Origin of the sequence: Sunxiuqinia elliptica (assembly GCF_900113005.1) — a bacterium.
GTDB classification, from domain to species: Bacteria; Bacteroidota; Bacteroidia; order Bacteroidales; family Prolixibacteraceae; genus Sunxiuqinia; species Sunxiuqinia elliptica.
In genome coordinates this window covers 1-115,343 of record NZ_FONW01000006.1, presented here as the reverse complement: position 1 = coordinate 115,343, position 115,343 = coordinate 1, and the positions used below count along the sequence as shown (strand labels likewise).

Genomic DNA, 115,343 nt, shown 5'->3' with positions numbered 1-115,343 from the left:
GAAAGAAGAAACACTTTCCAACGGAAGAGGATCTGAATCCGAATACCCGTTTTATCCGGAATCAGCTAATCAGTCAGCTAAAAGAAAACGAGAGTCTAAACAAATACCTTGACAAGTCAAAACTGAGCTGGATTAATGAGCCGGAGTTTGTCAAGAAGATGTACAATGCATTGATTGCAACAGACTTTTACAAGAGCTATATGCTTGCTCCAGAAAGCTCTTATCAAGCAGACAAGAAACTGGTTGAACAGCTATTTGCTGAAGTTATCCTTCAATCTGATGATCTTTTCGGAATTCTGGAAGAACAAAGTATTTACTGGAATGATGATGTTGACTTTGTCATTAGCATGATCATCAAAACATTCAAGAAATTCAAGGAATACACCCGCGAAAATCAAGCACTTCTTCCAATGTTTAAAGATGAGGAGGATCGTCAGTTCGCCAAAGATTTATTCCGGAAAACCATTTTGAATCATGACGAGCTAAAACAGGTTGTCACCACTCACACCGTTAACTGGGATGTTGAACGCATTGCATTTATCGATGAGTTGATTTTGGAGATGGCTATTGCCGAGTTCTTGTATTTCCCTTCAATTCCTACGAAAGTAAGTTTGAACGAATACATCGAACTGTCAAAATATTACAGCACGAAAAAGAGCCGAAACTTCATCAACGGCATCCTGGACAAGGCTTTGAAAGCCTTGAAAAATGAAAATAAAATTCTCAAAGCTGGTCGCGGATTAATTGGAGAAGATACGCCTAAATCATGAATAAGCTGCTAACGATAGCACTGATTCTTATCTTGTCTGCTTGTCAAAACAACACCAAACCAAATAACAAACAAGACCAAGCAGATACTGCTGTTGGAGAATTTGCGTTTCAGGAAGAATTCCATAATTTTGGGAATCTCCAATCAGGAGAAGTTGTTGCTTACAGCTTTCAGTTTGAAAATTCCGGGGAAGGAAAATTAATCATCAAACGCATCGAAACAGATTGTGGATGCATTGAAACTCATTTCCCAAAGGAAGTTGTTAAAGCTGGACAAACAGGGTTAATTGAAGTTGTTTTTAATACAGCTGGCGAAACAGGAAAAGTGTATAAAGAGTTGTTGATTTACTCGAATGCCAAAGAAAAACCCCAAAAGTTAGCGATTGCGGCCAATGTAGAGAATGAATTTATAAAATTATACAGTAAAAATTAAAGCTAAGAAACGATGAACTATTTATTAATGGCTCCTCAGCCTGGAGCAGAACAAAATCCAATAACAACATTCCTTCCACTCGTTCTGATTATTGTTGTTTTCTACTTCTTTATGATCCGTCCTCAGGTTAAACGTCAGAAAGAATTGAAGAAATTCCGTGAAAGCTTGGCCAAAGGCGACAAAGTAGTAACAACTGGTGGAATTTATGGAAAAGTTGCAGAAATCAAGGAAAACTACGTTTTGTTGCAAGTCGATGACAATGTAAAACTACGAGTTGACAAAAGCGCTGTCGTAAAAGACATGTCTGATGTAACTCCACAAAAATAATTTATGGTTTTTTAGTAAAAGCCAGGAAAGGGTCGACAGTGAGTCAACCCTTTTTTTTATCTTTGGTTGCGTGGAAAACAAATGGCTACATAAGATACAAACCTTTCTTCGAAGGTTAAATATAAAGAATGACCGCAAGTTGGTTATTTATCTCGTTTGTGTGGGAATTGCCTCGGTATTTTGGCTTCTGAATGCACTTGAAAAAGAATACGAAGTGGAACTTTCTTTTCCGGTTCGCTACACCAATCACCCCAAAAATAAATTATTGGTGAACGATCCCCCCAGTCATTTTACGCTTGATGTTAAATCCTATGGTTTTACGCTTTTGCGCTATAAACTGAGCATGGCCTTTTCGCCACTCGTGTTTAATATCAATGAGTTTGGAGGCGAAAGCATGGAAGACAGCAGTCGCTCAAACTATGCTTTGTCAAGCCGTCTTTTCCGAAATGAAATTGCCGACCAGCTGAGTAACGAGTTAACCATCACGGGTGTTCACCCTGACACGATCTACTTCCAGTTTGACCGGATCGTCAGCCAAAAGAAAAAAGTAGAACCAGCCATCAGCTTTCAACTAAAAAAGCAACACTATCAATACGAATCCGTTCAAGTGAAGCCTGATTCAGTTATCGTCCATGGCCCCGAATCAATTTTGGATACACTTAAAATAATAAAAACAGTAGCTCAACACTACAAAGAGCTTGCACAGACAGTACAACGGAACGTTCCATTGCAAGATATTAAGCACCTTGAATTTTCGCCTAAGCGCGTGGTTGTTCAAATACCAATTGAAGAGTTTACAGAAAAAGAACTTGCGGTTCCGGTGCAGATTCAAGGAATTCCAGATAGTATACACATTAGTCTTTTCCCGGCCGAGGTAAAATTAAATTTCTTAGTTGGTCTTAGTCGATTTTCGTCGATTACATCGAATGACTTTGAGGCAATTGTTTCGTATGAAGATATCCTGTCACAGAAAGACTACCTTCCTGTAAAACTAGAGAAAGTACCTCCACACCTGAAGGCAGTAAACCTTGCCCCCAGAAGAATTGAGTATCTCATTGAAAAATAAAACCATGTTAAAAATCGGAATTACCGGAGGAATTGGAAGTGGAAAGTCAACGATATGCAACTTTTTCAAACTAATCGGAATCCCTGTTTTTCAAGCTGATGTTGATGCAAAAAAACTACTTAATGAATCAGCCATTATCCGTGGTAAGATGACCTTGTATTTTGGAAGTGACATTTACCTCCCAAATCAGACAATTGACCGAAAAAAGTTGGCACAACTCATTTTCAATTCACCATCTTTACTTGAGAAAGTCAATTCAATTGTTCATCCCGAAGTTCGTAAGCGCTTTTTCGAATGGTCTGATCAGCAAAAAACGCCTTATATCATCCACGAGGCAGCCATCCTTTTTGAAACTGGTTTTGCTCAAATGATGGATTATAACATTTTGGTGACAGCCCCTAAACAACAGCGTACCGCTTGGGTTATGAATAGAGATAACAGTTCGGCTAAGCAAGTCGAAGAACGTATGTCTAAACAATGGCCAGATGAAAAAAAAGAACAACTGGCTGACTTTATAATTAAAAACAACAACCAGGAATTAATCATTCCTGTCTTATTAGAATTAGATCAAAAATTTAGAGCACATGGGTAAATTTGCAAAATGGATTGCCGGAGGTTTAGGATGGGCATTTTTAGGCCCCCTTGGAGGAATTGTAGGTTTTGTTGTCGGATCGATGATGGACACCAATAACGGACAAACAGGACCAGCAGGCTCGACTACAACGCGTCAACCACATACAACAACCACCGGAGGCTATGTCATGAGCTTACTGGTTTTGGTAGCAGCTGTCATGAAAGCCGACGGAAAAGTTCTCCGTTCCGAATTGGAATATGTGAAACAATTCTTTGTTCGCTCCTTCGGATCAAGTTCAGCTCAAGAAGCCATAAAAATGCTTCGCGACCTACTTAAACAAAACATTCCAGTAGCTGATGTTTGCTATCAGATCCAAAAGAATATGGATTATTCATCCAGGCTTCAACTTCTCCATTTTTTATTCGGGATTGCCCAAGCTGATGGACAAGTGGCCCCGTCCGAACTAAAAATGATTGAACACATGGCTCAAAACATGGGGATCAGCTCAAAAGACTTTGAATCAATTAAGGCCATGTTTATCGCCAACACGGATGCTGCTTATAAAATTCTGGAAGTTGATGCAAATGCAACGGACGAAGAAATTAAAAAAGCCTACCGTAAGATGGCTATGAAATACCATCCGGATAAAGTAAGCTATTTGGGTGAAGACTTTCAAAATGCTGCAAAGGAGAAATTTCAGAAGGTTAATGAAGCCTATGAGAGTATCAAGAAAGAACGAAAATTCGCATAAAAAAAGAAGGCTGCTCAATTGGTTGAGCAGCCTTCTTTTTAATAAAATCTACATCAAGTGTTTAAGTCGTCAAACTCAACATTGGTATAATCTTTTGCTTCGATCACTTCATCTTCATTATCAGAAAGTGTCATTTCAATACCGATCTCTGCATCTTCCATTGACTGACTAGCTTTTATAAAGTCAATAACCTCACTCAAACCATCAGAAAACTTCTCAAAATCTTCTTTATATAAGAAAATTTTGTGTTTCTCGAAGTGGAACTTACCATCCTGATCGTAACGTTTCTTACTCTCAGTAATTGTTAAATAGTACTCGTTCTTCCTTGTCGACTTTACATCAAAGAAATAGGTTCTTTTCCCTGCTCTTACAGCTTTTGAGAAAATTTCTTGTCTGAAATTGCTGTCGACTTCTTTCGTTTCATCTTTTCTATCAAAGCCTTCCATCTTGCTCGTTTTAAATTATTTCCATAGTTGAACTATCAAAAATAAAAAATTATTTTGAAAATAGACGAAACCTGTTAACAAACAGCTATTTATTTTATCGCTAACAAATGTTCATTTTACTTAGAACTGTTGTAGTATTTCATGGCTTCTGGCATAATCTCCTGCAATGCCTCAATACGCTTAGCATCGACCGGGTGCGTGCTTAGAAACTCCGGAGGTTTTTGTCCACTATTCTGAGCCATTCGTTGCCAAAAACCAACAGCTTCTTGAGGATTGTAACCTGCAATTGCCATAAAAATTAATCCCATTTGGTCAGCTTCATACTCATGTTGACGTGAAAAAGGCAGCATAACTCCTACCTGTGAGCCCACTCCGTATGCAGCCGAAAAAATGGCCTGCGTTTGCTCTGGCTTCTCTTTGATCGCCTCTCCCAAGGCAATTCCGCCCATTTGAACCAGCATAGAATGGCTCATTCGCTCATTTCCATGTCTGGCTACCGCGTGTGCAATTTCGTGCCCCATAACCACTGCTAAACCAGCTTCTGATTGCGTCAACGGCAATATACCCGTATAAACAACAACTTTCCCTCCCGGCATACACCAAGCGTTAGGAACTTCGTTTTCGATTAAATTAAACTCCCACTTAAAATATTGCAGATAGCTTTCATAGCCATTGCTTTTGAGGTATTGCTCGACAGCAGAGGCAATTTTTTGCCCGGCTCGCTTAACCATTTCCACCTGTTGGCGGTTGCTTGCAACTTTATTGGTATCTAAAAACTGGTCATAGCTGGTTAAGCTCATTTCAACCATATTCGATTCAGGTAACAAATTAACCTGACTACGACCTGTCAGTGGAACAGTACTACATGATGTACTGATAAAAGCCAAAACCACAGCCGCTAAAACAATAAAAGGAGATGTTTTTGTATTCATAGATGAAATTTGTTTTTGTAAAGTTAAACAAACAAAGCCAAAAAAAGGTGACTGAATCAGTCACCTTTTTAACGAAAAACCATTCGGTTTTATTTATAAATTTCTTTTTTTGCGGCTAACAAGGTGTTTTTCAGCAAAGCAACGCGGGTCATTGGACCTACTCCCCCTGGCACCGGAGTAATGTACGAACATTTATGGGCCACTTCATCAAAAGCGACATCGCCTTTCAACTTAAATCCTGATTTGGTTTGATCAGACTTTACCCGAGTTGTTCCAACATCAATTACCACTGCTCCTTCTTTAACCATATCTCCTTTAATAAACTCAGGAGCTCCTAAAGCAGCGATCAAGATATCAGCACTTGCACACAGTTCTTTCAAGTCCTTTGTTCGGCTATGAGCAACAGTTACGGTAGCATTAATTGCTTTTTGCGACATCAAAACGCTCATTGGACGCCCAACAATATTACTTCGGCCGACAACGACACAGTCTTTCCCTGAAGTCTCAATCTTGTAACGCTTCAAAAGCTCAACGATACCATCCGGCGTAGCCGAAACAAAACAAGGTAACCCGATCACCATACGTCCAACGTTAATCGGATGGAAGCCGTCAACATCTTTACGAGGATCAATTGCCTCAATTATTTTTTGCTCAGAAATATGCTTAGGCAATGGCAACTGCACAATAAAACCATCTACATCGGTATCATTATTCAGTTCATGAACCTTCGCCAGCAATTCTTCTTCAGTAACATCATCCTCAAAGCGAACCAAGCTAGATTTGAAACCAACCTCCTCACAATCTTTAATTTTGAATGCTACATATGTTTCGCTTCCTCCATCGTGTCCTACCAAAATGGCAGCTAAGTGAGGTTGTTTCGCACCTGCTTCAACCATTTCACGAACTTCCTGTGCGATCTCTTTTTTAATGTCCGTTGCGATTTGTTTTCCGTCGATTAACTTCATTATCTTGATTTTTTCTGGAGTTATCTTGCACGTAGATTACCCATCATTCGTCCCATATTCTTTCCTTGCGAAACCATTTTCATCATTTTGCGTGTCTCGGCAAATTGTTTGATCAAACGGTTTACTTCCTGAATATCGGTACCTGAACCATTGGCAATTCTCTTTCTACGAGAACCATTCAATAATGATGGATCATTACGCTCATCCGGGGTCATAGAATGAATGATTGCCTCAATATGCTTAAAGGCGTCATCTTCAATATCAACATTCTTTAGTGCTTTACCCATACCTGGAATCATTGCAGCTAAATCTTTAATATTACCCATCTTCTTGATCTGCTGAATTTGCTTCAGGAAATCATTAAAGTTGAACTGGTTCTTAACTAATTTCTTTTGTAATTTTCGGGCTTCTTCAGCGTCAAATTGTTCCTGCGCCTTTTCAACCAGTGAAACAATATCCCCCATTCCAAGAATCCGGTCAGCCATCCTTGATGGGTGGAACACGTCTAATGCCTCCATTTTTTCGCCTGTACCAACATACTTAATTGGCTTGTTTACCACAGAACGAATTGACAAGGCTGCACCACCACGAGTATCACCATCTAGTTTGGTCAATACCACCCCGTCAAAGTCAAGACGATCATTAAACTCTTTTGCTGTATTTACAGCATCTTGACCAGTCATCGAGTCAACAACAAACAAAATTTCATGAGGAGAAACCGCTTTCTTCACAGCGCTAATCTCTTTCATCATCTCCTCATCAACTGCTAAACGACCCGCGGTATCGATAATTACCACATCGTTACCATTGGCCTTTGCTTGTTTTATTGCAGCTTGAGCAATCTTTACTGGCTCTTTATTTCCTTCTTCAGTATAAACCGGAACATTGATTTGTTCTCCTAAAACTTTAAGCTGATCAATCGCAGCAGGACGGTATACGTCACCAGCGACCAGTAAGGGGTGTTTACCGCGCTTATTTTTAATAAGATTAGATAGCTTTCCAGAGAAGGTCGTTTTACCGGATCCTTGCAGACCAGCAATCAATATTACCGTTGGATTCCCTGATAAATTAATATCTACAGATTGCCCTCCCATTAATTCTGCCAACTCATCGTGGACAATCTTAACCATCATCTCGCCAGGCTTAACAGCCGATAAAACGTCTTGCCCAAGTGCTTTTTCTTTCACTTTTTCAGTGAATGATTTGGCAATTTTGAAGTTAACGTCAGCATCTAAAAGTGCACGTCTTACTTCTTTTAATGTTTCCGCTATATTAATCTCGGTAATTCGTCCCTGCCCTTTTAGCAGCTGAAACGACCGCTCTAATTTCTCGTTAAGATTCTCAAACATATTCGTATGGTATTGATTTATTTTTCAAGCTGGTGCAAAAATACAAAAATAATAGAAAGAGAAATTTTTAATTCTCTTTAAAAAAAAGTTCAATTAACGGGTTACCTTTTCTTGTAAAGTAGAATAAACAGGTGTAAGTTCTTTATATTATGATGGAGAGATTCAGGGATGGGAGAAGAAATATCATATTGTTATGGACTAGTTTTTAGTTGTCCTATGAAGAATGAAACGGCAACTTGTGCATACAAGCATATTCGCCAGATGAATCTATCCGAAAGAATTGAATATATAAATTCGCTATCAAGTTATGACAGAGCGATTCTTATCCAAAAGCATAAAAACTGCATCTGTCAACGAGAAAATAAAGTCCCTTTTTCACGAATCGCAATTTTGTAGAATTTTGGGGGTCAGTTCTGACCCCCTTTTTTCATGCCTTTTTTTTACATCCGTTCGGGAACTTTAATTCCTAACAAGCTCATTCCTTTTTGTACTGTATTGGCTATCGCTTTTGATAACACCAACCTGAAGTTACGAACGGCATCGTCCTGTTCCCCCAAAATCGAATGATCATGATAGAACTGGTTGAATTCTTTAACCAGCGCATAGATATAATTAGCAATTACTGCAGGACTGTATGTATCTCCAGCTTCTTTTACAACCGAAGGGAAAAGAGACAATGATTTAATCAACTCTTTTTCTTTATCAGAAAGAGCTATTTGTTCGCTCAGCTTTTCACTCAGTTCAATACCATTATCATTGGCTTTACGAATTACCGAACGAATACGTGCGTAGGTGTACTGAATAAATGGTCCTGTATTCCCGTTAAAGTCGATCGACTCTTCTGGATTAAACAGCATATTTTTCTTCGGATCTACTTTCAGCATGAAATATTTAAGAGCACCCAAGGCAATCGTCTTGTAGGTTTCAGCCAACTCTGCCTCAGTGTAGCCTTCCAGCTTGCCTAGTTCCTCTGAAGTTTTCCGTGCCACTTCGATCATTTCTGCCATTAAATCATCAGCATCAACCACAGTTCCTTCCCTTGACTTCATCTTACCATGAGGAAGTTCCACCATGCCATAAGAAAAATGGTACAATCCTTTTCCCCAATCAAATCCCAACTTATCTAAAAGAACCGACAAAACTTGAAAATGGTAGTTTTGCTCGTTTCCAACAACATACACCATTTTGTCAATTTTGTAATCGTTGAATCGCAATTTAGCCGTGCCAATATCTTGGGTCATGTAGACGGAAGTACCATCACTTCTCAATAGAATTTTTTCGTCCAATCCTTCTGAAGTCAAGTCTGCCCATACTGACTCATCATCACGCCTATAGAAAACTCCTTCTTCAAGCCCTCTTAAAACCTCGTCTTTTCCAACCAAATATGTATCAGACTCGTAATAGATCTTGTCAAAATCTACGCCCAATTCCTTGTATGTCACATCGAATCCTTCATAAACCCATTGGTTCATCATTTCCCAAAGTTTAATTACTTCCGGATCCTTTGCTTCCCACTTTCTTAGCATTTCACGGGCAGCAACAATAGATGGAGCCTGCTGTTCAGCCTCCCCTTTTGACAAGCCTTGACCTACAAGCTCTTCGATTTCCGCTTTGTAATGCTTGTCGAACAAGACATAAAAATCTCCAACCAAATGGTCTCCTTTGATCCCTGTACTTTCGGGGGTTTTTCCCTCTCCCCATTGCTTCCAGGCATACATCGATTTGCAAATATGAATTCCGCGGTCATTTACAATATTGGTTTTTACCAACCGATTTCCATTGGCTTTGATAATCTCACCAATTGAAAAGCCCAACAAATTATTACGAATATGCCCTAAGTGCAATGGCTTATTCGTATTTGGAGATGAATATTCCACCATGACTAGTGGCGATTCTTCACTTGCTTTTTGAAAGCCAAACTCAGGATCTAAAAAAGCTGCTCCCAATACGCTCAACCAATACTCTTTTGAGATGGTCAGGTTCAGAAATCCTTTGATCACTGAAAAATCTTCAATCAAATCAACGTTCTCTTTTAAGTACTCTCCCAGCTGCGTTGCAGTTTGCTCCGGAGATTGTTTCGAAAAGCGTAAAAACGGAAAAACAACAATAGTCATGTCTCCTTCAACATCCTTACGCGTATTTTGAACTTGTACTGAATCAGTTTCAACTTGTTGGGCATACAATGCCTGAATCGCTTCTACTACTTTTTCTTTTATGATTTGGTCGATATGCATAGTCAAAAATTTTGAACCGCAAAGATAATAGTTTCTAAGCTAAAATAAGGTCATTGATAGAATCAAAAAAGCCCCGCAATTGCGAGGCTTTAATTTTATTTATAAATGATTAGAAATTCGTTCTCTAATTATTTAGCAGCTTTAATTTCAACCCGACGGTTTTTAGCTCTTCCTTCTCTTGTATTTGGAGCAATAGGTTGAGATTTTCCAAGAGGAACAACCTTGATAATACGGTTTGCTGCAATACCTTTCTCCATCAAATAGCTTCTAGCTGCATTAGCTCTACGCTCAGAAAGATCCATATTGTACTCTTCTGTTCCAATTTCATCAGCATGTCCGTACAATTCAACAGAAAGACTTTTGTGTTCTTTCATCGCATCAATAACAACATCTAATCCAGCTTTAGCGTCAGCTTTCAAGCTACTCTTATCAAAATCGAAAAGAATGGCACTAAAATCAGGAGCAACGATAGGACATCCATTATTTTCAGCAGGACCTGCTTCTGTTGGGCAGTCATCTTCTTCATCTACGATGCCATCGCCATCACGGTCGTATGGGCAGCCGTTCTTATCAACTTTGTAACCTTTTGGCGTGTCAGGACAATCATCATCCTTATCGGCAACACCATCACCATCACTATCAGGACAGCCGGCCAGCTCTTTTAATCCTGGAGTATCAGGACAGTCATCATCTTTATCAGCAACACCGTCACCATCACGGTCAGGACAACCATTCAAGGCAATCTCTCCTGCTTCAGTAGGACAGTCATCCTTATAATCAGGAACGCCATCACCATCGGTATCAATAGGACAACCGTTCTCATCTACAGCTACGCCTTGTGGTGTATTTGGACAGTCATCCTTGCGATCAGGAACGCCATCACCATCTGAGTCTTTAGCTTTTCCAAAGTTAATTTCGATACCTCCAACTCCTTTCCAGAAGCTTTCTGTATTTGGGTGTGTCTGAGTGTCGTCGTCAGCCCAACCTTCTACAAATCCGGCTTCAGCAAACAACGAAATACTTGGGCTCAGCGGGAACTTAAATCCTAATCCAGCATCCCAGTTCAAGCCTTCCTCTTGATTGTCCCACATATAACCAGGACCTCCATATAGATAAGGCTGAACACTACTATTTTCTTTAAAGATATAACCGTTATTCAATTTATACCTCAAATTCAAAAATGTGGTGGCATAATCCATGGTGCTTGATACTTTATTATTCCCCATTCCCAGGTTATTCAAAAGCATCAAATCGAAAGAAGGGCTTAAGTAGCGGCTTAAATAAAGCTCCGTTGCAATACCTGTTCCTTCGTTCGTGTTACCGTAATATGCACCAGCTCCAAGGCCTAAGCCCCATTTTTTATCGGCGGTTTGCGCCTGAAGCATCATTCCGATGCACAGAAAAAAAGATAGAAAAATAATTCGTCTCATAGTGTAGTAAATTAAGTGATCATTTTAACATTATGTATTTTATAAAACTCACTACTCAAATCTTAAAAACATAAACAATCAACAAGTAGATAAGTTTTATTGCCTACTAAACTCTTTACATTTCCACCCCAATTTCACGATATTTAAGTCTATTTTGAAATAAAGCTAATTCATTTTTCCTATTTTCACCAAATAAAACGACAACTTTGTTTAGCATTATTGATATAGAGACAACCGGACAACGTGCTGAAGCAGGCAAAATTACAGAAATTGCCATCTTTGTGCATAATGGAATTGAAATTATTAAGTCGTTCCAAACCCTCATTAATCCAGAGACTTCCATCCCCTATTTTATCACCAAGCTAACCGGCATTGACGACAGTATGGTTACCAATGCGCCTAAGTTTTACGAGGTTGCCCGGCAAATTGTCGAGCTTACTGAAGGCACAACCTTTGTTGCACACAACGTAAGCTTTGACTATCGTTTTATCCAACAAGAATTTCTTCGTTTAGGCTATGAGTATGAACGCAAAACGATGTGTACCGTGAAATTGAGTCGAAAATATTTACCCGGCCATTCTTCCTATTCCTTGGGAAACCTGTGTCAAGACCTCAACATTCATATTGACGGTCGACACCGGGCAGGAGGCGATGCTTTAGCTACAGTCAAGTTATTTGAAATGATATTGCAAAAGCACGCTACCCCAAAGATGAACGGGAAAACGATTCAACCCAAGCTTTTTTAACTGCTTCCCATCAAAGTCTAAAACCAAAAAAAACCCCGCCAAAGCGAGGTTTCTATTATTTATTACACCTGTAATTCTTATTTACTTTACTTTTGCAACTACAGCTTTAAATGCCTCTGGCTGATTCAAAGCTAAGTCAGCTAATACTTTACGGTTAATTTCGATGTTGTTCTTTTTCAACAAACCAATTAACTGAGAATAGCTTAATCCTTCCTGGCGAGCTGCAGCGTTAATACGTTGAATCCACAAAGCGCGGAAGTTTCTCTTTTTAGTTTTCCGGTCACGGTAAGCATAAGTCAACGCTTTCTCGTGAGCATTCTTGGCAACTGTCCAAACATTTTTACGGGCACCCCAATAACCTTTAGTTTGCTTGAGGATTTTTTTTCTACGAGCCCGAGATGCTACGTGATTTACTGATCTTGGCATAATCTTCAATTTGTGAGTGGCTAGCGTCCGATACGAATCGAATCTTTACAGCTATACCCTCTGTTAAATACTTAAAATAATTTCGAAAAGGAATTTATTACTTCATGTTAAGCAATAGCTTCACATTTTTCTCGTCAGCTTTATCAACCGTTCCCCAGTAGGTTAGGTTTCTTTTCCGCTTTGTGCTCTTTTTAGTCAAGATGTGACTTTTATAAGCATGCTTCCTCTTCAGTTTTCCGGAGCCGGTTAATTTAAACCGTTTTTTAGCACCGGAGTTCGTCTTCATTTTTGGCATCTTGTTTCAATTTTTATATTCGAAGAAATACTATTTCTTCTTTTTGGGTGTAATAAACATTGTCATACGCTTACCTTCCAGACGTGGCATTTGTTCCACCTTACCTAGTTCTTCCAACTCAGTTGCAAAACGCAGAAGTAAGATCTCTCCTTGTTCCTTAAACAGAATTGAACGTCCTTTAAAGAACACGTAAGCCTTTACTTTTGCACCTTCTTGCAAAAACTTTTCAGCATGCCTAAGCTTAAACTGAAAATCATGATCATCCGTATTGGGTCCAAAACGAATTTCTTTAACCACAACCTTCACTGCTTTGGCTTTCATCTCCTTCTGTTTCTTTTTCTGTTGGTAAAGAAACTTTTGGTAGTCTATAACCTTACAAACCGGAGGATCTGCCTTAGGCGAAATCTCAACCAAGTCAAGCTCCATTGACTCTGCAAGCTTCAACGCTTCTGACAATGAATATACCCCCTGGTTCTCAATGTTTTCACCAACTAAACGTACTTGCTGCGCGCGAATACGTTGATTAATGTTATGTTGTGGACCTGTGTCCACTCTTCGTCCTCCTCGATATGGGCGTTTTTTTATTGCGATAAGAAAACCCTCCTATTCTTTTATTTAGTTATAAAATGATGCTAGTTGCTCTTTCACTTCTTTTTGGATGAATTTGGCAAACTCTTCTTTGGTCATCGTTCCTTGGTCTCCTTCACCTTGTTTTCGAACGGCAACCATCTCAGATTCAGCCTCCTTCTCTCCAACTATCAATAAATACGGGATACGTTTAAGTTCGTTATCCCGAATTTTGCGACCAATCTTTTCATTCCGGTCGTCAATTAAGGTGCGAATATCGGAATTATTTAGAAAATTTGAAAGACTTTCAGCATATTCATTGTACTTTTCACTGATTGGTAAGATAACAACCTGCTCCGGAGTTAACCATAATGGGAATTTTCCGGCAGTATGTTCAATCAAAACAGCCACAAAGCGTTCCATAGATCCAAATGGTGCCCGGTGAATCATGACCGGACGATGGCGATTATCATCAGCTCCAATGTACTCCAGTTTGAAACGCTCAGGCAAATTATAATCAACCTGAATGGTTCCCAATTGCCAGCTTCGTCCCAAGGCATCTTTAATCATGAAATCCAGTTTTGGACCATAGAAAGCTGCTTCGCCTAATTCAGTTACTGTATTCAGACCTTTTTCTTCGCAAGCCTCAATAATAGCACGTTCGGCCTTATCCCAGTTTTCGGGCGATCCGATGTACTTTTCAGGTTTTTCAGGATCGCGTAACGAAATCTGAGCGGTGTAGTTTTCAAAGTTTAATGCTTTGAAAATAATAAAAATGATATCAATTACTTTCTTAAACTCGTCTTTCAGCTGATCCGGACGACAGTAAATATGCGCATCATCTTGAGTAAAGCCACGCACCCTTGTCAAACCATGCAACTCACCACTCTGCTCGTAACGATAAACAGTTCCGAATTCAGCCATCCGGACTGGTAAATCTTTATATGAACGAGGTTTAAATTTATACAACTCACAGTGGTGAGGGCAGTTCATAGGCTTTAACATGTACTCTTCGCCTTCAGCCGGAGTTTTAATTGTTTGAAAAGAATCTGCTCCATATTTGGCGTAGTGCCCTGAAGTTTTGTACAAGTTGATATCGCCAATATGAGGAGTAATTACCTGCTCGTAGCCAAATTTCTTCTGAACCTTTTTCAAAAAGTTCTCCAGCTGCTCACGAAGCATCGCTCCTTTAGGCAACCACATTGGAAGGCCTTGTCCAACTTCCTGCGAGAAGGTAAACAGTTCCATCTCTTTACCAATCTTCCGATGATCGCGCTTTTTGGCTTCTTCCAACAAAACCAGGTATTCTTCCAAAAACTTCTGCTTTGGAAAAGTTACCCCATATACACGAGTTAACATTTTGTTATGCTCATCGCCACGCCAGTATGCACCAGCAATCGATGTTAACTTTACCGCTTTAATGTATCCTGTATTGGGCAAGTGAGGTCCACGACACAGATCCGTAAAACCACCTTGATTATATAGCGTAATGGTTCCATCCTCCAACTCACTAATCAACTCCTGCTTAAGTTCGTCATCTTTGGCTGTAAACATATCCAAAGCCTCCTTTTTTGAGATATCTTGACGAACAATTTCATTTTTTTGGCGAGCCAGTTCAATTATCTTTTTCTCGATTTTTTCTAAATCTTTTTCCGATAATTGTTTTCCTTCTGGCAGATCGACATCATAATAAAATCCGGTATCGACAGTGGGCCCAATCCCAAATTTGGTTCCGGGATAAAAACTCTCAATAGCTTCTGCCATTAAGTGGGCCGACGAATGCCAAAAAGTTTCTTTTCCTTCTCGGTCGTCCCAGGTGAAAAGTTTAATACTGGCATCTTCCGTAATTGGACGATTCAAATCCCAAACAGCTCCGTTTACACTGATAGCCAAAACATCTTTGGCTAAGCGGTTACTTATGGATTTTGCAATCTGAATGCCGGTAATTCCACTTTCATATTCTCTGACACTATTATCTGGTAATGTTATTTTAATCATCAGTATCGAATTATGGATTTTATTTTCAGGGTGCAAAGATAATTATTATTAGCTGACTGTGACAAGGGTTAAGCAATAAAATCGATTGCAAAGCCCAACAAAAAAAGGCGCCTACTAGCACCTTTCATTATTTTCAATTCATTTTCCTACTAACGCACACTCAATGCGATCCCCGCATTTAAGGAGGTGTATTCAGCTTTGCTAATCGAAGCAAAAACATTGAAAAACGACAGTTTCATGCGCACCCCAGCATCTAAACTCAGTTGGGAAGATTCAAAGTTCATGTGAATGGGATCAACTTCATCTTCCACCACAACTTTTCCAACGCCAACCTCTGTAATTACCGGATACCGTCCCAATAAATCGACCGTTGTTTTACTCTGGCTATGGCCAATACTTCCAAAGAAAGTTAGAAGCGCTACTTTTTTTGACACGATCAGCCCGAACTTCATCGTATTCGTTTTGATTTTTAATTCTTGATTTTCATCAGGAACATAGCCTGACGGAGGATTGACGCCATAGTCACTCAGCTGAAAATTAATTCCAGAGTTAGCATCAATCGCTGAATAAGATCCAAATACCGCTGCATCAAAAGGAAGCGCCTTCAAACCAGGAATCCAATCCTTAAAACTGTGTTTTGCTCCCAAGCCAATCAATCCAACCCGAACATCTTCAGCCTGATCGCCATCTTGGTTAAAGCGTAATTTAGGCACATAACGAATCAGAATATCGGTATGTGGCAAAAGACCAATTCCCAGCTGAGCAATAGGAATAGGAACAATATCCATTCCAACACCTTCCGGACTTAAAAATGAGGTCAGCGTATCCTGGGGAGAATTCGGGTCCAACACGGCAATTTCTGGCCCGGCTAAATCAGAACCAGCAATTGTTTGAGCAATGCTGTTTGAAGGATCAAAAGCGATATTTTGCAAGCCAAGCTGACTAAGGTCAAAAGTTTTCCCCGACTCCGGAATACGAACAGCACTCACACTCATCGAAAAATCGAAGCCAAAGCGTTCATGCGTTTCTGCCGTATAATACCAACCATTATTTAATCCATCACCTAATGCCAAAGCATAGGGATTAAGGTAAGCCTCCATTAACTTGCTGGCATTCTTTGGGCCAGTCTTTATAAACTCCACAACGTCAGACTGCGCAGAAGCAATCCGAATTACCAACACTAGAACTACAAATAACAAAGAACGTTTCTTCATTGAAATAATACTTACTTAATAGATTTATGATATCTCTTTACTTTCATTATTTATTCATCCAATAAATCATTTCTTAAATACGTTGTAATGAATTCAAGATGGATTTGACGTATTGGATAATTTTATTGATCGCAACTTTCTTTTTTCGAAAAAAAAACAAAGCTTTGACGGCAAAAATAAATAGAACTATGCACAGAATTGTTTTATCGTTATTCCTTTTTTTAACAATAGGAAACCCCTTATTCGCTCAAAAAAAACTTTCGCTAGCCGATTTTAATCAAAACTACACCTTTCAGGAAAAAACCGTTCAAGGGCTACATTCTTCAGCCAACGGACTCTATTATACAACCCTGGAAGACGAAAAGCGAATTGTAAAATACAGCTACAAAGATGGTAAAAAAGTAGAAACAGTTTTTGATCTGGATCAGTTAGAAAATGCTGCAATCAGCCATTTTTCGGCTTATTCATTCAGTGACGACGAAACTAAAATTTTGTTGACCACCGAACGAGAACAAATCTACCGCCATACATTCTCTGCCAATTACTATGTTTGGAACTCTGTAACTGAAGAACTTGCCCCCCTCTCAGAAAAAGGGAAACAGCAAGAAGCTACTTTTTCTCCCAACGGTGAACGGGTCGCTTTTGTTCGGGATAATAATATTTTCATCAAAACACTCCGTTTTGGCACCGAGAATCAAGTAACCAACGACGGACAGAAAAACGCCATCATCAATGGTGTTCCCGATTGGGTTTACGAAGAAGAATTTGCATTCAGCAAAGCTTTTGCCTGGTCTCCGGACAGCAAATTCCTGGCTTACATCCGCTTTGACGAAACTGACGTTAAAGAATACTCAATGAAAATGTTCCAAGGAAAATCTCCATCCTTGAAAGAAAATGCCAGTTATCCGGGCGAATACACCTACAAATACCCCAAAGCCGGAGAGCAAAACTCGCTCATTTCGGTATTCTCATACGATCTCAAATCAAAAACAAAAATAGAAGTTGACTTAGGTGAAGAGACAGACATTTATATCCCTCGCCTAAAATGGACCGCTGATGCCAATGACCTAGCTGTCTTCCGGCTAAATCGTCGTCAGAATAAGATTGATGTATTGTTTGCCAATCCACACACTGGAGACAGCCGTTTGTTTTTTACCGAAAAGAATGACCGCTACATTGGCGAAGATTTCCTCGATGATTTCATTTTCCTGCCAGACAACGACTACTTTGTTGTCAATAGCGAGCGAGATGGTTTTTCTCATCTTTACCTTTACGATCGTCAAGGATTTGAAGTACGCCAGCTAACGCAAGGAGAATATGATGTGACCGATTTTTACGGGTTCGATAGTAAAAAGAAAATCTTTTACTACCAAGCGGCTAAAAAATCGCCCATGCAACGCGAAGTATACTACGTAAGTCTGGACAAGAAAAAACAAGGAACTTTAAGTCCGAAAGAGGGAACCAACAAGGCGGTATTTAGCAGTGGCTTTCAGTATTTCATTAATGAATACACAAGCCTTGATACGCCAAAAACATTCAGTTTGTATGATAATAAAGGGAGCTTAGTTCGCGTATTGGAAGACAACAAAGCACTCAATGAAAAGCTATCTGAATACACCATCAGCAGCAAATCTTTCTTCAATTTTGAGACTTCCGAAGGAGTTAGCCTCAACGGTTGGATGATCAAACCGGTGAATTTCGACGAATCAAAACAATACCCGGTTGTGATGACTCAGTACAGTGGTCCAAACTCCCAACAAGTGCTGGATCGCTGGTCTGTTAGTTGGTACAACTACCTGGCTCAAGAAGGCTTTTTGGTGGTTTGTGTCGATCCTCGTGGCACCGGTGCCCGTGGGCAGGATTTCCGGAAAGTGACCTACATGCAACTCGGTAAATATGAGTCTGACGACCAAGTTGAAGCAGCTCGCTACCTAACAACACTTCCCTATGTTGACAAAAACAACATTTCAATTTGGGGATGGAGTTATGGTGGCTTCATGACCTTGCTTTCCATGGAAAAAGGAGGTGACTTATTTAAAGCCGGAGTTGCAATTGCCCCGGTTGCAAATTTCAAATTTTACGACACCGTTTACACCGAACGTTTCATGCGCACACCATTGGAAAACCCTGATGGCTATGAAGACAATGCTCCATTGAATCATCCTGAAGGAATAACCGGACGTCTGTTATTGATTCATGGTTCAGCTGATGACAATGTTCACCTGCAAAATACTATGGAAATGGCTGAAGCCCTTGTTCAAGCCAACGTACAATTCGACATGGCCATCTACACCAACCGCAACCATGGTATTTATGGTGGTAACACCAGGATGCACCTTTATCAGCGCGTAACTGATTTTCTTAAGAATCAACTGCAATAGTATCGGAGCAGGAAACTGCTGTTATATTTAGATGCTATAGTTTGAAAAACGATAAAACACAAAAGCGGGAACCTCGTCAAATTGAGGTTCCCGCTTTTTCATATCTAATTTCTTCCAACTGAATTTAACTTACCACTGAATCTGCTTCAGTTAAGCGAACCAACTTTTCCAATTTAGCTAGCATCAGGTGCTTTTGTGGGGTGAAAAAGTTTCGACGCGAACGGACAAACTCCAAGGACAAAGGCGATACTTCCTCTATTTCCAACTGAAGCTGGGGAGAATAATACTTGGTATCCGTAGCCACTGACTCGACAAAAAACAGCAAAATACTCTTTTGCAAAAGCCCTTTAAAATCCAAGTTAACAGAAGCCCACAAGTCCTTGGATGAATCCAGAACTGCATCTCCAAAATTGAATGTTTTATAAAGAACTTCATCCAACTCTTGCTCCTTCCCAGCCATCGAAAAACAGGTCATCAACCCATCATTCAGATCTTCTCCAACATCCTGAATGTCATCCAGCAATTGCAAATAGGCACCATAACCATACAAGAAATCAACTTCTTTAGGAGTTAAATCTCCGGCTATTAAATAGCCATCAGCCAATACCGAAGCGCCTCCTTTGGCCAGACAAACCCTCAATGCCTCCTCCGATGTTACCAAATCAGCATTAAGCAACACCATGCTTTCCGTTTGCGCCCGATGAATGTCCAATAAAGAATTAAACACCCCAGGATACTTTTCTCGGTCATACTGCCCTTCAATCAGCTCAACCATCCCAAAGATTTTCCGTTCATGGTCATTGACTGCGGCAATTCTCTCGCCCGACAAACGTTGCTCAAATCGCAGGCTAAATAATTGCTTTTCTTGCCTCGAAATCTCCGGATCATCAACAAAATTATCGGTATAGGGATACAACATACTATAGGCAAAAATAGACGGCGTTAACTCGACCTTTCGTCCTAAGATCAACTGCAGCCCATTCATAATCCACACATTCCTGCAAGCCTGAAAAATACTGGTCATTGAAAGTTCAGAATCCATTGCCCGCGCTTTCCGAACAAAAGCCTTGGTTGAATTCATCATTTCCTGCGAAAACATCAAATCAATCTCCTCATGCTGGTAAGCAAAAGCCTCTTGAAACAAATCCCGCAACTGAATTAAGATCAAAGCGTCAATCCACGGTTGATCAACAGAACTTGCCAAACCCGGTTCCAGCTTTTTCATCGACTTAAAAAAGCGATCTACGCAAGCTGCTCGTTGCTTTTTCTCTACTGCATCCACAACGGCTCCCCAGTTTGGTTTTTCGGAAGACGTGCGATTCCACTGTTCAACAAATTTATCGGTGAGAGCATCTAAATTCATAAGGTTAGTCTTTTGTTCAATTTCGTTTATGCAATCAAATTAAGCTAAAAGCCACAGAAAACACGCTCTTTTTCCGATCAACCACCCAAAATTATCGACCAACAAACGCCTTTCAGGATGAACAAGTCAGACAAGCTGGCGGTTGGAATAAATAACACACTCTCAGAGCGTTTTATTGGGATGATTTCCTATCTTGCTTAAAATTTTCAAACACAGAAAATGACCACCAAACAATCAGAATACGAACAACTTTTTTACAATGACGGCTATCAACTGGGGCTTCAGGCAGCGCAAAACGGATACCAAGAAAAAGACGTTTTTCTGGCCATCAAGCAAATGTATGAAGGCATTGACCAGTTAATTGATTCGCTACAGCTTATGGCGCAAAAGCAGAACTCCCCCATTCATTGCAAAAGAGGATGTAGTTTTTGCTGTCACCAAGCGGTTTTTGCCAATTCCTATGAGCTCCATTATTTGGGCAATTTCATCAAAAAACAATTTACTGCAGAACAACAAAAAGTCGTTTTAGAAAAGGCAAAAAAGAAAAATAAAACCACTGAAACACTGGACCAGCAAACGCTTTTAAATCATAAAGCCCCTTGTCCGCTCTTGAAAAATGGCAGCTGCTCGGCTTATGAAGCCCGACCAATGGCTTGCCGAATTTACCTTTCCACTCAAGTGAGCACCTGCATTGATTTTTTCAAAAATCCAGCCAACGAAGATAGCTTCCCTGCTCTTCTGGAATTCCCGCTTATGGCCGGGCGCATGATGAATGAAGGTTTTATGACAGCAATTCGAGAAAAAGGAATTGAAGTTGCCGAATTCAGAATGGAAGAAGGTCTTTTACATTTAATGACATCACAAGTTGACTGATCTCACAACTCTATTCTCCCAATTTCAAGCGGAGTGCAGCAAGCTGCTGCTGACGTTCCATGGAGTAGTTTCCACTATTCTCGTCTACATGGCCTAGCAAAACACAGGCCTTATTGTAATAGATTTGCTGACGCAGGAAGGTCTCATCATTCAATGCCAAATCACCCAATTGTTCCAAGATGCCCGCAAACTGCGTTAAATTTTCCTTTGCCAGCAGTTTTCCCTCTAAAACTTCCAGAAAAGCAGCGTCCTCCAGAAAAAGCAAATCATCCAAGTTCAATCCCAAATGCTTGTCCAACTCTTTATCAAAGCTCTGTTTTTGTTCTGAAGAAGGTTTATCTTCCTTTTTCAACTTTCCAGCCAGGCGAGCAAGAAAGGCCCCCATCTCTTGAATTTGATGTAAAATATAATCGCGTCGTTCCATTTGCCTCGGTTAAAATTCAACTAAAAATAAAAGTAAGCACAATTATTCAAAATTGAATGAGTTTAATTAAATCAGAGAATATTACTTTTGTTTTCATGAAACTGAAAAAAACGTACCTCCTAAGCTTACTCTGCTTGTTTATTGCATTTCAGTCGTTTGCACAAAACAATAACGCGACTGTTTACGGCACGATCACCAACACAAAAGGACAAGCCATTGAACTTGCCAATGTCTCCATCAAAAACTACCCGATTGGAACAACAACCGACCCAAAAGGAGCTTATCTTCTACGCATTCCGGCAAAGAAAAAAGTCAACCTGGTCTTTTCCTTTATCGGCCACCAAAGTGTTGAACGTAGTGTGCAAGCCCGATCCGAAGAAAGAATTGAACTGAATATTCAGCTTACTGAAAGTTCCGAAGAAATCGACGAGGTACAAGTTTCAAGAAGACGAAAAGGAGCAGGCAACATCAACCGCATCGATCCTAAATTTACCAATATCCTTCCAGATGCGTCATCCAGTGGTGTAGAAGCCTTGATTAAAACCTTGCCCGGAGTAAGCTCAAACAACGAGCTGAGTTCTCAGTATTCAGTTCGGGGAGGCAACTTCGATGAAAACCTGGTTTATGTGAATGACATTGAAATCTACCGACCTTTTTTGGTTCGTTCCGGCAAACAAGAAGGGCTGAGCTTTATCAATTCCGACATGGTTTCAACCATTGAGTTTTCAGCAGGAGCATTTGATGCCAAATATGGAGACAAAATGGCCTCGGTGCTGGATATCAAATACCGAACTCCAACTGAGTTTGCAGGAAGTGCCAGCGCTAGTTTGCTTGGAGGTTCAATTCATTTGGAAGACATCAGCAAAAATAAGAAGCTCAGCTACACCGGAGGCCTTCGCTACAAAACCAACAGCTACCTCGTTGGCAGCCTCGACGAAAAAGGAGAATACGATCCGAGCTTTATCGATTTTCAAACATACATCACCTATCGGTTTTCCGATGCTTTTGACCTGTCTTTTCTGGGAAATATTGCCCGAAACGATTACCATTTTGTTCCGGAAAGCAGGGAAACCTCTTTCGGCACATACCAAACCGTTTATAACACTAAAATTTATTTTGAAGGTCAGGAAAAAGACCGGTTTGCAACCTCTTTGGGAGCGTTATCGGCCAATTATCACCCCAACAACAACCTGAACCTGAAATTTATTGCTTCTGCATTTCAGACCAAAGAAGAAGTTAATTACGACATTCTGGGCTTCTATTATCTGAATCAGTTGGAGTCTGATTTAGCCGAGGAGGCAGCCGAAGACAGTGTCCTCAACCTTGGCGTTGGTTCTTTCTTAAATCACGCCCGCAATAAACTAGTGGCTAAAGTTTACAGTTTCTCGCACAAAGGAGCCTACAATACAACAAACCACCTCTTGAATTGGGGAGTAAAGCTTCAACTGGAAGATATTCATGACCAAATGAACGAATGGGAAATGCGTGACTCAACAGGCTACTCTCTTCCCTATTCCGATGAAACGGTCAACCTGTTCCGTGTGATTACCACCAACAATAAAATGAACACCGTGCGGTTTTCTGGGCACATTCAAGATACCTACGAGATTCCGATAAGTCAAGGGGAACTATACCTGACGGGAGGTGTCCGATTTCATTATTGGGACTACACCAATGAGTTTTTGATAAGTCCTCGGCTGGCCATCAACTATTATCCAGACTGGGAGTCTCGCTTTGTATTCCGATTAGCCGGTGGCAGCTACCAACAACCTGCGTTCTTTAAAGAGTTAAAAGATCGCGACGGGAACATCGCATCAAATATAAAAGCGCAAAAATCAACTCAGTTTGTACTGGGATCAGATTACCTTTTTACCGCTTGGGATCGTCCATTCAAATTAACTTCGGAGTTGTACTACAAGAATTTTTCGCACTTGACACCTTACCAAATTGAAAACGTGCAAATTCGCTACCTTGGCGATCAAGAAGCGAAAGGCTATGCTGCAGGCCTCGATTTTAAAGTGAATGGCGAATTTGTTAGCGGCGTACAGTCGTGGGCGAGTGTTTCCTTACTTCAAACCAAAGAAGACATTATTGGAGACGGGCATGGCTGGATTCCGCGACCAACCGACCAAACGCTTAACATCAGTATATTTTTCCAAGATTATTTCCCGGGAAATCCGACTTACAAAATGCACTTAGCCGCATTCTATGGCTCTCGACTTCCTACTGGGCCACCCAACTCGGAGCGCTACCAAGATACTTTCAGAATGCCGCCCTACCGACGTATTGACCTCGGATTTTCAAAAGTGCTAATTGGCCCTGAAACCCGAGTCAAAAGCAAACTCTTCAGCCACATTAAAGACATGTCGCTTGGTCTGGAAGTTCTCAATTTAATTGGTGTCAACAACACCGTTTCGTATTTCTGGGTTTCAAGCAATAAGGGCGATCTTTTTGCTGTTCCAAACTACCTAACAGATCGTAAATTGAATTTAAAGCTAACCGTAAAATTCTAGAGAATGAAACTGCCTATTTTTCAAATTGATGCATTTGCCAACGAAATTTTTCAAGGAAACCCTGCGGCTGTTGTCCCCTTACAAGAATGGCTTCCAGATGACACCATGCAAGCCATTGCTATGGAGAACAATTTGAGTGAAACGGCCTTTTTTGTTCCCACCCGCGCCGGATTTGAAATTCGCTGGTTTACTCCCATCATGGAAGTTGACCTATGCGGCCACGCCACACTTGCCACAGCACATGCCATTTTTGAAGAAGGAAACTATCCGAAAACTCAAATTACTTTCGGTAGCCGTAGTGGACAGCTTACTGTTCGAAAAAAAGATCAACTACTGGAATTGGATTTCCCAATTGATGAGCTTCACCCCATTGAGCATCCTGAAAGTTTGATTCAAGGCATCGGAGCAAAACCCAAAGCCTGCTTCTTAGGAAAAACCGACTACCTTTTTATCTACGACAAACAGGAACAAATCGAACAATTAGCGCCAGACTTTGGTCTATTGGCTCAAACCAAATCCCGAGGGATCATTGCGACAGCCCCCGGAAAAAACGTGGACTTTGTAAGTCGCTTCTTTGCTCCCGGAGCAGGAATTGATGAAGATCCGGTTACCGGATCGGCTCATACGACACTCGTGCCATTCTGGTCCCAGAAATTAGGGAAAGAACAGCTCTCAGCACAACAACTTTCGGCCCGGGGAGGACAGCTACAGTGTACCCTGCAAGGCGAACGGGTATTGATTGCCGGCAAAGCCAAAACGTTCCTCCGGGGCGAAATCTTTCTGGACGAGAAGTAACAGGAACAATCGTTTCAAGCAAACTTTCCTGACTTCACTCTGTTTTGAATGAAGAAAGTAGACATTCATTCAAATTAGAAAGATGGCAACAACGACATACACCAACGAGCTCATTCACGAAACATCACCGTATTTATTACAACACGCCCACAATCCTGTCAATTGGCTCCCCTGGGGAGAGCAAGCACTCCAGCTAGCCAAGCAAGAGAATAAGCTCATTCTGATTAGTGTTGGTTATGCCGCCTGCCATTGGTGCCATGTAATGGCGCACGAATCATTTGAAAATCCCGAGGTTGCTCAAATAATGAATGAGCATTTTGTTTGCATTAAAGTGGACCGCGAAGAACGCCCTGATGTTGACCAATTGTACATGACCGCTGTTCAGCTAATGACTCAGCGAGGAGGCTGGCCTCTCAATGCAATTGCACTACCTGATGGGCGCCCAATCTGGGGTGGAACCTATTTTCAGAAAGAAGTTTGGACCAATGCCTTGTTGCAAATTCATGCTTACCACCAACAAAACCCGAAAAAAACAGCGGAATATGCTGAGCGACTCAGCCAAGGAATCCAGGAAAGCAGCTTGGTCCCCATCTTAAAAGAAAGTGAGGCATTGTCAATAAGCCAACTGGAACAAGCAGTTGATCGATGGAAAAGCAGCTTTGACAAGCAAGAGGGTGGCCACCGAGGAGCTCCGAAGTTTATGCTCCCCAATAACCTGCAGTTTCTGCTTCGTTGGGCGCATCAAACCAACGATCATGACACTTTAAATTACGTAGAAACAAGCCTTAACAAAATGGCTTGGGGCGGCATTTTTGACCAGATAGGTGGAGGTTTTGCCCGTTATTCAACTGATTCATCTTGGAAGGTTCCTCATTTTGAGAAGATGCTTTACGACAATGGGCAGTTACTGCAAATCTATGCTCAAGCTTTTCATAAAACCGGCAATGAACTTTACCAGGAAGTCATTGAACAAACCGTTGGCTTTTTAAAACGAGAGCTGCTTTCGCCAGAAAATGGCTTTTACTCATCGTTGGATGCAGACAGCGAAGGAGAAGAGGGGAAATTCTATGTTTGGCAAAAAAAGGAGCTGCAAGACTTACTGGCTGGTGACTGGCCCTTATTTTCAAAGTATTACCAAGTGAATGAGAATGGACACTGGGAAGATGGTAACTACATTCTGCTAAGAAAAACCAGCGACGAAGATTTTGCACAGCAACACCAACTTGAAGTTCCCAAATTAAAAAAGAGAGTAACCAATTGGAGAAATCAACTCCTCAATGTACGGGCAAAGCGTATTCGCCCAGGATTGGATGATAAAATACTCACTTCGTGGAATGCCCTGACATTATCTGGTTTGCTGGCAGCCTATAGAGCTTTGGGCGCAAAAGAATATCTTGATTTGGCCGAACAAAACGCCCGTTTCCTCCAGCAAAACCTTCAAAATAGCGATGGTTCCATACACCATTCTTTCAAAAATGGAATTAGCAAGATTGATGGTTTTCTGGAAGACTATGCTTTTTTGACACAAGCCTGGCTCGATTTTTATGAAACAACCGGTGTCGAGGAATGGCTTATTAGCGCACAAAAATTAACAGATTACACCCTACTCCATTTCTTCGATCAAGAAAAAGGGTTCTTCTACTTTACGGGTGATGAGCAAACTGACCTGCTTCATCGTAACATTGAAATCCATGATAATGTGACTCCTGCCTCGAACTCTGTCATGGCTAACAACCTTTATCGACTGGGACATCACTTAGAGCAAAATCACTTGCTTAAAACGGCTGAACAGATGTTGGAGAAATTAGCCAACGATTTTAGCCACTATCCATCGGGCTTCTCGAATTGGATGAACCTAGCTCTCAATTTTGTACAACCTTATTTTGAGGTGGCGATTTCCGGACCGGAGGCTTTAGGAAAGCTACAAGAGATTCAAGCGAGCTACCTCCCCAACTGCCTATTCAGCGCCAGCTTTACAGAAAGCCAACTCCCGCTATTAATCAATCGCTGGTCGGATAAAACAACCCGTATCTTTGTTTGCCAAGACAAAACTTGTCAATCACCAACAGAGGAAGTAGCCATCGCTCTTCTGCAAATACAAGGAAGCTAAAAATTACGAAACTGATTGTACTTATCTCCAGGGCGGTATTCGATCACTTCTACATTCTGAACCGTGACTAAAGCCCCTCGTTTTGACTGTGCAATCAGTTCATTTACTTTTTTCGCAAATTCCCGAACGGCCTCTTCTTTATCGACAATTTCGACAACAATAGGCAAATGGCTTGACAAGGCAAAAATTTTCATCGTGTGAATTGAGTGACTTGCCCCAAAAGAAAGAATCCCTCGATGCACCGTCGCGCCACCAAGTCCCTGATTTCTAGCTTCAGCAACAATTGCTTCATAAAGAGGCGTTGATCCAATTTTGTCCGACTCAGAAATATACACTTTCAACAAACTGGCTTTTCCTTTCATCTGTATAAATTTTTATTTCCTGATAATCTAAAAATCCAAATTTGACAGATGGAACAGTTCCATCCATCGTTCCCACAGAACATTCAATTATTTTTCTGTTTCAATTCGTTGATTTATGGAATAATAACGACCTATTCCATTCTGCATCAATGGGCCCAATCGTTGAAAAAAGGGGCACATTCTTTCCACAAATCGCCTCATAAAGTTTATACTAACCAACCACCCAACAAGTTACTTATAAGGAAAGAAAAGCCGGCTATGCTACTCAAGAAAATCAGGCAGTCTACAAAATATCATTGCTAAAATAACGTATAGTAAAAAGTGCTTTGTGTTGAAAAAATCTGAATGTCGTGAGCAACAAGAAAAATATCACCAGCTATTCGCTAAAAACAGTTCGTGCTTTTGCACAAGACGATGAGCAAAGTCTACGATTGATTTTGCAGTCATTTGTGAGTTCATCGCAAGAAAATCTTCAACGGTTAAAACACGATCTTAAGGAAGGCGACAGTGATGAGCTTGCCGAACTTGCGCATAAAATGCTGGCTATGTTCAGACAGTTGGAGGCCGATGAAATTGTTCAACTGTTAAAACAACTGGAAGAAAAGAATACGCCCTTTGAACAACGTGAAGCACGAGCACAACAAGTTATTCCTCTCATTGAGCAATTACTCCAAGAAATAAAAACAAGCTACCAATTGCACTAAGATTTATGTCGACCGGGAACCTCAATCCCGTATGTTTTCAATTTGTTGTACAAGGTTTTCCGGTCAATCTGCAACAAGCGAGCTGCCTGGCTTTTATTGTAATTCGCTGCCTCCAGCGCTTTCCGAATCACTTCTCCTTCTTCTTTTTCGTTGTACAACGCGAAACAATTGTTTTCACGGCTAGCGTAAAGTTCTGAAGGAATTTCTTTCAAGGTAATTGTTCTGCCATGGGCAAGCAAAGTAGCACGTTTAACGATGTTTTTCATTTCGCGCAAATTGCCGGGCCAGGGATAAGCTTGAAACACCCGCTCCACCCCTTTCTCAAATCCCTCAACCGCTTTATTGAGGTAATGGTTAGCCTGCTCCAGAAAATAGCGCGCAAAAAACAGAATATCCTGCTGCCGTTCGCGCAAAGCAGGAACATCAATCTGAAATTCGTTTAGCCGGTGATACAAATCTTCCCGAAACTCCCCCTTTTCCTGAGCTGTCGTCAAGTTTTCATTGGTTGCAGCAATAATACGCACGTCTACAGGAATCGCCTCATTACTACCTACCGGACGCACAAGCCGCTCCTGCAACACCCTCAGCAATTGCACTTGGGTATTGTACGAAAGATTTCCGACTTCATCTAAAAAAAGGGTTCCACCGTTGGCTGCTTTAAAGTGTCCAATTTTATCGGCAATAGCTCCGGTAAACGAACCTTTCACATGGCCAAAAAACTCACTGGCAACCAATTCCTTCGGAATCGCACCGCAATCCACTGCGACAAAGGGCTTATCCGCCCGCTTACTTTTATCGTGAATGAGTTTAGCGACATACTCTTTCCCAGTTCCACTTTCTCCAATAATTAAAACGGACATTGGTATTGGCGCCACCAGCTCAATATGCTTTTCTAACTTTTTAGCAAGCTCACTAACTCCTTCCTGATAATCGGCGACATCCAATCGCTTCCCCAAGGTATTATCAGCCGTTTTTTGCTCCTGCCCCTCCATCGCTTCGGCAACAACACTCAACACCTCTTCCGGATTTAAAGGCTTCGGAATGTAGTGAAAAGCCCCTTGTTTAATCGACTCAATAGCTGTAGCAATATCAGCATAACCAGTCATCATAACAATCTGGGTTGATGGTGACTGCTGTTTCACAAAACGAATTAACTCCATTCCACTCATATCCGGCATGCGCAAGTCGGTCATCACCACTTGAAAAAAATGTTTCTGGATCATACGCTTCGCTTCCAGGGGAGAAAAAGCAGTTGTTACCTTGTAATGATTCTTCTCCAACAAGGTTTGTAACATAATCCCAAAAGTCACATCATCATCTATGATTAGAATGTTTGCCATGGTCAATTTCGATTACCGATGAGTTTCACCGTATTAACAAATACAACGATTAACTACATCTAATAGTATACGTCAATCGCTGTCATAATAGTTTAATGGAAAAAACCTCTATCACTCCGAATTTCTTCTTCATGATAGAGGTTAAGACACTTAATCTCAATTAGCATCCAAAGTAACTGCTGATTTCTATGTCTTATCTTCTAATTCTGCTATTGCTTATGCTTCGCCATCATCGGCTTTTTCTACTTTCAGAAATTCGCCTTGATCATTGAAAAACACAGCAATCTTTTCATTGTCCTTTTCCAGAATTACTTTATAGCTGCCATCCGAACCCTGAAAAGCTTCAGATACTGAATAATCGGCATAGCCTTCAGAAACAGATTTCACAACAGCTTCCGGAAGGGTTTCAAGCTCAATTTTTTCGTAGGTTACTTCCTGCTGAACAACGCTACTTGTTTCCATGGCATCTGCGGCCATCACTCCGGTTGGTACACTCATTCCCATTGCTACGACTACGGCGGTAATTATCATTCCTTTTTTCATGACTTCTAATTTTTAAATTCTACAATTGTTTGTTTAGTAATTAGATTAACTAAATACGAGAGTTAACCGTGGATTCCTGTGTTTTTATGCGAATCCTGCTGATTATTCTTCAGCATCATCGGCTTTTTCCACTTTCAAGAATTCACCTTGATCGTTGAAAAACACAGCAATCTTTTCATTGTCCTTTTCCAGAATTACTTTATAGCTGCCATCTGAGCCTTGGAAAGCTTCGGATACTGAATAATCGGCATAGCCTTCAGAAACAGATTTCACAACAGCTTCCGGAAGGGTTTCAAGCTCAATTTTTTCGTAGGTTACTTCCTGCTGAACAACGCTACTCGTTTTCATGGCTTCTGCGGCCAGCACTCCGGTTGGTACACTCATTCCCATTGCTACGACTACAGCGGTAATTATCATTCCTTTTTTCATGACTTCTAATTTTTAAATGTTTTACAATTTTAGTTATCGTCTCTACACCCATCCTTATAGAGATAAGCGTGCCAAAAAAAGGAAACAGGGGAAAACGACGAGAATTAGACACTGACATACAGACAAATACCAACAAAGCTTCCCCATTCAAAATTGACAAACACAGGAAAAGGAAAGCTGAGGAATACCCGTGTAATTGTAGAAATATTCCACAAAACAGAAGTTAACAAAGCAAAAAAAGTGTAAAAATCAGCATGAAAACCGACACTTAAAAGACATCAAAACTCACAATTCTTTGCAATCGAGACTGACATGAATGATAAAGTGTAGTAAAAAAAAGAAAGGAAGATCATTCCCCAAAGCACCACTAACTATATAACAACCGAATAGCAACAATCCCCAAATACACCGCACCAATACCAAAGAAGAGGCTTAAACCAATGTTTCCAAGTAACTGAATCAGGTTATTTTCGGAAAGCATTGTTAGATTGTTGTAAGCAAAAGATGAGAAGGTTGTAAAACCACCACAGAAGCCAACAGTCATAAAAATACGCCATTCGGGAGAAAGTAAGTTTCCTCGTTCAGATAAGGCATAAACCAAACCGATGAGAAAGCAGCCCGCAATATTGGCGACGAAAGTTCCCCAAGGAAAAGTACTGTGTAAATAACGTTCTACAAGAACTTGGGTTAGGTAGCGGGACACGCTACCCAGAAACCCACCGGTTCCAACAATCAAGATGGTTTTAAGCATCGATTTTTTTATTATTTCGGGTGAAATGAATACCTTCCATGCAAAATTACAATTATAATCGACTTTTATCAACGGAAGTCCAATTTTCAAACGCCCCCTATGATCAAGGAAATGATAAGCTTGCTTAGTTTGGTATTCTTTTGCTTTACGCTGAATGCACAATCTCAACCCACAAAAGACTGGTCGTTTAATGACGAAATTTCGCTCTGGAAAAAGCATGAAACCTTAAAGAATGCGGGCATTGGTATTTTTGTGCAAGACGCTACAACTGGAGAAGTTTTAGCCAAAACTGCCCCACAGCTAAGCCTTGCTCCTGCTTCAACCATGAAACTGGTTACCACTGCAACTGCTCTTGAGATTTTGGGATCGGACTTTCGTTTTGAAACCCAACTGGCTTATTCAGGAGAGATAAAGAACGACACGCTCTACGGAAACTTGGTCATTATTGGAGGAGGCGATCCTGCCCTGGGTTCTGAGTATTTTAAGGAGCATTACCTCGAAAATCACTTTCTGGATCAATGGACAAAGGCACTGCAAGCACTTCACATAAAGCACATCACCGGAGACATTATTACCGATGCGACCATTTTTGAAGAGCAGACCATTCCAAATACCTGGATTTGGGAAGACCTCGGAAACTATTATGGAGCCGGAGCCTGTGGCTTATCGGTCTACGACAACATGTACCGCATTCACATGGCCTCTCCTGCTGAAGCAGGCCAACCAACCCGTGTACTAACAACCAAGCCGTTTATTCCTGAGTTGGAACTGGACAACCAAGTGAAATCATCAACAGTAAAAAGAGATTTAGCCTATGTTTATGGTGCTCCCATGAGCAATCAGCGAACCATACGCGGCACCATTCCATTGGGGCAAGCCGACTTTGTCATCAAGGCTTCAGTACCCAATCCGCCTTTTTTACTAGGTTGGGAACTACTTGACCGAATCACCTCAGCTCAGATAACCGTTGATGGATTTATTAAAAGTCAGGGATATAATGACACACTTTCCCAGCTGACCTTAGTAAGCCGAACCCTTTCTCCGACACTTTTAGAAATCGCGACGGTTACCAACTACGAAAGTGTCAACCTTTTTGCAGAACACCTGCTAAAATACCTAGCCTTCCTGATGAATGGCAAAGGTTCTACTAAAAAAGGAACTCAGACCATCACTGACTTTTGGGAAAAACATGGCATCGACACGCACGGCTTTTTTATGGCTGATGGAAGTGGCCTGTCTCATTTCAATGCGCTAACAGCAGAACAAATGGTTGGCATCCTTCATTACATGAAAACCCAAAGTGTTGAAGGGAGTAATTGGTTCTGTTCAATTCCTTGTGTTCCCAATGGCACCCTCTACCATTTCAATCCCGTAAATTTTCCCAAGAACAGTCTGCGAGCCAAAAGTGGCAGCATGACCCGGGTACGTTGCTATGCAGGAGAGCTAACAACTCAAAGTGGGCAGCCGCTACTCTTTGCTGTTTTTCTGAATAATTTTGACAGCAGCCACCGGGAAGCCATTCGTCTTATCGAGGACTTGTTACTGCGCTTTTCAAAAAGTAAATAAACCAGTGTTACGTTTGACTTATTTTTCCGTACCTAAGGGTCTTCTTTTTCGAAGCACAACCAACATTTTTGCTATTTTTGCTGTTAAAGAAAAGGAGATTAAACAAGTCTATGTTTGAAAAACAAATATATCTGGAAGGTGTTGATCCACTAGAGTTTTACGGTGTAAACAACACCAAAATTGATCTAATCAAAACATTTTTTCCAAAACTAAATATTGTAAGTCGAGGCAATCAATTAATCATCCAAGGAGATGAAGCTGAAAGTGAAGCTTTTGAAAAAAAGTTCCAACTATTGCTCGACCATTACAACCAGTTCAATGTGCTCAGTTTAGATACCATTGAACAAGTCATGAACAACGATTTTTCGCAAATTGAAAGCGAAATGGCCAATACGCGGGAAGTTTTACTTCATGGAATAAACGGCAAGCCAATCCGGGCACGCACTCCAAATCAGCGTTTATTGGTTGAGTCCAGCAAAAATTCCGATTTAATTTTTGCCATTGGGCCAGCAGGAACTGGAAAAACCTACACCGCCATTGCTTTGGCAGTAAGAGCGCTGAAAAACAGAGAAATCAAACGAATTATTCTGAGTCGCCCCGCCGTTGAAGCCGGAGAACGGCTTGGTTTTCTTCCGGGGGACCTAAAAGAAAAAATCGATCCCTATCTTCAGCCTCTTTACGATGCGCTTCAGGATATGATTCCGGCGAAGAAGTTGGAGGAATTTTTAAAAGATGGGATCATTCAAATTGCGCCATTGGCTTTTATGCGCGGACGTACCTTGAGCGATGCCTTTGTTATTTTGGATGAAGCCCAGAACACCACCCTCAACCAACTCAAGATGTTCCTGACCCGGATGGGGATGAATGCCAAGTTCATCATCACCGGTGATGAAACTCAAATTGACCTACCAAGCATTCACCAATCAGGCTTGATTCAGGCAAAGAAAATTTTGAAGAATATCAAAGACATTTCATTTGTCCAATTTGATGCTAAAGACATCGTCAGACACCGATTGGTGCGCGATATTGTCAATGCATACGATAACTACTATCAAAAAGAACTCGCAAAAAAAGAAGCAATAAAGAAAGACAAAAACTCAAAAAAATGACGAAAGCACTTACAAAAACAGACTTTGATTTTCCCAAGCAAAAAAGTGTGTACCACGGAAAAGTAAGAGATGTTTATAACATCAACGATGAATTCCTGGTCATGGTTGTATCTGACCGTATCTCGGCTTTTGATGTGGTGTTACCTGAAGGTGTTCCGTACAAAGGACAAGTTTTGAACCAAATTGCTTCCAAGTTTCTGGATGCAACTGCCGACATTGTCCCAAACTGGAAAATTGACACGCCAGATCCGAATGTAACTGTTGGTCACCACTGCGAGCCATTCAAAGTTGAAATGGTAATTCGTGGCTACCTCACCGGACACGCCTGGCGCGAGTACCGCGACGGCAAGCGCAGTATTTGCGGTGTTCCTATGCCCGAAGGCATGGTCGAAAACCAAAAATTTGCGGAGCCAATCCTCACTCCTACTACCAAAGCAGATGAAGGACACGATGAAGATATTTCGCGTGAAGCAATCATTGAACAAGGCTTGGTGAGCAAAGAAGACTATGAAATGCTGGAAGACTACACTCGCAAGCTTTTCCAACGTGGAACAGAAATGGCCAAAGAAAAAGGCTTAATCCTGGTTGACACTAAATATGAGTTTGGTAAGAAAGATGGCAAAATCTACCTGATTGATGAAATTCACACGCCTGACTCATCACGCTATTTTTATGCTGAAGGCTATGAAGAACGTCTTCAAAAAGGAGAAAGCCAAAAACAGCTTTCTAAAGAATTTGTTCGTCAATGGCTGATTGAAAATGGTTTCCAAGGGAAAGAAGGACAACAAGTTCCTGAAATGACTGCAGATTTTGTTAATTCAGTTTCAGAACGCTACATTGAGCTTTTCGAAAATATTACTGGCGATCAATTCCAAAAATCGGAGACTGACGCAATTAATGACCGTATTGAGAAAAATGTTAATGCCTTTTTGGCAAAGCTATAACCGTAATTCAATTGGTTTATTAAGAAAGCTTCCGGATTGATTCCGGAAGCTTTTATTTCACCCTCCACCCAATTTTTCATTACATTCAACACTTCGTTTTTATGAAATCAACAACAATCCGTCTTTCGCTTTTAGCCGTGCTTATGGTCTTTTTTAGTTTTTCAGGGAAAGCCCAAACTGAGCAAAACATGAAACAAACAACTTTGGCAAAAACAGGTCTGCAAGCTCCTGATTTTGATTTTATAACCCTTAACGGGAAAAAACAAAGTTTATCGGATTTAAAAGGGAAAGTTGTTCTGATCAATTTCTTTGCAACCTGGTGCGGCCCCTGTCTAAAAGAACTACCTCATCTGCAAAAGGATGTCTTTGAAAAATATCAAAACAACGAAAAGTTTGAGCTATTAGTGATTGGACGCGAGCACAAGCCCGAAGAGCTGGCCAAATTTAAACAGCAAAAAGGCTTTAAACTAGACTTCACCGCAGATGCAGATCGCTCAATCTACTCCAAATACGCCACCCAATTTATTCCACGCAATTTTTTGATTGATGCCAATGGGAAAGTTATCTACAGCTCAATTGGGTTTAAAGACGAAGATTTTAAAGAGCTCAAGCAACTAATTACTGATCAGCTTGCCAAATAATGTAGTTCTAAAAAAAATTAGGCAGGAATATAAAAGTAGAAATCGGATCCTTTTCCGGGAATCGACTTTACACCGATATCGCCTCCCATCAGGTGAACGATCTTTTGAGCAATTGCCAGACCAAGTCCGGTACCTCCGTAGTGCTTACTGGCATGCTCATTCCCCTGCCGAAAACGTTGAAAGATATTCTTCAGATCTTCCTGCTGTATGCCAATTCCAGTGTCCTGCACCTGAAAATGAATCCATTCGCCTCGTTTATGCACTTTTAGGCCAACGGTGCCCGATGTGGTAAACTTCATCGCATTACTGATTAAATTATCAAGTACTTGTTTCAACCGCAACTTATCTGTATGGCATCGGTAATGCTCAGGCAAATGATTTTCCAAAGTAAAGCTAACCTCATTCTTTTCGTGGGTTGCAGCAACATCCCGATAGTGCCAGTTTACTTCATCCAACAAATCAGCCAATAAAAACGACTCTTTACTAATAGAAAGCTGGTCCGATTCAATCTTTGAAATATCGATAATATCATTAATCAACTTCAGCAGCAATTCACCATTCTTATGAATCAGCTTAGTAAACATTTTCTTGTCTTCCTCCGAAATTGATGATTCATTTAGCAAACTGGAAAAACCAAGAATGGCATTCATCGGAGTTCGAATTTCATGCGACATGTTCGCCAAAAAAGCTGTTTTCAGCCGATCGGCTTCCATCGCTTTTTCCTGCTCTAAAACAAGTTGTTTATACACCCGCTCCCGCTCCGTCATCATTTCATTAGCCACTTTTCCCATATCTTTAAACTCATCAAAATACAGGTTGTCGATATTTAACTTCTGGTACCGTTGTTTTCCCCGGTTAAAGAAACGGGTAAAATTATTAAAGTCTGCAATATAGCTTGAGTTAAACCGGTAGATGATAAGGATTTCGATGACGATTGCCAACAATAAGACCACCAGAATGATCAGCAGATTTCGGACCATATCATGCTTTAGTTGTTGCTTTTGAGCCTCAATTTCAGCCCAGGTTTCATCCAAATAAAAACCAGCTCCTACCAACCAGTTGCACTCCTTAAACTCTCTGACAAAAGAAATTTTTGGCGCTTTATCTGTCTCCCCCATCTTGTTCCAGCGGTAAGTGAAAAATCCCCCTTCATCACTAGCTTTTGCTGCCTCCAATTGTTCTTCAAAAATCGCTTGTCTTTCAGGATCACTGCCATCCAGCATATTAAACTTGCCATCATAAGCCTTACCATCCATTACGATTGGCTCGCCATCCATCTCGTTAATAAAGACATAACCACCATAGCGGAAATAATCAGAGCTTACCTTCTGTGCAATCTCTTTCTTAAACTCATCGTAATAGTCTTCGAGGTAAGTCTTTGAGCCAAAATACCAACCAAACGGCTCAAACTTTTTGACAAAAACAACTTTATTCCGGGGTAAGGTATCTTCAACAACAAATGCTTCTTCGCCATAGGCAACATAGCCTTCATCCTGATTTTCTAAAAGGGCTAATTCCGTTTTTACAACATAGTTTCCATCCACATCAACAAAGTCCATCAAATTACGTCCTTTGTATTCCGGACGTCCTGCATAAAAAACACCATGTCCTTCCAGATCGTTAATAAAAACATGCATGAACGAACTACTGCTTTTCATCGACGAAACAGCCTCAACGATCAATCCTCGGATCGTTTCATCCGGCAATTTCCCGTTGTACGCCTCATAAATGCCTGTTGCAATATGATGGGCATTACATACATTCTCTTTCAGGGCATCGACCATTCGATCGTCAAACATCCTTTTCTGACTAGCAATGTAAGCGAGTTCGATATCAATCAAATCCCGAACAAACTGCTTATGTTCATTCAGATGAGTTTCTTGCTGCTTCCGACTAATATCCCGAAAAAGCAAAATTTCATGAACGCTAACCACAGCTGCCACAAAAATAGTCATTAGCAAAGTCGCTGAAATAACAACCCTTCGAATATAGGTTGTCAGACTTCTGGAAGTGGCTTCATTCCTTTTATCCCGATTCTTCCCCATCAAGGCAATAGTTAGTCTTTATTTAATTTGCACAAGCGATACCAAAGTTAAACATATAAATGAAATAATGTCAGTCTCAATACGACAGAAATAAGTAATTTTTTCAACATGATGAAAAAACGTCAGCCAAATCAATCAACTGAACAACAAAAACCTTCTGCAAGAGAAATATCTTGTCTTTCTGTCCAATTTTGCTGTTAAAACTTGTTAAACAATACAAATGAATCAAAAACAAGTAAACACTGGCATTCTTTATGCGTTAAATTAGCACGTTGAAAAAAGATTATAAATCTTAAAACAGAACGAGATGAAAGCATACAGAAAATTAGGATTGACCTTTGTTGTAGCACTAGCAAGTGCTTTTGTTGCTGTATGGGCATACAGTACATTTTTTAACGAACCACAAATAGTAACTGTTCCTCAGGAGCAGAACATGAGATATGCAAGCCTGCCTTCGGCGCCGCAGGGAGAAGCGCCTGACTTAACTTACGCAGCCGAAAATTCGGTGCATGCTGTTGTACACGTTAAAGTGACCTCGCAACAGGAAGCACAGTATTACAGGAATCCATTTTACGAATGGTTTTATGGCGACCGCTACCAGCAACAAATGCCTCCAAAAGTTAGGCAAGGCTCTGGCTCTGGCGTAATTTTATCATCGGACGGTTATATTGTAACCAACAATCACGTGATTGATAATGCCGACGACATTCAGGTTGTACTAAACGACAACCGACAGTTTAATGCAAAACTGGTTGGAACCGATCCAACAACAGATATTGCCCTTTTAAAAATTGCAGGAGAAGATTTTCCATTTTTACGATTTGGAAACTCGGACGCCTTAAAACTTGGCGAGTGGGTATTGGCTGTTGGAAACCCATTTGAATTAACCTCCACCGTAACAGCAGGAATTGTTAGTGCCAAAAGTCGAAACATTGGCATTAATCGCGCCGATATGGGAATTGAATCATTCATTCAAACCGATGCTGCGGTAAACCCAGGCAATAGTGGTGGTGCACTCGTGAATATGAATGGTGAGCTCGTTGGAATTAACACAGCCATTGCTTCCAGAACCGGATCTTATACCGGTTACTCATTCGCGGTTCCCGTATCCATCGTAGAGAAAGTAATTGATGATTTGAAAGAATACGGACAAGTACAGCGTGCTTTACTTGGTGTCTTAATAAGAGATGTCGATGCAAAAATAGCTGAAGAGCACAATATTGATAAAATAGAGGGCGTTTTCATTTCTGAGGTTAACAAAAACAGTGCTGCCGAAGAGGCAGGAATTGAAAATGAAGATGTTATTTTAAATATTGATGGGGTTTCGGTTAACTCTACAGCCCAACTGCAAGAGCAAGTTAGCAAGCACCGACCAGGGGATGTGATAAAAGTTTTGATAAAAAGAGACAATAAACCGAAACAATTTGAAGTTACCCTCCGTAACATGCACGGAGATACAGAAATCATCAAAGCTAGCGACAATATTTTTCTTGGCGCAAAATTTGAGGGGTTAACAGAAAACGAGAAATACCGACTACGCTTAGGCCATGGGATAAAAATCACCGACTTGGGAAAAGGCAAACTTAAGGACGCAGGCCTTAAAGAGGGTTTTATCATAACCGACGTGAACAAGGAGGAGGTTGAAGCGGTTAATGATTTTAAACGCATCATCAACAAGGCTAAAGGTGGCGTATTGATCGAAGGCATTTATCCGAATGGAGAGCCAGCTTACTTTGTTTTTGGAGTTAACTAGACACGCATTGTTTACTTAGATTTAACAAATCAAGGTGTGTGAGCTAAAGCTGTCTGTTCGTTTGAATTATTGACCGTAAAAGTCTATATTTGCACGATTTTTTTTAGAAGGGTATATGAGACAATTAAAGATTACAAAATCGATTACCAACCGCGAGAGTGCTTCTCTTGACAAGTATTTGCAAGAAATTGGCAAGGAAGATTTGATTACTGTTGAGGAAGAAGTAGAATTGGCACAGCGGATTAAAAAAGGCGATCAACATGCATTGGAGAAACTAACCCGCGCAAACCTTCGTTTCGTGGTTTCAGTAGCCAAACAGTACCAAAACCAAGGCTTAAGCCTTCCCGACTTGATTAACGAGGGGAATCTGGGTCTGATTAAAGCTGCTGAAAAGTTTGACGAAACCCGTGGTTTCAAGTTCATCTCCTATGCTGTGTGGTGGATCCGCCAGTCCATCCTTCAGGCTTTGGCTGAACAGTCTCGTATTGTTCGATTACCGCTTAACCAGGTAGGTTCGTTGAATAAAATCAACAAAGCATTTTCGAAATTCGAACAAGAGAACGAGCGTAAACCATCTCCCGAAGAATTGGCAGACTCGCTGGAATTACCTCCTGAAAAGGTTGCTGATACCCTGCGCGTTTCCGGACGTCACATCTCTGTTGATGCACCTTTTGTTGAAGGTGAAGACAACAGCTTACTTGATGTGTTAGTCAACAACGATTCTCCAAATGCAGACCGCAGTCTGATGATGGAATCGCTTGCCAGAGAAATTGAACGTGCTCTCGCTACCCTTACAGAACGTGAAAGTGACATCGTTAGGATGTTCTTCGGAATTGGTTGCCAGGAGATGACCCTGGAAGAGATTGGAGAAAGATTTGGGCTAACCCGCGAAAGGGTACGCCAGATAAAAGAAAAAGCAATCAGACGATTGCGTCACACATCCAGAAGTAAATTATTAAAGACATATCTTGGATAAAAGATTCTTTTAACCGCCCCTCGAGGCGGTTTTTTTTTGCTCTAAATAATCAATTTGCCCACTGAAACGTTTATCCCCAATAAATAAGCCTTTCATTTTATGAGCAAAATAATGACCATTTCCATCATACTTCTCGCCTTACTCATTCTTGCCATTATATTTCTAGTTGTTCTTAATCCATCCTTTGGAGGCTCTCTCAAAGGAGAACGTCTAAAACGTATTGAACAGTCTCCCCATGCGACCAATGGGAAATTCCAAAATCCACTTCCGACACCTGTTCAAACCGATGATGTCCCCTACCTCAAACTCATAAAAGAGTTTGCTTCAATAAGCAACAACAGAGTGCCACAAACCCCCATAAAAACTCACCCTATTGATCTAAATCAATTTGGATTACCAACTGAAAAGATCCAAGTAAGCTGGCTCGGACACTCAACCGTATTACTCAATATAGATGGACTAACCATCTTAACCGACCCGGTTTTTAGTATACGGACTTCGCCATTTTCGTTTGTCGGCACAAAAGCATTTCCCTATACGCACAATTACAACTGGGATAAACTCCCCAAGATTGATCTCATTATTATCTCCCATGACCACTACGATCATCTGGATTACAAAGCGATAAAACAGCTAAAAGATAAGCAAACAGTTTTCTTAACAACACTTGGTGTCGGTGCTCATTTGGAACGGTGGGGAATCGCCCCTGATCGAATCACAGAGCTCGATTGGTGGGAAGGCTTTCAGTTTACAGCTAAAATCAAGATTACAGCAACTCCTGCCCGCCATTTCTCCGGACGAGGATTAACCAATCGGTTCTCTACACTCTGGGCATCCTGGGTGATTCAAGGTCCTTCTCAAAATGTATTTTTCGGAGCTGATTCCGGCTATTTCCCCGGATTTAAACAAATAGGTAAACGCTTTGGCCCATTCGACTTTGCCATGCTCGAATGTGGACAGTACAGCCCTTACTGGCCACTAATCCACATGGCTCCGGAAGAAACCTACCAAGCTGCAAAAGATCTCCAAGCGAAAGCTTTACTTCCCATTCACTGGGGAAAGTACAAACTAAGTATACATCCCTGGACCGAGCCTGTAGAACGACTATTACAAGCAGCAACAGACAATGTGTTAACTATTGCTACACCTGAGGTGGGACAAGTTTTTCCATTGGGCTCCCCCTATCCTAGCAAGCACTGGTGGATTAAATCAGAGGCATACTAAAGGCTATTTCCTCTTTGTCTGATCTCCTTTCACAAAAGAGACAGGACTGTAGAAAATCTTATCGCGGACCTTGGCCTGACGAGCCAAACGCCAGTTTTCGACATAGGTTAATACACGACGCAACACATCAAAATACAAGGCCACCATCAACAAAAAAGTGAATAACCAAACAACCCCCATATTGAACAGGATGGTGTCAATTCGCCACTTTCCAATCCGTTTAAACGAGGCGTAGAAATGTGCAGCACCGTTATTCTGGGCAGGGCTTCGAAAGATCGGCTCATCACCCTGGAAAATCCGGTTGTTATGAATATACGTTTTATGAAGATTATACTTATCCCTCAGAAAGACTTCCAGCTTTTTATTCGCATACTTATTTTTGAAATGCTGTAAACGATCCTCATCACCATCAAAACGATTCAGCAAGCCTTTATATTTCTGTTCTAACACGCTTGATGCCCGCTGATACTCCTCTTTATAATCCGACTGCGCATGCTGAAGGTAAGCTTGAAGCAGTCCTCTAAAAGCTTTACTGTAATTAGCTGACTCCAGTTGGTTAAATGCCAAACTCACAGAATCGCTTACATTCCCTTTCTCCCGAAATAAATCCTGGAAGGAGTTTTTAAGCAAAGGCAAAATAGTCTCTGCATCTGCTTTGCGATTGCTTGCCTGCAAAACATCATAAGAATGCAGGTACTTCTCAACTTCAGGAATCCAGTAAAAAGCTTTAAAACCTAAATCATTCCGCGCCTGCTCCTCGTCAAAAATCACCTTCCGGTATTCATTATTTTTAAACTGATTAACAGCCAGAGCCTCATAGGACCACCTTGAAGTCATGACATCACCAATCCAAGCAGTTTTATTGTAACTACTTAAAGAAGGAGGCATCTTGTTAAAGTCAATTATAACACCACTCAGCAATAACTGAGGCACCAATAAAAGTGGTATCAAAATATAAATGGCCACAGCAGAATTTAAGCCTGCTGAGAGGTTTAATCCCAGTAAGTTTGCAAAACAGGCCGTTGAAAATAAAATGGCCCATGTAGAAAAAGTTAATCCTCGAATTTCAAGCATGTAATGGCCAATCAACACAAATGACACAATCTGAATGGCACTAATTAAAAACAGCATTAAGATTTTCGAGGAAATATAAGCCCCTCGACTCAAATCCAAAAACTCCTCTCGCTTCAATATCTTTCGGTCTTTAAAAATCTCTTCAGCACTAATACTTAAGCCAATAAATAAAGCCACCACCACGCTCATAAATAAAAAAGCGGGGAGGTTATCATTAGTTCCTAAACTATAAACGCCGTTATCGTAATATTTCGAAAAGAAACCCAAAATAATAGCTAATAAAGGAGCTTCGAGTAAGGCAATAGCCAAATATTGTTTATTTGAGCTTTTGGTAGCAAAATCGCGCTTAACAAACAACTTGAGCTGTCTTAGCCAGTCAGGTATTTTGAAATGAACCTCCGGGAACGCTTCTTGCTTAACCGGATTCAAATGCATAAAGTCAACCACCTTGGGCTCCACCTGGGTCTTATAACGATCATACCAGTCTTCAGGCGTTATTTTACGCCGCCGAATACTCTTCCCAAACGGATTGACCATGCGAGCTTCGATGATCCGAAGCGGCTGCTCCGTTTTTACATTACCACAACTCAAACATTCACTTTCATCGGGATTGACATAGCCAGCCTGATCTTTAAAATAAGTAATGGCATCCATGGGGTTTCCAAAGAAAACAACCCGTCCTCCTTTATCCATCACAATCATCCGGTCAAACAGCTTATAAATGTCACTCGACGGCTGATGAATATTGGCAAAAACCAACTTCCCTTTCAAACATTGCTTCTTCAGCAAGTACATTACCTTCTCCGAGTCGGCCGACGAAAGTCCTGATGTAGGTTCATCAACAAATAAAATGGATGGCTCACGCATCAACTCAAGCGCAATATTGAGTCGCTTCCGCTGTCCTCCACTCAAAATCTTCTTTAGCGGATTCCCAACAACCAAGTCACGGGCTTCAACCAAGTCAAAATCATTCAGGGCTTGATCAATCTTAGCTTCGATCTCTTCATCGGTCATCTCCCCAAAACAAAAACGCGCGTTGAATTCAAGGTTTTTATAAACCGTAAGCTCTTCCAACAACAAATCATCTTGAGGCACGTAACCAATCACCCCTTTCAGCAATTCTTCGTTTCGAGGATCATGTAAGTTGTAACCATTAATTGTGATTGTTCCATTGTTGGGTTTTAGCTTCCCATTCAACACATTCAACAAGGTGGTTTTTCCAACACCACTGCCACCCAAAATGCCGACTAAATCACCTGAATGCTCCTGAAAACTCAGTGGATGTAAACCGTAGTTTCTCCGACTGAACCGATATTCAACGTTGTCAACATTAAGCACAATACGCGGTTTTCCTTTTTCCTGGATAAACCGAGTCATAATGCTACTGTAATAGATTGGGATAATTCTCGATGTTTTCAGAATTGCGCCTGGAGGAAAAACATACAAACGGCGCTGCGTAAGCCGATGCCCGTTCATATACATATTTCGTGGTCCCCAATAACGAAAAAACAAGGTATTGATGCTTCCAATGCGAATGAGTTCCAACTCTACCTGTTGATTCTCGCGATACAAGTGCTTGATCTCTGGATCAGGGTAACTCTCATTCCCATTTACAACAAACAGGTTTGCTTTATCCTTTACCTTATCAATCGAGAACAATTGGAAACGATAAAGATTATCATACTCTTTGGGATCAATCTTCAAACCCCGGGCAACAAGATTAACGGTTTTTAAATCGTCAAGCTTAAAATCGCCTTCCTTTTTGATGAAGTTCAGCAATTGAGCTACAATCATGAAACGCGTTCCCAAATCAAACTGGGCTACAATATCATTACAGATCTCGTTTAGGTACTTTTTGTTGATAAACTTATCGCCATTTCCATCCTGCTGATACAAAATATCCCGATTGGTGATGTGATAGTGTTCAACAAACTCCAGATAATGCTGATGATAAGCCTCCACCAACTCCCTGTTAAAGTTTTCGTGTAAAAATGACCGAACCAAGTTTGAGGAAAGCTCCTTCGACTCATCGTCATGATAATCTGTAATAATTGCAAAAAGCCTGATCAGTGTTTCAATGATCCCTTCATACATAAGCCTGAGGTTTAAAAAAAACGGACTTTTGCATTCCCTACCGAACAGCGGAACAACAAAAACCCGTTTTGTATCTTAACTTGTAAAGATTCGTTTCGTCTCTACCGCGTGAATTTATTACGCATTTTGGTCAACAGATCCGTTAGTTTTTCAACCTGATCTTTTGTCATTGAAGTTGTTCCTTCTTCCATCGCATAAATTTCATTGATTTCTACGATGTCAACATAAACATCTTTCAACAGTTCAGAATCCTTATATTCTGCCATCATTGATTCCAATTTCATCAGTGGCTCTTTCTGGAACAGAATTGCCTCAATCAACTTTGGATTTTGAAATGTGTTTTCTGAAATATGAGTTGTCAGATACAAACCTTCAATTACAGTTCCCGATAAAACCAAGTAAGACACTTCTGTTCTTCCTTGTTGATTCAAATAAGAATACGCATTCTGGAACATTTCGGTGATAATTTCGACCAAAGCGTCCTTATCATCCAAGTTTGCTTCAATTTTTTCAGGAAGCTCTTCATCAAAAGCGCCTGTTAAATCTAACTCGCGAACCAAGGTTTCAGTAGCGGCAAAATAGCTCTGAACATCAACCTTTTGATTATAAGTAGTTGCATAAGCTAAATCTGCGGTATAAATCCCCAAGTTTACGGCCCGATCCTTTTCAGAGAAATAGCTGCCAGCCTTTTCTGCATCATTGGTAATGCCGACAATGTAGCTTGCTTCAATCTCATTCAACATACTGGTCACTTCAAACGCCGAAACTATAGGATAGGAATACTCCTCAATTTCTTCTTTAATCGCCTCTTCAACAACCTTAGGATCAGACTTCTTTTCCTTTTTATTGCCGGTACACGAGCTAATTGTTCCTGCAAACAAAGCCAAGAGCACAGCCAAAGAAACTAATTTGTATGTACTTGTTTTTCTCATGTTTATGGTTTTAAAATTATAAGTTACGTTTCTCTCTCAACAATTTAAGCTTCTCTCAATCCCGCTATTCTTTTGGCGGTCTTGCAAAATTTTAAGCTAAAATAATATAAAAATGTTGGCCGCGGCACTAATTGAAAATGATTTTTTCATGGATTAATGTGTTATTCCGCACATCGCCCCAAGCGAGTCATTCAGGTTCAACAAGATTCCTCAAAAAGGCTGCATCTCCCTAAAGTCGCCATTAAGACAAGTTTGAACTTATCAACTTAATAAATTCCTCGCGAGTAGCCACTCGCTCGAAAGCACCCGTAAAGTCAGATGTTGTTGTAATGGAATGTTGCTTCTGCACCCCGCGCATTTGCATGCACAAGTGTTGTGCTTCGATTACTACTGCAACACCTAAAGGATTTAAGGTATTCTGAATGCATTCCTTAATTTGCAGGGTCAGTCGCTCTTGAACCTGCAGGCGTCGGGAAAATGCATCAACCACTCGGGCAATCTTACTCAAGCCGGTGATATATCCGTCCGGAATATAACCAACATGGGCTTTCCCTATGAAAGGCAGCATGTGATGTTCACACATCGAATAAATCTCAATATCCTTTACAATTACCATTTGCCGGTAATCTTCCTTAAACATCGCAGAACGCAGCATCTCCTCCGGATTCTGTTCGTATCCTTGAAGTAAAAACTGCATGGCTTTAGCAACACGCAAAGGCGTCTTCTCAAGCCCCTCCCGATCTACATCTTCACCAAGCAAACCGATAATCTTCCGATAATAATCACTTATTCGTTCGGTGTTTTCGCGATCAAACTTTTCAATTCGTTGATAACCGCCAAGTTCACCATTCAATGATTCTTCCATAACTATTCTGTTTTATACAACAATCGGCTGTAATCGAAACCAAAAGACAAAAGTAAGAACTTCTGGGGAGAATCACCCTGAAGTCTTCAGGAAACCTCACGCATTCTTTTCTGGAAGAAATCCAAATCAAAAAAACCCATTGACTTATGATTTTCTGCAAAAAGGCCATTTTCGATCAACTATTCCTGCCTTGGAATTTCGACAGATGGAAGAAATAATTATTTTTGCAAGATCGAATTGAAAAACTTTAGGACTAATTCCACCTATTCAAAATTATTTTTGATACGTTTGACAATATTTTAACTTTTTTTAAGTTACAACTGTAGTCTTGTAGTTTTTCTTACAATAAGAGAGGTTAAATCTTTCATATGATAGTTGTTACAGGTGCCGCAGGATTTATCGGCAGTTACATGGCCGGAAAGCTCAACCAAGAAGGATTTCAAGATTTAATTCTGGTTGACAAGTTTAATGATCCTTTGAAAATTTCGAACTATATCTCGAAAAATTACTCAAAGCTGGTAGATCGTGATGACTTTTTTGTATGGTTAAATGACAATCACCATCTGGTACAGTGCATCATTCACCTGGGAGCACGCACCGATACCATTGGACAAGAACCCGAAATTTATAAGCAACTTAACTTTGATTACTCTAAACGAATTTGGGATGGCTGCATCCAGTTTGGATTACCACTAATTTATGCTTCATCCGCCTCTACCTATGGTGATGGCGAATATGGCTTTGATGATAATCACGAACTCGTTTCAAAGTTTAAGCCGCTCAATTGTTACGCACAATCCAAACACGATTTTGACTGTTGGGCTCTCGCACAAGAGAAGAAACCATACTTCTGGGCAGGACTTAAATTCTTTAATGTGTTCGGTCCAAACGAATACCACAAAGGAAGAATGGCCTCGGTTGTTTACCAAGCATTTAATCGGGTTTCGGACACGAAGAAGATGACACTCTTCCGCTCTCATCGGCCGGCCTTCAAAAATGGCGAACAAGCACGTGATTTCATTTATGTGGAGGACGTGGCGAATGTTATGGTTCATTTCATGAAAACCCGGAAAAAGTCGGGAATTTACAATGTTGGCACCGGCGTTGCCCGAACCTATTTGGATCTGGCAAAGGCTGTATTTAAAGCGATGGATGTCGAAGAATCGATCAGTTTCGTTGATACTCCGGAAGATATTCGAGACAACTACCAATATTATACCTGTGCAAAAATTGATAAACTTCGTCAAGCAGGCTATGATAAGCCATTCACAAGCCTGGAAGCGGCCATAAACGACTATGTCAAGACCTATTTAATGACCGAATTTTGCTATTAGCGCCCCACTGTAGCCTGAACAATAAGTTTTCAGATTCTCATACAAACCAAACAGGCTCAAACTTCTTCTCCAGCTTGATCAGCTTTTAATACTTTAGGTATTTTCTTAATGATCGCGGGTGAACACCCAGTTATTTCCCTTTGAAAGCTCGTTATTGAAATAATAACCATCCGAATCAAAAGCTTTTAAGTCTTCGGCTTTGGTCAGCTCATTCTTTGCAATAAACCGACACATCAATCCCCTTGCCTTTTTCGCATAAAAAGAAATCACTTTATATTTTCCGTTTTTCAAATCTTTGAAAGCTGGAGTAATGATGTCAGCCTCTATTTTTTTTGCATCGATGGCTTTATAATATTCATTGGAAGCCAAGTTGATCAAAGGACCGCCAGCGGCCTTTAATTCTTTGTTCAACTTTGGCGTCAGCTTTTCACGCCAGAACGCATACAAGTTTTCAGCACCATCAATTCCAAAACGAGTTCCCATTTCCAAACGGTAGGCCTGAATTAAATCAAGAGGGTTCAACAGCCCATAAAGCCCTGATAGAATACGTACCTTTTGCTGAACCTGCTCCAGTTCTTTTTCGGACAAGCTGGGCGCATCCAGCCCTTGATACACATCGCCCGTAAAAGCCAGTACGGCTTGCTTGGCATTCTTCTCATCAAAAGGTGGTTGCCACTGTTGGTTCCGGTGAAAGTTAAGCTCTCCCAACTTGGGGGAAATACTCATCAAATCAGAAAGGTCATCAGGACTCAACTTTTTTAAAGCCTGATTAATTGCTTTAGCTTCTTTCAGAAACGCAGGTTGCGTATGTATTTTCGTTACCGAAGGAGTATCAAAATCCAGCGATTTTGCAGGTGAAATAATTGCTAGCATAACTTTTGTTTTTTGTGTTTCTGAAACAAGCCAACCTTCAAAAAGGTTTATTCTATCGCTTCTCTAACAAAACGACATTCTCCACATGATGCGTATGAGGGAACATGTCAACCGGTTGAATCTTCGCCACCTTGTACTGTTCGTCCATCAAGGCTAAATCGCGTGCTTGAGAAGCAGGATTACAGCTTACATAAACCACCTTTTCAGGAGCTACCTGTAAGATTGTTTTCACCACATCTTCATGCATTCCAGCGCGTGGTGGATCCGTAATAATCACATCTGGCGTTCCGTTCTCAGCAATAAAATCATCGTTCAACACCGCTTTCATATCACCGGCATAAAAACTCGTATTCTCAATTCCATTAATGGACGAATTAATCCGGGCATCCTCAATAGCCTCTGGGATATACTCGATTCCAACCACTTTTTGAGCCTGACGAGCCACAAAGTTGGCAATGGTTCCAGTTCCCGTATATAGATCATAAACAACCTCATTCCCGGACAAGCTAGCAAAGTCACGAGCCACTTTATACAACTCATAGGCCTGCTCCGAGTTGGTTTGGTAAAAACTTTTAGGACCGATTTTAAATCGTAAGCCTTCCATCTCCTCAAAAATGTGGTCAGGCCCATTAAAGGCAATCACATCCTGATCGGTAATCGTATCATTCCCTTTGCTATTGATAACATACATCAAGGACGTTAGCTCTGGGAATTCTTCAACAATCGCATTCAGCAGTGCCTCCCGCTTTTCAACATCCTCTTTATAAAAAGCCAGAATCAGCATATTCTCTCCTGTCGAAGCTGTACGCACAATCATATTTCTCAGGAACCCTTCCTGACTACGAATATCAAAAAACTCCAGTTCATGCTCCAAAGCATAGCTGCGCACAAAATTCCGAATCGCGTTGGAAGGGTCAGGCTGCAGCCAACACTTTTCAACATCGATAATCTTGTCAAACATACGCGGAATATGAAATCCTAACGCATTCATTGTTGCAGGTTCATGTTCCTCATCCATTTCATCCAAGGTTAGCCATCGTTTGTTCGAAAAGCTAAACTCCAACTTGTTCCGGTAAAATGTATTTTTTGCTGAACCTAAAATTGGAGATAATTCGGGCAACTCCACTTTCCCCAATCGTTTCAACTGATCTTCAACTTGCTGCTGCTTATAAAACAACTGCTTATCGTAAGGTAAAAATTGCCACTTACAGCCACCGCAAATACCAAAATACTCGCAAAAAGCTTCTACCCGATCAGCCGATTTTTCGTGAATTTTCACGATTCGGGCTTCCTGGTACTTCTTCCTCTTTTTGGTAACCTGCAAATCAACCACATCGCCAGGTATAGCATGCGTGGTAAAAACAACCATATCATTCACACGTGCCAAAGCTTTCCCTTCAGCACCAATATCAGTTATTGTAACTTGCTCGTATAATGGTTTCTTTTTGCGACTCCGTCCCATAATCTCAAATTTTCTGCAAAAATAGGAAAATAGCTGAACCAGTTGTCATCAAAGTCATGTTATCCATTATAATAGGAGTTGATCTTTATGAAATCCAGCTTTTAAGCACTAGCTGTTAGCCGACTATGCGGGACACCAACACTGGGAAGCAAAATCGTGTACTAAGCCTTTTTAACGTAAACACTAATTATAGCTGGATTCTCTTATCTTTGCACTTCAATTTTTATTCGTTATGATTTCAGTCGATCAATTAGTTGTTAGTTTTGGTGGTTTTGAGCTTTTAAAGAAGATTTCATTCTTAGTTACGCCCAAAGACCGTATTGGACTTGCCGGGAAAAACGGAGCAGGAAAATCAACACTTCTAAAAATTATTGCCGGACAGCAAGAGCCTAGTGAAGGTTCTGTGGTTGTCCCTAAAGATATTCGTGTGGGTTATTTACCTCAGCACATGGCTGTCGCCGATAGCCACACCGTTTTTGAAGAAACAAGAAAAGCTTTTGATGAGATCTTGCAAATTAAAAATCAAATAGATCACATCAACCACCAAATTGCGACTCGCGAAGATTACGAATCGGACGAATATATGAACCTGATCACTCAAGTAACGGAACTCAATGACCGTTACCAGTTGGTTGGCGGAGGAAACTTTGAAGCTGAGATTGAGCAAACGCTTATGGGACTTGGCTTTAAACGGAATGATTTTACCCGGGCGACCTCTGAGTTCAGTGGAGGCTGGCGAATGCGTATTGAATTGGCTAAAATCCTGCTTCAAAAACCCGATGTATTTTTGCTCGATGAGCCAACCAACCACCTGGATATTGAATCAATTCAATGGTTGGAAGAATTTCTAAGAAATTATTCAGGAGCAGTTGTTCTGGTGTCGCACGACCGTGCATTTTTGGACGCCGTTACAAATCGGACAATAGAAATATCCCTGGGGAAAATCTACGATTACAAGGCCAATTACACCAAATACCTGGAACTTCGTCAAGAACACCGGGAAACGCAATTGGCAGCTTATAAGAATCAGCAAAAGTTAATTGAGGATACCGAGAAGTTTATTGAACGCTTCCGCTACAAAGCAACGAAAGCCGTTCAGGTTCAATCGCGTTCAAAAATGCTTGAGAAGCTGGATCGCATTGAAATCGATGAAGAAGATAACTCCAAGTTAAATATTCGTTTTCAGCCGCCAGAACGATCAGGAACCATTGTTGTTGATTGTAAACACCTAACCAAAAAGTACGGTGATTTGCTGGTGCTTGACGACATTCACCTGATGATTGAGCGAGGCGAAAAAGTCGCCTTTGTTGGGAAAAACGGCGAAGGTAAAACAACGCTTGCCCGCATTATTTTAAATGAGCTCGAATATGAGGGAGGGCTAAAAATTGGGCATAACGTTAAAATCGGCTACTTTGCACAGGACCAAGCCCAACGACTGGATGAAAACCTAAGCGTACTGGAAACAATTGACCAAATTGCTGTTGGAGATGTACGCACTAAAATTCGCGATATACTGGGTGCTTTTATGTTTTCGGGAGAGGATGTTGAGAAGAAAGTCAAAGTGCTGTCAGGAGGCGAACGTTCGCGACTGGCTATGATTCGTTTAATGCTGGAGCCGGTAAACTTTTTGGTACTTGATGAGCCCACCAACCACTTGGATATGCGATCTAAAGAAATCCTGAAACAAGCTTTGGCTAGCTACGAAGGAACCGTCTTGGTTGTATCGCACGACCGGGAATTTCTAGATGGGATGGCCAACTGCATTTACGAATTTAAAGACCGGAAAATCAAGCAGCACCTTGGCGGTATTTATGATTTTTTGCAACGCAAGAAAATGGAGTCCATGAAAGAATTGGAACGCAAATCGCCATCCAATCGACCCGCCGAGAAAAAAGAAAAAGTGCTCGTCAATGATAACCAATTGAGTTACGGAGAACGTAAAGAAATCAATAAAAACATCTCCCGGCTCGAGAAACAAATAGAGAAGTTTGAAGAAAAGATCACCTCTTTAGAAAGTGAACTGGAAGCGTACGACAAGAAAATGGCTAATCCTTCAAATTTAGAGGATCACCGTATTTTTGAGGAGTATGACCAATTGAAGGCTCAACTTGAGAAAGTCATGAGCGAATGGGAAACCAATCAAGAAGAATACGAAGTATTAAAACAGCAAAAAACCTGGTAGGATGGAAAGAAGAAGACCACAAAAAAATACGGATGATTTTATTTTTGGCATTCGTGCCGTTATCGAAGCCATTGATTCTGGTAAAGAAATCGATAAAATCTTAATAAAAAAAGGGCTTGGAGGTGAACTGTTTAAAGAGCTGTTTGAAAAGATCAGAGCTCTCAATGTTCCCTTTCAATATGTTCCGATGGAGAAAATCAACCGGATTACCCGCAAAAATCATCAAGGGGTACTGGCCTTTATTTCTCCGGTCACCTTTTATGATGTCGAAAATTTCTTGCCATCCGTTTTTGAAGCGGGAAAAACCCCATTACTACTTGTTTTAGATCAGGTTACTGATGTCCGCAACTTTGGCGCAATTGTTCGCACCGCTGAATGTGCTGGAGTTGATGCAATTCTGATTCCCGAAAAAGGAGCAGCACGAATCAATGCCGATGCGGTGAAAACATCAGCCGGAGCTTTACACCTTCTTCCCATCTGTAGAACAAAGGATCTTAAAAAAAGTGTGATTTATTTGAAAGAATCAGGCTTGAAGATTGCAGCAGCTACCGAAAAAGCTTCCTATTCCTATACTCAAGCCGATCTTTCAGGCCCAACAGCAATTGTGATGGGCTCTGAAGAAAAAGGCATTGAACCCGCTATTCTTAGATTAGCAGATGAACAACTTCAAATTCCAATTTTAGGAAAAATTGAGTCGTTAAATGTTTCGGTGGCCGCTGGGCTATTGGTTTACGAAGCGGTCAGACAGCGAGTGCTTAATCCCTGATGGGCACTTGCCGTTTAAATGTTTCTTCTAATGAAATAAACGTCTCGGTACTTGATATTCCAGAGATCTTTTGCACTTTCTCACTTAAAACTTCTTTTAAGTGCTCATTGTCACGCGCATACACTTTTACAAAAATCGCATATTGCCCCGTGGTATAATGGCATTCGACAATCTCTGGAATCTCCTTTAATTCCTCTGCAACATCTTCGTAAAAGCCTCCCTTCTCAAGAAAAACGCCCACATAAGTGCATGTTTTGTAATCTACCTTTCGAGGATCAATGTGATACCCCGATCCGGTGATTACTTTCATTTCAATCATTCGGTTAACCCGCTGATGAACCGCAGCTCTTGAAACGCCAACTTCAGCAGCAACATCTTTGAAAGGAATTCGCGCATTTTGAGTGATAATCTCCAAAATGTGTAAGTCAATATTATCTAGATTGTTCCGTAGTGTCATATTCTGTCCTTTTATAAAAATATATGCGAGCAAAAGTAAGTAATTTTTAGCAGATAGCTAATGATCCAATGCTCATTCACTCATTATGCAACACTCCGCGCTTTGAGTTTTCAATATCCAAACTACTCGCAGACAATTAACTATAGCTTTTACATTTTATAAAACATAAGACATATGTTACAATTTTTTATGATTGATTAACATTTTTACTCAAAAATACAAAATTATAAAACAAAATGATACTTTTAAAATCACATACAGATCACAAAGACACATAATCCATCAAAATAAAAACAAAAGAGATAAAATAAAAGATAAAAACGAACGAAATGAAAAAATCAAACCTAAGTTGGATCATCATTTTATCCCTACTCATCTTGTTTTCCATTATTGGCGTATTTTACCCAAGTGGATTTGGAGGACTAGATGATCCTGCCATCCATTCTGGTGACGTAGCCTGGATGCTTACAGCCACCGCGCTCGTTCTGCTCATGACTCCGGGGCTAGCCTTCTTCTATGGCGGCATGATCCATTCTAAAAACATTTTATCAACCATGTTGCAAAGCTTTATAGCTATGGGGGCTGTCAGTGTCATATGGGTTATCTGTGGTTTTAGCCTGGCATTTGGAGAAAGTATTGGTCCCGATGGATTTGGGCTGGTTGGCAATCCATTTACCTATTTCATGTTTAATGGAGTAACTGGCGCTACTCACCCCGACCTGGCACCAACTTTTCCTTTCGCTCTCTTTGCCATGTTCCAGCTTAAATTTGCCATCATCACCCCGGCACTTATCACCGGATCTTTTGCCGGACGGGTACGCTTCCGCTCTTACCTGCTATTTATGGTTCTTTTCACCCTGTTTATTTATTCACCACTAGCGCACTGGACTTGGCATCCCAACGGATTCCTACGCAACTGGGGCGTTCTAGACTTTGCCGGAGGAACCGTCGTACACATGTCGGCAGGTTTTGCAGCACTTGCCGGAGCTATCTTTCTGGGCAAGCGCAAAGATTTTGGCACAGAAGTACGTCCAGCTAACATCCCGTTTGTATTGCTTGGAGCGGGCATGCTCTGGTTTGGCTGGTTTGGATTCAATGCTGGCTCAGCTTTAGGCGCCAATTCAACTGCGGCCTTAGCCTTGATGAACACAAACACGGCTTCGGCGGCAGCGATGCTTGCCTATTTGTTTTACGACATGGCCAAGGGGAAAAAGCCAAGCGGAATGGGAGCTTCCATCGGCCTAGTTGTGGGCTTGGTTGCCATTACCCCTGCTGCAGGCTTTGTTAACGTGGGAGCCAGTATTTTCATCGGTGTTGCCGCCTCAATCATCAGCAACTATGCCATTGAATTACGCTCAAAAACACGCTTGGATGATACATTGGATGTTTTCCCGGCACACGGTATGGGCGGTATTGTTGGCATGTTACTTACTGCTGTATTTGCCTAAGAGGTTGGACTCATTTACGGAGAGTTCACCACTTTCTTATACCATCTGTTAGCGCTATTAATTGTGGGAGTTTTTACGTTTGGTGGATCTTACCTACTCTATAAAATTACCGACCTGATTGTTCTGTTGCGCGTATCTGCTCAATCTGAAAAAATCGGACTGGATATTAGTCAGCACAATGAATCATACGATTTTCAATACAAGAGCGACAAACTGCTTTAACGTCGCTATTCGTTTATGCTCAAAAAACTCCCCGTTATGGGGAGTTTTTCTAGTTTAATTCTTTTATATGAAGGTGAATTTTTGCTATTCGACCGGAACCAGCCGTAGAATTTTTCCGGGGTTTTCAACCGCCACATAGACATAACCATCAGGGCTCATCTCCACATTGCGAACACGTCCGATACCTTCCAGCAGCTTTTCATGATTCACAACTTGATAACCATCCAATACCACCCGTTCGAGATACATAAAACGCAACGAGCCAATTAAAATATTATTCTTCCAGTTTTTATATCGGTCACCTTTTACAAAGGTTGTACCACATGGAGCAATTGAAGGATCCCAATAGGTAAGTGGCTGCTCCATGCCTTCCTTCTCTGTAAGATCTGTAAAGCTGGTTCCATCGTAGTTAATTCCATACGAGATCACTGGCCAACCGTAATTTACTCCAGGCTTAATCAGGTTCAATTCATCTCCACCTCGAGGCCCATGTTCCGTTTCCCAAATCTCTCCAGTTTCCGGATGCATGGCTGTTCCCTGCGGATTACGGTGTCCATAAGAGTAAATACTTTTAACCGCATCCGGGGTACTCACAAATGGATTGTCCTCCGGAATGGAGCCATCATCATGAATCCGATGGATTTTCCCGTTGGTATTTGTCAAACTTTGTGGATTAACATCACGACTTCCGCGATCGCCAATCCCAAAAAACAAGTATCCCTCGCGATCAAACTCCAGTTTACACCCCCAATGGTGTCCCTTGTTCGAATCAGGATAACCATCAAAAATCAGCTCCTGATCAACCAGGGAATTTCCTTGTAATCGCGCCCGCATAATGTTGGTGCAAGCCTCATCAGGACTCCCATCAGCATAACCTGAATAGGCCATGTAAATCCATCCGTTACTTTCATAGTCAGGATGAAGCTCCAGATCGAGCAAGCCTCCCTGCCCTTTCACCAATATGTTTGGCAAGCCTGAAATTTCCTGCAACTCATTATTGGTAAAACGGAAGAGCTTAGCTGAACGCTCTGCAATCAACAGGTCACCATTAGGTAAAAACTCCAAGCCCCAAGGTACCTCCAACCCTGATACAACGGTATCAATAATAAATTTCTGAACCTCAGACTCAACCAGCTGGTTTGCAGAAAGCGCCGGTTGAAGCGTTTCTTTATCTTCGGGCACCCCCTTACGAACGTACTCTGCCAAAGCTTCAACTTCCTCTTTCGAGAATGTCACTTCAAAGCCAGGCATGCCCATCTCCTCGCGCCCATGGGTAATACTTTGCACGATACTGGAGTTGTCATCACCGTACATCCAGTCTTTTTGCTCAAATTTTTCCAGATTATTTCCGTGACAGCCGGCACAATAATTTTGGTAGTTTTCAGCAGCTTTCTTCATTTGCTGCTCCGAATGTTGTCCGTTACTCATTGTGCAACTTCCAAAAAATAATGCAACGATGAGAACGCTTAGGTTTTTTAGGATTTGATTCATCATGTAATACGTTTATTTTTCAATACAACACAACAATAGCTTAACTAAAAAGTTAATGGACAACTGTTAATAAAATCAAACAATTGTGCTTTAAAATTCCACAACAAAGATAAAGCACCCAAAGGTATACCTCTGCCCCCTACCTACAATTCAATTGCTGTTATCAATCAGCGCTCCAAAAACTGCAAACAAACCGGAGCCATAAGCTCAAGCTGATTGCCTGTATAGGTCAACAAGCCTGTCTTCTGGTCAACCCAAAAAACAGTTATATTATTCGACTTCTGATTAGCGACCAACAAAAAGCGACCATCTGGCGAAAGAGTAAAGTTCCGGGGCCAATCTCCTCGAACCGATTCCGTTTGCAACAAGCGAATGCGCCCATCATCCAAACGTTCGAAAACAGCAATGGAATTATGCCCCCGGTTTGAGCAATAGACAAAGCGCCCATTCGGACTTAAATGCACATCGGCTCCATAGTTCACACCTGAAAAATCTGCCGGAACAGATGAAATGCTTTCCAACAGCTCATACTTGGCCCCTTCCTTTTTCAATACACTGATGGTTGCATCCAATTCATTGGCAACATAAATAAACTGCTCGTCAGGCGAAAATGCAAAATGGCGAGGACCAGCTCCGGGATTCATCTCCAAAGAAGCTTGCTCCGCCGGCTGAAACTCTTTGCCCCTTTCATCATAATGATAAAAATCCAGCTGGTCGGTTCCCAGGTCAGCTGAAATCAGTAAGCCCTTTGAAGTAAATAAAGCAGAATGCGCGTGAGGAGCTGACTGTCGAACGGAATCGGCACCAGTTCCAGCATGCTGAATAAGCTGCATCATTTCCTTAAGTCCACCATCAGCCTGACGTTCAAAACAACTCAAGCTCCCACTGGAATAGTTGGACGCCACCACAAATTGACCATCAGGCGAAACAGTAACATGACATGGATGCAAACCACCAGTTGCCTGTTGGTTAATTTTCTCCAACTCACCTGAATCCAAAATCTGGTAAGCAGAAACAGAACCACTGGCGAAATCAGGACTTTCTGTTACTTCAGAAACTGCATACAAATATTTTTGATCGGGACTAATTGTCAAAAACGATGGGTTTTCCTTGTGGGGCGTTATGAATTTGGGAGTCATCTCGCCAGACTCTTTGTTGAACTGGTAACAATAAATTCCTTCGCTTCCGGTGTCCGTATAAGTTCCAATATAAAGTAAGGTATCTTTGGGCGAAGGAGAGCATCCCCCTAATAAAATAGCAGTCAACACAATAGCTTGAGTTATAATTTTCATAAATCTCTGTTTAAGGTAAAAACCAAATGATAATTGTCTTGTTAAAGTGGATAGAACTAAATTTAAAAATAACGGAAATGAACCTAAAAAAAACAATTCTGGCCGTATTTATTTTATTTTTCTCTTTGTACGGCTATTCCCAAAAACTTGTAGAAGTTTGGCGAACAGGGCCAACGATGCAAACTCCTGAATCTGTTTATTATGATGCTGACCTGGATGTCATCTTTGTCGCCAACATTAATGAAAATCCTTCTGAAAAAGATGGCAATGGATACATTACGCAATTGAATCCGGATGGAACGGTAAAAGAAATGAAATGGGTAACCGGACTGAGCGCCCCCAAAGGGATGGCAATATTTGAAGGCAAACTCTACGTTTCGGATATTGATGAGCTGGTGGAAATCGACATTAGCAAGAAACAAATTGTTAAAAGATATCCAGCTCCCGAGTCCATCTTTTTAAATGATGTGGCTGCCTGTAAAAATGGGAACATTTTTGTAAGCGACACACGGACGGGTAAAATTCACATTTTAGAAGATGGTGTATTTTCCGTGTGGATGGATAATGATGAGCTCTCTGACGTCAATGGACTTTATACCGAAAATGGGCAATTGTACATCGGCTCACAAAAACTACAAGTCGCTGATCTAAAAACAAAGGAACTTAAAACGCTACGCAGCGATTGCAATGGCATTGATGGACTCGAAAAAGATAATAAAGACAATTTTGTTTTCTCCAATTGGGCAGGCCGAATTTACTACCTCGATGGTGATCAACTAACGAAGCTATGGGATTCAACGGCCGAGAAGATCAATACAGCAGACGTCTTTTTCGCTAAAAAGCTAGACTTACTTCTCGTCCCAACTTTTTTTGACAACCAAGTTGTTGCTTATCGTATCGAAAAATAAATTCAAAAGCTCTGAAGCTTGGAAAAGTGTCCTAAAATGACCAACTTAAGCATTGGTAATAACCGATAAAAAATCCAATTATGCCTAAAGGAAAAGTAGCTGAAAAAAGTCCACTGATGATGGAAATGCAGCCAGGCACTTACTACTGGTGCGCTTGTGGAAAAAGTCAGAATCAACCATTTTGCGATGGCTCACACAAAGGAAGTGAATTTAGCCCTAAGGAAGTGAAAATCCCTGAAGTACAAACAGTTTTCTGGTGCCGTTGCAAACAGACGGACAATCCTCCATTTTGCGACGGATCGCATAAAAAACTATAAAGAAATAGCCGGGCAAGTGCTCCTCATTTACCCGGCTATTTTTTATTCCTCCATTTTCTTTGCTTCATCCCAATAACGGTCCATTTCCTCAAGCGATAAATCTTTTAAATCGGTTCCTTTCTTCAAGGTCTGACTTTCAAGATAATTGAAACGCCTCATAAATTTCAAGTTTGTGCGCTCCAATGCTGCTTCGGGATCAACGCCATACAAACGTGCTGCATTGACCATCGCAAAAAACAGATCGCCAAATTCCGCTTCTATTTTGTCTTTGTGATCTTCATTTAACTCGTGCTGTAATTCCGAAACCTCTTCCTTCACCTTATCCCACACTTGCTCTGGATGTTCCCAATCAAAGCCAACGCCGCTTGCCTTTTCCTGAATACGGTTAGCTTTAACCAAAGCTGGCAAGGAAGAAGGAACGCCCTCTAAAACCGTCTTTTTCTTTCGTCCTTTTTCCTTCAGTTTCAAAGCTTCCCAATTTTGCTCAACAGCACGAGAGCCGTCAACTTTCACATCGCCGTAGATATGCGGATGACGGTAAATGAGCTTTTCATTCAAACTATTGATGACGTCAGCAATATCAAAAGCATTCTTTTCAGATCCTATTTTGGCGTAAAAAACAATGTGAAGCAATAAATCTCCCAATTCTTTTTTTATTTCCTGAAGATCAGCCTGTAAAATAGCATCGCCTAACTCATAAGTCTCTTCGATGGTTAACTTGCGTAACGATTCGAAAGTTTGTTCTCGATCCCAAGGACATTGCTCCCGCAATTCGTCCATAATCGTTAGCAAACGTTTGAAAGCTTCTAATTTCCGATTCATCTATACTTGGTTTTAATTCAATCTTCAAAATTACAATCTTTATTTAAAGCACCCACCAACTGCAGTAAGTTTACGTAAACTTTGAATTTGCCAACTGATTTCGAAAAGACGAGTTCTAACCGGCTACTTAACTTTTACGTAAACATCTAAAACATTTTTTATGAGTCCCCCTGTTCCTAAATAAAAATGTGTATCATTGCCGGCCAAAATCAATCGAAAATAACAGACAGTAAAGAATAATCAATCAGCTCGTTTCAAGCACAAAAGACAGCCCGTAAAACATGGAAACAACACTGAACTACATCAGCATTTTAGGATCGTTTGTACTAGCGATATCAGGCGCACTGACGGCCATGAGCAAACGCTTTGATCCATTTGGAGTTCTGATTGTTGCTTTTGCAACTGCTGTAGGCGGAGGAACTGTCCGCGACATGTTGCTTTCCGGCAAATCCGCTTTCTGGCTGGAACAAACTTCTTACATCCATTTCATTTTGGCGGGAACCATTTTCGCCATTGTATTCAAATCGAGACTCTTCCATATTAACCGTCCCTTATTGTTTTTTGATGCCATAGGACTTGCTCTCTACACAGTTACTGGCGTTCAAATTGGCTTACAATACGAACTAGCTTCGGTCAACTGTGTCATATTAGGGACCATAACTGGTGTGTTTGGAGGTATTTTACGCGACATTTTAGTTAACGAAGTTCCTGTTATCTTCAAAAAAGAAGTTTATGCTACCGTTTGTATCTTAGGGTCCATTCTTTACCTATTATTACACCGCATACAGCTTCCAACTGTTATTCTGCAAACTGTTCCGGTACTTTTCATTATCATTTTACGTTTGTTGGTTATCCAGTTCAACATTTCTCTTCCTTCGTTGTACGCCGACGAACGTGAAGCACGCCGCAATAATAAAAAATTGTAAAATTAGAGTCCACCAACAATAGACTTAGGTAATTGGAAGTAGATAATGGAGTAGTGACCAAACGAAACAGATTCCCTTTCGCCTTTGACTTGAATACTCATCAAACACCCCAACAGCTTCTCCTTGATGAACATTTGCTATTTAAGCCGTAAAGATTGGCCTATCAAAACAGCCAACAGCCAGCAGTAAGTTCCAAACTTTTCAACTAAGACAGCATCCTACGATCTTTATTTTTGGTATCTTTCATCCTTCTAATATTAAAATTCTCTTAAAAAGAGGAGAAAGGAAAATTAGATCTCACTAAACGACGCAATGAAAGATTCCGCCTACTGGAACATTTTTATTAGTGGACAAAAACAAATTCTGGAGGTCATATACACAAAATATTATGACCACCTGCTTAACTATGGGCTGAAACTATATCCAGATATGGATTTTGTAAAAGACTGCATCCAGGATTTATTTGTGAAGCTTTATTCAAGTAAAAATATAAAGCCAACGGAACATGTACGCTCCTATCTGTTAAAGTCAATCCGAAATATCATCATTGATAAACTCAACAAAGACAAGCTTCAAATCACTGATAAGGATGCCTTATTTCATCTAATAGTTGATGAAGATGAGTTAGAAAAAAAACTTGGAGCCAACGATGAGGAATTACTACTGCTTAAGAAGTTACTTCAAGCCTACAACCAATTATCAGAAAATCAAAAACAGATCATTTATTTCAGGTATATTCAGGAATTACCGCACAAGGAAATTGCCGAGATTCTTGATATCAATGAGCAATCTTCAATGAACTTAGCCTCCAGGGCACTGACAAAATTGCGAAGAGAGTTGCAAAATAAAAATAAGCAAGCCATAATTAGTAGTGAAGACTTAAGAAAAAGCCTAACACTACTATTTATGCTCACCAATAAAGCTATTTATTCGGTAAAGAATCAAGATCTACATCCGGCTTGGTCTGCAGAGAGCTCTTCCTTGTAAACACCGTTCCATAGACTGTGTCCTTGTCAAAAAATCCACAGTTTTTTAGTACAAATGCATGTCTTCCATTACTTAAGCCACCAAAATAATCCGCTCTACGTTTTGCTGCCGCAGTAGCATCATATGTGAACTTTGCATTGGTCAGCTCAAGCCACTCTCCTTTTTCGGTAATTGCCCACTGGTTGCCAAATTCAACCTGACGACTAAGATACCCCTGAGCAGGAATAAAATTCTCCAAAAATGAATGAGGGCGCTTATACCAAGTAACTGTCTTTGGGCGCGAGAACGATGCAATTAGCTGCCATGCCGCTTCATCGGGATCAAAAAACCAAGCGGTGTACACCGTTGCTCCTTCACGATCTACATCAGGATGTACCCGGGTCAAGAACTGGTAAGTTTCCCCTGCTTTCCATGAATATCGACGGAAACTTTGTCCTCCAGATCCTTCTCCTCCAAAATCATTCGTCACCACATCAGTTCCCTTTTCCAATAGAAGTACCCTTGAATCTTCCGGGATTTCTGAAGGGTCATCTGTTGTATAAGGACTCCAAACAGAAAATAAAATCCGTCGCTCGCTTGATGAATTCACCTGAATCCCGCAGTAGCCCTCTCCAAATCCGTTAACCATATAATAAGACCCAACGACATCCTCTCCTGTTGGAACAGTAACTTCATTGTAAAAATATTCGATATTTCCTGCTGACTTAGGAACCTCATAGGAAAGGTGAACAGATGGTCCCCGACGCCCAAAGTAAAAGTTCTCCGGCTCACGAACAAAGGTTAATGGCTCTTGAGCAGCTTCTCCCTCAACAAGAATAGCTGAAACACTTCCGAAAGTAGTTCCGGATTTTGAGTTCCCTTGAAAATCAACTTGTACATGTTGGTTTGCTTTCACCTGTACTGTTCCCACCTTTATGATTTCCCAGTCAGAATTGCTTAGTTCCACATGGAATGGCTTTTCATTAACCTCCACTTTTATCGTTGATTTCCCGTCAGCACTTTTAGCTTTGATTGAAAGGGTTAAGCGTCCTTCGTGTCCCACTTTAAACCAGCTCGACACCATTGCTCTTTCATCATCCCAATTGGCAATCCCCTCCTTGGTGAGCTTCATGTTGCCAGCCTCACGATTAAGGTAGGCATTTCCTCCCAATGGGATTTCCACGGAGTCATTACCTCCATAACCAGCTGTTGTTATCAGCGAAAACAGTACGATATAAAAAAATTGTCTCATGTTATTTTCTCAAAAAGATGAATAAAATTTACTAGCGGTAGTTGGATACATTATTATCTGTTATCTCAAAGATATTCGAATGCTCTGGCTTTGGATAATTCTTCGCTGCGATTTCGGCTTTCAAATCATCAATTTCATTTTGGGTAATTGTAAACTGCTTTGTTGCATAATCATTTACCGTAATATCAACGGGCTCCAGAAATCCCCAAGCTTCAAAAAACGGTGTTAAATCTAAATTTGCAATCCGACATGCAGCACGTACAAAATCCAATTGGTAAAAGCCATCATTTGTGGCTTGTGAATAATCCTGATTCCGCATATACTCATACAAATCTTTATAGAAATCGTCTTTTCCCAAGGCATCCATTAAATATAATTTAAGCTGCCAAAAAGGAACCAATTTTACGAAAACACCTTTATCTCCATCATACCCGTTATGAGGGATTCCTCTATTTAATAGATTATTAAAAGCTGTATTGTAAACTCCATCAACAATCAAACGAGATTGATTTCCCCATGATGTTTGAATGTGCATGGAATGAATGTTATTGGTAACCTCAGTCATTCCAATCCATTTCAATCCGGGACGGGTTTGGTTGCAATGCCCAACTTCATGAGCTGGCCCCCAACAGGAAGAAGTTGAAAACTTAGTTAGATCGCATAAATTCACCAAGGTACTTGATTCATAGGCGGTATAATAATTCGTAGCATACATGTAAGAACTATTAATTCCTAAAAAGTATAGTCTATTTCCAGGCATCCGGTTATACTTTTTGTATCCCATGAACTCCCATTCCTTATAAACCAGATCATCATACTTGTTGATTAATGCCAAACCATCCGGTGTATAATTTCTAAATTTCGATGTCTCGAATGTCAAGTGAGCATATTCGCCAAGCACATCAAAATAATCATACGTGGCCTTGGATAACAACCTTTCCCAATCCTCTTTAGTATACTTGCTTTTGTCGAAATAACCATTAACTGTTCCTGTGGCAATATGAATTTTAACTGGAGACTCAGTTGTTGACCGGGTATGATACATCACATAGATTAATCCCGTCGTCTCTGCTTTTATTTTATTTACTCCTGGTAATAAAGAATAGCTTGTTCCCGAAAAAGCTGATTCATTCCCTTGAATAAACAAGGAGATATTCGTATTAAAGTCATTGGCAAAAACCACAAGCTCCTCCCCTTCGGTGGCATAGATACCAGTCGCGTTATCCCGCAAACTGTAGGGGGATGTTCTGGCTTCAGATGCAAAAAAATCAGGATTTGTATAAGCCTTATAGTCCTGTACCCTAAATTCGGTATCATATTCGTTCCGATAGATTTTCAATGCTAAACTACGAAAGAAAGGATTCTCCATTTCATCGATTTCGGCTTCTCCAATCCCTGCTTTCAGCTCTGAGCATGATTTATCGGTAAAAATATTCAAATACTGCTGATTAGCTTCGCTATAACGGTAAAACTCCATTTCAGCGCAGCTAACAAAACCTTGTCCAGAGTTTCCAACTCCCGACTTTACAACAAATTGAATCTGAATCGGATTTTGAACAGGAACATTGAAAGCTATTCGACTGGCAGATAATTGCCCTTGAAAATCATACTCTCCATATTTTGTCAATGTGTTATTCTCCTCAGTAGCAATCCAAAGTTCAAACTCTTTCATACTTCCATTAGCTCCTCCATCCTGTCTCGGATAATAAACGATATAATCCATTTCGGATACATCTTCAAAAAAATAATTCAACCTGATTGGAAAATAATTAGATGATGTATTGTTCCAGGCAGAATGATAAATAGTGCTTTTATCATTATCAAAAGACGCATCAATTCCGGTCCCCTGTTGCTCGCTACTGGCAGTTGCACTCTTTATTGCAATTTTTATATCCTCCGGAATATCATCAGTAGAAGGGACAAAAGGAGCTTGCGTAACAATACAGCTATCTGCCACCGAACTATCTTCATTGTATATAAACTTAAACATTGCAGAACGCTTTTCAAGCCCAGCATTCTCTTCAGCAATGTAATGAAAGTCTTTTGAAACAAGCGAACTGCTTTTGGTTCCAACAGGATTACCAGCAACCCAATCAACCAACGGTTCGCCAATTGAGTACTCAACATTAGAAGTGACTGTAATTATAAACTGGCTCTCTTGCTTATCCAAAGCGATAGCATGCTCTTTTACAAGAATCGCCGGACCATATCCTAATTGTCTCACCGTAATTGTATAATCATCAAGGATTGAGTTGACATTTAATGTTGTTTCTCTTGACTCAACACCCTCATTGGGCGAAACCGAAATTGTAATCGAACGATTATTCGAATCGTATGACTTTGCAGCAATACACCAATCCACAGATGAGGAAACACTCCAGTCATCTGCATTCAACTTCGTTAAGACCGGAATTATGATTGTACCTCCGTCCTCTGTTAAGTCTTGTGTTAAGGACGACTTTTCAATTTGAAATTGACTTTCTTCTTCAAACTTTTCGTCTTTACAACCAAGTTGGAAGAATAGTGTAAACGTTAAAAAAAGACCAAGTAAGTTCAGTGATGATTTAGCCATGATCGTTTAAGTTAAAAATGAACTGAGAAAAGGATTCAGTATCTGGAAATATGAAAAGAGACATATTTTCTGCTTCGTGAAGAAGAGGGTATAAAGCCCGGGAGTAACAGAACTCCCGGACCTAATTTATAAGGATTATAAACCTTTCATACTAAATTCACTAAATACGAAGTAGCTTCCTCCAGTCATGTTCTGAGGAACAACAAAACGAATGTATTTAGATTCTGGCATCACAATAACGGGAGATGCATAAGCTCCTGCAGCTCCGGTAGGTAGATTTTCCTGCATAATCGTTGAAACTTTCTCAAATGTTGTTCCATCCGTACTTGCATAAATATCAATTACCTTAGGATTACCTGCGCCTCCAGTTGCTCGTCCTGTAAAGTCAAAACTAAATGCAGACAACGAGTTAGTTAAATCAACTTGCAAATAATGAGCATCAGGCACATACACACTCCATGCAGAGTGGAAATAAGTATTCACATCGCCATCCAGCAAGTTCGCCAATGATCCCTCCGATGGTTCAACTGCATTTGAAGAGAGCATCTCTGCTGTCAAATCAATCGCAACTAAATCAGAAGCATCAGGGGTATAGGATATACCGAACAGGCACGTGTTTTTATCCTGGTCAATGACAAATGATTCTTTCGAACATTCCGTTAAGCGAAGTGGAAGAATGTAGTTTCCATAGCTTAGTTTTGTCCGGTCAACGTTAACGTCAAGGTTCACCGTTTGATCCTCCGCTGTAAACACCACAGTTCCATCTCCAGCTAAAGTGTATGACTCAGCTGGCAACAAGGTATAGCTGACATTATTTTCTTGGTTATACGTGTCAATCAATGCTTCATCAATTTCAACAGTACAGTTAAATTCCCATTTGTTGGTTGCTGACATCGTTAAAGGTAACGATAAAGCCACCTGCTCTTCACCTTTATCGCTCAGTAAGTTTGCAACATAGCCTGTTTTCGTAAAATAAACTGACGGGATTTCTATTTCAGGATTGATGATTACAATTTGCTTTTCAGCATTAACTGAATCTGTTGAGCTTAAACTCAAAGGAAGCACGTAATTTAAATCATTGCCTAAACCATCAATCATGTCAGTCTTAAATTGCACCTCAAAAACTTTATATTGTTCTCCGCTTCCAAAATTCATTGAAGTCTGAGATAAAAACTCAAAAGCCGTTTCGGGCAAGGCAGTGTAGTCCGTTCCATTTTCCTGATTATATAAAGCCATCTGACTGTCATCTAAAACAGCAACAGAAACCGTTCCTGCCGAACCTAGATCACTTCCTGCCTTATTAATTGTGACAGCATAATCAGTGTTTTCTCCAGTTTTATAAAGTGTAAGATTTTGTTCTCCACTATTGAGAAAATAAAAGATCGTATCAAAATCACTTAAAAACTCATCTTTATTGTCATCACATGAAGTTATCAAAACCAATAACCCCAAAAGCATTGACAGATATATATTATTGCCTCTCATAAAATATCTCGTTTTATTTCGATTAAACTTCATTGTTTACCAACCATAGTTCTGGGTCAATAATTTATTTCGATCCAACTCACGTTGTGAGAAAGGATAGAGGTAGTGATTACTCCGAAATACCCTTGTTTCAAAAACAGTCCGCTCCCAGTACTCCTCTGGAGTTGAAGAACCACTTCCCTGAACAGTGATATTCATTCCATACATTGGGCCTCCATCAACTTCCTCTGCAATCATCCAAGTACGTGTATCAAAATAGCGATGGTTTTCGAAAGCTAACTCAATACGTCTTTCTTGCCGATATAACTCAATTAGTTTATCAATATCTGCATCTGGATAAATTTCAGTAATTGGATCTAATCCAGCACGATCTCTCAAATCAGCCCATACTTCCATGGCTTTGCTTTCATAGCCTGCCGGCAATGATGCCCCTCTTTTCTTCCCCTCTAACACGGCTTCAATAAAGTTCAGGTAAATTTCACCCAACCGAAAAGTAGGATAAGTCATATTTCCCCATTTGCCATTTGCAGAGTTTGAAGTGTGATCGTAATACTTATTAATAAGGTAGCCAGATTTAGGATGGTCATGCGATTTATTGCCATTAGCACCTGACGCAAAAGAGGTTAAGGTTTTACTATTGCCATGATGCCAGTAGCCACCACCATAAAATACAGATACATAAAATCTTGGCTCCCTGTCTTTATACATATTCGGAGTTGTAACTGAATAAGAATCAAATCCAGCCCATGAAGGGTAATCCCATGAAACCATTTCAAACTCATCATCGCTATATCCTGATTCTTCGTCAACAACAGGAGCTCCATCCCCTTCATAACCAGTTACCGGATACCGCCCGTTGCCCATGGCATAAGCATCTACTTGTTGCTGTGTTGGCCCAACACCACCATAGGCAGTTCCAGCAACACTGGTAGGTACAGTTGTTACAGCATAAGAATATCGGCCTATATAACCAGTTGTCCAGATAAGTTCAGAATTCCAAAGCTCTTGGGTAACTCCATAATAGTCCTCGTATGGATTACCATTTCCTGCCCGGTATAATTCATATGAACCTTCATTTATCAGCTTATAGGCTGCCTCTGCAGCTTCAACCCACTTATTTACATCGTATGTTTGAGGAAATAAATCAACTCCTGAAAGTTCAGGGAAATCAGGGGCTACAGGGTTTTTAACACTGCTGTATAGCGTATTGCCATTAAACAAATCTCTTGCCGAATACAACTTTAGACGAGAGATTACCGCTTGACAAACGTCCTTTGTACCCAAGCCTTTTTCATTATCATTACGCCAAACTTGAGGCATTGCATTATCGGCCATACAAGCCTCGAGCTCGCTAACCACATAATCAACACACTCATCCCAAGTATTTCGAGGACGATAAAGTTCTTCCGTTGTTGCTGTAAAATCCAACAACTCATCGCCGACCAAAAACACAGGGCCATAAATACGCATCATGGCAAAATAATAATAGGCGCGAGCAAAACGTGCCTGAACTTTCCAGCTTGCCAATTCTTCCTTCGTTACAATAGGATCAGAACAACGATCAACATTCTGCATAAAGATGTTACACTCCCGTATTCCTTTGTAAAAATCGGCCATCTTATAATATGGTACATCAGATGCATTCCACGAACCAAAATTGATTTTCCGGAAGGCCCGGTTGTAAGTAACTGTCGCTTCATCAGAAGCTCCTAACCAAGGATCTGCATCGCCCATTGCCTTTTTTGCTTCATAAGGAATAAACGACATTGCATTTAACCAATAGGCTTCAGTATTCCCCCGTGTTTCCCATATTTCATCAAAGGTAAGTGCCTCGTCCTCTTGCTTATCCAAAAAGTCTTCACAAGAAGTCATCAACAGCACGACAACTAATGATAAAACAAATTCAAGTTTTATATTTGAAAATATCTTCATGTCTATTCAATTTTAGAAGTTTGCATTAAGTCCGATGTTTATCATTCTTGATGGCGGATATCCTGAACCATCACTGCGCAACTGCTCTGGATCCCACAAGTCGAACTTGCTGAATGTTAATAGATTATTTCCCGAAACATAAACCCGAAGAGATCTTACAAAAGTTTTATCCATCAAATTCTTCGAGAACGTATATCCTAGTTCGAAATTCTTAAGACGTATAAAATCGCCACTTCTTAGGTTCCAGGTCGAATTCTGCGAATTATTTGAAGAACCAACACCACCTCCTGTGCTTAAGCGAGGATAAATAGCCTTGGCATTCTGCTCGGCAGTATTGCTTGTCATCCACACGTTTCCATAAATATCCTCATTAACTGCTGCTCGTTCCAGGTTTCCTGTTGAAAATGGGCGCATTGATGTTCCGCCAAGGAAAAACGAAGTGTGAGCAACACCTTGGAAGAACACATTAACATCCCAGTTTTTCCATTGTGCGGTAGCTCCAAACCCATAAACCATTTCGGGAAGGTTCGTGTAGCCAACAGCTACTTTATCGTAGGAATCAATTTTACCATCACCATTTACATCCTGATACTTAATATCGCCAACACGATATTCGCCAAAGGTTTGTTCCGGGCTATTCTCAATCTCCTCTTCACTTTCAAAAAGCCCTAAAGCAATTAGACCAAACGGCTGATAATTGCTATCACCTGTACCAAAAGGCTTTCCTATTTTGTTCTGATATTTATACTCCCAATCAGGCTCATCATTATTCAGCAACTTGTTTCGGTTGTAGGTAAAACTTCCGCGAGCGGTAAGAAACACTTCTCCTATTTCCTGTGAATATTCAAGAGTCCCATCAAATCCTTGGTTTAAGGTTTCACCAATGTTTGTGTACGGGATTGTTGAAAGTCCGACAATTGCAGGCAATCCGGCCCGAGAAAGGAAAATACCTGTTCGTTCTTCCCTGAAATAATCCGCCTGAATACGTACTTTCTCAAACAATGAAAATTCTGCGCCAATATTTGTCTTTACTGCTTCTTCCCATGAAACGCTCAGATTTTCAACATCGCCAACCCGAAGTCCATCTCCACTATTTCCTCCAGAAACCCCGTAATTCCAGGTATCACTATTCTTAACCTTGGAAATTGTTGGTTCGTAAATCCAACGGCGGTTACCGCCAATATTATCGTTTCCGACAATCCCATGAGAAGCTTTCAGTTTTAGCAAATCAACGACATTGGTTAGTGGTTCAAACCAGCGTTCATTTGAAACCATCCAGCCAATTGCAAAGGCCGGGAAAAATCCAAATCGATGTCCTCGAGCAAAATTTTCAGAACCATTATAGCCCATATTCACCTCTGCAAAATAAGTATCTTTGAATGCATAAGTAACCCGCCCTGCAATTCCTTGACTCTTATAAGGCAATGACAAATATTTATCCCCCTCCTGAGTTTTGGAATGTACTTTTTGATTGTACAAAAATAGACCTCCAACCCGGTGAACTTCATTGAAAACCCGGTTGTAATTCAAAGATCCTTCCAAGTAGGTGGTCATTGTTCCATTCGTCTCTTTTTTGTAACCTAACTCGTTACTCCCTGTACGGATAGCATTGCCGAAAACTAAATTGCCTGATTCATCACGACCGTTTGCATGATATTGAGTTGGTTCCTTAGAACGAATTTGTGTTGTTGTATTCCAAGCATCCCACGAAAACTTAATATTTGCAGTTAAGCCATCTAAAGGACTCCACAACTTTCCAAAATCCTGGGTCAAGCCAAGCAATGATTGAGATGAATTCCAAAACTGCTCTCGATACCCACTATGAACAAGCAAGTTCCATGGGTTATAGCCCGAGTCGGTAGAAGGAGCAGCAATCGTTCCATCTGAATATTGTTTGGGGAATGCATTGGGTGATGCACCAAAAGCATAGGACCAAATATCACTTGTCTTTCTCCCGGGCCCGAAAGACTTTTCGTAGATATTTGCAAGATTCAGATTCAACTTTGTACTCTCTGTCAGCCGGAAGTCCAGATTAGCCCTGAAGTTAAACTTGTCGTAATTGATCGAAGTATTGTAATCGTAAACATCGCCGGCATCTTTGAATATAGAACTCTCGTTATAATACGATCCTGCGATGTAATAAGAGCTAACCTCGCCGCCTCCAGAGATATTCACATTAATACGTTGATTTGCTGCATAATCGTCGTACAATTCATCAATCCAATTGACGTTTGGAAACAAGTCAGGATCTTCGCCCGTACGATATTTCTCAATTACCTCATCGCTATAGTATGCTGTTCCGGTTGCTTCATTGTACAATTCAGCCCACTGAGCAGAATTTACAAACTTTGGCATTTTTGTTGGCGAAGTCATTCCGGACTCCCCTCTTACTGAAATCCGGGGTTTCCCTTTTTTTCCCGACTTCGTTGTAATTAATATTACACCATTTGCCCCTCTCATTCCGTAAACTGCCGAAGCTGCAGCATCTTTCAAAATTGAAAAAGTGGCTATATCCTCTGTATCCACCAAGTCCAAATCCCGCTCAATTCCATCAACCAATACCAAAGGAGTCGCTGATCCTTTAAAAGATGAAATTCCTCGAATATAAAATTCAGCGGCTCCATTCTTCCCTGGTTCTCCCGATCTTGTCATTGCAATAACACCAGCAAGCTGCCCTGCCAAGGCATTTGACACCGAAGATCCAGGAATTTTTAACTTATCAACATTCAAAGTCGTGATCGCTCCAATAACACTTTCTTTCTTCTGTGTTCCGTAAGCAACAACGGTTACTTCCTCTACGGCTTGCACATCTTCTTTCAAAACAATATCCATGTTTTTTTCACCGCCATAAGGAATCTCCTCTGTCATGTATCCAATATAGCTAAATACCAGCACCTCATTCTGAGCAACACTAATAGAGTACTGCCCATTGATATTAGTTACAAAAGCATTCGTCGTATTCTTCACATAAACATTCACCCCAATCAGAGGTTCTCCGGTCTCATCGGTAACCGTACCTGTGACAACATCTTTGGGCGTCTGGATATTCTCATCAGGTTTATCTTTGACTTTCTTCGTGATATACACCTGTCTTCCGGAGATGACATAAGCATTGTCTGTATCTTTAAATAGGGCGTCAAGGATATGATTAATCCCCTGCTTTTCGAACTGTTCATTTATTCTTCGGTCAAGATCTAACGAGTTATCCTGATAAATGAAGACAAACTCGGTTTTTTGACTGATCTCATCCAATACACTTTTTACTGTTTTCCCTGCTGTATTGAGGGATATTGTTACTGTTTGCGAATAGCTGTTTTCGCCGTAACTTATTTGTAAACCTAAAATAAGGCAGATCACTAGCAATCTCATTCTGCGAATATAATTCTTTAATACTGATCTCTTATTTAAGTCATTTGCATCTATATTAGTCATATATTTGTATAAGTAATAGATTTTAAATTTACATTTTGAATCTCTTTAAAAGCCGGACGATAGTACCAGTATCTTCCGGCTTATTTTTTTCGTTGATGTTCTTTTTTTAGTCATTTTATCATAGGCATTCGTTTTTAGTCATATTCATTTAGATTTATAGGTTAGATCAAAACATCTTCATGTGCATTTTAAAAAATCTTACTTAATCAAATTCAATCTTTCTCAATTCGGTACCCGCCCTCCTCTTCTTCGTGATAACTAAAGGACACAATGTTCTTCAATCCCAAGAGGACCTCTTCAAAATCGTCTTTAAGAGCCAATTGACCTGAGATAGATTCATTCAGACTTGGATCGATATTTAGCGGAACGCCGAAATAGATTTGTAGCCTTTTCAAAACTTCTGAAAAAGGCTTAGATTTTATAACCATTAGTCCTTTGGTCCAGCTAATATAGTCTTCGGCATTTACAGGAATCGGCTCCTCCAAGACACCTTCAGCATCAATTTTCAATAATTGGTCTGGAGCCATAATTTTCTTCTGTCTTCCACTTCCTGCGACCTCCACTTTTCCTCTTGCTAACACAACTGTTGCAAACTCCAGTTCATCGTAGGTACAAACATTAAAAGCGGTCCCTAACACCTCAATCTCAAAGAGAGCAGGCGTTTCAACAACAAATGGTTTTCTTTTATTTTCGGTAACCTCCAGGTAAGCCTCGCCATCGACAAATATCCTCCGCTCAGTTCCTTTAAACTCCTCTGGGAATATGATACGTGTCCCTGCATTAACCCATATTTTGGTGCTATCTGACAAGGTCAACATCGTTCTCTTTCCTCCGGGGACAATAATCTGATTATACTTTTCTTCTTTTTCTCTTGCTGAACTTTTGGTGGGCTTCCTCTCTATAGCCTCATTGTTTACGGTTATCTTTCCATTATCAGCAAAGTTGACAATTGCAGTATCCTTTTCAATTCGGATCTCATCGCTATCCGATACCATCAAGATAATATCAGAAGCCTGCTTGGGAACTGAAATCTCGGAAACAACCTGATTCAAGCTTTTGCTTTGTTCCAGGATACCTGCACTTTCAATCCAGATTGCAAATCCTAACAGAACTGCAGCTGTCGCTACAGAAGCATAAATACGCAACTTTCGGACACGTTCCCTAGATACAATCTCCCGTTCTATCTTGGTCCACAAATTTTGTTTCTCGTCGGGCCCCGTAATAACTTCTTGCTTTTTCACAAAGTCAGTCACTTTTTCAAAAAAAGCCCGAGTATTTCTATTGTTGTTGGTCATTCCTTGCTTTTGTTTTCCTTTAATACTCCCATTCAAGAAAAACCTACTCACTTTTTAAAGAAAATTTTCAACTATTTTTTTGCTCGCCGTAAATCAAAGCAGCCAAAGCCCTCAGTATGTATCGAATATTGGAAAGAATTACAAAGAAAAAAACGGCTGTTTTTTATTCCATACAACAACGACGAATCTTAAGTTAATCAATGATTTTTTACTATGCGCAAAGATATCGTACAAAAAAAAGGAGGTTAAAAATATCGATTACCATCTCTGGCAATGTTTTAAGTCAGGAGACAGCAAAGCCTTTTTTCATCACAAAATTAGAGTGAAAGGGCTCAATTCAGGAGTTTATATTTTATCAGCCATAGGGAAAGAAGACTGTAAAGAACTAAAGATCGTTGTTGATTAGTTGAGTTTCTCAACTTAAGACACTCATTCAGCATGATAAAATCAGCAAGGAGCATTCGGCTCCTCCCTGCTGTTTCCATCTAAACGTAGCAAGCGGTCATAAATATTTCCTTTTGCACCATAGATCCATTATCTCTACGAAACAAAAGTACAGCCACGAAGGTAGTAAAGAGTCAAATTATCAAACCAATAGTTAAGGAATTCAAACAAATACGACAAGTAAGAAAGGAAAAAAGTAGGATGCCCCGTCAATAATACGCGCTATCTATTTCTGTACTTAATCGTTTTCGTTTCAAAACACAGAAGCACTCCTCTGTTTTATCCGTATTTTAAACTCATAAAAGTGTGAAACGAAACCTGAAACAACTTCTCTAGTCCATTGCTTTTGTCCAATAGGACTGATTTAAATGGACACACAATCTCGAACCAACAAGTAAATTTAATCGACAGGAATAGCTTCAAAATAGAAGTACAGAAATAAATCCAAAAAAGTAGGTATATAAATTCAAAAACTCATAGAGGATAAAATGAAAAAGAGTCACAACTAAATGAAGTTGTAACTCTTTCTTTTTTCGAGTGAACCTGAAGGGACTCGAACCCCTAACCTCCTGATCCGTAGTCAGGTGCTCTATCCAATTAAGCTACAGGTCCGGTGCAAAAGCGATGCAAATATAGCACATTTCAGATGAAACAATCAAATTATTTTGTGCTTTTTTTCATTTATATTTTCTCATTTTATCGTCAATTGTCACATCTTCCTGAAAAACAGTCTGTAATTTAATATAGGTCATTAATTTTTTTGTTCCATTTTTTTCCAGCACTTGGTGCACTTCCTTCACGACCTCCATCAATTCATCAAAATTTCCTTCAATGACAGTCTCAAAAGGACACACCTGGTAGGTCAATCCAGAGTCTTGAATAATTTTGATTGCTTCATCAACTAAGGCATAACTATCTTTTCCCTCGGCTTGCGGTAAAACCTGCAAAGCCATATTAATTTTGTTTTCGCTCATTATTCGTTCTTCTTTATAAATTCTTTTACTTCTTCAATTGTTAATTTCTTGACATTAGTGATAATGACATCTTCACTTAAAAAGTTCCCATACTGGTTGCATTCATCAATAAACGATTTAAAGATGAGGTGCAGCTTTTCTTTCAGTGGAAATAAAAACACCGCTAAAGCAAAACCTTCATGAAAGTTGATCTCTTCAAGTGTTCCTTCACTTTTATTCAGAAAAAAGCCAAATTCGCTCTCAATGAGCTTCCGTTGCGTTTCATTAAACGCAGTATCTGCTTCTGCATGCTGCATAGCCACAAAATAGCGGATGTTTTGTCCTTTTCCTCCTAAGCCCGTTGAAATAAACACCTGCTGCTCGCCCAACAAGGAACTCTGAATAACCATCCGGCTTTCCTGCAAGGCCAATACGGCCCAATCTCTGATGCTATCGTCAGCTTCTTTCCGAAAGCTCTCGATGGCACGAAATGCTTCGATATTATCTTGTCCGGCCAGCTTAACCAATAAGTGTTTTTTTTCTTCTAATTCAATCTCACCTTCAAATAACGTTTTGATCGCCTCCTCAAGCTCTTCCTTACTCAACACACCAGGACGTTCGGATTTTGCCATCTCAAAATAGGCCATCTGAAGCTCAACATCGATTTGCTCTTCAAGAATGCTAAAATCATCTGGCAAGGCATTCAGGGCATCCTGTATATGTTTCAAATTGTTATCCTTTTCCATAATGCTTTCTTCTTTTCACAAAGTTAAGTGAATGCAAAGACCAAACACGGCTTTTCCCATATTTTTCAAGTCTTTTTTAAAAACTTAAATATCTTTGCACAGTTATTTTAATTTAATTCAAATTAGCATAAAAGGGGTAGAGGGTGAGGCTTTCTGAGGTAAAAAATAACGAAACGGTAATAATAACCAAAGTACTTGGACACGGTTCTTTTCGGAAGAGAATCACGGAGATGGGCTTTGTCAGAGGCAAAGAGGTCAAAGTGATCAAAAATGCGCCATTCAAAGGACCTATCGAGTTCAAAATCATGGACTACAACATTACCCTTCGGCGCTCAGAGGCTAATCTGATTGAAGTTGTTTCGCTGAATGAAGCCAAAGCCCATATTCAGCCAAGTTTCAAAGGAGTCATTGATCAGGAAATCCTCAAGCAGTCAGCAACCGAAAAAGGGAAGATTATCAACATTGCCTTAGTTGGAAATCCCAACTGTGGAAAAACGACCCTATTCAATTATTTATCGGGTTCTAAAGAGCATGTTGGCAACTACAGCGGTGTTACAATCAGTGCCAAAGAGGCCTCGTTCAAAAAAAATGGTTACCAATTCAATTTGGTTGATTTACCAGGGACCTACTCCCTGACAGCCTATTCGCCCGAAGAAATTTACGTTCGGAAATACATCTGGAAAGAAACGCCGGACATTGTTTTGAATGTGGTTGACTCGTCGAACCTGGAACGCAACCTGTTTTTAACCACCCAGCTAATCGACATGGACATCAAAGTGATTTGCGCCTTGAACATGTACGATGAACTGTTGAAAAACAAAAGCAGGCTGAACTACGAAAAGATGGGAAAAATGATGGGAATTCCCATTATTCCAACCATCAGCTCAAAGGGAAAAGGAATTGACGACTTACTCCAAAAAGCAATTGAAGTCTATGAAGATCGCGACCCGATTGTTCGTCATATCCACATCAACTATGGGCAAGAAATTGAAAAATCGGTTCAGCGCATACGAGCAAAAATAAAAGAGAACAAACCCATTACCGATAAAATTAGTTCTCGATTCATGGCGTTGAAGCTGTTGGAAAAAGACAGTGAAACTTTTTTCAATCTATCGCGCTACTCCAACTTTGAAGAAATCAAACAAATCACCAAAGATGAATCCAAACGTATTGAATCGCTATACAATGAGGATAGCGAAACAATTATCACTGATGCCAAGTATGGATTCATTGCCGGAGCATTAAAGGAAAATTTCAAACAAAAGCTCCATCCGGGGAAATCCCGATCCGACAAAATTGACCGCTTCCTAACACACCCATTACTGGGAATGCCCATTTTTGTTATCCTGATTTTCGTTGCATTTTATTGCACCTTCACCATAGGAAGCTACCCCATGGGCTGGATCGAAAGCCTGGTTGCCTCCTTGAGTGAACTTGTAACCAAGCTTATGCCTCCGGGCATGTTACGTGACCTAATCACCAATGGAATTATTGATGGAACCGGAAGCGTATTGGTCTTTTTACCCAATATTTTAATCCTGTTTTTCTTTATTTCCATCATGGAAGACTCCGGCTATATGGCCCGAGCGGCTTTCATTATGGACAAAATCATGCATTCCTTTGGTCTACATGGACGCTCCTTTATTCCGATGATCATGGGTTTTGGATGCAACGTTCCTGCTATTATGGCAACACGAACACTAAGAAATCCCAACGATCGGCTTTTAACCATGCTGATTATTCCGTTTATGTCGTGTAGTGCGCGACTTCCGGTCTATGTTCTGTTCATTTCAGCATTCTTTCCAAGTCATCCCGGAATTGTACTTGTTGGCATCTACTTCACAGGTATCTTTATTGCTTTCCTGATGGCTCAACTATTCAATAAAACCATCTTTAAAAGCAAAGAAACACCATTTGTACTTGAATTGCCCCCCTATCGCATTCCAACCTTTCGCAATGTTTTGATCCACATGTGGGACAAAACGTGGCAGTACTTAAAGAAAATTGGAGGAGTCATCTTGGTGGGCGTGATTATTATTTGGGCACTTGGCTATTTCCCCCGTGAAACGGATGCTTCAGATGCGATATCTGCACAAATTGAGCAGCTTCAGAATTCACAGGAACAGCCTGCTAACCAAGAGAAAATTCACCAACTAGAACTAAGCCGGGAAGCCGTAAGACTTCAAAATTCGTATTTGGGGCAAATTGGCCAGTTTGTTGAACCGGTTATGCGGCCCTTAGGTTTTGACTGGAAAATGAGTGTCAGTCTATTAGCAGGCCTCCCCGCTAAAGAAATTGTTGTAAGTACCATGGGAGTCCTCTACCAAGTTGACGATGACCAACAGGCCAGCCTTACACAAAAGCTCAGACAAGAACGTTATCCTACTGGCCCCAAACAAGGTCAGTTAATCATATCTGTTCCTGTAGCTTTGGCTTTTTTAGTCTTTGTGCTCATCTATTTCCCATGTATCGGGGTTATTGCCACCATTAAGAACGAATCGGGCAAGCTCTTTTGGGCCATATTCACAATGGTCTACACCACGACATTGGCATGGATTCTGTCGTTTATCACCCTGCATATTGCGCGCTTTTTCTTTTAGCCGCGAACATTCTTTCGCAGTATTCCTTTATAGAAAAGATGGTACAGGAGATAATAACATACGTAATCTTACTTGCAACTGCCAGCTATGTTGTCTTCAGGCTTTACAAGACAATTGAAAAGCTACAAAAACCTAAGGATAAAGCCTCTGCGAACAAATGCGGAAGTTGCGGGACAGGTTGCTCGCTCAAAGATTTGACAACAAAAAACCCGGAGTGTCCTCCGGGCCATCAATATTCATAATCCGTTACAATGTTTTAAAATGGTTGATTGCAGCGATCGGATCATCTGCTTTAAAAATAAAGCTTCCCGACACTAAAACATCAGCTCCGGCATCATACAAATTAAGGCCAGTTTCGAAATTCACTCCTCCGTCCACTTCAATCAGGCAGCTCGGATTTTTAGCTGCGATCATCTCTTTCAGCAGACGTACTTTTTTATAGGTATTTTTAATGAACGACTGTCCTCCAAAACCCGGATTAACCGACATCAGCAGAACCATATCCAGGTCGCCGATAATATCGTCCAACACAGTAACCGGAGTATGCGGATTAAGACAAACACTGGCTTTCATTCCAGCTTCCTTAATTGAACTTACCGTCCGGTGTAAGTGTGGACAAGTCTCATAATGAACTGTCAGGATATCGGCTCCAGCCTTTTGAAAAGCCGAAATGTAATTGTCCGGATTAACAATCATCAAATGAACATCCAACGGTTTTTTAGCAATTTCTGCCACTTTTTCGATTACCGGAATACCAAAAGAAATATTGGGAACAAACACGCCATCCATCACATCGCAGTGAATATAGTCAGCGTGACTCTGATTAATCATTTCAATATCTTCTCCTAAACGAGAAAAATCAGCAGATAAAATAGATGGAGCTATCAATCGCGTAGTCATGAGTTAAAAAAATTTTAGGCAAAGGTAAGCCATTCCGCCTAATTATCGGAAAAAGAAATAAACTGAATCGGTTATTATTTCCCTAGGTAAGCTTTCAGCAAGCGATTACGGTAATTATTTTTCAATCGCTTGATGGATTTCTCCTTGATTTGCCGCACACGTTCACGTGTTAAACCAAAAATATCTCCAATTTCTTCAAGCGTATGTTGGCGGTAGCCATTCAAGCCAAAATAGTACTTCAAAATCTCGGCTTCCCGCTCCCCTAGTGTTGCCAAGGTTCGTTCAATTTCCTTTTTCAAGGATGAATCCAACAAACCATCTTCGGGACTGGGAGATTCATCATTAAGCATCACATCGTAAAGATTGTTGCCATCTTCGTCACGCATTGGAGCATCCATTGATACATGATGGCTCGACACCTTCATTGAATCTTCAACCACATCCGCCGTTGTTTCCAGTATTTTGGCAACTTCTTCCGATGTTGGTTCGCGCTGGTACTCTTGCTCCAGTTTCGAAAATGTACGATTAATCTTATTGATCGACCCAATTTTATTGAGAGGAAGTCTCACAATTCGGGCCTGCTCCGCTAAAGCCTGTAAAATTGATTGGCGTATCCACCATACAGCGTAGGAAATAAACTTAAACCCCCGGGTCTCATCAAAACGCTCAGCTGCTTTGATTAAGCCCAGGTTACCTTCATTTATCAAATCGGGCAAACTCAGCCCCTGGTTCTGGTATTGTTTCGATACAGAAACAACAAAACGCAGGTTTGCTTTGATCAACTCCTCAAGTGCCGCACGATCTCCTTTTCTTATCTTTTTGGCAAGCTCTACCTCCCGCTCTGCGGTTAGCAGCTCCACTTTGCCAATTTCGTGCAGGTACTTATCCAACGATAAGGTCTCCCTATTCGTAACTTGTTTGGTAATTTTCAACTGTCTCATCCGGCTCAGTATCAGTGGTCAATTAATTTATCTTCCTTAGGCATTTTCTTTTTACGTAGTGAAAATAGTTAATTAAGTGGATAAATAATAATTCTTTACTTTTTTTTCACGAAGCGCACAAAATTCATGATAAACCTACGGTTTCCCTTTATGAATGAACCCCAAAGGCGTTTTTTTGTTTATAATTCTGAACGAAAGCAATCCACAATCTCTTCAGAAAATAAAATCTTTTTTTGGGGAATAAGTTCTTATTACTTATTATTGCAGAATAATTCGATAGATACTTTATCCAAGATATTTTCCAAAAGACATTTTACTTTTCTCCTCCAAGCATTTTATTGATGTAATTAATTTTCAAAAAATATGTATGACATTATTGAATTAAGCAAAAAGCTTGTGCCCGAATTGAGGGAAATAGCTAAAGAGCTTAACATTAAAAAGGTTGAATCCTACAAAAAACAAGATCTGATCTACAAGATCTTAGACACTCAGGCGATCATCGCTTCTGAGAAAAAAGCAGCTCCACCCAAAAAAGACAAGGGAGCAAAACCAAAAGCAACCACCCCAAAACAAGATAATAAACAAGAGAAGAAGCAAGCCAACGAGGGAGAACAACAAGAAGCTCCTAAAAACAAGAAGCGTAAGCGGACAACTGTAATCAAGGCTACTTCATTCTTTGACAAATCAAAAAAGGCTGGAGATAAAGCTCCCCAAAACGCGGAGGAAAAGCCAGTAACTCCACCTGTTCAGGACAAAAAAGAAGAAGCTCCTAAAGAGGAAAGCCAACCAGTTCAACAAAAACCAATAGTTACTGTAAAAAAGGCTGACAAATCTTCTCAAGCTCAAGGAGGACCAAAAGACACCCCACAAAAAGATCATCAAGACCGCAAACCAAAGCACCCAAAATGGGAAAAGCAACAGCATCCCAAAGGCAAGCATGGCAATGGTGGATCTGACAAATCTTATGAGTTTGAGGGAATCATCACCAACTCAGGTGTACTCGAAATCATGCCTGACGGCTATGGTTTCCTGCGTTCATCAGACTACAATTACCTGAACTCACCTGATGACATTTACGTATCACAGTCTCAAATAAAATTATTTGGATTAAAAACAGGAGATACTGTAAAAGGTACAATCCGGCCTCCAAAAGAAGGTGAAAAATATTTTCCGCTGATCAAAGTACTGGAAATCAACGGACGTACACCGGACTACATCCGCGACCGTGTTCCTTTTGATCATTTAACACCATTATTTCCGAATGAGAAATTCAACCTGACCGGCAATGGACATGACAACATCTCAACCCGGGTTGTTGATTTGTTTGCACCGATAGGTAAAGGTCAGCGTGGTTTGATTGTGGCCCAGCCAAAGACAGGTAAAACCATGTTGTTAAAAGAAGTAGCAAATGCCATTGCTGCCAATCACCCGGAAGTTTTCATGATCGTTCTGTTAATTGATGAGCGTCCGGAAGAGGTAACTGATATGGCTCGTAGTGTTAATGCCGAAGTTATCGCTTCTACTTTTGATGAGCCTGCTGACCGCCACGTACGTGTTGCCGGCATGGTACTTGAAAAAGCAAAACGGATGGTAGAATGTGGTCATGACGTTGTGATCTTACTTGACTCAATTACCCGTTTGGCTCGTGCTTACAACACAGTAGCTCCTGCATCAGGCAAAGTGCTTTCGGGTGGTGTTGATGCAAATGCACTTCATAAACCAAAGCGTTTCTTTGGTGCTGCGCGTAACATCGAAGAAGGAGGTTCATTAACCATTCTTTCAACAGCATTGACTGAAACCGGATCAAAAATGGATGATGTTATTTTTGAAGAATTCAAAGGAACTGGTAACATGGAATTGCAGCTTGACCGTAGATTATCAAACAAGCGTATTTTCCCTGCGGTGGATATCGTTTCTTCAAGTACTCGTCGCGAAGATCTATTGTTGCCAAAGAGCATTATGGACAAAATTTGGATTTTGCGCAACTACCTAGCCGATATGAATTCTCTGGAAGCAATGGATTTCATAAAAACCAGATTGATGAGAAGCAACTCTATCGAAGAGTTCTTGATCTCGATGAACAGCGAATGATAAAAATAGACTTTATAACATACAAAGAAGCTACTTGTATATACAAGTAGCTTCTTTCATTTTATTTCGTCCGATTTTACAACTTTCGGGTTTGTTCTTTCAAAAATACGCGTTGCTCATCTTCCAGAAGTGGCTCCAATCGCTTATAAACTTTTTCGTGGTAGCTATTCAGCCAATCCAATTCATCCTGGCTCAGCAATTGCTTTTCAACCAATTTCAAATCGATAGGACACAAAGTCAGTGTTTCAAACTCCAGGAAGCGTCCAAACCCAGTTTCTTCGCTTTCAGCACATACAATTACATTCTCGATGCGAATCCCATATTCTCCTTCACGATACAGTCCGGGTTCATTCGAAATAACCATCCCTGGCTTAATTGTTTGCTCATTATATTCTTGCCGAATGCTCATCGGTCCTTCGTGTACATTCAAAAAGTAGCCAATCCCATGACCAGTTCCATGTCCATAATTCAACCCATTTTTCCACAAATGCATCCGGGCATGAACATCGAGGTTTGCACCAACAGTTCCGGCAGGAAACTTCGCCTGACTCAAGCCAATCATCCCTTTCAGTACCAGCGTAAAATCACGTTTTTGCTTAGCAGTTGGCTCTCCTAAAGTGATGGTACGGGTAATATCAGTTGTTCCTCCCAAATACTGACCACCAGAATCGAAGAGCAACATTCCTTCATCACCAATAGAAGCTGCAGATTCGCGGGTCACCGAACGATGCACAATCGCACCATTACCATTTAATCCAACAATCGAGTAAAAGCTATTTCCTTGAAACTCCTCTTGCTGTGCCCGGAAATACTCCAATTTCTCGACCAAGTCAAATTCAGTCAACGGTTCTTTACCTGCCGTCTGATTCAACCAATACAAGAAATTAACCATCGCCACACCATCTTTTTTCATAGTTTCGCGAATATGAATAATCTCGAAAGTTGTTTTTTGAGCCTTCAGCAAAGTCGCGGCCGATGTTTGCTCAATCACTTTTACTTTATCTGGGATTGCCGCTTGTACCGCTGCATTTGTCCGTGCCGGATCAAGCATTACAACACAATCTTCATCCAGTTCCTTTAAAAACGAATAAAATGACTCATAATCCTGAATAGCAATTCCATCTTCCTGAAGCTGATCTTTCAGCTCTTGATTGATCTTTTGCTGATCAACAAACAAGGTGTGCTTCCCTTCGGCCACAAAGCCAAAACCGACAAACACTGGGTTGTATTCAACATCTGTTCCCCGCAAGTTAAAAGCCCAGGCTAAATCATCCAAAGCAGTCAGCAAAGTCGCATTAGCGCCATTCACCTCTGCAAACTGAAGAATCTCCTTTAGCTTATCGGTTCGTCTTTTCCCTGAATACTTCAGTTGATGTTCAAACACCGGATTAACAGGTAGAACTGGGCGGTTTTCCCAAATATGTTGAAGTAAGTCGCCTGTGTCGCACAACGATAGGCCAGCAGCCGCCAAATCCGCCTGCAACTTTTTCGATTGCGCCACCGAAAGGCAAGATAAATCGGTACCAACTTTTGCACCTGCCTCTAGCTGGCTCCCCAGCCAAACTGCTGGTTCAGGAGTTTCGGGCATCCGCTGCTTCATCAGTTGAATTCCTGTTCCGGCCAATTGCTCTCCAGCCTGCAGAAAATACCGAGAATCAGTCCATAAAGCAGCACGATCCAGCGTTACCACAAGCAAACCGGCCGATCCGGTAAAGCCGCTAATAAAACTTCGTGCTTGCCAATGCTCTGGCATATATTCACTTTGATGTGGATCCGTTCCTGAAATATACCAAGCCTGAACTCCGGCCTTTTTCATCTCGTCACGTAATCCTTTTATTCGATTTTGAATGGTTTCAACCATGTTGTTGTAATTTTTTTAATATGTTTTTCATCGACTGCGCAGGCAATTCGTCTAAGTTAACTTCATCGGGGTAGTAAAACTCAATGCCCGAAATATCATCCATCGGCGTTAGGTTTTCCAACGATTCCAGCTCAACCTGATAAGCCAAGTCAAGTGTAAAAACTTGTGTCCCTGAAAAAGGATAAACATTCGGGAAAGAACAGAGATAACTCATTTTCTTAACCGTTGCGCCAAGTTCCTCTTCAAGCTCCCGCTCCAAAGCAACTTCTCCTGTTTCCATCGGATCTACAAAACCTCCGGGAAGGTCAAGCATTCCTTTATGCGGCTGAACTGCCCGGCGGGTAAACATGATGCGTCCTTCTGCATCAGTAATAACCGCTGCAACAGCTGCCGAAGTATTAAAGAAGAAATGAAAACCACAGTGATCACATTTCTTGGAGCGATCTCCGTTTTGCTGAAAGGCTTCAGAACCACAACTCGGACAATAGTTAAAAATAAGATTAGGGTGTTTTGCGTGTATCATTATTTTGTTATTCCAATCGATTTAAGCCAGTCTAAAAACAGCGCTGGCCACTTAGCTGCCGGGATATCACGATCCGTCATTCCAAATCCATGACCTCCTTTGGCAAAAATATGTAATTCGGCCGGGATATTGTTTTTTTTCAAAGCCCGGTAAAATGAAATCGAGTTTTCAGGGATTACCGCCTGATCATCATCCGCAAGAACAAAGAATGTTGGCGGAGTGTTTTCAGAAACCCACAATTCATTGGAAAACTTTTTCGCGATATTCCAATCGTTAGTCTCTCCAATCAGGTTCTTTCTCGATCCCATATGCCCCACTCCTTCTTTGAAACTGATTACCGGATAAAGTAAAAGCATAAAATCAGGTCGTGAGCTCAACTGCTGTAAGTTATCTGCGGCTAACGGATTACCTTCATCAAAATGGGTTCCCGCGGTTGATGCTAAATGACCTCCCGCAGAGGAACCGGCAATTCCAATCTTTTGAGGGTTAATTCCCCACTCAGTGGCCTTAGAACGTGTGACTCGAATCGCCTGCAAAGCATCACTCAATGGGATTTCGGAATTACCGTAAGGCAAGCGGTATTTCAAAACAATACCGGTGATCCCGTTGGCTTGCAAAAACTCTGCAATTTTAACCCCCTCATGATCAATCGCCTCAATAACATAACCACCTCCTGGGCATATAACTACAGCAGCTCCTGTGTTTATGGCATCATCCGGTCGATACACATACATTTCTGCTTCTGAAATATTTTTATATCGAAGAATTCCTCCTTCCGTCCATCGTTCTTCCGCTCCGGGAGGATTATTTTTATTGGGAGCGCCATTAGGCCATAGTTTTATTTCAATATCTTGCGCCATAAGTTGTATTGATAGAAACGACAATACAATGAGTAAGTAATGATGTTTCATTCGTTAAAAATTTAGGTGATGATCTTTTTAGGACTTGACAGAACTTAATTGTTAATCTTCATCTGAATGACCAGTGAAAACAGTCAACTTTTTGCGAAGCCGAGTAAAAGTACAAATAATATGACCTAAAACTAAATTTTAGTCAAATGCTTTATAAGGGATTTTTCATCAATTAATTACTTTTGCAGCATGTTTTTCGATTTATTTCTGAAAGGGATAATTATAGGGCTGGCCGTTTCTGTTCCTCTTGGCCCAATTGGTGTTCTTATCATTCAACGAACAGTCAATAAAGACCGTGTAGCCGGTTTTGTTTCGGGCATGGGTGCGGCAACTTCAGATGCGATCTATGCCATCATTGCGGGCTTTAGCTTGTCGTGGATTATCGACTTTGTCAGGCAATACCAGTTTACCTTTCAAACGCTGGGTGCCTTGATCATCTTCCTGCTGGGAGTTCATATTTTTCAGAAAAATCCGGTAAAGGATATCCGCCGGTCACGGCGAAAGGGCTCGACCTACCTACAGGATTACATCAGCACATTCCTGATTACCTTTCCCAATCCGTTGGTGATTTTTGTTTTCCTGGCTGTCTTTGCCGGAACGGGAATTGTTTTAAACATTGAAAAGCCCTATCAAGCGTTCTTTGTTGTTTTTGGCGTTTTTGCCGGAGCCTGCTCTTGGTGGCTGGTTCTAACAAGCTTGGTCGGCATCTTCCGCCATCGCTTTAACCTACGACTATTATGGTGGTTCAATAAAGTAGCCGGTGTGATCATTTGGGTTTTTGTGATCATCAGCTATGCTTACTCACTGATTACCCAATTCAAGATTTAAAATAAGGTTCCATCGCGGTTCGGAACTGCTCCGGAATTCGACACGGCTTATTGGTCTTACCATCAAAGAAAGCTAAAACCACTTCTCCTTCGTTAATCAGTTCATTTTGCTGATTGTAAATCTCTGTTTTAATTGGAAATTTGACCTTTGGAATCGCTTCCACAATGGTTCTGATTGTCAGCAAATCGTCATAATAAGCCGATTTCAGGTAATTGATATTCAAACTTCGTGCTGGAAGCAGAATACCAGTGTCTTCAATATCTTTGTACGAAACGCCCAAACTTCGAATCATCTCTGTTCGGCCAATCTCGTAGTAGCGCGGATAAACGCCATAATAAACCACCCCCATTTTATCGGTATCCTCATAATAGACCCGCACTTGTGTTTCGTGTACCAGCATAGTTCTTATTTAAATGGCGAATCCGGTTCTTTTCGCATGTGATTAAACGTCAATTTATCGAGTAAACGAGGCAAAAACTTACCTAAAAATACGGTTAGCTTTCCTTCTACAAACGTAAGGATCAACTCACGCTTCCGTTTTTTGACTGCATTGGCAATATGCTTGGCACATTCTTCAGCCGTCATCATTTTACTTTCATCGCGCGGCGTTTGCCCTTGTGCACTTCCATCCTGCGTTAAAGCAACCTCCCGAACTTCCGACGCTGTAAAACCAGGCGCTGCCACAAGCACATGTAAGCCTGTTTTTAGGTTTTCAATACGTAAGGCATCTAAAAACCCACGAATCGCATACTTGGAAGCAGAATAGCCTGTACGCGCAGGCAAACCTACATAACCGGCTATTGAAATAACACCAACAACGCTTCCTTTGGTTTTCAGAAGATGTGGTAAAGCACTCTTTGTACAATACACCGTTCCCCAGAAATTAACATCCATCAAGCGTTTCATAACGCTAACATCCAGATCGGCAAAAAGTGCCCGCATAGATATTCCTGCATTATTGATCAATACATCAATCTGCCCGAAACGATCAACAGCCTGCTTCATCAAGTTTTCACAATCCTCCTCTTTACTAACATCTGCCTGAACCGACAGGATTTCAGTCCCAGGCAATTCTTGTTCTATCTGTTGAAGGCGATCCATCCGGCGGGCAGCCAAGACCAATGATGCTCCACGCGAAGCGAACTCATAAGCCAATGCCTTACCAATGCCCGAAGAAGCACCTGTGATAACGACTATTTTGTCTTTCATCTCGGTATATTTTATTTAGATTCTTAACGGTGGTTGACCTAAAGAGCACCAATGCTCTTAATGCATCAATCAACCAGCTCAGTAGTCAATCAGAATATTTACATGCCGGCTTCAAAGCTCACAGGAAACCGGGCTGTCGGCAAAAATAATCTTTTTTTACAAGAGAGCTTCAAAGCCAGGCATTTTCAAAAAAAAATCAAAAAAATGACAAAATTTTCACTGGAAAGTTTGCATTTAAAATCTGAGTACTTACCTTTGCACCCGCCTTTAAACAATAAGGGCAGTCATACAGGATGACTCAGTAGCTCAGCTGGTAGAGCACATCCCTTTTAAGGATGGGGTCCTGGGTTCGAACCCCAGCTGAGTCACCAAGAATTAAAAGCCTTGCAAGAAATAACTTGCAAGGCTTTTTTAGTTTTAGGCAACGAACTTTTCGTTGGTATTTCCAAACCCAATAGTTGCTCAATTTTTCTTTTTTATGTTTTTTTGATTGATCAATAAATAGAAGCTAATTCAATCTGCAAACATTTTATTCAAGCTTCTGTTGAGAATAGAACGACCAATTATTAACCTAAATCGTAATTCAAATGAAACATACTGGTTCATGCCTTTGCGGCAACATCACTTTTGAAATAGAGGGAGACTTCCAGCACTTTTTCCTTTGTCATTGCAAGCGTTGTCAGAAAGACACTGGCTCAGCGCATGGAGCTAACCTGTTTTCGTCTTCTGCCAAGCTCAATTGGCTATCCGGTAAAGATCAGGTTAAAACCTTCAAGCTGGAGCCAACGCGTCATGAAAAAAGCTTCTGCCCCAATTGTGGATCAGCACTCCCCAACGTACAAATGAATGGCTCGCTGTTGGTGGTTCCTGCAGGCTCCTTAGACACAGATGTCCCCAACAAACCCATTGGACATATCTTTATCGATAGCAAAGCCAATTGGGACCACGAGCTGGAACTTGTCCCCAAGTTTGACCAACTGCCCCAATAGTTTTTGACTTTGCTTTCTGATTTTAACTCAGGCTGCACCATGTGGCCCGCTTGCTTTTCTAATCCCTGTGTTTCCCAAATGCCAGGCATTAGAATTGCAGCACCGCTTCAACACCTATTTGAAGCAAGCTTAAGCGGTCATCAATACCTACTGCAGCAAACGAATGTTTAAGGTCATCACCAGTCTGCGTGTAATGCTTCCAACCATCGTGGTGCAATGGAATTATCATGGCCTCCGGAAATTTGAAAGCCGTGTCAATAGCATCATTCACACTCATGGTAACATGAAAAGCACCTTTAGGCTGGGCAGCTCCAGCAAAAATAAAAACATGACTTGGATTAAATCTTTTAGCCACTTCAGCCACTCCTTCATAATAAACCGTATCACCGGTAATATATAATTCCAGGTTCTGCTTCCCTTTCACCGAAAGCAGAAATCCAATCACTTCGCCAGTTATCTTTTCAATTCCTGCTGGCCCATGCCTTGCCGGAGTTGCAGTGATTGTCAGCTCCGAGCCATCAGGAGTTTGGATGTGATCTGCTTCCCAAGGATTCAATCCGATTGTTCCTCCACCTAGCCGCTCAGCACCGATTACGGTTGTATAAACCTTAGGTGTTCTGGTCAACAACTCACGCCCTGCATCATCCAGGTTATCCTGATGCTGATCGTGGCTTAATAAAACCAAGTCAATTTTGTCGACATCAACATCTGCCGGATCTTTATACTTTTCAAGGGTAATATGCCCTAAATCATAGACTCCTGCTGGATCAAGTGTCGGATCTGTCATAATCCGCAATCCAGCCAATTCTATAATTACCGTGGGACCACCCACATAGGTAGCTAAAAACGAGTTGCTTTTTGTCATTTGGGTTGGTAGTTTGTGAAAATATAAAGAATCAACGAATAACTTAGTATCCTGTTCATTTCTAAAACATTTCGTTGGTTAACTCCATATTTACCATAGCACCAGCAACATTGCCTGTAGACACTGAATTAGCCACTGAACGCATCCGACTTGAATTATCGCCACAGGCATAAATTCCCTCAACAGTTGTTTGCTGAAAAGGATCTACACTTAAAAAACCTTGCTCGGTTAAGGAACAGCCCAAACTTTCAGGGATTGCCGTTTGCTGTTGAAAAGGAATACTCGCGTACATCGCCTCCAGTCTCATTTTTGCTCCATTTTCAAATACCACCTGCTGCAAATAACCTTTGCGATACTCAATTGCAACCAACTTGGATTCATTAATCTGAATGTTGTTTTTCTTTAGCCTATTCTTTTGTTCCGGGCTAAAATTGGAAGAGCCATTGGTAAAAAGAGTTAAATGTGGAGTTAGGTTGCTAACCAAGGAAGCCAAGTGAAATGCTTTCTCGCCATCAGCAAAAATCCCGGTTTTCTTGTTTCGGTGCTCATAACCATGACAATAAGGACAATGAATGACCGAAATTCCCCAACAATCCATAAATCCAGGAATCGCAGGAATTTCGTCCTTTATTCCTGCAGCAAAAATTAGCTTTTTGCCATGAAACGTGTCATTCACTTGAGTGCTTATACTGAAACCATCAGTTGTTTTCTGTCCCGACAGGGCGAGTCCATCATAAAAGGTCACCGTCTCGTATTTCTCAACCTGCTGCTTGGCTATCAAGGAAATCTCTGCGGGAGTCTTTCCATCCTGAGTCAAGAAATTATGCGAATGCGGTGTTTGTCTGTTGCATGGCTGTCCGCTATCGATCACCAATGTTTTTTTTAATGATCGCCCTAAAGCCATCGCAGCAGAAAGTCCGGCATAGCTACCACCTACAATAATTACATCAAAAGTTTTCTGTTTTTCCATTTTATCACTGTTTAAAAGAATAAAGTAAACGGCTAAATAAAATGGGTGATCAGGCAAGAAAGACGCTGACATTGATTCCAAAATGCGTCTATTGTTGATGTTTTTTTTTGGTAAAGTTAATCGTTAGCTTTATTATTGCAATAATGTCGCATTAATAAATTGATTGTTTTTTTAACGAAACATTCAAAACACAGCTTAATTTTACCAGATGAAAAGGAGAAACACACCAACCAAAGAGGCTGTTCTAAAGCTACTGGCGCAATCAGGCAAGGCGCTGAGTCACGAAGCCATAGAGAAAGCCATTGACATCCCCATTAACCGAGCGACAATCTATCGTGTGCTGAATCAATTTTGCCATGACGGAACCGTACACAAGATTGTTGCAGAGGACGGAAAACAATATTTTGCCGTATGCATGAAATGTGAGGGTGATGCTCCACAAGAACCTCATTTTCATTTTCGATGTACCAGCTGCGACTCGATTGAATGCCTGAAAGAACCTGTTCATTTTTCCCTTCCCGAAGGATATGAAGTAGCCAGTGTAAACTGCGTGCTTAGCGGACTTTGCAGTAAATGCTCCTCTCATAATTCGACGTGTGAAAACGAATAAAAATAGCCTCACAACAATAGTGCAAGGCTATTCTATCTCATCAATCCCTTTCCACTAAAAAGGCTTCTTTTTGACTTGCTTTACCATCTTTGAAAACGACTTTTCGCGCTTTCGTTTTTCATGCACCGAGGAAGTATAATGCCAGGCTTCTTTTCTTAACTTCAGGTAATTTTCATAAACCCCCTCTTCTATTTCGCCATCGTTAACCGCCTTGATCACCGCACATCCTTTTTCGTTGACATGCTGACAATCGGCAAAACGGCATGCTCCCTCAAAACGGCTTAAATCCAGCACCTCAGACAGTTTATCCTGATCATCGCTGGTGACTCCAAAAACCTTTATTCCCGGAGTATCGATTAATACGCCCGCATCATCCAGTAAAATAATCTCTCGTCGTGTGGAGGTATGTTTACCCTTGCCTGTTGAGCCGCTAATTGCGCCAGTTTGCAATACCTCTTTCTGACACAACTGGTTAATTAAGCTACTCTTCCCCACTCCCGAAGAACCTATAAATACCACCGTTTCTCCCCGACCAATATAGCTTCGTAGCTTTGCGATACTCGCCGGATCATGAATACTCGTATAGCATACAGGCAGCTTATTTCCCAGGTGTTTTAAGGCAGCCTTAACTTCAGCTTCCTCAAAAACCAAATCCGTTTTAGTTAAGATTAACACCGGACGAATCTCCTCGGCTACCACTTGCAACATGGTTCGTTCAATTCTACGAACGTTGAAGTTTAAATCCAAACTCTGCACAATAAAAGCCTGCTCGACATGTGCTGCAATCGCTTGTTTCTCTGCAACAGTTCCACTTTTCAATCGATACAAGGTTTTACGGCGAGGCAACCGATCTAAAATAAGCCCTTTATCGGCATCCAAGACTTGAAAAATTACCCAATCACCGGTACAGGGCAATTCCGAGTCCTCTTTCCCATACAACATATTGCCTGTCAACTCGCAGGTATAGCAACCTGTTTCAGTTACCACCTCGTAACAGGTTTTATGCGTAACTGCAATCCGACCGTGGATAAAACCGGAATAGTCAGACGCCTCTTTTTGCTGGAATAACCAATCATTCCAACCATATAAGTTTAAATCATTCATTTGATCATTCAATTCCTAAAGAAGGACTGCTCAAGGACACTCAAACAGTCCTTCAAGTTAAAATCTAAATCTTTTTACCAATATAAAATACATAGCCATAGTAGTCTTTATACTGATGATAAAGTTGTCGCTCGTGTCGTTGGTTGGCGACAAACTCTTCAGCAAGACGATTGCCAGCATGCTTCTTCAGAAAAATTTTCTCAGCCTCAGGCTGGGGAGCGTAAAAATGCTCCGTCCAACAGTTTTCGGGCAGGATAAATGAAGCTACTGGAACATAACCGGCGTGTTGCATTTGAGCAATTTTGTTAGGAATGGTGTCGATCCCCGGATAAGCATCCATCCAAAAATCTTCAATTTCCTTGGGACGCTTTTCCGTATACCACGATACTTCTGAAACGGCGATGTAGCCGCCTTTTTTCAAAAAGTTACTCCATTCTTTTAATCCTCGCTCAAAGCCAATGTTATAGATTGCGCCTTCTGACCATATCAAGTCCAAGTCTTCTGGCTCAAATGGAAGTTCCTCCATCGACGCTACAACTCCCTTAACTCTGCCTTCCAACCGTTTTTGCTTTACATTTTCTGAAAGCAAGTTGATAAACAAGGGGAACAAATCAATTCCAGCAATGTATCCTGAGGTATTTTCTGCCAGTACAATGGTTTGACCACCCGTTCCACAACCGATGTCGGCAATTTTAGAGTTTGAATGAAGATTATCGATGAAGCCCAAAGCCTTGATTGTTACTTCAGGACTTCCTGGCCCTTGTCGTTCTACGCTCGAAAAGTATTCGCAGATTAAATTGAAGTCAAATTCGTGAATCGATTTATTATCGTTACTCATGATTTTAAATTTAAGCGTGTTGAGTTTTGTCACAAAAGAATATCCTTACTCTTTGTCTTTCCTCAACCTTCTGATTGTTAAAGTATAGCTATAAAAATAACTCCGACAAGAACATGCCTGAGTTGAAAATAGGGGATAACCAAAGGCCAACCGCCCAGGTTATTTACTTTACCAGATCCTTCTTAAATTTAAACATCCAATGTTTTTAGTTGACACAAAGGTACTTATTTTTAGTAACCGATGCATCATTTCTACCTAAAATCAAAAAAAAGAGGGATCAAAATGATCCCTCTTTAGGCCCGAATATAATTCAAAACTCAAATCCCACGCATAGTTCGCATGGATTTATTTAACAAGCTCGAACTCAACTCTACGATTCTTTGCACGTCCTTCTTCCGTATTGTTTGGAGCTACCGGCTGTGATTTTCCAAGAGGAACAACCTTAATGATCCGGCTTGAAGAAATACCTTTTTCAATCAGGTAGCTTCTCGCGGCATTAGCTCTACGTTCAGAAAGATCCATGTTGTACTTTTCAGTACCAACTTCGTCAGCATGACCATATAGTTCTACTGAGAATTCTTTGTGCTTTTTCATCGTTTCAACAACATCGTCCAACCCAGCTTTAGCTGATGAAGTCAAGCTGCTCTTATCGAATCCGAAAAGAACGGCATCAAACTCTGGTGCTACAACAGGGCAACCGTTGTTTTCAGCTGGACCAGCTTCTGTTGGACAATCATCTTCTTCATCAACGATTCCATCACCATCGCGGTCATATGGACATCCGTTTTTATCAACTTTGTATCCTTTTGGTGTATCAGGACACTTATCATCTTTATCAGCAACTCCGTCGCCATCGCTATCAGGACATCCTGCCAATTCCTTTACTCCAGGAGTATCAGGGCAGTCATCGTCTTTATCAGCAACTCCGTCGCCGTCGCTATCAGGACAACCATTCAAGGCAATTTCTCCAGCCTCAGTTGGGCAATCATCTTTGTAGTCAGGCACACCATCTCCATCGGTATCAATTGGACAACCATTTTTGTCAACAGGCACTCCTTGTGGAGTATTTGGACAATCATCCTTACGATCAGGAACACCGTCACCATCCGTGTCTTTTGCTTTTCCGAAAGCAATTTCTACACCTCCAACACCTTTCCAAAAACTCTCGGTATTTGGACGTGTTTGAAGATCGTCATCAGCCCAACCTTCGACAAATCCGGCTTCAGCAAACAACGAAACAGATGGGCTAACAGGGAATTTGAAACCTAAACCAGCATCCCAGTTGATTCCTTCGCTATCATTATCAATGATAAAACCAGGACCACCATACAAGTAAGGCTGAATGCTACTGTTTTCTTTAAAAATGTAACCGTTATTAAATTTATAACGCAAGTTCAAGAATGTAGATGCATAATCCATGGTACTTGAAACTTTGTTATTTCCAAGTCCCAGATTGTTCAAAAGCATCAAGTCAAACGAACGACTTAAGTAACGGCTCAGGTAAAACTCAGTGGCTACACCTGTTCCTTCAAGAGTATTTCCATAATAAGCACCGGCACCAATACCGACGCCCCATTTTTTGTCTTTGTTTTGTGCATATCCGGTTTGAAACAACAAACCTACTGCTAAAATTAAAAGTAACTTTTTCATAATTAATTGATCATTTTTTCATTCTAACTCATTTATTTCGGGGTGGCAGACATGCATTGAGAACCTAAGTTCCCACATGATTCATGTTCTGCTTATAGTCTGAATGTCACTCCCAACTTTCCTCCAGAGAAAGCATTACCTCCTCCAAATTCAAGATTCACTCCAACATTGTCGGAGAAAAAATAACGTCCTCCAATTTGCGCACCAAGTCCCAGACCAGACGAATGTGAGCCTTCATATCCGTTGGGCGAGTTCCAGATATAAAATCCCAAGTTCAATCCAGCATAAAAATCCCATTCAGAAGGTAGCTCCAATACCCGGTTAAAATGATAATTTCCGTTTCCAGAAATACCAATCACCGAGTGATCGTAATTTACATTGGCGTACTTGTCATTGTACGAGCGATAAGAAAGCTCACCTCCAATGGTGATGTCCTCATGCACGCCATAGTCTAAACCGACATACAGAGGAACTCCCCATGAGGATAATCCCACACCTGCATTCAGTTGTGACTCTCCTTTGGCAATTGGCGCTTGCGCAAATAGCAAGTTGCTAAAAAGCACGAGAGACAGGATCAGTAATTGTTTTTTCATTGCTTGTTAATTAAAAATTGAATAATAGAATTAAATTATATTTTGAATTGATTGATTGATTGCGAACGTAAAATATTAACTGTTATCGCGAAGTAGTCCTTTATAAACCAAGCCAGCAACACATGCTGCTGCAATTGGGATGACAATAAACAGCCAAAGCTGAGAAAGCGCCCAATCGCCAACAAATAATGCCTGACTGATACTACGAGCTGGATTAACTGACGTATTGGTAACCGGAATGCTCACCAGATGAATCAAGGTTAACGTTAATCCAATGGCTAAACCTGCAAATCCCTTTGGAGCCCGATCATCAGTAGCTCCCAGAATAATCAGCAAAAACATGAAAGTCATGATAAACTCGGTGATGATAGCCGCCTGCATACTGTAATTTCCCGGCGAATGTTCACCATAACCATTCGCGGCAAAAGAGCCGATCTCTGATCCGTTACCGGTAACAATAAAATACAAAGCAGTCGCAGCTACAATACCTCCCGCGACCTGCGAAATTACATAGGAAAGAACCTCTTTTGATGGCACTCGACCGCCTATCCAAAGCCCAATGGTTACCGCTGGATTAAGATGAGCTCCGGAAACTGGTCCCAATGCATAAGCCATCGTAACAACTGTTAATCCAAAGGCCAACGAGACGCCAAGAAGCCCGATTCCGACATTCGGAAACCCTGCGGCTAACAATGCACTTCCGCAACCACCGAAAACCAACCAAAAGGTCCCTATAAACTCTGCTAAACTTTTTTTCATACTTTGCTTTTTACTGAGTATCTTTCCTGGATCTTACGAAAATCACTCCCTGCAAAAATCCAAAGTTTTTGACTAAAACACCCTATTTACAACCTTTACAACATCTATACGCCCATCTATACAAGATCTATACACCAGCTGCAACCAACTGAAAGACAACAATTACAAAAACACAACGTTTAACATTATTTAACGACAAGTATAAAATATTGCCAATCAAATCATAAGAACAAGTCGCTTTTAGAATAGACATCAACAATAGTTAAGAGCTTCGCTTACCACAGCGAATAACGAGAAAGAACACAAATAAAAACATTACTTTTGTAAAATAGAACCCGTCATCAAATAAGGATGAAAAACAGGAACAATAAGTTAGTTTACAACGTTCCTACAAAGAAAACCAAACCACAGACAGATGAGCAATTCAAAACTACTGCTTGTTGATGATGAACCTTTAAACCTGAAGCTTTTTCAGAAAATGCTAAAGGATAATGATTATCAAATCATCACAGCCTCCAACGGACAAGAATGCCTTCTTAAAGTAGAAGCGACGGATCCCGACTTGGTATTGATGGATTGGAACATGCCCGTAATGGACGGTCTTGAAGCATTAAAACGACTGAAACAAGACGAAGCAACAAAAGATATTCCCGTATTGATGATTACTGGCGTGATGACCTCTTCTGAAGATTTGGCCTTGGCCATGTCGATTGGGGCAATTGACTTTCTGAAAAAGCCCTTTGAAAAGCTCGAACTTAATGCCCGAATCAACAACATCCTTTTACTATCTAATACGCTGAAAGTACTTAAGGATCAAAATAACTCGCTGGAGAATAAAAATATCTTCATTTCTTCCCTACTCGAAAGTGTTCCTCACCCCGTTATTTATTGTTCTTTGGAAGGTGTTTTACTCATGTGCAATCACTTTTTCGAGAAGCTAATCGATAAAAATAAAGTCGAACTTCTTGGCAAATCAATCTACCGCCATTTTCTAAGTGAAGAAATTGGCTTTCATGTCCAGAAAGATATCGAATTGGTTGAAAAAGGAACTGCTCTGGCCTACGAGAAAAATGGATTTCCCGGAAATAAGACTTTTATTATTTCTAAGAATGTTGTTCGCGACAGCCACGACAAGCCGCTAGGAATCATTACGGCCTTCACCGATATCTCGGAACTAAAAAAAGCCAATGAGGACATTGTTAATAATAAAAAGATCGAATTAATCTCGAGTGCTCTAAAAATGATGCACCTCAATGAAATGAATACCAGCCTGATCAATGACTTGGAAAAAGTGCTTCCTCATGCAACAAAAGAAGGACAGGACTTGATTCGAAAAATGACCAATAAATTTAAAATGAACATGGCCGAACAAGTTTGGAACGACTTTGAAACTCGTTTTGAGAGTGCCTTTGATTCGTTTTATCGCATTTTGCTGGAGCGCTTTCCTAACCTAACGCCTAACGAGCGTAAACTATGCGCCCTACTTCGCTCTGGTCTTTCTTCCAAAGATATTGCTGTTCTTACTTTTCAAAATCCTCAAAGTGTTGATGTCGCCAGGTACCGCCTTCGAAAAAAATTGAACTTGGTTAATGAAGAAAACCTCACGGACTTTCTCCTCTTAATCGACAAAATGCAAACAAACTAATATTCAAAAGATTACCACAAAAGTATAGATGAAGTATAGTTCCAAAATCGCATTTTTATTTTTATAATTTCGATTTTTGTATTCATTATACTACAAAATTATAAAAGGAGAATTCGGGAAATGGCTAAATTAAAATTGCCGAAACGACTAATGGTGACTACCATTTTGATGGCATTAATCTTGGTTCTGATTATTGGTATAATAGTCAGCTTGATTAATGAAAAAGGTCGCATACAATCGGCATTAAATCTATCGCAACAGAATCGGGAACAACTTTTAAAATCAGAAAGCGTAACTGAATCGCTTTTATTGGTGGAAGCTCGTTTCCAGGAATATTGCATCACATTTGAACGACCGGTTTTTGAGGACTATAAATTCCATGTGCAAACGTTAGCTGAAAATATTTTGCAACTGCAGCAAACAGTTGCTAAAGATACGGCGCAGGAAAGTGATCGAATTTCAGGGATTCTGGATGAAAAAACCAGGGAAACAGACATTTATGTGAGGCTTAAACAGACCACTGATTCTTTGATCTTTTCAGTTGAAGACCTGGAAGAATATCAAGCTGACTTGGAGAAATACTCCTCTCGTCAAACCAAAGGAAGAGTTGATACAATTAGCGTAACAGAAACGCGAGAAACGCGCAAGAAAGGCTTATTTGGGAAAATAAAAAGCGCCATTGTAGGAGAAAAAGTCCAGGAAAATGTCAGTACAAAACTCCGGGTTCAATCTCCCAACAGTCAAGAAATTACAACTCAATCAACGCGATCAAGCAATTCGGGTTCTCAACCAGGAAATATGAAAGAGCTGGTTCAAAAAACGTATAAGCTCAAAGAAAGTGAACTCAAACTTATTGCCATTAACAATAGTCTAATTGCTGAAATTCATCAACTCATTGATGAGATAAAAAACAGCATTCGGGCTCAGGAAGCCAAGCAGAATAATTCATTCCTAATTTCAGTAAGAAGCTCAACCGATTTTTTACAAAACATTCTGATTGCACTTATGTTGCTAGCCTGTATTCTAGCTGGCTACATTCTTTTGCTTGCCTTTAAAAACGATCGTTTTCAGGAACACATTGTTGATCTAAACCAAAAGGTAACCAAGGATTCTCTGCAAAAAGACAAGTTCTTCTCCATTGTTAGCCACGATTTAATGAACCCATTCAATGCACTACTTGGCTTTAGTGAAATGCTGAATGAATCAGCAAAGAAAGGCAACAAAGAAGACACCTCCGAGTACGCTTCCATTGTTCACCAATCGGCCAAACGAATTTTCAACCTGCTTCAAAACCTTTTAGTGTGGACAAGAATGCAGAATGGGAAAACCAAGTATGCTCCAAAGACTGAAAAAGTTGAAGAGCTCGTTTCTGACACCATGCTAATTGTAGCTCCGATTGCTCAAAACAAAGGAATCAAACTTGAATGGGATGTGGAAAAAGAGATTACAGCTAAACTCGATTCAAATATGATCGGCTCTGCGCTCCAAAACCTGGTTACAAATGCCATCAAATTCACGGAAAATGGGGGAAGCGTAAAAGTTACAGCAACAACGGAATCTGACAATCTAAACTTTGTGGTTGCTGACACAGGGGTCGGCATGTCGACAGAACAATTAGACGACCTTTTCAAAATTGATAAAAACTCCTCTTCGAGAGGGACAAACGACGAAACGGGAACAGGGCTTGGATTGATTATTGCCAAAGAATTTATCGATGCTCACCAAGGAGAAATCCGGGCAGAGAGTACCTTAGGAAAAGGAAGCAAATTCTGCTTTTCCATTCCTCTTAGTTAATTATTTTTTATTGAGTATGATCAGTTGGTCACGCAAACGACTTTCGTTCTTCAAGAATATTTGATACTTTTACTGCATCTCGTTGGGGGTGTCTGCCAATAGGTGGGCTGAGATTATACCCCGGAACCTGAAATGTATAATAACAGCGGAGGGAAACGAGGATTGTATTTCAATTGACGATTAATTGAACGCTAAATACAAGCCGTTTCGCATTTCTGCGGAGCGGCTTTTGTTTTATAAAAACATTAGCGGCAAGATTCGTTCGTTCCCAAAAACAAATGTCATGATCAATTCAAAATCAATTTATGCTGATTTAACAGCCTTAAGAAAAAACGTCCCCTTGGTCCATAACATCACCAATTTTGTGGTTATGAATAATACGGCCAATGCCTTGCTTGCGGTTGGTGCCTCTCCCGTGATGGCTCATGCCATTGAGGAGGTCGCCGATATGGTCCGAATTGCTGCTTCATTAGTCATCAACATGGGAACCTTAAACCCACAATGGGTTGACGGCATGCTTCAGGCCGGAGCTGCTGCCAAGCAAAAAGGAATCCCTGTTGTTTTCGATCCGGTTGGTGTAGGCGCTACTCCTTATCGGAATCAAGTAGCAACCCAAATTATAGCCACATGCCAACCAAGCATTATTCGCGGAAATGCCTCCGAAATCATGGCTTTGGCAAAAGAAAATATAGCCACTAAAGGAGTCGATAGCACCATCGCTGCCGATTCAGCTTTAGAAGCGGCCAAGCGTTTGGCCGATCAAACCGGAGCAGTGGTGGTCATTAGCGGAGTGGAAGATTTCATCACTAACGGAGAACAGGTCATTTCCATTAAAAACGGCAGTACACTCATGCCCAAAGTAACCGGAATGGGCTGTACAGCATCTGCCATCACCGGAGCCTTTGCCGCAATCAATGAAAATGCACTTCAGGCTGCAGCACACGCCATGGCTGTGATGGGAATTGCCGGTGAGTTATCAGCAGCTAAAGTTGCCGGTCCGGGAAGTTTACAAACCGTCTTCATTGACACCTTGTATCAACTTTCCGAAGAAGAAATTACCAACACTTTTATCAATTAACTATGATTCCTTTTGATTTAAGCCTCTACCTGGTAACCGACCGTGATTTGTCGAAAGGAAGGCCACTGGAATACATTGTTGCAGAAGCAGTAAAAGGCGGTGTTACCATGGTTCAGCTCCGTGAAAAAGACTGTTCATCACGAGACTTTTATGAGCTTGGAGTTCGGTTGAAAAAAATACTCAACCCGCAGAATATTCCGCTCATCATTAACGACCGCCTAGACATCGCCTTGGCCGTTGATGCAGATGGATTGCACATTGGACAAAGCGATCTGCCTTGCGAGATTGCCCGGCAGTTTCTGGGGAAAAATAAAATTCTGGGGCTATCAGTAGAAACCATTCAACAGGTTGAAGAAGCCAATGCTTTGGATGTTGACTACATCGGAATTTCGCCCGTATTTGCCACCCCGACCAAAACAGATACGTTCACCCCATTTGGGCTCGAAGGCGTAAAAGCCAGCTGTGCATTATCCAAACACCCGGCTGTAGCCATTGGCGGAATAAATATTGAGAATACTGCTGAGATCATTGCCAAAGGAGCTGACGGAGTTGCTGTTGTTTCGGCCATCTCGTCAGCGGATAGTCCCATGAAAGCCGCAGCATCATTAAAAAAATTAATTGCTAAAAAATAAAACTATGAAATGGAGTAAAGAAGCCGGGGAAACCTGTAGCCCAGTCTATAACCAAATATTAAAATTACCTTTTTTGAACGAACTGATGGAAGGAACACTCCCAAAGGAAAAGTTCTTTTTTTACTTGCAGCAGGATGCTTTTTACCTTGCCGAGTATGGAAAAATTTTAGCGGGCATTGCCGCAAAACTTGACTGCAAAGAATGGCGCGAAGATTTTCTTTCATTCTCTTCAGATACCGTCACCGTAGAACAAGCCTTGCACGAATCGTACCTGAAAGGAGCAAGCGGAGATGCAACGCCTTCTCCAACCTGCACGCTTTACACCGGTCACATGCACCAACAGCTGGCCAGCGGATCGGTTGAGAATGCCTTGGCTGCTGTATTGCCTTGCTTCTGGGTTTACAAAGAAGTGGGTGATTATATCCTCGCTCACCAAACTAAAGAAGCAAATCCTTACCAGGAATGGATCAATACCTACGGTGGTGAAGAGTTTGCCCTTGCCGTAAAAAAGGCAGTTGCCATTTGCGATGAAGCTGCGCAAAACGCAACACCAGCAAAGCGCAAGGAAATGACCAGAGCTTTTGAGCTATCCTTTAAAATGGAATGGATGTTTTGGCACAGTGCCTGGCAGCAAGAGCAATGGCTAGTCTAATTGAAGTACAATTATTTAATCAACTATTTCTAAAGGCATTAAAACTGGAAGAATAAAGAGAAAACCATGGAATTAAAAGAAATAGGCGAGTTCGGTTTTATAGAACGTTTTTCACCCGAGTTTAAATCGCTGCTGACCAAAAATGTATTTGGCATTGGTGATGATTGCGCCATTCTACCAATGAATGACACCGAAGATTTGCTGGTCACCACCGATATGCTGATTGAGGATATTCACTTTTTGCGTGAAAAAATCACCCCTTGGCAACTGGGCTACAAATCGGTTGCTGTTAATCTCAGTGATTTAGCTGCTATGGGAGCAACGCCAATTGGGACTTTTCTGTCCATCGCCATTCCTCCGGGAGTCGATGTTGAATACCTGGATGAACTGATGAAAGGCTACCACGCCATTTCGGATCGTTACCAAACTCCACTTTTAGGAGGTGACACCACCAAATCGGTTAAACATTTGGCCATTAATGTTTGTGCCATTGGGAAGTGCCCCAAAGGACAGGCCAAATTACGTTCTGGCGCACAAGCAGGCGATGTGGTTTGTGTTACCGGCTCATTGGGTGATTCGGCAGGTGGGCTGCAGGTTCTGCTCAACCAGCTGGAATCAAATGAGGATACCTATTACCTTTTGAAAAAACATCACCAGCCAGAACCCAGGATTGAACTAGGAGAAACCTTAGTCAATCTTAACAGGGTGCACAGTATGATGGACATTTCGGATGGAATTGCCTCCGACCTCAAACATATTCTGAAAGCCTCCGGGAAAGCGGCCAAAATTGAATTGAACAAGCTGCCGATCTCCGACCAACTGAAGCGAGTGAGTCAGCAACAAAACTGGCAGCCGGAAGAATTAGCAGTTGGGGGTGGTGAAGATTACGAATTGCTGTTTACCCTCGAATCCAGTCTGCTCGAACCATTACAAAGGCTATTTCTAGAACAGTTTGGCCAAACCGTTTTTCCAATCGGTGTCATTGAAAAAGGAGAACCGGAAATTCACTGGGTCAAAGAAGGGAAAAAAGTTCAATTCGGGAAAACCGGTTTTAATCATTTTCAATAATTTCTAAATCGTAATAATGAACTATAAACGAGTTTTAAGCATTGCCGGAAGTGACCCCAGTGGTGGTGCCGGCATTCAGGCCGACCTTAAAGCAATATCAGCCTGTGGCTGTTTTGCAACAACGGCTATCACCGCCATTGTTGATGAAAACACGGTTGGGGTTTATGGAGTCCACCCTGTTCCGATCGATTTTGTGAAAGGACAGATCAAATCAGTTTTGGAAGATGTTGGAACTGATGCTATAAAAATTGGTATGTTGCACTCTTCGGAACTCATTCGTGCAGTTAAAGAGTCAATCCTGCCACACCAAGTCAATAACATTGTTTTGGATCCGGTTATGGTAGCCACCTCTGGTGATAAACTTCTGCAAGACGAAGCCATTGCAACACTCCAACAAGAGTTGATTCCAATGGTGCGGGTAATCACCCCCAATATTCCGGAAGCAGAAATCTTGTCCGGCCTAAAAATCAACCAGCAAGCTGATTTGAAAAAAGTTGCCAAGGCCTTATCCTGCCAGCAAACCGTTTCCGTTTTGCTCAAAGCAGGACACTTAACGGATGATGAGCTTATCGACGTGTTCTACAATGCAGAGACGGATGAGTTTCTGGAGCTTTCATCAAAACGGATCAATACCCGGAACACGCATGGGACAGGCTGTACCTTTTCTTCGGCGCTTGCCGCCTTCCTGGCTAAGCAAGAATCGCTTAACGATGCAGTAAGGCACGCCAAACAATACATTAATCAAGCCATTGAAAAAGGAGCCGCCTACCAAATCGGAAAAGGCAATGGCCCCGTTCATCATTTCCATAATTTTTGGAGTTAAAATTTGGCTATCCCCAAGAAGTATTTCTTCTTCCTATTTCAGCCAACTCTTTATCAGCAATTCAATCTGATAGGAGTTGGCTTTCTTTAGCAATAAAGAAGCATTTGATCATTTAGATAATTCTTTCACCTCCCAAATAGACAAAATTCGCATCAATAGCATATAATCTGAATAGTCATATTTTGGAAAAAAATAACCTCCTAAGATCGATTACAAAAATCATTTTATATTCTTATTTTTATGACTTCCATACCTACAACTTAACATATCAATAAAAAACGATCTAAACTTACACTAATCAATGCAAGCACAATTAAAAGACGAATATAAATGGAATCAGTTAAGACAGGGAAATGATATATATTTTTCCATGATTTATTCAGAAAGTGCTCCCAGACTATACCGATATGGACTAAAATTCACACAAAATCGAGATACAATAGAAGATGTAGTTCAAGATTTATTCTCAGATTTAATCAAAAATAGAGAAACACTTGGAGAAACAGATAATATTCTATTTTATCTTATGCGCGCATTTAAACGCCGACTTTTTCGTATTTTAAAGAAGGAGATCAATCCAGATGTTGAGCCGTTAGCTGATAATTATTCCTTTAGAGTAACCTACTCGATTGAACAAGAAATCATAAAAAATGAAGAAATTCATAGGCAAACTTTAAATCTTTTTGGGGCCCTTGAAAAATTACCTGTTAGACAAAAAGAAGCAATCTATTTAAAATATAGGGAAGGAATGAGTTATCATGAGATTGCCGATATCATGGAAATTAGTATTGAGTCAAGTCGAAATCTAGTTTGTAAAGCGATAAAAAGTCTTCGCCAATCAATCCACACTCCAACTCAATTAATCCAACTATTAAACCTTATTTTCAAATAAAGTTTAATTCTCAAAAAAATATTTATACGAAAATTCACTTCGAACGATGATGTTTTGCACTTGCATGCCTTTATATTAATAAAAGTATGATCAATTAATGGAAACATCAAAATATAGCCGGTATACAATAGAAGATTTTGTCCTTGACCCCTTTTTTATAAAATGGATTATATCTCCAGACAAAAAAGATGAACTATTTTGGAATAGATACCAAGAAGAGCACCCAGAACAAGAAGAGAGTATTCGAAAGGCAATATTTATGATTCAAGCCATTCGTTCTGATAAAGAAGTTATTCCTGAAAAAAAACTAGACCAAATTCACAGACTTCTTATCAAACAAATCCGTAGGAGAACCACTCCTATCATTCATATTTTTAAGTATGTAGCAATATTACTAATCCTAACAGCTTCTTCATTCTATATCTATGTACAACAGCAAAACAATGTCTTCCCATCAAAAAAAAATATTCCTATATCATCAAATAAAGGTGTACTAATTACTTCAAATGGGAATAGACATGAATTTACTACAGACAACACCTCGATAAAACAAACTGCTCAAAATAAACTAACAATAAATAATGATACCATATACAATAGTAAAGAAGAGAAACAACCACAACAAGAATTGAACCAGCTAATTATACCTTACGGCAAACGCTCAAAAATTACATTAGAAGATGGGACACAAATTTGGCTTAATTCTGGCAGTCAACTCTTATATCCAAGCTCCTTCAATTCTAAAACACGCAAAATTTACCTAAAAGGAGAAGCATTTCTCCAGGTAGCAGAGAATAAAAATAAACCATTCTATGTAATTACTCCTGCTATAAAAGTTCAGGTTTTAGGCACAACCTTCAATATTTCAGCATATAGTGATGACAGCTTTATAGAAACGGTACTACTACATGGTAAAGTAAATATTTCTACGAATAAAGCATTCTCTGACAACATAGAAATAATCCCTGGAGAACGAGTTAAATATATAAAAAACAGCAAGAGTATGAAAAAAGACCATGTAAATCCAAAATTATACGCTTCATGGATTAATGGATATCTCATTTTTGAAAATACTCCAATAAAAGATGTCTCAAAAAAACTGGAGCGATATTACAACACAAAAATAGTCATAGAGCAAGGACTCGAACAAATTACATTCTCTGGAAAACTTGATTTAAAAAATAATTTGATAGATGTATTTGAATCTATTTCATTTACTTCTTCTATAAAAGTTATTGAAAATAAAGATTTTATCACTATAAAACCTTAATGCTTATGAAGTAAACCGAACAAAAAACAACACTAAAGAATCAAAAAACCGGGAGATGCGTCCAAACAATTCCCGGTTTCATTTCAATTAAACGACCTAAAAGTCATCTAATAAACAAAAACAATCAAATTTATGGAAAAAATTTCAACAGAAGAGGATTTCATCAAGAGTCTTCGAAAAATATTTTTTGTTATGAGGCTTACCTTGTTTCTGGTTATTTTTAATGCTGCCTTTGCATATAGTATATCCAGTTATTCTCAAAATACAAGGCTTTCAATAAAATTGGAACATGCCACGGTGAAGGAAGTGCTAAAGGATATTGAATCTCAATCTGAATTTATTTTCTTTTATCAAGACCAACAAGTAAACACTCATCGAAAAGTCAATATTAATGTTTCAAACAAAAATATTGATGAAATTCTAGACTTATTGCTAAAAGGAACCGATAACTCTTACATTATCCGCGACCGACAGATATCTATTGGGAAACTACCCAATAATTCTGAGCCATCAGCTTTACCCTTGCAAGATTCAACGGAGAAAATACTAAAAGGTAAAATTACAGACGAAAAAGGATTACCTCTACCAGGAGCAGCAATTACCATATCAGGCACCACCCGTGGAGTAATGACAGATATTGATGGATCCTTTCAAATCAATGTATCTCCAGGAAATAAATTAATTTTCTCGTTTATCGGGATGACCAGCGAAACTCTTGAGTACACGGGACAACAAGATGTTAACATTACTTTAAAGGAAGATTCTCAAGAATTGAAAGATGTTGTTGTTGTTGCATATGGGAAACAACGCAAAGAAAGTGTTATTGGAGCAATCACGTCTGTAAAAGTCCCAGACTTAAGGATGCCTGTGGGAAAACTAAGTACAAGTCTTGCCGGACAATTGGCGGGAATTGTTGCAGTTCAACGTTCTGGAGAACCTGGATCTGGAGCTGATTTCTGGATTCGTGGAGTAAGTACTTTCGGGGCCAATAACCGTCCACTTGTACTAGTCGATGGGATTGAACGTTCGCTGGACTTAGTAGATGTTGAAGACATTGAAACATTTTCGATTTTAAAAGATGCAACAGCAACAGCTGTCTACGGTGTTAGAGGAGCAAATGGAGTTGTACTTGTTACTACTCGAAAAGGAAAAACAGGCAAGCCTTTAATCAATATAAAAGCAGAAACTGGACTACTCTCTCCAACTCGCATGCCAGAAATGGCAAATGCAGAACAGTTCATCGATTTATACAATGAAGTGCACAGAGAGGCTAACAAAGGACGGAATTTCTATTCCGAGGAAGCCAAGCAAAAATATCTTAATGGATCAGATCCTGACCTATATCCAAATATTGATTGGCTCAATGAAATTTATAAGAATGTTACAACTAGTAATCGTTTAAATGCGAGTGTTTCTGGCGGAGGAAAAATTGCTAATTTTTATGTGTCTGGATCAGTATATCGTGAAAATGGTATTTTCGATGCAATTGAAAGTGAAGAATACAATCCTTCGCTAAATTGGACCAAATATTCGTTTCGCTCGAATATTGACATAAAACTACACCGAAATACTATCCTGAACTTAAACCTATCCAATCAATACGAGATCAAAAATAGGCCAAATACAACAAGCCTTTGGTTGTATTCTTTTCAAACTGTTCCTATAGCTATACCCAAAATATATTCAGATGGAAGCTTAGCTAAACCAGATATTGGACAAAACCCATACAACCTGCTTAATAATACAGGATATGTCCAGATTTTCAACAATAATGCCCAATCTTTAATCGGAATCACTCAAGATTTCTCTGAATTAATAACCCCTGGATTAAAAGCGAATATTAAATTTTCATGGGATGCATACAATTCTGCCAGTATCATCCGTAAAAAGAATCCCACAACTTATTACGCTATCGACAGAGATACTGAAGGTAACCTCATTTTAAAAAGAACTACCGATGGCGGAAATTATATGACTTTTGAAAGAGGAAATGCAGGTACACGTACAACCTACTTAGAAGCATCTCTTACCTATAATCGAGTATTTAATGGAAATCATAGAGTTGGGGGTTTATTTTTATTCAACCAACGCGAACATGTAAATAATTTTCCAACCAAATATGTATACTCTCTTCCATACAGAAATATGGGAATTGCTGGCCGTATTACCTATGCTTTCCGCGATAAGTATTTTGCAGAAGGAAATTTTGGCTACAATGGCTCCGAAAATTTCTCACCAGGGAAACAGTATGGCTTTTTCCCCTCAATAGCACTGGGGTATTTGCTTAGTAGTGAAAACTTTTTTCTTCCTCTTAATCCAATCATTAACACATTAAAATTAAAAGGATCTTACGGCACTATAGGTAACGACAAAATTGGAGGAGGTCGCCGATTCGCTTTCAATCCAGAAATGCAAGACTACAACTCTTTCACCTTTGGAGAAATGGGACAATCCTGGATTAGAGGGCTTGCGACAGGGTATCCGGGAAACCCCCATGTCTCATGGGAAAAAGCAAAGAAATTTAACATTGGAATTGAAGTTGGGCTATTCAATAAGCTCAATATACAAGCTGATTACTTTCATGAATTACGTGACGGTATTTTCATTGAACGAGAAAGCGTTCCATCCATAGTCGGAATTAATGTTGCCCCTTATGTTAATCTTGGAAAGATGGAAAACAAAGGAATTGATGCATCAATGGATTACAGAGAACAAATTGGAGACTTATTTATCTCAGCCAGAGCCAACTTCACATTCAACAGAAATAAAAAATTATACGATGACAAACCAACCCCAATAATGGCTTACAAAAGTCAGGTTGGGAAACCCCTATACCAACAATTTGGATTAGTCGCAATAGGTTATTTTGAGTCAGAAGAAGACATTCAGAATTCTCCAGTTCAGCAATACGGCCCCGTTCGTCCAGGGGACTTGAAATACCGTGATATCAATGGTGATATGGTAGTTAACGCTTCAGATATAGTTCCAATAGGAAGAACCAGTATTCCCGAAATTAATTATGGATTTGGTATTAGCTTGGCTTATAAAGGTATCGACCTATCTCTATTTTGCCAAGGAGTAGAGAATGTAACTATGTTTACTGGAGGAACTGCAATTAACGGATTTGAAAATTCCAATTTATTCCTATCTGGAGTGTATGCCGATGTTGCAAAAAATAGATGGAAAGTAGAAGTTCCAAATCCCAAAGCCAAATATCCAAGAATGTCTATTTACACAAACGAGAACAATAGACAAAGATCTACCGCTAAACAAATTGACAATAGCTTTCTTAGATTGAAGAATGCAGAATTGGGCTACACCCTCCATACGTCAATTTCTAATAAAGTAGGATTTTCGTCTATCCGATTTTTCACTCAAGGAGTCAACTTACTCACATTAAGCAGCTTTAAACTTTGGGATCCTGAAATCACAAATCAGCAAGGTGCAGTATATCCCAATATGAAAACTTTTACTCTTGGAGTTAATCTAAACTTTTAACAACTGAAACAATGTTAAAAAAAACATCCTTACACATAGTTATTCCTGTTATGATGATGATGTTCTTTTCTTGTGAAGAATATCTCACCCCTGATTTAAACGATCAAATGACTATAGAAGAAGCATTTGATAAGCGTGCAACAACTGAACGCTATCTTGCTCAAGTATATTCTTTTCTACCAAACGATTACGAAGCCAAAGAATCAACTACTCCCCGATCAGATGAAGCATACTATTCATGGATTGCGTGGGCACCTTATCTCGGACACAATGATGGCTCATGGAATCCTTCAACCAACTTATATCATACGTGGTCTCATAATTATAAAGGAATTCATCAAGCTTCCATTTTTATCGAAAATGTTGACAACTGTCTGGAATTATCACAAGAAGAACGTCAGCATGCTAAAGCAGAAGCTCGTTTCATTCGAGCATACCTTTATTTTATGATGGTTCAACAATATGGACCAGTCTATATTTGGGGGGATAAAATTCCTGATCTGAATATAAAAAATGAAGAAATAGACAGACACTCTTTAGATTTTTGCTTCGAGTTTATCAATAGCGAATTGGAAAAAGCAGCTAAAGACTTACCTCTTAAAATTCAAGATCCGGCGTGGTATGGTCGAGCCACAAAAGGAGCTGCTTTAGCAACTCGAGCACGCATGCTATTGTATGCAGCCCGCCCCCTATTCAATGGCTGTGACCTGTACAGGGGGATGAAAAACCATTATGGAGACTTTCTGTTTCCTCAAGTTCCTGATCCTTCTAAATGGACAAAAGCAGCACAGGGCGCCAAAGACGTTATCGATTTAGGTATATATAAGCTTTATGAAAACAGTGAAGAGACCGATCCTTTTCAAAAGGGGATAAAATCTTACATGGGAATTTACTTCGAGAAATGGAATGATGAATTGATTTTTGCTAAATGGGAATCTAATGGTTGGTTATGGAATGTACGTTGTAATCCCCCTTTGGTCGTTAAACATGGATACGGAGGTTATGCTCCATCTATGAAATTGGTTGACACTTATCCGATGGAAAAGTCAGGGCGTTTCCCTATAACCAATTATCAAACTGATGGGGCACCTATAATCGACCCATTATCTGGATACTCTGATGAAGGATTCATCGATTCATATGTGCATCCTATCGACAAGTTTACAATAAAAGCGCACAAGAGTTGCGTTGGACGTGATGCTCGATTTTACGCATCAGTTCTTTTTAATGGAATGTATTGGATCAATACTTTCCAAGGGAAAAAGTTGGTTACTTTTCATACGGGAGGTACTTCTACCTATAACAATAAATCTGGCGACTTCTGTAAGGTCGGATATCTGTGGAGAAGAATGACTGACCCAAGAAACGATATGGATAACAATAAATGGGGAAGCTTTAGTTGGCCATATATTAGGCTGGCGGAAGTATATCTTAATTACGCTGAAGCATGCAATGAAAAACCAACTCGGGATGAAGCCAGCGCTTTAGAATACATCAATAAAATTCGCAATAGAAGTGGCCTTAATGATATTGAAGAAGCTTACCCTGAAGTAATAGGAAACCAGAGTCTTCTTCGTGAACTCATTCGTAAGGAACGAATGGTAGAAATGGCTTTCGAGAATCTTCGTTATTATGATATTCGTACTTGGATGATTGCAGATAAAGAAAGCAATGGACCACGCTACGGAAGAAACCTGCTTGCAACCAATTATGAAGACTCATGGGAACGTACTGACCAAATCTGTTTGCCTTTGGTATTTCAGTCAAAACACTATTTATTTCCTATTCATCAGTCTCAATTAGACGAAATGAAAAATATTACTCAAAACTATGGTTGGTAGCCCTCAAAAAAAATAAAAACAATGAATACGAAAAAAATAACAATAAAACTCCTGTTTATATTTTCATTCATACCCTTAATTTTTTCATGCGAAGATAACCGAATGAATGACATTACAGAAGATAAAGTCTACCTAATAAAATCAGGGGTGCAAAACGCTCAACTATTTAATTTTGGAACATATAAGTATGAGCTTATTGTCAATAAATCTGGAATTGGCAGAAAAGAAGCCAAATTAAAGCTTACAATAGCAAATGATCTGCTAGAATCATACAATACAGCAGAAAACTCTCAATATGAGATTTTACCAGCTAACTGCTTTACTTTTGAAAATAAAGAGTTAAATATTGCCGAAAAAGAAGCATCAGACAAATTCTGCATTCTATTTAACACGACCGCAATTAAGAAACTCTCATCGCAAAAGAAGAGTTTTGCATTACCTATCCGTATTGAAGCGGTTAATGATATTGAACTTTTAGCTGATAATTCAAATGTACTGCTTATTCCTGTCTTATCTGAACCTTATATTGAATTCACTGAGCCAGGATTATCTGAGACTCCTATTTCTCTCTCGCTTAACGACCCAGAAAGTTTTAATGTTCCTGTATCTATTCAAACCAACTATAAACCTCAAGCAAAACTGAATTTCAAGATTGAAGTTGATACTCAAGAATTAACAAAATATAATGATGCAAATAACACCAATTATCTGCTCCTACCGGACAATTCATATCAACTTTTTTCCAATGAACACTTTCTGAATGTTGGACAAAAATCTAAAGATTTGAATATTTCAATCGTTCGGAAGAATTTGTTAAATAAACCTGACCTCTATTTATTCGGAGAATACATCCTTCCTCTACGAATTAAAGAAGTTTCGGAACATACAATTGCCCAACAAGGAGCGACTATTTTATTGCATATTAGCTGTTCTGCTTACGAATTATCTAGAACAACTTGGGAAATTATTGAATGGAATTCATGTATATGCGAAGAAACCAAGTATATTGACCTTAATCGAACTCCAGAAAAATTACTAGACAATGATATCTCCACCTTCTGGGGATCTAAATGGGATGTGCCAAAGCCTATGCCATATTACTTTGTCATAGATATGAAAGCCTCAAAGAATATTGTTAAAATTGGACTACGTAAGCCTGATAACATTTATCGCGGCAACCAAAAAAAGGGATATTTCCAAATTAGTGATGATCTGAACACTTGGGAAAAAATTGGCGATTGGCAAATTACTAACAATGGAGCTCGTTCTCATGTTTTTGAAGTTACTCCGTCACATGGGAGATATCTTCGATTTATTATAACGGAAGCATTTTCCTATGCCAACAATAATATCGGGCCAACCAGTGGAGCACAGATGGATTTATCTGAACTATATGTTTGGGGGGTTGACTAATTTTCCCTATCCCCCTATAAGTCAGGTTTTATACCAGGTCGCATTGCCCTTCAAATACACGATGGAGGCGAAATCAAAGTCCTCTGGAGAAACCTAAACTTAGAAACCTTATAAATCACTAAATAGAGATGAAGAATATAAGCAGAAGAAAATTTGTAAAAGCAACTGCCCTGGCAGGCGCTGCATTCTCAGTAGTCCCAAGTACCGTTATGGGAAAATCATTTGGACATACTGCGCCGAGTGATAAACTGAATATCGCCGGAGTTGGTGTCGGTGGAATGGGACGTAACAACCTGCGTAACATGAGCGCTGAAAACATTGTAGCTCTGTGTGATGTGGATTGGAAATATGCCGATAAAACATTTAAAGATTATCCGAAGGCAGAACGATTTAATGACTGGCGCGAGATGCTGGATAAAATGGGTAACTCAATCGACGCGGTAATGGTGGCAACGCCAGACCATACCCACGCTGGTGTAACAGCACACGCCATGACTTTAGGCAAGCATGTTTACACACAAAAGCCTTTAACACACTCGGTATATGAATCACGCCTGTTGACCAAACTGGCTGAAAAATATGGTGTTGCTACGCAAATGGGTAACCAGGGGAACTCAGGTGACGACATTCGTCGTGTTTGCGAGTGGATCTGGTCCGGAGCCATTGGCGAAGTGACTGAAGTACATGCCTGGACTGACCGTCCGATCTGGCCACAAGGGTTGCAACGCCCAACTGAGAACGTGAAAGTTCCAAAAACCCTGGATTGGGATCTGTTTTTAGGGCCGGCTGCTTACCGTCCTTATCATCCTTCATACACACCCTGGAACTGGCGTGGCTGGTGGGATTACGGTACTGGCGCCTTAGGCGATATGGCTTGTCACGTACTTGATCCGGTTTTCTGGGCCCTGAATTTAAAATACCCTTCAAAAGTTGAGGCTTCTTCAACGCTTGTAAATACCGAGAGTGCTCCTCATGCCGAAAAGGTAACTTATACGTTCCCTGCCCGCAAAAACATGCCTGATGTTGGTATGCCAGAGGTTAAAGTGGTATGGTACGACGGTGGTTTCCTTCCTGAACGTCCGATTGAACTTCCTGATGGTGAAGTTTTAGGTAAAGACAGCGGCGGTGGTTTGCTGTTTGTGGGAACCAAAGGTAAGATCATGACCAGCTATTATGGTATGCAGCCTACCTTGTTGCCTTACGAAAGAATGGAAGACTTTAAAGAGCCAACACCAACGATTGCTCGTATCCCTGGTTCAGAAGCCGGCCCTTGGTCGGGAGCACACGAGCGTGACTGGATCCGTGCCTGTAAAGAATCGAAAGGCAGCCGAAAAGAGGCAAGTGCCAACTTCGCATACTCCGGACCATTCAACGAAATGGTTGTGATGGGAGTGCTGGCCGTACGTCTGCAGTCGCTGAACCGGACCCTTCACTGGGATGGTGAAAATATGCGTTTTACGAATATTTCTGATTCAGATAAGATTAAAGTGGTAACCGTTGATAAGTTTGAAGTGGTGGATGGCGATCCTCGTTTCGATCGTCAGTTTGCTGATTTCAATGCGAAAGCGATTTCAGAAGAGTGGATTAACCACACCTATCGCGAAGGATGGGCTTTGCCACCAATGCCTAAATAGGCTAAAAGCAAAATACTTTAATGGAGAAACTGGTGCAAGCTGGTTTCTCCTGTTAGAACACAAAACCAACAACAAACACTAAAATTGAAGGATAATGAGACAAACAATGAAGACTTGTGGTCTTTTTTTAATTGCATTAGTAATGGCATTTCCAGTAGTAGCTCAACCAAGTAAAAAATTAAAGAAAGCCGGATGGGAACTAGGTGTTCAGAGTTATACGTTTCACCGTTTTACCTTTCAGGAAGCAGTAGATAAAGCGCAGGAATTGGGCTTGAACTACATGGAAGTTTACTACGGACAGCCATTGGGAAAAGACATTGAAGGAACCATGGATTTCAAAATGGATAAAGCCACCCAAAAAGAGGTGTTGAAATATGCTAAATCCAAAGGCGTAAAAATTAAGGCCAGTGGTGTGGTTATTTGTAAAGATGAAGCAGAATGGGAACAACTGTTCCAGTTTGCGGATGCCATGGGCATTGAAATTATCACCTGCGAGCCCGAATACAAACACCTGAAGTTTGTTGATCAGCTGGCCAACAAGTACAAAATTGATGTGGCCATTCACAATCACCCTAAACCATCCAATTACTGGTCGCCTGAGTTATTCATGAAAGCTGTTGATGGCTTGAGCGATCGCATTGGGGCATGTGCTGATGTTGGTCACTGGAAACGGATGGGCATTGATCCGGTTGAAGGGTTGAAACAATATGGAAGCCGTTTGAAATCGCTTCACTTTAAAGACATCAAAGAAAAAGTGGAAGGCGAAGCCGAACAGCATGATGTAATTTGGGGAACAGGAATCCTGCCTTTGAAAGACATGTTGGAAGTTTTGAAAGAGGAAAAATTTGAAGGATTATTCTCCATCGAATATGAATACAACTGGGACAACTCAGTGCCTGATATCAAAAAGAACATCGCTTACTTCAATCAGGTAGTTGATGAACTATTCTAG

The 115,343-nt window shown here is 40.5% G+C and carries 96 protein-coding genes, 2 tRNA genes and 1 pseudogene (1 of these 99 running past the window's edge); 48 read left to right on the top strand and 51 right to left on the bottom strand.

Annotated elements, in window-relative coordinates; genetic code table 11:
- The 6 genes from nusB to BM156_RS12535 all read left to right on the top strand — a co-directional run.
- Positions 1-770: the 3' portion of a transcription antitermination factor NusB gene (nusB, locus tag BM156_RS12560; RefSeq protein WP_093920235.1), read on the top strand. It extends 193 nt beyond the left edge of the window; only the last 770 of its 963 coding nucleotides appear in the window; its start codon lies beyond the left edge, outside the window; it ends in the stop codon at positions 768-770.
- Complete coding sequence (locus BM156_RS12555) at positions 767-1,201, top strand: DUF1573 domain-containing protein (RefSeq protein ID WP_093920234.1); 435 nt, start codon at positions 767-769, stop codon at positions 1,199-1,201. The genes nusB and BM156_RS12555 overlap by 4 nt, the downstream gene beginning before the upstream one ends.
- Before the next feature lie 12 nt (positions 1,202-1,213).
- On the top strand, positions 1,214-1,528 hold the full coding sequence (gene yajC / locus BM156_RS12550; protein WP_093920233.1) for a preprotein translocase subunit YajC: 315 nt from the start codon (positions 1,214-1,216) through the stop codon (positions 1,526-1,528).
- Between the two features lie 70 nt (positions 1,529-1,598).
- Positions 1,599-2,594 carry a CdaR family protein gene (locus tag BM156_RS12545; protein WP_139218275.1) on the top strand — a complete coding sequence of 332 codons (996 nt, stop codon included), beginning with the start codon at positions 1,599-1,601 and terminating at the stop codon, positions 2,592-2,594.
- Between the two features lie 4 nt (positions 2,595-2,598).
- Positions 2,599-3,186: a dephospho-CoA kinase gene (coaE, locus tag BM156_RS12540; RefSeq protein ID WP_093920231.1), complete on the top strand. Its 588-nt coding sequence runs from the start codon at positions 2,599-2,601 to the stop codon at positions 3,184-3,186.
- Entirely contained in the window at positions 3,179-3,919 is a 741-nt protein-coding gene (locus BM156_RS12535) for a TerB family tellurite resistance protein (RefSeq protein ID WP_093920230.1), read from the top strand. The genes coaE and BM156_RS12535 overlap by 8 nt, the downstream gene beginning before the upstream one ends.
- Before the next feature lie 53 nt (positions 3,920-3,972).
- On the opposite strand, the gene BM156_RS12530 is transcribed toward BM156_RS12535, so the two are convergent.
- From BM156_RS12530 to BM156_RS12505, 6 genes are all read right to left on the bottom strand, one after another.
- Positions 3,973-4,365, bottom strand: coding sequence for a DUF3276 family protein (locus tag BM156_RS12530; protein WP_093920229.1), 393 nt, complete (start codon positions 4,363-4,365; stop codon positions 3,973-3,975).
- Between the two features lie 116 nt (positions 4,366-4,481).
- Positions 4,482-5,297, bottom strand: coding sequence for a M48 family metallopeptidase (locus BM156_RS12525; RefSeq protein WP_093920228.1), 816 nt, complete (start codon positions 5,295-5,297; stop codon positions 4,482-4,484).
- Between the two features lie 89 nt (positions 5,298-5,386).
- Positions 5,387-6,262 carry a bifunctional methylenetetrahydrofolate dehydrogenase/methenyltetrahydrofolate cyclohydrolase FolD gene (gene folD, locus BM156_RS12520; RefSeq protein WP_093920227.1) on the bottom strand — a complete coding sequence of 292 codons (876 nt, stop codon included), beginning with the start codon at positions 6,260-6,262 and terminating at the stop codon, positions 5,387-5,389.
- 20 nt (positions 6,263-6,282) lie between these two features.
- Complete coding sequence (gene ffh / locus BM156_RS12515) at positions 6,283-7,611, bottom strand: signal recognition particle protein (RefSeq protein ID WP_093920226.1); 1,329 nt, start codon at positions 7,609-7,611, stop codon at positions 6,283-6,285.
- Between the two features lie 440 nt (positions 7,612-8,051).
- Complete coding sequence (gene argS, locus BM156_RS12510) at positions 8,052-9,845, bottom strand: arginine--tRNA ligase (protein ID WP_093920225.1); 1,794 nt, start codon at positions 9,843-9,845, stop codon at positions 8,052-8,054.
- A gap of 128 nt (positions 9,846-9,973) precedes the next feature.
- Entirely contained in the window at positions 9,974-11,275 is a 1,302-nt protein-coding gene (locus BM156_RS12505; protein ID WP_093920224.1) for an OmpA family protein, read from the bottom strand.
- A 206-nt stretch (positions 11,276-11,481) separates the two neighbouring features.
- Between BM156_RS12505 and BM156_RS12500 the strand changes: the two genes are divergently transcribed.
- Positions 11,482-12,021 (top strand): 3'-5' exonuclease, encoded by a 540-nt coding sequence (locus tag BM156_RS12500; protein WP_093920223.1) that lies wholly within the window; start codon positions 11,482-11,484, stop codon positions 12,019-12,021.
- Positions 12,022-12,102: 81 nt separating this feature from the next.
- On the opposite strand, the gene rplT is transcribed toward BM156_RS12500, so the two are convergent.
- The 5 genes from rplT to BM156_RS12475 form a co-directional block, all read right to left on the bottom strand.
- Positions 12,103-12,447: a 50S ribosomal protein L20 gene (rplT, locus tag BM156_RS12495; RefSeq protein WP_093920222.1), complete on the bottom strand. Its 345-nt coding sequence runs from the start codon at positions 12,445-12,447 to the stop codon at positions 12,103-12,105.
- A 97-nt stretch (positions 12,448-12,544) separates the two neighbouring features.
- Positions 12,545-12,742, bottom strand: a complete 198-nt coding sequence (rpmI, locus tag BM156_RS12490; protein ID WP_093920221.1) for a 50S ribosomal protein L35 — start codon at positions 12,740-12,742, stop codon at positions 12,545-12,547.
- 30 nt (positions 12,743-12,772) lie between these two features.
- Positions 12,773-13,294: a translation initiation factor IF-3 gene (infC, locus tag BM156_RS12485; protein WP_093920220.1), complete on the bottom strand. Its 522-nt coding sequence runs from the start codon at positions 13,292-13,294 to the stop codon at positions 12,773-12,775.
- 63 nt (positions 13,295-13,357) lie between these two features.
- Entirely contained in the window at positions 13,358-15,307 is a 1,950-nt protein-coding gene (thrS, locus tag BM156_RS12480) for a threonine--tRNA ligase (protein WP_093920219.1), read from the bottom strand.
- A gap of 149 nt (positions 15,308-15,456) precedes the next feature.
- Positions 15,457-16,521 carry a DUF6588 family protein gene (locus tag BM156_RS12475; RefSeq protein ID WP_093920218.1) on the bottom strand — a complete coding sequence of 355 codons (1,065 nt, stop codon included), beginning with the start codon at positions 16,519-16,521 and terminating at the stop codon, positions 15,457-15,459.
- Between the two features lie 188 nt (positions 16,522-16,709).
- Between BM156_RS12475 and BM156_RS12470 the strand changes: the two genes are divergently transcribed.
- On the top strand, positions 16,710-18,902 hold the full coding sequence (locus tag BM156_RS12470; protein ID WP_093920337.1) for a S9 family peptidase: 2,193 nt from the start codon (positions 16,710-16,712) through the stop codon (positions 18,900-18,902).
- A 124-nt stretch (positions 18,903-19,026) separates the two neighbouring features.
- On the opposite strand, the gene BM156_RS12465 is transcribed toward BM156_RS12470, so the two are convergent.
- The gene (locus BM156_RS12465; RefSeq protein ID WP_093920217.1) at positions 19,027-20,265 is read right to left on the bottom strand and encodes a class 1 isoprenoid biosynthesis enzyme; all 1,239 of its coding nucleotides are present in this window, start codon (positions 20,263-20,265) and stop codon (positions 19,027-19,029) included.
- A 219-nt stretch (positions 20,266-20,484) separates the two neighbouring features.
- Between BM156_RS12465 and BM156_RS12460 the strand changes: the two genes are divergently transcribed.
- Positions 20,485-21,138, top strand: coding sequence for a YkgJ family cysteine cluster protein (locus BM156_RS12460; RefSeq protein ID WP_093920216.1), 654 nt, complete (start codon positions 20,485-20,487; stop codon positions 21,136-21,138).
- A gap of 10 nt (positions 21,139-21,148) precedes the next feature.
- Here the strand turns inward: BM156_RS12460 and BM156_RS12455 are convergent, their stop codons facing one another.
- Positions 21,149-21,562 (bottom strand): hypothetical protein, encoded by a 414-nt coding sequence (locus BM156_RS12455; RefSeq protein ID WP_093920215.1) that lies wholly within the window; start codon positions 21,560-21,562, stop codon positions 21,149-21,151.
- A 56-nt stretch (positions 21,563-21,618) separates the two neighbouring features.
- Between BM156_RS12455 and BM156_RS12450 the strand changes: the two genes are divergently transcribed.
- The 3 genes from BM156_RS12450 (at position 21,619) to BM156_RS12440 (ending at position 26,980) form a co-directional block, all read left to right on the top strand.
- Positions 21,619-24,075, top strand: coding sequence for a TonB-dependent receptor (locus tag BM156_RS12450; protein ID WP_093920214.1), 2,457 nt, complete (start codon positions 21,619-21,621; stop codon positions 24,073-24,075).
- 3 nt (positions 24,076-24,078) lie between these two features.
- Positions 24,079-24,870, top strand: a complete 792-nt coding sequence (locus BM156_RS12445; RefSeq protein ID WP_093920213.1) for a PhzF family phenazine biosynthesis protein — start codon at positions 24,079-24,081, stop codon at positions 24,868-24,870.
- A gap of 82 nt (positions 24,871-24,952) precedes the next feature.
- Positions 24,953-26,980 carry a thioredoxin domain-containing protein gene (locus BM156_RS12440; RefSeq protein ID WP_093920212.1) on the top strand — a complete coding sequence of 676 codons (2,028 nt, stop codon included), beginning with the start codon at positions 24,953-24,955 and terminating at the stop codon, positions 26,978-26,980.
- Here the strand turns inward: BM156_RS12440 and BM156_RS12435 are convergent.
- Positions 26,977-27,342, bottom strand: coding sequence for a DUF190 domain-containing protein (locus BM156_RS12435; RefSeq protein WP_212733508.1), 366 nt, complete (start codon positions 27,340-27,342; stop codon positions 26,977-26,979). The two genes, BM156_RS12440 and BM156_RS12435, sit on opposite strands and share 4 nt — an antisense overlap.
- A 350-nt stretch (positions 27,343-27,692) precedes the next feature.
- Here BM156_RS12435 and BM156_RS12430 point away from each other — a divergent pair, with 350 nt between their 5' ends.
- Positions 27,693-28,046, top strand: coding sequence for an Hpt domain-containing protein (locus BM156_RS12430; protein WP_170846951.1), 354 nt, complete (start codon positions 27,693-27,695; stop codon positions 28,044-28,046).
- Here the strand turns inward: BM156_RS12430 and BM156_RS12425 are convergent.
- The 4 genes from BM156_RS12425 to crcB all read right to left on the bottom strand — a co-directional run bounded on the left by BM156_RS12425 (position 28,043) and on the right by crcB (position 31,109).
- Positions 28,043-29,386 (bottom strand): sigma-54-dependent transcriptional regulator, encoded by a 1,344-nt coding sequence (locus BM156_RS12425; RefSeq protein WP_093920209.1) that lies wholly within the window; start codon positions 29,384-29,386, stop codon positions 28,043-28,045. The two genes, BM156_RS12430 and BM156_RS12425, sit on opposite strands and share 4 nt — an antisense overlap.
- 216 nt (positions 29,387-29,602) lie before the next feature.
- Complete coding sequence (locus BM156_RS12420; protein ID WP_093920208.1) at positions 29,603-29,929, bottom strand: hypothetical protein; 327 nt, start codon at positions 29,927-29,929, stop codon at positions 29,603-29,605.
- Between the two features lie 102 nt (positions 29,930-30,031).
- Positions 30,032-30,358 (bottom strand): hypothetical protein, encoded by a 327-nt coding sequence (locus BM156_RS12415; RefSeq protein ID WP_093920207.1) that lies wholly within the window; start codon positions 30,356-30,358, stop codon positions 30,032-30,034.
- 367 nt (positions 30,359-30,725) lie between these two features.
- Entirely contained in the window at positions 30,726-31,109 is a 384-nt protein-coding gene (gene crcB / locus BM156_RS12410) for a fluoride efflux transporter CrcB (protein ID WP_093920206.1), read from the bottom strand.
- 99 nt (positions 31,110-31,208) lie between these two features.
- Between crcB and dacB the strand changes: the two genes are divergently transcribed.
- From dacB to BM156_RS12390, 4 genes are all read left to right on the top strand, one after another.
- Positions 31,209-32,675 carry a D-alanyl-D-alanine carboxypeptidase/D-alanyl-D-alanine endopeptidase gene (gene dacB, locus BM156_RS12405; protein WP_093920205.1) on the top strand — a complete coding sequence of 489 codons (1,467 nt, stop codon included), beginning with the start codon at positions 31,209-31,211 and terminating at the stop codon, positions 32,673-32,675.
- A gap of 110 nt (positions 32,676-32,785) precedes the next feature.
- Positions 32,786-33,784, top strand: coding sequence for a PhoH family protein (locus tag BM156_RS12400; protein ID WP_093920204.1), 999 nt, complete (start codon positions 32,786-32,788; stop codon positions 33,782-33,784).
- Positions 33,781-34,728, top strand: a complete 948-nt coding sequence (locus BM156_RS12395; protein ID WP_093920203.1) for a phosphoribosylaminoimidazolesuccinocarboxamide synthase — start codon at positions 33,781-33,783, stop codon at positions 34,726-34,728. The genes BM156_RS12400 and BM156_RS12395 overlap by 4 nt, the downstream gene beginning before the upstream one ends.
- 101 nt (positions 34,729-34,829) lie before the next feature.
- On the top strand, positions 34,830-35,369 hold the full coding sequence (locus tag BM156_RS12390) for a TlpA family protein disulfide reductase (protein ID WP_093920202.1): 540 nt from the start codon (positions 34,830-34,832) through the stop codon (positions 35,367-35,369).
- A 17-nt stretch (positions 35,370-35,386) separates the two neighbouring features.
- Here the strand turns inward: BM156_RS12390 and BM156_RS12385 are convergent, their stop codons facing one another.
- Positions 35,387-37,414, bottom strand: coding sequence for a cache domain-containing protein (locus BM156_RS12385; protein WP_093920201.1), 2,028 nt, complete (start codon positions 37,412-37,414; stop codon positions 35,387-35,389).
- Between the two features lie 307 nt (positions 37,415-37,721).
- On the opposite strand from BM156_RS12385, the gene BM156_RS12380 reads away from it, so the two are divergent.
- The 3 genes from BM156_RS12380 (at position 37,722) to BM156_RS12370 (ending at position 41,367) form a co-directional block, all read left to right on the top strand.
- Entirely contained in the window at positions 37,722-39,167 is a 1,446-nt protein-coding gene (locus BM156_RS12380; protein ID WP_093920200.1) for a Do family serine endopeptidase, read from the top strand.
- Positions 39,168-39,282: 115 nt separating this feature from the next.
- Positions 39,283-40,143 (top strand): sigma-70 family RNA polymerase sigma factor, encoded by an 861-nt coding sequence (locus BM156_RS12375; RefSeq protein ID WP_093920199.1) that lies wholly within the window; start codon positions 39,283-39,285, stop codon positions 40,141-40,143.
- A 99-nt stretch (positions 40,144-40,242) separates the two neighbouring features.
- The gene (locus BM156_RS12370; protein ID WP_093920198.1) at positions 40,243-41,367 is read left to right on the top strand and encodes an MBL fold metallo-hydrolase; all 1,125 of its coding nucleotides are present in this window, start codon (positions 40,243-40,245) and stop codon (positions 41,365-41,367) included.
- Positions 41,368-41,370: 3 nt separating this feature from the next.
- Here BM156_RS12370 and BM156_RS12365 read toward each other — a convergent pair whose 3' ends face one another.
- The 3 genes from BM156_RS12365 to folE form a co-directional block, all read right to left on the bottom strand.
- Complete coding sequence (locus tag BM156_RS12365) at positions 41,371-44,535, bottom strand: ATP-binding cassette domain-containing protein (RefSeq protein WP_093920197.1); 3,165 nt, start codon at positions 44,533-44,535, stop codon at positions 41,371-41,373.
- Between the two features lie 101 nt (positions 44,536-44,636).
- Complete coding sequence (locus BM156_RS12360) at positions 44,637-45,467, bottom strand: hypothetical protein (RefSeq protein WP_093920196.1); 831 nt, start codon at positions 45,465-45,467, stop codon at positions 44,637-44,639.
- A 241-nt stretch (positions 45,468-45,708) separates the two neighbouring features.
- Positions 45,709-46,332: a GTP cyclohydrolase I FolE gene (gene folE / locus BM156_RS12355; protein ID WP_093920195.1), complete on the bottom strand. Its 624-nt coding sequence runs from the start codon at positions 46,330-46,332 to the stop codon at positions 45,709-45,711.
- Positions 46,333-46,700: 368 nt separating this feature from the next.
- On the opposite strand from folE, the gene rfaD reads away from it, so the two are divergent.
- Positions 46,701-47,666 (top strand): ADP-glyceromanno-heptose 6-epimerase, encoded by a 966-nt coding sequence (rfaD, locus tag BM156_RS12350; protein WP_093920194.1) that lies wholly within the window; start codon positions 46,701-46,703, stop codon positions 47,664-47,666.
- Between the two features lie 105 nt (positions 47,667-47,771).
- Here rfaD and yaaA read toward each other — a convergent pair whose 3' ends face one another.
- Positions 47,772-48,539, bottom strand: coding sequence for a peroxide stress protein YaaA (yaaA, locus tag BM156_RS12345; RefSeq protein WP_093920193.1), 768 nt, complete (start codon positions 48,537-48,539; stop codon positions 47,772-47,774).
- Between the two features lie 52 nt (positions 48,540-48,591).
- The gene (gene rlmD, locus BM156_RS12340) at positions 48,592-50,001 is read right to left on the bottom strand and encodes a 23S rRNA (uracil(1939)-C(5))-methyltransferase RlmD (RefSeq protein ID WP_093920192.1); all 1,410 of its coding nucleotides are present in this window, start codon (positions 49,999-50,001) and stop codon (positions 48,592-48,594) included.
- A 232-nt stretch (positions 50,002-50,233) separates the two neighbouring features.
- Here rlmD and BM156_RS12335 point away from each other — a divergent pair, with 232 nt between their 5' ends.
- Positions 50,234-52,183, top strand: a complete 1,950-nt coding sequence (locus BM156_RS12335) for an ABC-F family ATP-binding cassette domain-containing protein (RefSeq protein ID WP_093920191.1) — start codon at positions 50,234-50,236, stop codon at positions 52,181-52,183.
- Position 52,184: 1 nt separating this feature from the next.
- Entirely contained in the window at positions 52,185-52,949 is a 765-nt protein-coding gene (rlmB, locus tag BM156_RS12330) for a 23S rRNA (guanosine(2251)-2'-O)-methyltransferase RlmB (protein ID WP_093920190.1), read from the top strand.
- On the opposite strand, the gene BM156_RS12325 is transcribed toward rlmB, so the two are convergent.
- Positions 52,939-53,406, bottom strand: coding sequence for an Lrp/AsnC family transcriptional regulator (locus BM156_RS12325; RefSeq protein ID WP_093920189.1), 468 nt, complete (start codon positions 53,404-53,406; stop codon positions 52,939-52,941). The two genes, rlmB and BM156_RS12325, sit on opposite strands and share 11 nt — an antisense overlap.
- Positions 53,407-53,735: 329 nt before the next feature.
- On the opposite strand from BM156_RS12325, the pseudogene BM156_RS12320 reads away from it, so the two are divergent.
- A pseudogene (locus BM156_RS12320) lies at positions 53,736-55,076 on the top strand (ammonium transporter).
- 84 nt (positions 55,077-55,160) lie between these two features.
- On the opposite strand, the gene BM156_RS12315 reads toward BM156_RS12320, so the two are convergent.
- Positions 55,161-56,570: a PQQ-dependent sugar dehydrogenase gene (locus BM156_RS12315; RefSeq protein WP_093920188.1), complete on the bottom strand. Its 1,410-nt coding sequence runs from the start codon at positions 56,568-56,570 to the stop codon at positions 55,161-55,163.
- 164 nt (positions 56,571-56,734) lie between these two features.
- Entirely contained in the window at positions 56,735-57,859 is a 1,125-nt protein-coding gene (locus BM156_RS12310; RefSeq protein ID WP_093920187.1) for a lactonase family protein, read from the bottom strand.
- A gap of 77 nt (positions 57,860-57,936) precedes the next feature.
- Between BM156_RS12310 and BM156_RS12305 the strand changes: the two genes are divergently transcribed.
- On the top strand, positions 57,937-58,767 hold the full coding sequence (locus BM156_RS12305) for an NHL repeat-containing protein (RefSeq protein ID WP_093920186.1): 831 nt from the start codon (positions 57,937-57,939) through the stop codon (positions 58,765-58,767).
- An 80-nt stretch (positions 58,768-58,847) separates the two neighbouring features.
- Positions 58,848-59,084: a CDGSH iron-sulfur domain-containing protein gene (locus BM156_RS12300; protein WP_093920185.1), complete on the top strand. Its 237-nt coding sequence runs from the start codon at positions 58,848-58,850 to the stop codon at positions 59,082-59,084.
- Positions 59,085-59,126: 42 nt separating this feature from the next.
- Here the strand turns inward: BM156_RS12300 and mazG are convergent, their stop codons facing one another.
- The gene (mazG, locus tag BM156_RS12295) at positions 59,127-59,906 is read right to left on the bottom strand and encodes a nucleoside triphosphate pyrophosphohydrolase (RefSeq protein WP_093920184.1); all 780 of its coding nucleotides are present in this window, start codon (positions 59,904-59,906) and stop codon (positions 59,127-59,129) included.
- A 281-nt stretch (positions 59,907-60,187) separates the two neighbouring features.
- Here mazG and BM156_RS12290 point away from each other — a divergent pair, with 281 nt between their 5' ends.
- Both BM156_RS12290 and BM156_RS12285 read left to right on the top strand, forming a co-directional pair.
- Positions 60,188-60,832 carry a trimeric intracellular cation channel family protein gene (locus BM156_RS12290; RefSeq protein WP_093920183.1) on the top strand — a complete coding sequence of 215 codons (645 nt, stop codon included), beginning with the start codon at positions 60,188-60,190 and terminating at the stop codon, positions 60,830-60,832.
- Positions 60,833-61,144: 312 nt separating this feature from the next.
- Positions 61,145-61,819 (top strand): RNA polymerase sigma factor, encoded by a 675-nt coding sequence (locus BM156_RS12285; protein ID WP_093920182.1) that lies wholly within the window; start codon positions 61,145-61,147, stop codon positions 61,817-61,819.
- Here the strand turns inward: BM156_RS12285 and BM156_RS12280 are convergent.
- From BM156_RS12280 to BM156_RS12235, 9 genes are all read right to left on the bottom strand, one after another.
- On the bottom strand, positions 61,755-63,050 hold the full coding sequence (locus tag BM156_RS12280) for a DUF3472 domain-containing protein (protein WP_093920181.1): 1,296 nt from the start codon (positions 63,048-63,050) through the stop codon (positions 61,755-61,757). The genes BM156_RS12285 and BM156_RS12280 overlap by 65 nt on opposite strands.
- Positions 63,051-63,081: 31 nt before the next feature.
- Positions 63,082-65,622, bottom strand: a complete 2,541-nt coding sequence (locus tag BM156_RS12275; RefSeq protein WP_093920180.1) for a M60 family metallopeptidase — start codon at positions 65,620-65,622, stop codon at positions 63,082-63,084.
- Positions 65,623-65,757: 135 nt separating this feature from the next.
- Complete coding sequence (locus BM156_RS12270; protein ID WP_093920179.1) at positions 65,758-67,107, bottom strand: BT_3987 domain-containing protein; 1,350 nt, start codon at positions 67,105-67,107, stop codon at positions 65,758-65,760.
- A gap of 36 nt (positions 67,108-67,143) precedes the next feature.
- The gene (locus BM156_RS12265) at positions 67,144-69,039 is read right to left on the bottom strand and encodes a RagB/SusD family nutrient uptake outer membrane protein (RefSeq protein WP_093920178.1); all 1,896 of its coding nucleotides are present in this window, start codon (positions 69,037-69,039) and stop codon (positions 67,144-67,146) included.
- 12 nt (positions 69,040-69,051) lie between these two features.
- Positions 69,052-72,408, bottom strand: a complete 3,357-nt coding sequence (locus BM156_RS12260; protein ID WP_093920177.1) for a SusC/RagA family TonB-linked outer membrane protein — start codon at positions 72,406-72,408, stop codon at positions 69,052-69,054.
- Between the two features lie 275 nt (positions 72,409-72,683).
- Complete coding sequence (locus BM156_RS12255; RefSeq protein ID WP_139218274.1) at positions 72,684-73,817, bottom strand: FecR family protein; 1,134 nt, start codon at positions 73,815-73,817, stop codon at positions 72,684-72,686.
- A gap of 931 nt (positions 73,818-74,748) precedes the next feature.
- Positions 74,749-74,822: transfer RNA gene (locus BM156_RS12245), tRNA-Arg, on the bottom strand.
- Positions 74,823-74,887: 65 nt separating this feature from the next.
- Positions 74,888-75,184 (bottom strand): thiamine-binding protein, encoded by a 297-nt coding sequence (locus BM156_RS12240; RefSeq protein ID WP_093920174.1) that lies wholly within the window; start codon positions 75,182-75,184, stop codon positions 74,888-74,890.
- The gene (locus BM156_RS12235; protein WP_093920173.1) at positions 75,184-75,909 is read right to left on the bottom strand and encodes a hypothetical protein; all 726 of its coding nucleotides are present in this window, start codon (positions 75,907-75,909) and stop codon (positions 75,184-75,186) included. Before BM156_RS12235 ends, BM156_RS12240 begins: the two co-directional genes overlap by 1 nt.
- A 143-nt stretch (positions 75,910-76,052) precedes the next feature.
- Here BM156_RS12235 and feoB point away from each other — a divergent pair, with 143 nt between their 5' ends.
- Positions 76,053-78,509 (top strand): ferrous iron transport protein B, encoded by a 2,457-nt coding sequence (gene feoB, locus BM156_RS12230; protein WP_093920172.1) that lies wholly within the window; start codon positions 76,053-76,055, stop codon positions 78,507-78,509.
- Between the two features lie 246 nt (positions 78,510-78,755).
- Here the strand turns inward: feoB and rpe are convergent, their stop codons facing one another.
- Both rpe and BM156_RS12215 read right to left on the bottom strand, forming a co-directional pair.
- Positions 78,756-79,409: a ribulose-phosphate 3-epimerase gene (gene rpe, locus BM156_RS12220; protein WP_093920170.1), complete on the bottom strand. Its 654-nt coding sequence runs from the start codon at positions 79,407-79,409 to the stop codon at positions 78,756-78,758.
- A gap of 74 nt (positions 79,410-79,483) precedes the next feature.
- A complete protein-coding gene (locus BM156_RS12215; RefSeq protein WP_093920169.1) occupies positions 79,484-80,350 on the bottom strand; it encodes a sigma-70 family RNA polymerase sigma factor in 867 nt (288 codons plus the stop codon).
- A gap of 363 nt (positions 80,351-80,713) precedes the next feature.
- Here BM156_RS12215 and rho point away from each other — a divergent pair, with 363 nt between their 5' ends.
- Positions 80,714-82,441, top strand: a complete 1,728-nt coding sequence (gene rho / locus BM156_RS12210) for a transcription termination factor Rho (RefSeq protein WP_093920168.1) — start codon at positions 80,714-80,716, stop codon at positions 82,439-82,441.
- Between the two features lie 76 nt (positions 82,442-82,517).
- Here rho and BM156_RS12205 read toward each other — a convergent pair whose 3' ends face one another.
- From BM156_RS12205 to BM156_RS12195, 3 genes are read right to left on the bottom strand one after another with little or no spacing between them, the layout of a single operon-like run.
- Complete coding sequence (locus BM156_RS12205; RefSeq protein WP_093920167.1) at positions 82,518-84,302, bottom strand: aminopeptidase P family protein; 1,785 nt, start codon at positions 84,300-84,302, stop codon at positions 82,518-82,520.
- Positions 84,295-84,825 carry an NUDIX domain-containing protein gene (locus BM156_RS12200; protein ID WP_093920166.1) on the bottom strand — a complete coding sequence of 177 codons (531 nt, stop codon included), beginning with the start codon at positions 84,823-84,825 and terminating at the stop codon, positions 84,295-84,297. Before BM156_RS12200 ends, BM156_RS12205 begins: the two co-directional genes overlap by 8 nt.
- Positions 84,825-85,736, bottom strand: a complete 912-nt coding sequence (locus tag BM156_RS12195) for an alpha/beta hydrolase (RefSeq protein WP_093920165.1) — start codon at positions 85,734-85,736, stop codon at positions 84,825-84,827. The genes BM156_RS12200 and BM156_RS12195 overlap by 1 nt, the downstream gene beginning before the upstream one ends.
- A 189-nt stretch (positions 85,737-85,925) precedes the next feature.
- Here BM156_RS12195 and BM156_RS12190 point away from each other — a divergent pair, with 189 nt between their 5' ends.
- On the top strand, positions 85,926-86,564 hold the full coding sequence (locus BM156_RS12190) for a LysE family translocator (RefSeq protein WP_093920164.1): 639 nt from the start codon (positions 85,926-85,928) through the stop codon (positions 86,562-86,564).
- On the opposite strand, the gene BM156_RS12185 is transcribed toward BM156_RS12190, so the two are convergent.
- Both BM156_RS12185 and BM156_RS12180 read right to left on the bottom strand, forming a co-directional pair.
- The gene (locus BM156_RS12185; protein WP_212733506.1) at positions 86,554-86,964 is read right to left on the bottom strand and encodes an acyl-CoA thioesterase; all 411 of its coding nucleotides are present in this window, start codon (positions 86,962-86,964) and stop codon (positions 86,554-86,556) included. The two genes, BM156_RS12190 and BM156_RS12185, sit on opposite strands and share 11 nt — an antisense overlap.
- A 5-nt stretch (positions 86,965-86,969) precedes the next feature.
- Positions 86,970-87,773, bottom strand: a complete 804-nt coding sequence (locus BM156_RS12180; protein ID WP_093920162.1) for an SDR family oxidoreductase — start codon at positions 87,771-87,773, stop codon at positions 86,970-86,972.
- 295 nt (positions 87,774-88,068) lie between these two features.
- Here BM156_RS12180 and BM156_RS12170 point away from each other — a divergent pair.
- Together BM156_RS12170 and BM156_RS12165 are read left to right on the top strand one after the other, a co-directional pair.
- Positions 88,069-88,144 (top strand) — tRNA-Lys (locus BM156_RS12170).
- 216 nt (positions 88,145-88,360) lie between these two features.
- Positions 88,361-88,762 carry a GFA family protein gene (locus BM156_RS12165; RefSeq protein WP_093920160.1) on the top strand — a complete coding sequence of 134 codons (402 nt, stop codon included), beginning with the start codon at positions 88,361-88,363 and terminating at the stop codon, positions 88,760-88,762.
- An 88-nt stretch (positions 88,763-88,850) separates the two neighbouring features.
- Here the strand turns inward: BM156_RS12165 and BM156_RS12160 are convergent, their stop codons facing one another.
- Together BM156_RS12160 and BM156_RS12155 are read right to left on the bottom strand one after the other, a co-directional pair.
- Complete coding sequence (locus tag BM156_RS12160) at positions 88,851-89,627, bottom strand: MBL fold metallo-hydrolase (RefSeq protein WP_093920159.1); 777 nt, start codon at positions 89,625-89,627, stop codon at positions 88,851-88,853.
- Positions 89,628-89,688: 61 nt separating this feature from the next.
- Positions 89,689-90,597, bottom strand: coding sequence for an NAD(P)/FAD-dependent oxidoreductase (locus BM156_RS12155; RefSeq protein WP_093920336.1), 909 nt, complete (start codon positions 90,595-90,597; stop codon positions 89,689-89,691).
- 208 nt (positions 90,598-90,805) lie between these two features.
- Between BM156_RS12155 and BM156_RS12150 the strand changes: the two genes are divergently transcribed.
- A complete protein-coding gene (locus BM156_RS12150) occupies positions 90,806-91,207 on the top strand; it encodes a Fur family transcriptional regulator (protein ID WP_093920158.1) in 402 nt (133 codons plus the stop codon).
- Positions 91,208-91,261: 54 nt separating this feature from the next.
- On the opposite strand, the gene rsgA is transcribed toward BM156_RS12150, so the two are convergent.
- The 5 genes from rsgA to aqpZ form a co-directional block, all read right to left on the bottom strand.
- Positions 91,262-92,311, bottom strand: a complete 1,050-nt coding sequence (rsgA, locus tag BM156_RS12145; protein WP_093920157.1) for a ribosome small subunit-dependent GTPase A — start codon at positions 92,309-92,311, stop codon at positions 91,262-91,264.
- Positions 92,312-92,375: 64 nt separating this feature from the next.
- Positions 92,376-93,149 carry a class I SAM-dependent methyltransferase gene (locus BM156_RS12140; protein WP_093920156.1) on the bottom strand — a complete coding sequence of 258 codons (774 nt, stop codon included), beginning with the start codon at positions 93,147-93,149 and terminating at the stop codon, positions 92,376-92,378.
- Positions 93,150-93,494: 345 nt separating this feature from the next.
- Positions 93,495-94,799: an OmpA family protein gene (locus BM156_RS12135; RefSeq protein WP_093920155.1), complete on the bottom strand. Its 1,305-nt coding sequence runs from the start codon at positions 94,797-94,799 to the stop codon at positions 93,495-93,497.
- A 92-nt stretch (positions 94,800-94,891) separates the two neighbouring features.
- Complete coding sequence (locus tag BM156_RS12130) at positions 94,892-95,392, bottom strand: porin family protein (protein ID WP_093920154.1); 501 nt, start codon at positions 95,390-95,392, stop codon at positions 94,892-94,894.
- Between the two features lie 75 nt (positions 95,393-95,467).
- A complete protein-coding gene (aqpZ, locus tag BM156_RS12125) occupies positions 95,468-96,172 on the bottom strand; it encodes an aquaporin Z (RefSeq protein WP_262987308.1) in 705 nt (234 codons plus the stop codon).
- Between the two features lie 394 nt (positions 96,173-96,566).
- Between aqpZ and BM156_RS12120 the strand changes: the two genes are divergently transcribed.
- The 14 genes from BM156_RS12120 to BM156_RS12055 all read left to right on the top strand — a co-directional run bounded on the left by BM156_RS12120 (position 96,567) and on the right by BM156_RS12055 (position 115,343).
- Positions 96,567-97,796 (top strand): response regulator, encoded by a 1,230-nt coding sequence (locus BM156_RS12120; RefSeq protein WP_093920152.1) that lies wholly within the window; start codon positions 96,567-96,569, stop codon positions 97,794-97,796.
- Between the two features lie 120 nt (positions 97,797-97,916).
- On the top strand, positions 97,917-99,590 hold the full coding sequence (locus BM156_RS12115; RefSeq protein ID WP_093920151.1) for a sensor histidine kinase: 1,674 nt from the start codon (positions 97,917-97,919) through the stop codon (positions 99,588-99,590).
- 283 nt (positions 99,591-99,873) lie between these two features.
- Positions 99,874-100,668, top strand: a complete 795-nt coding sequence (gene thiM, locus BM156_RS12110) for a hydroxyethylthiazole kinase (RefSeq protein WP_093920150.1) — start codon at positions 99,874-99,876, stop codon at positions 100,666-100,668.
- Positions 100,669-100,670: 2 nt separating this feature from the next.
- Positions 100,671-101,300 carry a thiamine phosphate synthase gene (thiE, locus tag BM156_RS12105; RefSeq protein WP_093920149.1) on the top strand — a complete coding sequence of 210 codons (630 nt, stop codon included), beginning with the start codon at positions 100,671-100,673 and terminating at the stop codon, positions 101,298-101,300.
- A gap of 4 nt (positions 101,301-101,304) precedes the next feature.
- Entirely contained in the window at positions 101,305-101,952 is a 648-nt protein-coding gene (locus tag BM156_RS12100) for a TenA family protein (protein WP_093920148.1), read from the top strand.
- A gap of 66 nt (positions 101,953-102,018) precedes the next feature.
- On the top strand, positions 102,019-103,020 hold the full coding sequence (gene thiL / locus BM156_RS12095; RefSeq protein ID WP_093920147.1) for a thiamine-phosphate kinase: 1,002 nt from the start codon (positions 102,019-102,021) through the stop codon (positions 103,018-103,020).
- Between the two features lie 16 nt (positions 103,021-103,036).
- The gene (gene thiD / locus BM156_RS12090) at positions 103,037-103,843 is read left to right on the top strand and encodes a bifunctional hydroxymethylpyrimidine kinase/phosphomethylpyrimidine kinase (protein WP_093920146.1); all 807 of its coding nucleotides are present in this window, start codon (positions 103,037-103,039) and stop codon (positions 103,841-103,843) included.
- Positions 103,844-104,144: 301 nt separating this feature from the next.
- Positions 104,145-104,735 carry an RNA polymerase sigma factor gene (locus BM156_RS12085; protein WP_093920145.1) on the top strand — a complete coding sequence of 197 codons (591 nt, stop codon included), beginning with the start codon at positions 104,145-104,147 and terminating at the stop codon, positions 104,733-104,735.
- A 97-nt stretch (positions 104,736-104,832) separates the two neighbouring features.
- A complete protein-coding gene (locus BM156_RS12080) occupies positions 104,833-106,005 on the top strand; it encodes a FecR family protein (protein ID WP_093920144.1) in 1,173 nt (390 codons plus the stop codon).
- A 132-nt stretch (positions 106,006-106,137) separates the two neighbouring features.
- A complete protein-coding gene (locus BM156_RS12075; protein ID WP_212733505.1) occupies positions 106,138-109,503 on the top strand; it encodes a TonB-dependent receptor in 3,366 nt (1,121 codons plus the stop codon).
- Between the two features lie 11 nt (positions 109,504-109,514).
- Positions 109,515-111,344 (top strand): RagB/SusD family nutrient uptake outer membrane protein, encoded by a 1,830-nt coding sequence (locus BM156_RS12070; protein ID WP_093920143.1) that lies wholly within the window; start codon positions 109,515-109,517, stop codon positions 111,342-111,344.
- Positions 111,345-111,365: 21 nt separating this feature from the next.
- On the top strand, positions 111,366-112,757 hold the full coding sequence (locus BM156_RS12065; protein ID WP_093920142.1) for a BT_3987 domain-containing protein: 1,392 nt from the start codon (positions 111,366-111,368) through the stop codon (positions 112,755-112,757).
- Between the two features lie 128 nt (positions 112,758-112,885).
- Positions 112,886-114,391: a Gfo/Idh/MocA family protein gene (locus BM156_RS12060; protein ID WP_093920141.1), complete on the top strand. Its 1,506-nt coding sequence runs from the start codon at positions 112,886-112,888 to the stop codon at positions 114,389-114,391.
- Between the two features lie 142 nt (positions 114,392-114,533).
- Positions 114,534-115,343, top strand: coding sequence for a sugar phosphate isomerase/epimerase family protein (locus tag BM156_RS12055; protein ID WP_244525742.1), 810 nt, complete (start codon positions 114,534-114,536; stop codon positions 115,341-115,343).

Excerpts from the sequence above, each read along its gene's own strand:
- yajC (WP_093920233.1), top strand. The coding sequence starts at position 1,214 with ATGAACTATTTATTAATGGCTCCTCAGCCTGGAGCAGAACAAAATCCA.
- BM156_RS12140 (WP_093920156.1), bottom strand. The coding sequence starts at position 93,149 with ATGAGTAACGATAATAAATCGATTCACGAATTTGACTTCAATTTAATC.
- BM156_RS12310 (WP_093920187.1), bottom strand. The coding sequence starts at position 57,859 with ATGAAAATTATAACTCAAGCTATTGTGTTGACTGCTATTTTATTAGGG.
- dacB (WP_093920205.1), top strand. The coding sequence starts at position 31,209 with ATGATCAAGGAAATGATAAGCTTGCTTAGTTTGGTATTCTTTTGCTTT.
- BM156_RS12280 (WP_093920181.1), bottom strand. The coding sequence starts at position 63,050 with ATGAGACAATTTTTTTATATCGTACTGTTTTCGCTGATAACAACAGCT.
- rho (WP_093920168.1), top strand. The coding sequence starts at position 80,714 with ATGTATGACATTATTGAATTAAGCAAAAAGCTTGTGCCCGAATTGAGG.
- BM156_RS12300 (WP_093920185.1), top strand. The coding sequence starts at position 58,848 with ATGCCTAAAGGAAAAGTAGCTGAAAAAAGTCCACTGATGATGGAAATG.
- rsgA (WP_093920157.1), bottom strand. The coding sequence starts at position 92,311 with ATGAATGATTTAAACTTATATGGTTGGAATGATTGGTTATTCCAGCAA.
- thiL (WP_093920147.1), top strand. The coding sequence starts at position 102,019 with ATGGAATTAAAAGAAATAGGCGAGTTCGGTTTTATAGAACGTTTTTCA.
- crcB (WP_093920206.1), bottom strand. The coding sequence starts at position 31,109 with ATGCTTAAAACCATCTTGATTGTTGGAACCGGTGGGTTTCTGGGTAGC.
- BM156_RS12265 (WP_093920178.1), bottom strand. The coding sequence starts at position 69,039 with ATGAAGATATTTTCAAATATAAAACTTGAATTTGTTTTATCATTAGTT.
- BM156_RS12335 (WP_093920191.1), top strand. The coding sequence starts at position 50,234 with ATGATTTCAGTCGATCAATTAGTTGTTAGTTTTGGTGGTTTTGAGCTT.
- BM156_RS12530 (WP_093920229.1), bottom strand. The coding sequence starts at position 4,365 with ATGGAAGGCTTTGATAGAAAAGATGAAACGAAAGAAGTCGACAGCAAT.
- BM156_RS12525 (WP_093920228.1), bottom strand. The coding sequence starts at position 5,297 with ATGAATACAAAAACATCTCCTTTTATTGTTTTAGCGGCTGTGGTTTTG.
- BM156_RS12315 (WP_093920188.1), bottom strand. The coding sequence starts at position 56,570 with ATGATGAATCAAATCCTAAAAAACCTAAGCGTTCTCATCGTTGCATTA.
- BM156_RS12135 (WP_093920155.1), bottom strand. The coding sequence starts at position 94,799 with ATGAAAAAGTTACTTTTAATTTTAGCAGTAGGTTTGTTGTTTCAAACC.
- BM156_RS12435 (WP_212733508.1), bottom strand. The coding sequence starts at position 27,342 with ATGAAAGGAAAAGCCAGTTTGTTGAAAGTGTATATTTCTGAGTCGGAC.
- BM156_RS12440 (WP_093920212.1), top strand. The coding sequence starts at position 24,953 with ATGGCAACAACGACATACACCAACGAGCTCATTCACGAAACATCACCG.
- BM156_RS12100 (WP_093920148.1), top strand. The coding sequence starts at position 101,305 with ATGAAATGGAGTAAAGAAGCCGGGGAAACCTGTAGCCCAGTCTATAAC.
- BM156_RS12075 (WP_212733505.1), top strand. The coding sequence starts at position 106,138 with ATGGAAAAAATTTCAACAGAAGAGGATTTCATCAAGAGTCTTCGAAAA.
- ffh (WP_093920226.1), bottom strand. The coding sequence starts at position 7,611 with ATGTTTGAGAATCTTAACGAGAAATTAGAGCGGTCGTTTCAGCTGCTA.
- BM156_RS12190 (WP_093920164.1), top strand. The coding sequence starts at position 85,926 with ATGTTTTTCGATTTATTTCTGAAAGGGATAATTATAGGGCTGGCCGTT.
- BM156_RS12505 (WP_093920224.1), bottom strand. The coding sequence starts at position 11,275 with ATGAGACGAATTATTTTTCTATCTTTTTTTCTGTGCATCGGAATGATG.
- BM156_RS12445 (WP_093920213.1), top strand. The coding sequence starts at position 24,079 with ATGAAACTGCCTATTTTTCAAATTGATGCATTTGCCAACGAAATTTTT.
- BM156_RS12400 (WP_093920204.1), top strand. The coding sequence starts at position 32,786 with ATGTTTGAAAAACAAATATATCTGGAAGGTGTTGATCCACTAGAGTTT.
- BM156_RS12130 (WP_093920154.1), bottom strand. The coding sequence starts at position 95,392 with ATGAAAAAACAATTACTGATCCTGTCTCTCGTGCTTTTTAGCAACTTG.
- BM156_RS12275 (WP_093920180.1), bottom strand. The coding sequence starts at position 65,622 with ATGGCTAAATCATCACTGAACTTACTTGGTCTTTTTTTAACGTTTACA.
- BM156_RS12065 (WP_093920142.1), top strand. The coding sequence starts at position 111,366 with ATGAATACGAAAAAAATAACAATAAAACTCCTGTTTATATTTTCATTC.
- thiM (WP_093920150.1), top strand. The coding sequence starts at position 99,874 with ATGATCAATTCAAAATCAATTTATGCTGATTTAACAGCCTTAAGAAAA.
- BM156_RS12260 (WP_093920177.1), bottom strand. The coding sequence starts at position 72,408 with ATGAGATTGCTAGTGATCTGCCTTATTTTAGGTTTACAAATAAGTTAC.
- rlmD (WP_093920192.1), bottom strand. The coding sequence starts at position 50,001 with ATGGGACGGAGTCGCAAAAAGAAACCATTATACGAGCAAGTTACAATA.
- BM156_RS12080 (WP_093920144.1), top strand. The coding sequence starts at position 104,833 with ATGGAAACATCAAAATATAGCCGGTATACAATAGAAGATTTTGTCCTT.
- mazG (WP_093920184.1), bottom strand. The coding sequence starts at position 59,906 with ATGAATCGGAAATTAGAAGCTTTCAAACGTTTGCTAACGATTATGGAC.
- BM156_RS12555 (WP_093920234.1), top strand. The coding sequence starts at position 767 with ATGAATAAGCTGCTAACGATAGCACTGATTCTTATCTTGTCTGCTTGT.
- BM156_RS12085 (WP_093920145.1), top strand. The coding sequence starts at position 104,145 with ATGCAAGCACAATTAAAAGACGAATATAAATGGAATCAGTTAAGACAG.
- rfaD (WP_093920194.1), top strand. The coding sequence starts at position 46,701 with ATGATAGTTGTTACAGGTGCCGCAGGATTTATCGGCAGTTACATGGCC.
- BM156_RS12395 (WP_093920203.1), top strand. The coding sequence starts at position 33,781 with ATGACGAAAGCACTTACAAAAACAGACTTTGATTTTCCCAAGCAAAAA.
- BM156_RS12155 (WP_093920336.1), bottom strand. The coding sequence starts at position 90,597 with ATGGAAAAACAGAAAACTTTTGATGTAATTATTGTAGGTGGTAGCTAT.
- BM156_RS12205 (WP_093920167.1), bottom strand. The coding sequence starts at position 84,302 with ATGGTTGAAACCATTCAAAATCGAATAAAAGGATTACGTGACGAGATG.
- BM156_RS12475 (WP_093920218.1), bottom strand. The coding sequence starts at position 16,521 with ATGAAGAAACGTTCTTTGTTATTTGTAGTTCTAGTGTTGGTAATTCGG.
- folE (WP_093920195.1), bottom strand. The coding sequence starts at position 46,332 with ATGGAAGAATCATTGAATGGTGAACTTGGCGGTTATCAACGAATTGAA.
- BM156_RS12420 (WP_093920208.1), bottom strand. The coding sequence starts at position 29,929 with ATGAAAAAAGGAATGATAATTACCGCCGTAGTCGTAGCAATGGGAATG.
- BM156_RS12270 (WP_093920179.1), bottom strand. The coding sequence starts at position 67,107 with ATGAGAGGCAATAATATATATCTGTCAATGCTTTTGGGGTTATTGGTT.
- BM156_RS12360 (WP_093920196.1), bottom strand. The coding sequence starts at position 45,467 with ATGAGAAAAACAAGTACATACAAATTAGTTTCTTTGGCTGTGCTCTTG.
- BM156_RS12165 (WP_093920160.1), top strand. The coding sequence starts at position 88,361 with ATGAAACATACTGGTTCATGCCTTTGCGGCAACATCACTTTTGAAATA.
- BM156_RS12390 (WP_093920202.1), top strand. The coding sequence starts at position 34,830 with ATGAAATCAACAACAATCCGTCTTTCGCTTTTAGCCGTGCTTATGGTC.
- argS (WP_093920225.1), bottom strand. The coding sequence starts at position 9,845 with ATGCATATCGACCAAATCATAAAAGAAAAAGTAGTAGAAGCGATTCAG.
- BM156_RS12160 (WP_093920159.1), bottom strand. The coding sequence starts at position 89,627 with ATGACAAAAAGCAACTCGTTTTTAGCTACCTATGTGGGTGGTCCCACG.
- BM156_RS12415 (WP_093920207.1), bottom strand. The coding sequence starts at position 30,358 with ATGAAAAAAGGAATGATAATTACCGCTGTAGTCGTAGCAATGGGAATG.
- BM156_RS12375 (WP_093920199.1), top strand. The coding sequence starts at position 39,283 with ATGAGACAATTAAAGATTACAAAATCGATTACCAACCGCGAGAGTGCT.
- folD (WP_093920227.1), bottom strand. The coding sequence starts at position 6,262 with ATGAAGTTAATCGACGGAAAACAAATCGCAACGGACATTAAAAAAGAG.
- rpmI (WP_093920221.1), bottom strand. The coding sequence starts at position 12,742 with ATGCCAAAAATGAAGACGAACTCCGGTGCTAAAAAACGGTTTAAATTA.
- BM156_RS12195 (WP_093920165.1), bottom strand. The coding sequence starts at position 85,736 with ATGAAACATCATTACTTACTCATTGTATTGTCGTTTCTATCAATACAA.
- BM156_RS12215 (WP_093920169.1), bottom strand. The coding sequence starts at position 80,350 with ATGAGACAGTTGAAAATTACCAAACAAGTTACGAATAGGGAGACCTTA.
- BM156_RS12305 (WP_093920186.1), top strand. The coding sequence starts at position 57,937 with ATGAACCTAAAAAAAACAATTCTGGCCGTATTTATTTTATTTTTCTCT.
- thiE (WP_093920149.1), top strand. The coding sequence starts at position 100,671 with ATGATTCCTTTTGATTTAAGCCTCTACCTGGTAACCGACCGTGATTTG.
- BM156_RS12365 (WP_093920197.1), bottom strand. The coding sequence starts at position 44,535 with ATGTATGAAGGGATCATTGAAACACTGATCAGGCTTTTTGCAATTATT.
- BM156_RS12465 (WP_093920217.1), bottom strand. The coding sequence starts at position 20,265 with ATGAATTTAGATGCTCTCACCGATAAATTTGTTGAACAGTGGAATCGC.
- BM156_RS12450 (WP_093920214.1), top strand. The coding sequence starts at position 21,619 with ATGAGTTTAATTAAATCAGAGAATATTACTTTTGTTTTCATGAAACTG.
- BM156_RS12290 (WP_093920183.1), top strand. The coding sequence starts at position 60,188 with ATGGAAACAACACTGAACTACATCAGCATTTTAGGATCGTTTGTACTA.
- BM156_RS12200 (WP_093920166.1), bottom strand. The coding sequence starts at position 84,825 with ATGATACACGCAAAACACCCTAATCTTATTTTTAACTATTGTCCGAGT.
- BM156_RS12120 (WP_093920152.1), top strand. The coding sequence starts at position 96,567 with ATGAGCAATTCAAAACTACTGCTTGTTGATGATGAACCTTTAAACCTG.
- BM156_RS12285 (WP_093920182.1), top strand. The coding sequence starts at position 61,145 with ATGAAAGATTCCGCCTACTGGAACATTTTTATTAGTGGACAAAAACAA.
- BM156_RS12370 (WP_093920198.1), top strand. The coding sequence starts at position 40,243 with ATGAGCAAAATAATGACCATTTCCATCATACTTCTCGCCTTACTCATT.
- BM156_RS12115 (WP_093920151.1), top strand. The coding sequence starts at position 97,917 with ATGGCTAAATTAAAATTGCCGAAACGACTAATGGTGACTACCATTTTG.
- thrS (WP_093920219.1), bottom strand. The coding sequence starts at position 15,307 with ATGATTAAAATAACATTACCAGATAATAGTGTCAGAGAATATGAAAGT.
- BM156_RS12055 (WP_244525742.1), top strand. The coding sequence starts at position 114,534 with ATGGCATTTCCAGTAGTAGCTCAACCAAGTAAAAAATTAAAGAAAGCC.
- BM156_RS12240 (WP_093920174.1), bottom strand. The coding sequence starts at position 75,184 with ATGAGCGAAAACAAAATTAATATGGCTTTGCAGGTTTTACCGCAAGCC.
- BM156_RS12060 (WP_093920141.1), top strand. The coding sequence starts at position 112,886 with ATGAAGAATATAAGCAGAAGAAAATTTGTAAAAGCAACTGCCCTGGCA.
- BM156_RS12455 (WP_093920215.1), bottom strand. The coding sequence starts at position 21,562 with ATGGAACGACGCGATTATATTTTACATCAAATTCAAGAGATGGGGGCC.
- BM156_RS12425 (WP_093920209.1), bottom strand. The coding sequence starts at position 29,386 with ATGGCAAACATTCTAATCATAGATGATGATGTGACTTTTGGGATTATG.
- BM156_RS12535 (WP_093920230.1), top strand. The coding sequence starts at position 3,179 with ATGGGTAAATTTGCAAAATGGATTGCCGGAGGTTTAGGATGGGCATTT.
- BM156_RS12070 (WP_093920143.1), top strand. The coding sequence starts at position 109,515 with ATGTTAAAAAAAACATCCTTACACATAGTTATTCCTGTTATGATGATG.
- BM156_RS12470 (WP_093920337.1), top strand. The coding sequence starts at position 16,710 with ATGCACAGAATTGTTTTATCGTTATTCCTTTTTTTAACAATAGGAAAC.
- yaaA (WP_093920193.1), bottom strand. The coding sequence starts at position 48,539 with ATGCTAGCAATTATTTCACCTGCAAAATCGCTGGATTTTGATACTCCT.
- BM156_RS12325 (WP_093920189.1), bottom strand. The coding sequence starts at position 53,406 with ATGACACTACGGAACAATCTAGATAATATTGACTTACACATTTTGGAG.
- BM156_RS12235 (WP_093920173.1), bottom strand. The coding sequence starts at position 75,909 with ATGGAAAAGGATAACAATTTGAAACATATACAGGATGCCCTGAATGCC.
- BM156_RS12185 (WP_212733506.1), bottom strand. The coding sequence starts at position 86,964 with ATGCTGGTACACGAAACACAAGTGCGGGTCTATTATGAGGATACCGAT.
- rlmB (WP_093920190.1), top strand. The coding sequence starts at position 52,185 with ATGGAAAGAAGAAGACCACAAAAAAATACGGATGATTTTATTTTTGGC.
- BM156_RS12180 (WP_093920162.1), bottom strand. The coding sequence starts at position 87,773 with ATGAAAGACAAAATAGTCGTTATCACAGGTGCTTCTTCGGGCATTGGT.
- BM156_RS12380 (WP_093920200.1), top strand. The coding sequence starts at position 37,722 with ATGAAAGCATACAGAAAATTAGGATTGACCTTTGTTGTAGCACTAGCA.
- coaE (WP_093920231.1), top strand. The coding sequence starts at position 2,599 with ATGTTAAAAATCGGAATTACCGGAGGAATTGGAAGTGGAAAGTCAACG.
- rpe (WP_093920170.1), bottom strand. The coding sequence starts at position 79,409 with ATGACTACGCGATTGATAGCTCCATCTATTTTATCTGCTGATTTTTCT.
- BM156_RS12460 (WP_093920216.1), top strand. The coding sequence starts at position 20,485 with ATGACCACCAAACAATCAGAATACGAACAACTTTTTTACAATGACGGC.
- thiD (WP_093920146.1), top strand. The coding sequence starts at position 103,037 with ATGAACTATAAACGAGTTTTAAGCATTGCCGGAAGTGACCCCAGTGGT.
- rplT (WP_093920222.1), bottom strand. The coding sequence starts at position 12,447 with ATGCCAAGATCAGTAAATCACGTAGCATCTCGGGCTCGTAGAAAAAAA.
- BM156_RS12150 (WP_093920158.1), top strand. The coding sequence starts at position 90,806 with ATGAAAAGGAGAAACACACCAACCAAAGAGGCTGTTCTAAAGCTACTG.
- BM156_RS12385 (WP_093920201.1), bottom strand. The coding sequence starts at position 37,414 with ATGGGGAAGAATCGGGATAAAAGGAATGAAGCCACTTCCAGAAGTCTG.